Genomic DNA, 115,343 nt, shown 5'->3' on the forward strand with positions numbered 1-115,343 from the left:
AAAGACCACATCAAGGTATTGATGGAAAGAAACCAATAGAAATGATAAATCTGTTACCGAAATAAGTAACCTTTACAATTCCGAAGAATGAGGAATCGCATACGCAGTTCGACAAAGATTGGTAACACTCTGTGCGGAGCCTCTTGTGCGATTCCTCATTCTTCGGAATGACAAATCAGTACTAACATGTCCTTTTGAATAAGGAATCACGCATCGTATCATCTCACACCAAAAAACTGCGCCAAAACAAAAAAGGCTCTCAGATTACTGAAAGCCTTTATTTAAAACTATTTTTTCACCGGGAATTTCCAATCAAATTCGTCTTTGTCGTTGATAATTGCTCCGACTTCAAACTTCACTACTTCATTAAATTCGGTTTGAAGAATAAACCAGTTGTCTTCGTTGAAGTAATTCTCGAAAGTATCAAAAGTTTCCTGATTGTATTTTGTAATTCCTTTTGTCGCTAAATCCTTCTTTACATCTGCAATTTTTCTTCCAATTACTTTGAATCCAAAAACTTCCAAATCATTGGCTGAAGCCACCAGATATCCTAATCTCAAATCTTCTTCCTGATAAAAAGTCAGTCTGATTTTTTGTGCATTGTATACGAAAATTACATTATCATCTTCGTCGTTGTAATTTTTATCCGGTTTTCCTAAAGCAGCTGTGACATCATTTTGCTTCATTCCGAAAAGCAATTTATCAATTCCCGATTTTAGATTTATTTTCATAGTGATTGTACTTTTATTTGAAAGGCAAATTTCGTGAAGTTTTTTACAAACTCTATTATGCTTAGTACTTTTTTTTTTAGCCATGACTCGAGCGATAGCGAACTGGCGAAGCAATTACACTAATTTCCACAAATCCTCATCCTTCGACTTCGCTCAGGAAGACAAATTTAAAATCAATATAATCTTAAAGTTTACATTTTAAAAGTTACTACCCATAACTGTAATTATCCTTGTTGCTTTTTCTAGCCACGAATTACACTAATTCCCACAAATCCCACCCCTACCTATCTGTCAGGCTGAGCGAAGTCGAAGCCCTCCTTCGGCTTCGCTCAGGAGGACAGATGTAAAATCTGCACAAACTTCAGTTTACATTTTACTTTTTACATTTTACAGTTTACAACTCACAACCCAAAACTCACAACCCAAAACTTTTATTAGGCCTACTACTCATATAAAAAGTAATCTTTCCTCCATTTAAAACATCGGAATGTTTTAAGAAAGGTTTCGAAAGTAATTTTCCATTTAAAAACACTTTGCTTACAAACACATTTTTATCGGATTGGTTTACTGTTTCCACTTCGAAATTTTTACCGTTTTCTAAATTAAAAACGGCTTTTTTAACTAATGGACTTCCCAAAGCATACTCATCGGAACCGGGCGCAACAGGGTAAAATCCTAAACTGCTAAAAATGTACCAGGCGCTCATTTGTCCGAAATCGTCGTTTCCTCCCAGACCGTCTGCTCCGTTTCTGTACATTTTTTTCAGGATCATTCTGATTTTGTCTTGCGCTTTCCAAGGTGAGTTGGTCCAATTATACAAATACACTACGTGATGTGAAGGTTCATTTCCATGAACATAATTCCCAATGATTCCTTCTCTTGTAATATCTTCTGTGTTCTCGAAATATTTCTCCGGTAAATGCATGTTAAACAAAGAATCCAAGCGCACTTTAAACTTATCATTACCTCCCATTAATTTAATCATTTCGGCCGGATCATGGGGAACGTATAAACTATAATTCCATGAATTCCCTTCAATAAAACCTTGTCCGTGTGTATCTAAAGGATCAAATTCTTTTTTGAAAGTTCCGTCATTTAATTTCGGACGCATGAAGCCTGTTTTGGCATCATAAACATTTTTATAGTTTTTAGATCTTTCAATAAATTCATTGTAAATATCGGTTTTGCCTAATTTCTTAGCGGCCTGAGCAATTGCCCAATCATCATAAGCGTATTCCAGCGTTTTAGAAACCGAAGATCCGTTTTTGTCTTCAGGAACATAGCCTTTTTTCATATAATATTCCAAACCGTCGTAATATGGAACTTTAGCAGTGTTAACACAAGCCTGAAGCGCTTTTTCAGCATCAAAATTGGTGTTTCCTTTTACAATTGCATCTGCAATTACCGAAACGGAATGATACCCGATCATACACCAGTTTTCGTTGGCATAATGCGACCAGATCGGAAGCATTTTATGCACACTTTGATCAGAATGTGCCAGCATCGAACTAATCATATCTGAATTTCTTGCCGGTTGTACGATATTAAATAACGGATGCAAAGCTCTGTAGGTATCCCATAAAGAATAACTGGTATAATTGCGAAAATTATCGGCTTTGTGTACATTCATATCCAGGCCTTTGTAAGTGCCATCAAGGTCCATATACTCTGTTGGTCCTAAAAAAGAGTGATACATCGCGGTATAAAAATTAACCAGATCTTCTTTTTGCAGGGCTTCAATTTGAATTTTATTCAGCTCTTTGTTCCAAACTTCCTGACTTTGTTTTTTCACACGTTCAAAATCCCAATCCGGAATTTCTTTCTTCATGTTTTCAAGTGCACCGGCAGAACTCACAGGTGATAAAGCCATTTTTATTTTGATTTTCTCCCCTTCCTGCGTATCAAAATCAAAAAACAATTTCAGATCATGTCCGGCCATTTCAGGAAAATTCTTCGTTTGATCAAATCTTCCCCAAAAACCTCTGTACACACTTTTCTCCAGAGCACCTTGACCGTAACTTTTAATAGGTTTGCTAAAAGACATGGCAAAATAAACGGTTCTGGTTCTCGCCCATCCGCTCGTTTGGCGGTACCCAGTTATTAAAGTATCGTTTTCTACGCGTACAAAAGTCCATACATTCTTTTTGTCGTAGTTGTAAATCCCTGAAGTTAGATCCAGAATAATATGCGCATCATCGGACTTAGGAAATGTATATTGATGCATTCCGACACGAGTAGTAGCTGTTAGCTCTGCTTTGATGTTATGATCCTCCAACAGTACACTGTAATAGGCAGCTTCTGCTTTTTCTGTTGCATGTGAAAAGACAGATCGATAGCCTGATAAAGGTTTAGAAGCTGTTCCGGGATTCAATTGTAATTTTCCGGTGGTTGGCATGATTAAAAAATCACCCAAATCGGAATGTCCCGTACCGCTAAAATGAGTATGACTAAAGCCAACAATAGTTTTGTCTTCGTATTGATAACCCGCGCAATATTTATAAACTTCGCCATTGTATTTTCCGTTTACACCGTAAGCTATTGTGTCGGTTTCAGGACTTAACTGAACACTTCCAAACGGAACTGTTGCACCCGGATAGGTATGCCCCATTTTGGCTGTACCAATCATTGGGTCCACATACTGAATTAGGTTGCGTTTTTCAATTGTTTTTTTCTGAGCAATTGTAGTATAACCAAACATTAAAAAGGATAACCCAAAAACAAAATTCTTACGATTTATTCTATTCATTCGTTTTTTTTAAATTATTATTTTTTGCCGCAAACTGTATTATAACATCTACTAAATCGATTTACTAACACTTTCCGGTTTGAAAAATACAACAAAATATGATTCGAAAAAATTAAATTAACCACAAAGAGACTACATTTTAAATATCTTTGATTTATCAAATGACAATTGAGTACATGAAAAATTACATTTTACTGGCATTTCTTTCTTCTTCGGCATTTATTTTTGCACAAAAGATCGACTCTTTTGTATTAAGCAAACAACAAATAATTCAACGGGAAATAGATGGACTGAGTGCTTTTCCTATTTACAAAGCATACGAATTTCAGGATAAAAGTGGTGTTTGTGAATTGGTTTTGACAGAAAATCAAAAAATCATTTCCAAGAAAGACACTTTAAACACCAAAATAAAGGTCGTTTGCGCCATGAATGATCACGGTGGCTTTCTGGAAAGATGGACCATAAATGATTTACTGGAAGATTCAGACCCCAAAGAAACCAATATTTGGTTCTGGACTAAATACTGCAGTGTTAAAGATCTGGATAATGACGGATATGCAGAACCTATAATTGTTTACGGAACAAAGGATGAAGATGGCGAAATAAGAAGGGTTAAAATAATTACAGTTTACAAAGACAAAAAATATGTTATCCGAGCCGTAGAATGTATTTTAGATTTTTGCAGAAGTTTCAAAAAGGACAGTAATTGGAATTTATTACCTCAAAAAATAAAGGCTTACGTCACACAATTGACAGAAAAAATAAGAAAAGAACAGAATCTTATTTTAAAGGATGGCTAAATTAGTTTTTGCTGTAAATTTTCTTTTACCTCATCAAACCATTCATTTCTTAAGATACTCAAAACAATCGAATCGCGACGAACTTCACTATTGGCTGTTGGCATATGGCTACGCAAAACGCCCTCTACTTTACAGCCGATACTTTTCATAGCGGCAATACTTCTCTCGTTATTATTATCGGCACGAAACTCGACACGTTCCATTCCCAAGGTTTCGAAAGCAAATTGTAGTAGCAAAAATTTGCAATGTTTATTGAGTCCCGTTCCTCTAAAAGCAGAACCGTACCAGGTATATCCCAATTGCAAGGTTTTATATTTAAGGCTCATATCGTAAAAACGGGTAGAACCGGCATATTTCTGAGACTTTTTATCGAAAACAATAAATGGAAATTCCTTTTGATTTTCTCTTGCTTCTATAGCCGACTGAATGTAGCTAATAAGATTTTCTTTCCCATCTGCACCTGCCAAAGAATATTTCCATGTTTCGGGTTCATTGATCGAAATTTCCAACAGATTTTCTACATCTGATTTCTGCAATGGACGCAGTAAAACCGTATCGTCTTCGAGTATTGTATTAGAGGAGAAACTAAAATCCATGTAATTATTTATTTTAGGAAAATATTCTTTTTGGGGTTTCATGAAATGAGATTACTCACTCATTTCATCGTAACGTTCCGGTACTTGTGGGTCGTACAACGGGCATTTGAATTCTTCCATCAGGCTTACCAACTGATTCATTGTTTTGCCTTCGGTTCCGTAACAGTCAATTTTTACGCTTTGTGGAGTGGTGATCACTTGAAATGCTCCTTTTCCTTTTGGATTTTTCCAGCTGTTTTCATCTACTTTTTCCCATTGAGAAAATACCGATTTGATTCGGTTCATAATTACATCTACGGGAAGTTTTTCGAGTCCGTCTACTTCTTCACTCTCCACAAGAGCTTCATAAACCTCATGATGATTTAGATAAATTTCGTCTAAATATCTCCAAAAAAGTAATTCGTACATAATGGTGTGTGTTTTAAACCATAAAAGTTATGTAAGTTCATTAAGCTGGGCGTATTTGATTAATGAACTTACATAACTTATTGGTTATTTTTTTAATATTCGAATGTACCGTATTCGCTCGTAATCGTCAGTTTTTTAGCATCAGCAGCTTCTACGCGACCTACGATTTGCGCCTCGACATTGAATTCTTTTGAAATTGCAATGATATCCTGTGCAATGTTTTCCGGTACATAGATTTCCATGCGGTGACCACAATTGAAAACCTGATACATTTCTTTCCAGTCTGTTCTTGATTGTTCCTGAATTAACTTGAACAAAGGTGGAACCGGAAATAAATTGTCTTTTATAATATGTAAGTTCTGAACGAAATGTAAAATTTTAGTCTGTGCTCCACCACTACAATGCACCATTCCGTGAATTTCGTTTGGAGTATAGGTATCTAAAATTTTCTTGATAATCGGCGCATAAGTTCTTGTTGGAGAAAGTACCAACTGACCTGCGTTTATTGGGCTATTTTCTACTGCATCAGTAAGATTTACCTGTCCTGAATAAATCAATTCTTCGGGAACTGCCGCATCGTAACTCTCCGGATATTTTGCAGCCAAATATTTCCCGAAAACATCATGGCGTGCAGAAGTAAGTCCGTTACTTCCCATCCCTCCATTATAACTTTTCTCGTAAGTAGCCTGACCAAAAGAAGCCAAACCAACAATTACATCTCCAGCTTTGATGTTGGCATTATCTACTACATCGCTGCGTTTCATACGTGCCGTTACGGTAGAATCTACAATTATGGTACGAACAACATCTCCAACGTCTGCCGTTTCTCCGCCTGTTGAATGAATGGTTACTCCAAAAGATTTTAACTCGTTGATTAATTCTTCTGTTCCGTTGATAATTGCCGAAAGCACTTCTCCCGGAATTAAATTTTTATTTCTTCCGATTGTAGAAGAAAGCAAAATATTATCGGTTGCGCCAACACATAATAAATCGTCAATATTCATGATTAAAGCATCCTGAGCAATTCCTTTCCAAACCGAAATATCACCCGTTTCTTTCCAATACATATAGGCCAGAGACGACTTTGTACCGGCTCCGTCGGCATGCATAATCAGGCAATAGTCGGAATCCTGAGTTAAATAATCCGGGACAATTTTGCAAAATGCCTGAGGGAATAAACCTTTATCAATATTTTTTATGGCGTTGTGTACGTCTTCTTTTGATGCTGAAACACCTCTTTGTGCGTACCTTTTGCTAGAATCTGAACTCATGAAAATTAGTTTGTGTTGATGTGGTGCAAAGATAACCAGTTTTTTTAATTCTTTGGTTGATTCGATTATTTGATTCACAAAAAAATTCGGCACGTTTACTAACACTGCCGAATTTATGTAAGTCATTCGTCTTGATTCTTTTAGTTAATTTAAATTGCCAGTTATGGGTTGTGAGTTGTTAAATGTAAGTCTGAAATTTGATGCTTTTTGTTTTACGTCTTTATTTTTACGAGATAAACATAGAGGGTGATAGAATTTATAGGAATTGTCGAAGTAAAGTAATTAAGAGCAACTTCATGTTCAGTTCCTAAGTAAGACATTAAATCAATGAAATAGAAAACAGTATTGTTTTTTACTTTCGCAAGAATTCTATTCATTAAAGTTTGCTTGTTATAAAAAACGGGAAATTTCTCAGACTCCCCTTTCACATTTTACATCTCCCAACTAGCAACTTGAGTTAATTAGCAAAAATTTATTCCCAATCCGGCATAGAGCCTCCCGAAATTAAAACATTTCTTGTATCGGCAGCACCTATAACAGTTTTTACAATATTTTTCACAGAAATACCATCATTTGAGGTGTTGGTAAAAATTACTTCTGCTTCACTCGGAGAATAACGGACATCTAAATCATTTGTTCCGGATACTTTTCCAATTGTTATTTGATTGGAAACATTTGTTACAAAATTGTACTCAAAAATTCTGGAATCCAATTGGCGATAACCTGAGCTTTCATAGCCCGAAACATCTCTGGTGTAAACCAGTTTCTGTGCTGTTATTGAAAAATTACATCCTCCCAAAGCACCACTTTGTCCTGAAATTACTGTTGTAAGTATCGTTCCTGAAGTATTAATAACATAAATTTCAGCACTGTAACCATTTGCATCATTGACTTTTAAAGCAATTTTTGTTTTATCTGCACTCCAATCACACTCCGAAATAAATTTTCCATTTGGCGTCTGAAATATTTTTGCGAGACCACTTCCGTCACTATTGATTTTGTATAACTTATCAAAATTTGGATAAATAAGCTCACTTCCGGAAGCATTCCAGGAATACCCCAGATAATCTGAATTAAAACCGGCTATTGGTACTGAACTGGTTACTTTTCTCACTCCCGTTCCATCAAGATTCATCGTGTAAATATCGTTTTGAGATCCATTGGTTGCAATATAGGCAATCTTTTGTGCCTGATTATTTCTCCTCGGACGCCAACTGTTTTTTGCAGAGCTTGTTAACTGATATTGTTTTCCGGCCTCATCTGCAGCAAAAATAACATTATTACCACTAACCGTTTTAACAAATAAATACCTTGCACTAGGAAATGAACCGGTAGTAAAAGCACTTGTAGTACTTAAGACAGGTGTATTTACACCATCGCTCACCTCAACCTGCCACGTGTATTTTACACTATATAAAAGATCACTCAATGTGAATTTTTTATCTTTTATATTCTCATAGGTTATCACATCGTTGTTGTTGGCATTTCGAAGTATTACTTTATAGGTAAGCACATCATTATCAGGATCGGTAACCGTCCATGTTAAATCTAACGAAGCAGCCTGACCGGTACTGTTATCTATTGGAGCAACCAATACAGGAACAGTTGGCGGTTTATTATTGGCCGTAGATTTTTTAAGTTCAAAAACAATTTCTGAAGTATTATTTGCCGATACCGAAACAGGTTCAAATTTAGCGACATAACCGTCTTTTTGAGCCTGAAAAGAAAATTCGCCAACTTTTACATTTGACATTACAAATTTACCGTTAACATCTGTAAAAATAGTCCCCGAGGTGGGGCTCGACGTAATCTTTACATTTTCTAAAGGTTCAAAAGTATCAGACGTAACTACTCGTCCGGTAACGGTACCATATTCTGAATCTCCTATTGTCTCTTCACTACATGAAATCAAAAACAATAAAAAAAGCACACTTATTATTCTATATAAATACTTCATTATCCATTTGTTTTTAAATTTAAACTTCATGTTATATTTCAAAATATGCCGGCTTCTCTTACTTGTTTTTTTTATTAGCTCCAAAATAATAAGTAAGACCTAATCCGAATTTGTAATAAAAATCGTCTCTGGTTCCTGCCTTTACATAATCGATATTATCGGTGAAATTAATATTCTGTTCTGCCGACAGTTTAATTCCCAGTGTGTTTGAAACCAAATATTCGAGACCAACTCCGTACTGGATTTTTGCATGGGTATTGTCAAACTTTCTATTCATTCCGAAACCTCCGCCTGCAAAGATGTAAGGACTAAATTTGTCTTTGGGTAATATTATAAATTCGAGATTCAGATCGTACGTAATATAACCGACATCAAGAAGATCTTTGTTAGCCAAATTAATTACATTCAAAGAACCTCTCAAATCCAGACTTGGGGTAATAAAATATTTCAAAGCCCCTTCCCCCATTGGCCTGAGAATAGGATTGGCATAATCTCCATCCATTAGCGTTGCTCCTCCTGAAATCTCCATCGCAAATTTAGAACGGCGCTCGAATAAATTTCTTCCGTAGAGCACGGTGTTGTCTGCTACTTCAGTTTCTTTTTCATATTTCTTCATGGCGATATACAATTCAGACGGAGTAGCATCAGCTTGCCAGATATTGTCCTGAATTCCTTCTAAAATCAGGGATTGTACTGCTTTTTCTATTGCCTCGGTAACAGCCATGTGCACAGGTTCGTTTGTCGTGTAACCTGTTTCAACTTCTAAAAGTCTTTTAAAATTTACATATTTAAACAAACTTTCATCAATAGCCTGAGACAAAATAGTTTTGGAAACATAAACTGATTTTAGAATTTTTCCATTTGAAGTTGAAATCATTCTAAGATAAACTGTTACACGATCCTGACGGTATTTTACAGAACCTCCGACTCCAAAATAACGTGCTCCGAAACCGCCTGTTATAATATTTGAATCGTACGAAATAATTCCTCCCTCCAATAAAACTCCGGCATACAACAGAGGGGTTAACTGTGGCTCATTTGGATTTGGATTTTTGGAGTATTCCTGTCTGGTAGATCGAATCAGATTACGTTCCTGCAGCAAATTTCCAATATTCTCGCGTTCAATAGGAATGAACCATTTTGAATCTTCGAGTGCTTTTAACAATATCGAAGTGGCACCCTGAGTCACGGCAGTACTAAAATTACTTCCGTTTTCCTGAGGTTTGTACTGACCGGTCTGATCTCTGAATTTGTACACTCCCACTACAATTTGCTCCTTGGGTTTCGGAAGTTCCTTTAGAAGTGAAGTGGCTGGAGTACTTTCTCCTAAAATTGCTTTTTCGACTCCGGTTGGTTGGTTATAAAAAGCACCACAACCCGAAAACAAAAAAACAAATAATACTACTAAATAGTAATGTAATTTCATGCTCTTACTTATTTGGAATGATTACTTGCGTTTGTTCTCCTGTAGTGGTATCTAATATATTAACCGATAAACCTCCCGATGTAGGATAGATATCGACTGAATAACTTCCAAACGTATAGGAACCAACAGAAAGACCATCTGTTCCAAATTGTTGTTTATAAAGTGAGCTGGAAATCTGACTCAACAACTGCGCATTTAGGCTTGCCTTAAATTGCTCCAGATCTGTTTTTTCTTTTTGGACTTCGTTTTTATCTTTTAATTTGTTTTGAGATTCAGCACTGCTTAAAAGCCACTGATAATTAAAAGTATCGCCTCCGAATGCAGGATTTACAGGTTTATAAACTAAAGCCTGAGCACTGACGAAAGGGAGAAAAATAAGGGATAGTAAGATGCTAAAAATAAATTTCATGACCTTAATAATAAAATTAATACTGAGTGAAATATTTGCTTTGCCTTTCTAAATTTTTCAAGTAATAAATCGTTGCATTGATTGATTCTTGCGCTACTGCCTCCAAGAATTCGTCATCCGGTCTGACCAGAAACTCGTAAACAACTTCATTTTGTATAGAAATAGTAATTTTTGTGTTTCGTCCGAAGCTATATTCTTCGGTTATGACCACTATCTTTTTTGCATTTATTCCAATGTCGTTGTATTTGTAATAATACTTATCGTAGAAATCCTTCCCCATCTTTGTCTTGGTATCATCTGTAATGATTCCTCTTAGTGTAAATCCGTCGTCGGGAGGTAAAATTAGTACATCATCTTTTTTTTTTTCATTTCCCAAAACCACTCTGTCTTTTGCTATTATTTGTTTGTCTTCATCATAAAACAACAACAAAATAATAATTTCATCATCCGGACTTATATTGACTTGAGTCGTTGACAATTTCTTAACTTCATTTGGTTCAAGTGTGAAAAGCCCAATCTGGGCATTATTAGATTGATTATCACTATTATTATTATTTTTTATTACAGACAATCTGTAAGAAGCACTTTTGAGTACATCGGTCAGGTTTTCGGCCATACCCGTAATCTTAAAATTGTTTTCTATTTTTTCTACATCAATTTTTGCTTTAATCTGATTTTGAGTCACCTGACCCGTTACAACCAAACTAAAACACAAAAAGTACAATAGCATATATCTGAATAAAAAGGACATATTTTAGTTTAATTTATTTAAAATAATAACGGAAGCTCCATTTCCATTCTGCATGATTTTCATATCTTTAGAAATAGAGTTGGTACCATAACTTTGTATCTTTTGATTATTACCGTTTTGAATCATTTCTGTTTTTACATCGAAATTTGTACGGTAAGAGTAATCTGAAATGGTATTATTTTTTCCTTGCTGAATGATGTTCTGAGCTATTGTTTTGGCCTCTTTGACCACTAACAAATCATTATAATCGCCTTTTTGTACGACTGAAACATTAACTTTTTCAGCACCAACAATAGCATTGGCTTTATTGTAACTTCCAATTTGCTGAATAATAACTCCCGATGAAATTTGCTGAACCTGTTCTAACTGAAGTTGACTTGTGCTTTTTTTATTTACCGATGATACTATGCTCAACGCATTTTCTCTGGAATCAAACACAGAAGAACTATACGGTTTAAATCCGGAATTATCTTCTTTTTCCTGTGCCTGAAACGACAGTGAAAAAAATATAAGACAGAAAATATTTAAAAATATAGTTTTCATTTTTGCAATTGAATTTTAAACATGACAGCTAAATAAATTTAGCTGTCATGCCTATTTTTTTGTTTATCAAAGTAAATGTGTTAGTTATTACTTTGAATCACATTAGATAAATTTGCATTTCCTTGTTGAATAACGATACTTGCATTTCCTGTAGAAAGAATAGATGCTGCAGTTTGTGTTCCGTATGACATATTTCCGTTACCTTCTTGTAATACATTTTCTGTATTTCTGTATCCGGTTTGAGTAGAGTTGGCTAAATTGTCATTTCCGAATTGGTAGTGGTTGGATACGTTTTTAGAAGCTCCTGAAGCAAAAGCACCACTTGTCTGAGTTTGATTAGATTCGTTATCTAAACCACCTTGGCTGGCATAGGCTTCGCCAAAACTTCCAGTTTGAGTTTGAGTAGCCTCATTTCTTCCATGGGGAGATTTCGGTACCGAAGCAGTAAGAGGGGCCATACCGGTAAACACAGAAGCAGTTGGCAACGTGTTCCCTGAAGTTCCCTGATCGATTGTTGCTTTGTTGCTTTTACCGGTTTGAGTTTGAGTCGCTTTGTCTTCTCCTTTTAAGTTTCCAACAAATAAACCGTAAGAAACATTAGTTTCGTCTTGCCAGATAGTAGCCTCATTTTTGTCTCCTGTTTGAGTTTGGTAAGCTTTGTTTCTCCAGTTGTTTTGAGAAATGAAAGCACTGTTTTGATCACCGCTTTGTACTACTTCAGCTGAGTTGTCATGAGAGATATTAACACCGAGTATGGTCATTTGACCTGGATATACACCTTGGTAAACATCAGAATCGTTATCTGAAACCATTTGTTTCACACTTGAACTCTGAGCTGTTCCAATTTGATGAACGTAAGCATCCTGGCTATATCCGGTCTGATTGACATAACTTGTGTTTGGTGCAATAGTTCCTGGTAGAATTTGAGCTGTTCCCACCGCTCCTACAAACAGCATCGCGGAGATGCATAAAATTACTTTTTTCATAATAAATATATTTAATTGGTTATTAATACAACTTATTATGTAGGTTGAAGTGATTTCCGGGTAAAATTCACTAACTAAATCCTCTTCGTCTGAAAACAAATTTTTAAAACTTATTTTCTCTTTTCTGATTCAAAATTAGAAAAAGTTGCCTAAACAGAAATAAAACATAATCACCTATTTTTCAAGATCTTAATCTCTTTTCGATGAAATGTAAAACTATGTCGATGAACTACTATTTTTATCTTTTTTGATAGTCAGAATTTAACTACTTATTCTAATTTTACTGAATTTACTCTAAATTTTCTGTTAAAAGAAAACAATAAATGACAATATTTTAACATAATCACAAAAAAGCCTGTCTTTTTGAGACAGGCTTTAAATTAATGTTTGTTTACTGTTATTTTGTAAACAATAACTCTCTGTATTTGGTTAGTGTCCAACTTTCATCGTCTACTAATAATTCTAATTTATCACAATGATTTCGAATATCTTCAAAATAAGGTTTCACTTTATCGCAATAGGCTTCTGCCATTTTTTGCGCATCTGTCAGTTGATTCGCTGCCTTTCTTTCGTTGGTCATAGCCTCCACTTTAGAATTAATTCCTTCGATATGACCTGAAATTTCTTTAATCAGAACAATCTGTTCTTTTGCAATGGTTTCAAACTCTTTTCCGAAGATTTCTTTTAATCCTTTTACATTTTCAATCAATGTATTTTGATAACGAATAGCGGTAGGAATTACATGGTTTCTAGAAATATCTCCCAAAACTCTTCCTTCAATCTGGATTTTTTTGGTGTATTCTTCCAATTCAATTTCATAACGCGCTTCTGCTTCGATGTGATTTAGTATTCCCAGCTCGCTAAATAAATCCAATGCCTGCTTAGAAACTTTAGCCTTAATTGCTTCCGGAGTCGTTTTAAAATTACTTAAACCTCTTTTCGCAGCTTCTTTTTCCCAGGCATCACTGTAGCCGTCTCCTTCAAAAAGTATTTTTTTGGACTGTTTGATGTATTCTCTTAAAACATTAAAAATAGCATCGTCTTTTTTCATGTCTTTTGATTCGATCAACAAATCTACTTCTTTCTTAAAATCTATTAATTGTTTCGCAACAATAGCGTTCAGTGTCGTCATTGCATTAGAACAATTGGCGGTTGAACCTACTGCTCTAAACTCAAATTTATTTCCTGTAAAAGCAAATGGCGATGTTCTGTTTCGATCGGTGTTGTCTAAAAGTACGTCCGGAATCTTCCCTACCACATTCAGTTTTAAATCTGTTTTTTCTTCCGGAGATAATTTTCCTGTAGTTACGCTTTCTAATTCAGATAATACCTTTGTCAATTGTGCTCCGATAAAAACCGAGATAATTGCAGGTGGCGCTTCATTTGCCCCCAATCGGTGGTCATTACTTGCTGTAGCAATAGAAGCTCTCAACAATGTTTCATGATCATTTACCGCTTTAATGGTGTTAATGAAAAACGTCAGGAATTGCAAATTGCTCATTGGTGTCTTACTCGGACTCAATAAATTTACTCCGGTATCTGTGGCCAATGACCAGTTGTTGTGTTTCCCTGAACCATTAACCCCTTTAAAAGGTTTTTCATGAAATAATACTTTAAAATCATGACGTTCTGCTACTTTCTGCATCACATCCATCAATAAAGAGTTATGATCTACGGCAAGATTGGTTTCTTCAAAAATAGGTGCTAACTCAAACTGGTTTGGTGCTACCTCATTGTGACGTGTTTTTACCGGGATTCCCAACAACATACATTCCTGCTCCAAATCTCTCATATAGGTCAAAGCTCTCGTAGGAATAGAACCAAAGTAATGATCGTCTAATTGTTGCCCTTTTGCCGAAGTATGCCCCAACAAAGTTCTACCTGTCATCATTAAATCGGGACGTGAATTCGCCAACGCTTTATCAATAAGGAAATATTCCTGCTCCCATCCTAAAGTAGCGGTTACTTTTTTGACATTTTTATCAAAATATTTACAAACTTCTGTTGCTGCCTCATCCATAACAGATAAAGCTCTTAACAACGGAATTTTATTATCTAAGGCTTCTCCTGTATAAGCAATAAAAACGGTTGGTATACATAAAGTAGTACCATATATAAAAGCCGGAGAAGTTGGATCCCAGGCCGTATACCCTCTGGCTTCAAATGTATTTCTGATTCCGCCATTAGGAAAACTCGAGGCATCAGGCTCTTGTTGTACCAATTGTGCCCCGCCAAATTTTTCTACCGGATCACTACCGTCATAAGAGGTTTCAAAAAAAGCATCGTGTTTTTCTGCAGTTGTCCCAGTAAGTGGCTGAAACCAGTGTGTATAATGTGTTACTCCTTTAGCAAGAGCCCATTCTTTCATTCCCATGGCAATATAATCTGCCAGTTTTCTGTCTATTTTAGTTCCGTGCTGAACGGCGTCTCGTACCCCTTTTAAAGCATCTGAAGTCAGATATTGCCTCATCGCTTTCTCATTAAACACATTTGAACCAAAAATGTTAGACTTTCTGTCTATCTCCTCAAAATGTACCGGCTTTCTTGTAGAAGCTTCTTGTAAAGCTTGGAAACGTAATGTTGACATGTATATAATTTTAAAAATTCGTACTCATTTTCACTAAAAAAAAGAAAAACAAATATAGGTAATTAAACCCCCTGTTTGAAACATAAATCCCAGAATTTTATTCGATGATTTATCAACAGAAAAAGCTTTTAACAAAGAATAATGAATTTGAATTAAAGAAATATAACAAAATACCGCAGTATTCTTCATTAAACAAACATTTTTTCGCAATTACACTATCATAAAATTCAATAAACAACCTTAATTATTACGAATTTACTTTTTTAAGCCATTAAAATTGCTTTTTAAAAAATATACCCCCATCAAAATTACGCTTCTCTAAAAAATTATACTCATTCAAACAAAATAGCCCCCTAATTTTCAGGAGTAGAAAAATAAATATATCTTTGACCCATCAAAAAAGCAAAAAACAAAAATTTATATTATTATGGCTAAAATTAAATTAGAGTACATTTGGTTAGACGGATATGAACCAACTCAAAATCTAAGAAGTAAAACTAAAGTTGAAGAGCACGAAAATTTCAAAGGAACATTAGAAGAACTTGGAAACTGGTCATTTGATGGTTCATCAACTAAACAAGCTGAGGGCGGTTCTTCAGATTGTCTTTTGGTTCCTGTTGCCATCTACCCGGATCCTACTCGTATTAATGGATACCTGGTAATGTCAGAAGTAATGTATGCAGATGGAACGCCACACCCTTCTAACGGTAGAGCTACTATTGATGATGATAATGATGATTTTTGGTTTGGTTTTGAACAGGAATATTTCATCATGGACACTAAAACCTTATTGCCATTAGGTTTCCCTGTTGGAGGTTACCCTGCCCCACAAGGGATGTACTACTGTTCTGTAGGTGGAAAAAACACGCACGGAAGAAAATTAGTAGAAGAACATGCTGATTTGTGTATTGCTGCCGGAATTAACTTTGAGGGAATTAACCAAGAGGTTGCCTGCGGACAATGGGAATTTCAATTATTTGCTAAAGGAGCTAAAAAAGCCGGAGACGAAATCTGGATTGCCAGATATTTACTGGATCGTTTAACTGAAAAATACGGTTACTATATAGAATACCACCCAAAACCACTTGGTGATACAGATTGGAATGGTTCAGGTATGCACGCTAACTTCTCTAACGAAGTGTTAAGAACATGCGGAGATCAGGCTACTTACGAAAAAATCTGTGAGGCGTTCAGACCTGTTACTGCAGAACACATTGCGGTTTACGGAGCATACAACGACTTGCGTTTAACAGGTAAACACGAAACAGCTTCTATCCATGATTTCTCTTATGGAGTTTCAGACAGAGGAGCTTCAATCAGAATTCCTTTAATTACTGTTCAAAAAGGATGGAAAGGTTGGTTGGAAGACAGAAGACCTGCTTCAAACGGAGATCCATACAAAATTGCAGCAAGAATCATCAAAACTGTAAAATCAGCTTTGTAAATTATTGTTTTAACATACTCAAAAGTGCCGTCAAAATTGACGGCACTTTTTTTTGTCGTTTTTTTATTTAACAAACCCGACAGGTTTCAAAAACCTGTCGGGTTTAAATATACGAAACGTTACCGATTGGACTGGAGTCGTCTGTCAATTCGAAAACCAACCGGACAGGTTTCTAAAACCTGTCCGGTTTAAGGATTTGGTTTAAAATACAACTTTTTGATAATTACTTCTTAAGTATAATTTCATAACCTATCTTTGTATATCACTAAAAATCATTGTTATGACAGTCTGGATCTTCTTCTTGTTAGCCGTAATTTTCATTCTTGCGTTAGATTTAGGTGTTTTCAATAAAACACCACATATTATAAGTACAAAAGAAGCCAGCAAATGGACTCTTATCTGGGTAACACTTTCCTTTCTCTTTTCGGGAGTAATATACTGGTTGTACACTACAGATTATATTGACAATCCCGACAATTTGAAACCTACGGTTGCAGCTATGAAATTCATCACCGGGTATCTAATCGAATTATCTCTGAGTGTCGACAATATTTTTGTGATCGCTATTATTTTTGCTTCGTTTAAGATTCCTCAAAAATACCAGCACCGCGTTTTATTCTGGGGAATTTTAGGTGCTATCGTCTTCCGTGGATTAATGATTTTCTTTGGAGTAATGTTAATCAATAAATTTACCTGGACTACCTATTTATTTGGGGCTTTCTTACTTTTTACCGCCATCAAAATGTTATTCTCAGGAGAGGATGAAGATTTTCAGCCCAAAGATTCTTTTATCTACAAAACATTAGGAAAAATTATTCCGATTACCTCACACATGGATCATGAGCGTTTTTTCATCCTGACAGACAAAGGGAAAAAAGCCGCTACCCCCTTATTCGTAGCCTTGATCGTAATTGAAGTGATGGACGTACTTTTTGCCGTAGACAGCGTTCCGGCTATTCTTGCTATTACATCCGATCCGTTTTTGGTGTTCAGTTCGAATATTTTTGCCATCCTCGGATTACGCTCTATGTATTTTTTCCTTGCCAATATGCTTGAAAAATTCAGCTACTTGGAATACAGCTTAGTGGCTATTCTGGCTTTCGTTGGAATAAAAATGTTGCTACACGATTATATCCACATCCCGGAATGGGCTTCTTTGGGATTTATAGCGCTTTCGCTTTTGATTGGGATTCTGGTTTCTTTGAAATTTGGGAAAACTAAAAAAGAAGGGACAGAAGAGGACAAATAATTTTTGAAACCTATGTTTACATAAAAAAAAGGAAATCATAGCGATTTCCTTTTTTTTACAGAATAAACCTTTCTTAGTTTAATATCTTAACCTTACTATCATCAATATTATATTTTTTGATAACAGCATTGTAATCTGAATAATCTTCTTTTTTAACTGATTTTGCAGTTCCTGTTGCTGATCCTGGAACAATAACAATTCTAAAAGTCTGATTATCTAAAAAAGTTGGTGTCAATTCCAAATCATAGTTACCTTCAGCATAAATTATAAAATGTGAATTACTAAATTCAAAATCATAAGTTAACCTTCCTTGTGATACGTATATCGTTTTTGGAATTTGTTCCCATATTGGAGCATTAGTAGAAGTTATAACACCTATTTTTCTATAAATCAAAATAACATCATCCTTGTAAAGTAACGGATTTAAAGCTCTATTAATATTAAATCCATCTTGAGCATTATAATCAAAATTAACATTGGTAAGTTGAAAAACCTCACCAATTAATCCATCATATCCCGGAGGTCCCGGAGGCCCTTCCGGTCCTTCACAACTAGAAAAAACAATCAATCCAACAACTGCGAATAAGGTAAGTATCTTTTTCATAATTTATATATTTTAAGTTTCTATATATAAAGGTATTCCAAAAACCAAACCAAAAAAAGCAAATGAGGTCGTTTTGCTTATTATTTTTTACTAATTCTTATTATTTTTTTATTACTTCTTACTAACTGTTTGATTCTTAAGCAATATTTTATTAAAAAATAAAGCATGATAGGGCAATGAATTTTCCCAATAGTCCCAGGTATGTGCTCCGGGGCGTTCGGTATACTCATGATCTACTTTATTGTAAACCAGTCTGCGGTGTAATTCTCTATTGGGCTCGATTAGAAAATCATCAACGCCGCAATCTATAATTAAAGGTAACCTATTGACTTTTATTTTATCTAACATTGCCAATACAGAATTTTGCTCGTACAACTCCGAATTACTACTTTTATCTCCGAAAACAGGCTGCATTAATTTTATCACCTGAGTTGAGGAATCTCTGTTGAGCATCGCACTCATATCTACCGCTCCACTCATGCTTCCGGCTGCACAAAACAAATCCGGATGTCTTACCGATAAATACAAAGCTCCATGTCCGCCCATAGAAAGTCCTGTAATCACACGACCGCTTCTATTGCTTATTGTTCGGTAAGTTTTATCTATTTTCTGAACTACCTCCTGAGTGATAAAAGTCTCAAACTGGCTTCCTTTATTTACAGGGCTGTCCAGATAAAAACTAAAAGTTTCTCCCTCGGGCATTACAATAATTATATTGTATTGATCGGATAAATTTTGAACTAGCTTTTTGTTCGGTGTATTTTTAAGCCAGTCACTAAAATGACCGTAGGCACCATGCAACAGATACATAACCGGATAAACTGATTTGCTTTTAGCATAGGTATTAGGCAATACAACGGCGGCTTTGTAGGTTTTGCCCATCGCTGTACTTGCAATTTGTAAAGTATCTACTTTTGCGGCATAACTCAATGAATTAATGCTCAATAGAAATACTACCACTAGGATTCTAATGTTTTTCATATTGATATTTTTTTGATTAGGGATTGTAAATATAACTTTTTCTGAATAAAGGGGTTACGCTAGGTGCGTTGTTTTTTTCTCACGTAGATTGAGCAGATTTATTCGCATTATCTTTGTCGGAAACATAAAAACAGAATATCAGCTTAATCTGCAGAATCTGCGTGAGTCAAAAAACTTGGCGACTTGGCGAGAAATTTAATGTCAAAGCACATAAAGAAAAGCCTTTGAATCTCTTGCGGTTAAAAAAACATCACTTGATAATGATCTTATGCTCGTTACGGTATTGCGAGGCGCTTTTACCGGTATACTGTTTAAAAGATTTACTAAAGTGGCTAAAATTATTAAAACCACTTTCGTAACAAACTTCGTTTATTGTTATTGGTTTTTCGGCCAGTAGTTTTGAGGCGTGAACCAAACGATATTCGTTTACAAATTCTGTGAATGTTTTGCTCGATATTTTCTTGAAATACCTGCAAAACGAAGGCGTTGTCATACTCACCAAACTCGAAACCTCATCTATAGCAATCGATTCCTGAAAATGATCTTTCACATAATTAAAAATCAAATTGATACGATCGCTATCCTGCGCATTTAATTCAAGAGAAAAACCGTTCGCATTAAGAACTGTATATTCCTCCGACGAGTCTAATTCATCTAAAATACTCAGTAGAGTCAACAAGCGTTCAAAAGGAAGCTGATCCTCCATCATTTCTATCTTTTTTCCGATCTGTTTTTTAGTTTCACCGGTAAATGCGATCCCGGCACTGGCTTGATTGATGACATTGCGCACCTTTTTCATTTCGGGAGCGACAAAAAAATCATTTCCTAAAAATTCCGGTTTAAGGTGGATAACGATTTCATTTTTATTTCCGGTTTGTTCATTGGTAAAACCACAATGTGGCATATTCGAACCTATCAAAAGTAAATCGCCATTAGTGTAATACGAAATATGACTCCCAATTTGCCTTTTTCCGGCTCCACCGTTTATATAAACCAGTTCGATCTCGGGGTGATAATGCCATAAATGCGTTTTACTGTTGGCCTTTTCAGCATGTTTCGTATAAGTAAAGGAACTTCCATAGGAATTGGATATCACTTCAAGAGTCGGAACGAGAGTTTTCATGCTGAAATATTTTAAAAAATAATAGCAAATTTAACAAAAACACCTAACATATTTCATGTTTTAACCTATATCGGTTTCGTAAATAGGAATATTGCACAAAAACATAAAAAGAACTAAAGCTCAATAATTATCAAAATAATCATTTTTTTTGCATCTCTTTTTTTATTGCCGCTTTTTTTTCATAAATCATATTTAATTCAGTCCTTTTGCAGCAATACAGTAATTTTTGTAAGAAAGTTAGAAAATAAAATAAGTTCCTTTTCTTTTTAAATAATTTCAAAATAACAACTCAATTAGCCAAAATATCTACAATAATGCAAATTTTAACCTATAACGGTTTCGTTAATGAGAATATAGCATATAAATCAGTCAATAGAGTTGTACAAAAAAAGTTAAAATATAAGTACTTTAGCAACAGAAAACTGAAACAAATACCATTGCAACAAGGAGTTATAAAAAAGACTCTAAATTTTAGTACAGTGGTCATATTATAAAAAATAAAGCGTACCAACACGCTGTAAAAGTTTATACTGCATAGTATAAAATGAGGTTTGATAGTTAGTAAAGTTTAAAAACATTCAATTGTTTTTCAAAACAGCTCTTTGTGGTTACTGAGCTGTTTTTTTTTGCTTTACATTTTTTATAAGTACCAAATTCAAAAAGTGTGTAATCAATTGCAAACTCTTTGCGGTTGAATTTTAACGCAAAGGCACAAAGCCGCAAAGTTTCTTTTTATGCACGCAGATCTGGCAGATTAAGCCGATATTTTGCTTTGTAATTTCGATAAAAACTATCTGAATAAATCTGCTAGATCTGCGTGAAAAAATTTCTCTGCAAACATAGGAACACGCTAAGTTTTACAATCATTTATTAAATCAACGCTTTATGGACAGTGTGATTGGAGAAAGCTAAAATCTCTCTTTTACAGTTTACTTCTATTTAAAACCTGTATTTTGTAAGAAACAAAAACGAGTAGTGAGTTTATCTCGCGCAATCAATTAATGAAAAATAAAACCATAATTAACAAAAACGCTAATTATAATTTAAAATTTAACCTATAACGGTTTCGTAAATGAGAATACAGCATCATAATTAGTCAATGGAGTTGTGAAGAATCATGTAAGACTCAAGTAATTTAGCATCACAGAATTAGAACTATTAATCTAAAAACAACAGTCATGAAAAAGATTTTAAAATTAAGTTTAGTATGTGCAGTGCTTTTTACAGGAATGAGCTCTTATGCAATCGACGGAAATGGAGATTTTAATCTTCATGTATTAAAAGCAAACGGAAAACAAATTACGTTTGCACTCAATCAGGTTAAAAAAGCACATTTAGCTATCTATGACAAAGAGGGTACTCTTATATATTCTGAAAACGCTTCGGGCGCAGAAGGAATTTTAAGAACTTTTAATCTGGACGAATTACCGCAAGGAACGTACTTCTTAGAAGTAGAAGATAATGCAAAAAAAGTGAGACATGAAATTACGGTTACAGATGAAGCATCTGTTTTATCGAGAAAAGCAGTTTCTTCTGTTTACAAAACGGATTTGCCTGCCAAAAACAGTAGCATAGCAGTACGTTAAAAAAATTGTGCTTGCGTAAAGTATAAAAATGCGTTTATAAGTTAGTTATATAAAAACGATTGTTTTAAGAACAGCTCTTTCTGGTAATTGAGCTGTTTTTTTATGTCCGAAATTTTCTAATCGTAAATATTTTTTTATCAATTGAAAAATTATTCTTAATAATTTTAAAATACTGACTTACACAACCTTAAAAAAAAATATTTTCAAAACATTCGGGAGGGCAGTAATTACGGACATTCTTTACAAAAAATACCGAAACACTTTTAATTCAGCAACTTATGTTATTAAAAAAAACGTTTTTTTGTTTTAAATTCAATTTCTATTTGTAGTTTTGCGCGGTTCACGAATAAAATTAAAATTAAGAAAACATGACAAGATTTATGAAATTGGGCTTAGTTGTAGCTGTATTTTTAACAACTGTTTTTACTTATGCAATTGATGGAAAAGGAGATTATATCTTGTATATAAAAACCGGAAATGGAAAAGTTGTAAGCTTTACTTTAAACACCGTTGAAAAATCAAGTTTTTCAATTTTCGACGTAAACAAAAATTTATTGTATACAGGAACTTCTGCTACAGATGAATTAGAAACTTCAAAAACACTAAGTTTAGAAGCTTACCCAGCTGGAACTTATACTTTGGAAGTAACTGAAAATGGAAAAATCACGAAACATGAAATTACGGTTTCTACAAAAAAAACAAAAACAGTTAAACTTGACGAATCGGTAAATAAAAGCCCGGCATTCCGTCGTTAATTTTTTGCCTAAAAAACAAAAAGCAGCTCCTGATCGAGCTGCTTTTTGTTTTACTACAGATTTTTATTTTCAAAAACTAAAAAAGCTGCAGCTAATGCTTTTTTTTATGAATAACTTCTTTAGGAAATATTATTTCGCTTTTAGCAGTTTCTCTAAATATTCTATTTTTTCTTTTTCAGCTTCCAACAAACGTTCGTACAGCTTTTTATTTTCTTCTACCGACTCCATTAGTTTGTCTAACGGATTGAACGTACAATGATTATTGTTTCCAAAATGGCTATTATTTACAGCTTCATTAAAACTATTGAAATAATTGATAACCCCTTCTTCCGAAAAATTCTTAATTGCCTCCACTGTTACACCAAGTGCTTTTGCTATTTGAATAAGTTTTTCTTCCTCTATTGTTTCACTATTTTCTATAGCCGATATGGCTTGCTGATTTGTTCCTAAAGCCTGTGCCAAAGCTTCCTGCTTCATATCCCGAAGTTCACGAATACGGCTTATTTTTCGCCCTATATGATTTGGTTTTGTTAGTGTGCTCATAATTCAAAGATAATAATTAAGTGGTATAACCCACAATAGATAAAAAACATATTTCGCTATGTACGATACGGCTGAAAATGATTTGGTACGGTACAATTTATTTCTTTCTTCGCCGAGTAAAACAAAAGTAAGTTTTTTCTTTCTTAAAAACTAATAAAAAACCAAACTATAAATCATTAAGCAATTTAAAAACACAGTATCATGGAAACAAATGAAATTAAAAATTTAGAGAATCTTAGAAAACTAACTACTCAGTATTTCAGCACGCTAAATCAGACTAATAACAAAACGGGAGGTCACATCACTCAAATTAAGTTGTCGGACTATAATGAACTTGGTTACACTATAACCAATATGCTTAAATTATGTGTTTTGGCGCTGGATCAAGACAGACATCAAATTTCAGAAGCTGAAAACGATTCTACAATTAATGTTGCCCTCGTTTTAGAAATAGTACTACAACTGTTTCCTGTAGATGAATTTGAGTTTTTAAGTGAAATTAGTCAAATTCAAATTGGGGACTCACAAAGTGTTACTACTTAAAAGAAAAATCTTCAAACCGTGATAATTCGTCACGGTTTGAAGATTTTTCTTTTAAGCATTGCTTTAATTTACGACAATAAGGCAAGCCATAATTTAAAAGGCTCCGCTTTTGGTGATGAACTGACTGAATTAATCTAAAAAGTTGTTGCGTATCAGCTACATCCGTCTTATAGTATTTTCCATCGGTTGATTTCATTTTAAGTTGACTACAAATTGTAGTCAACTCACTACCTTCTTTTTTAAGCCTCGTTTTCAAAACGCTCCAATATTTTCGTGCGTTAAGGCTATCAGTCAACACACCAATAACATCAACAATAGAAAAATACCACTTTTCCTCATCCTCGTTCCAAATCGTTCTCATTTTCTTTTCTTCAAACAATTGAATATTTTCTGAATGCCCCATAACATGAACTTATCCTATTTGAATCTCAAAATTAAAGATAATTTTTTTATTGAAAAAATATTTTGTAAGAAAAAACATGTTTAAAAAAATCCTGCTCGTTTCAATCAATAATAAATATCTAAAACAATTTGCTTTTCAGAAGTATCAATTCGCTTTTCGATTCGCTCAAAAAACCTTTCACTAATCATTGGACAACCATAACTCAAACAAATTGGATTGTCTTGTTCTTCGTATGGCACTTTACTGTATTTATGCAAAACGATATTTCTTAAAAAGGCATTATTGTTTGTTTTGTCTAAACCGTATAATTTATAGGCCTTTCCGAAATCACCATTGTAACTGTATCCGATATAATATTTCCCTAATGAAGTACAAAGCGAATTATTGACGTTACTGAATTTCAATTCTCCCTCTATATTAGTTTCCGATCCGGAACCATGAGCGACTAAACCTTTATCTACTATTTTATCATTTTGCAAATCGTAAACAAAAAAACGGTTCTTTCCTGACCTGATTCTCATGTCAATAAAAAAAGCTGTTTTACTATTGTATTTAGAGTTACGGGCAATTATTTTCTTTACAGCATCAACTCTTTTGGAGAGTTTTTGTTCTGTTTTTTCATCTATAATTGTAGTAGTGGTAGTTCCGGTTTTAGTTTTCTTTTTTGAATTATCAATAAGCAATTTCAAACCAACTAGTACTATTACCAAAAACAGTAGAGAGAGCATTATTTTTTTCATGATCTAATTCTTCACAATCCTATATCATCACACAATGTACTATAAATACCAACAATAAAACAATTACTTTACTAATAAAAAAATTGTTAGCGCGAGCGTCCCGCTCGTGCTTAATTATTTCAATTCTTTTCTAAATATTATACTTTTCTCTTCAATTTGCCTCCATAATAATTTTGTACAATTCTTCACAATAAGCAAGCTTATCGTTTTGTTGGTTTCTTTTATTTTCCTGCCCCGCTTCATAAACCGAAACCTGAAACCAATACAATACCCTAATAGCCATATTCTGTGCTAAGGGATTCTTTTCGTCTAACTTCATATCATTCAAATCCTTAATTTCAGATTTCCAAAACTTAGAAGTAGTACTACGCCTAGTCGATTTTAATTCCTGCTCAAAACGAAGCCATAGTTTATCTAAAATTTCATTTTCCAAAACCTTTATCTTCTCCATTTTTGCCACTTCCTCTTTGTATTCCTTGGATTTTTTGATTTCGGCAATCTTAGCTCTTAAAAAATTACTTTCGTCTATATTTAAAATAGCAATCCCTTTTTCATAGGTATTCACTGCTAAAACCATTTCTTTATTTGCCTTTAAGCTATCGGCTATTCGCAGATTAGTATCATAAATTCTTTTACTAATGGTATCGTTCTTTGGTCTTATATTTTTTCTATAGGCCTGAATTTCTAACCAGTGAAATGCGCGAAGCATTTCAGCTGGTCTGGGCCAAACGTGGTCCTCATGAGCAATAAAAAGCGTGTTAACAATCTTTGCCTTATCCAGCCACTCTTTATTATCAATCATCTCCTGATAATTCATATCTCTATCTCCAACCATACCTACAAAAGAAAAAGCATTAGACGGCGGTATAAACTTATCCATATTGTTGAAAGAAGCTCCACAAGCTACAACACCTTGAAAAGCCCCCGTAGATATTGCAAAAAAACTGGCTAATCTTGCACCACCCGAAAAACCTGCTATATAAAGCTGTGAAGTATCAATAGCATAGGCTTGCAATACCTCATCAAATAATCTATTGGCAACAGCAATATTATCCTGAACTAATCCATTTTTTAAAGTGTTAGAACACACCAAAATATAATTATAGGTTTCAGCAGCCGGGATAAATGGCTTAATCCCTTCTTTACCTCTTGCAGCCGGTTCAAAAATAAAAACCAATGCCAATGGAGTTTTAGCATCGTATTTTTTAGGAAAATATATCGCATATGATTCCGTTGGAGCAGTTGCAATTTTTATCGAATCGATAATAATTCCCGTTTGTAACAATTGCTTGTCTTGAGCATAGCTAAAAAACGTAACTAAAAGAAAAAGAATATAGTAGAAAGTATTTTTCATAACACTAAAATAAAAAAAACCTCTCATTTCTGAGAGGTTTTCCAATATTAAAAATTTAAAAAATTTACATATTCCTTCTATACTGCCCTCCCACTTCAAACAATGCCGAAGTAATCTGACCTAACGAACAAACCTTTGTAGCTTCCATTAAATGATCGAATAAATTTTCGTTTTTAATAGCTGCTTCCTGAAGTTTACTCAAATGTTCGTTTACTTTTGCTTCGTGAAATTGGTGCAGATTATCTAACATCGTAATCTGATATTGTTTTTCTTCCTCGGTGGCACGGATAACTTCTGCCGGAATTACGGTTGGTGAACCCTTTGAACTCAAGAAAGTATTAACCCCCACAATTGGGAAATCGCCATTGTGTTTTAAAGTCTCGTAATACAAACTTTCTTCCTGAATTTTAGAACGTTGGTACATCGTTTCCATAGCACCTAAAACACCACCTCTTTCTGTGATACGATCAAATTCCTGTAAAACGGCAGCTTCTACTAAATCAGTTAGTTCTTCGATAATAAAAGAACCTTGTATCGGGTTTTCGTTTTTCGCTAAACCTAACTCTTTATTAATAATCAGCTGAATAGCCATTGCACGACGAACAGATTCTTCTGTTGGTGTTGTAATTGCTTCATCGTAAGCATTGGTATGCAATGAATTACAGTTGTCATAAATAGCATATAAAGCCTGTAATGTGGTACGGATATCATTGAAATCAATTTCCTGAGCGTGTAACGAACGTCCCGAAGTTTGAATATGGTATTTCAACATCTGTGCTCTTTCGTTGGCTCCGTATTTGTTTTTCATGGCTTTTGCCCATATTTTACGCGCCACACGACCAATTACGGCATACTCAGGATCTACTCCGTTAGAGAAAAAGAATGATAAATTAGGTCCGAAATCGTTGATGTTCATTCCACGGCTCAAATAATATTCCACGTAAGTGAAACCATTAGAAAGCGTAAAAGCCAATTGCGTAATCGGGTTTGCTCCTGCCTCTGCAATATGATAACCTGAAATAGATACCGAATAAAAATTACGAACGTTTTTGGTAATAAAATATTCCTGAACGTCACCCATTAATCGCAAGGCAAATTCAGTCGAGAAAATACAGGTATTTTGCGCCTGATCTTCTTTTAGAATATCGGCCTGAACCGTTCCACGAACTTGTGATAATGTTTTAACTTTAATTTCGTTGTAGACTTCCAAAGGCAAAACCTGATCTCCGGTAACACCCAAAAGCATTAAGCCTAAACCATCGTTCCCTTCCGGCAAATCGCCTTGGTATTTTGGACGCTCTACTCCTTTTCCTGCATATATTTTGTTGATTTTTGCCTCAACTTCTTTTTCTAAACCATTGGCTTTAATATAGTGCTCACATTGTTGATCAATCGCCGCATTCATAAAAAAGCCTAACAACATTGGTGCCGGCCCATTGATAGTCATACTTACCGAGGTCAGTGCATGAACCAAATCAAAACCGGAATACAATTTTTTGGCATCGTCTAAACAACAGATCGAAACTCCTGCATTACCAATTTTTCCGTAAATATCCGGACGTAAATCCGGGTCGTTTCCATACAAAGTAACACTATCAAATGCAGTGGAAAGCCTTTTGGCAGGCAATCCGGCACTTACATAATGAAAACGTTTATTGGTTCTTTCCGGTCCACCTTCACCTGCAAACATTCTTGACGGATCCTCGCCTTCACGTTTAAACGGATACAATCCTGATGCAAAAGGAAATTCTCCCGGAACATTTTCCTGCAAACTCCAACGCAAAATATCGCCCCAGGCTTCGTACTTAGGCAAAGCAATTTTTGGAATTTGTAAATGCGATAAACTCTCCGTATGTGTTGCGATCTTGATTTCTTTATCACGAACTTTAAACGAATACACCGGATTTTTGTATTTGTTTACTTTCTCATCCCAATTCAGGATAATCTCCCAATTGTACGGATCTAAATCCATTTTTACTTTATCAAATTGATTGAGTAAAAGATTCAGGAAAATGCGATTTTCATCGTGTTCTGCAATTCCTGCCGGTAACACCGAACTGTCCTCAATTCCTGCTTTAGTAATTTGTGGAACTTTTCCGGAAACCGTCTCCAGCGTTTTATAAATTCCGTATAATTTTTGCGCCACTTTTTGTTGTGAAAGCGCTATTTCATCATAACCTCTGTTGCTCTCTGCAATTTCAGATAAATAACGGGTTCTGTGAGGCGGAATTACAAAGATTTTCTCGCTCATTTCTTTGGTAATCTCAAAAGTCGATCTCAAATCAGAAGCTGTTTTTTCGACTATTTTATCCATGATCGCTTTGTAAAGCGTATTCATTCCGGGATCATTAAACTGCGAAGCAATTGTTCCGAAAACAGGCATCTCATCAGGATTTTTATCCCAAAGATTATGATTGCGCTGGTACTGTTTTTTTACATCACGAATTGCATCCAGAGCACCCCTTTTATCAAATTTATTCAAAGCAACCAAATCTGCAAAATCAAGCATATCGATTTTCTCCAATTGCGTTGCAGCACCAAATTCTGGCGTCATTACATATAAAGAAACATCCGAATGATCCATAATTTCGGTATCGGATTGTCCGATTCCCGAAGTTTCCAGAATGATCAGATCGTATTTAGCCGCTTTTAAAACCTGAATTGCTTCGGCAACATATTTAGACAAAGCCAAATTCGACTGACGTGTCGCCAGCGAACGCATATAAACACGAGGATTATTGATCGCGTTCATACGGATTCTGTCTCCTAAAAGTGCTCCTCCTGTTTTTCTCTTTGAAGGGTCAACCGATATTAATCCGATTGTTTTCTCCGGGAAATCAATTAAAAAACGACGTACTAATTCGTCTACTAATGATGATTTACCTGCTCCACCCGTTCCGGTGATCCCTAAAACCGGAATCTTAGAATCGGTATTACTCTGATGAATCTGATCAAAAACCGGTTTTGCTATTTCAGGGAAATTTTCTGCTGCAGAAATCAGACGCGCAATAGCGGTTGGATTTTTACTTTCAATATGATCAATTTCTCCGTTTAGTTTATCTCCAATAGGAAAATCGGATTGGGTCACCAAATCATTGATCATTCCTTGTAATCCCAAAGAACGGCCATCATCCGGTGCGTAGATTCGTGTAATTCCGTATTCATGTAATTCTGAAATTTCGCTTGGCAAAATTACACCTCCGCCTCCGCCAAAAATCTTAATATGTCCTGCTCCTTTTTCGCGAAGCAAATCATACATATATTTAAAATATTCATTATGTCCTCCCTGATAAGAAGTCATTGCAATAGCATTAGCGTCTTCCTGAATTGCGGTGTTTACCACTTCTTCAACACTTCGGTCATGACCTAAATGAATTACCTCAACACCTGTTGACTGAATAATACGTCGCATAATGTTGATTGCGGCGTCATGTCCGTCAAAAAGTGAAGCAGCCGTTACAATTCTTACTTTATTTTTAGGATTATATGGTATTTGTTGTTCCATTTTATGAATATGATAATTTTAAGGGAGCAATTTACAAATTATTTTAATAATTGATCACCATGATAGCTTTATGTTAACAAAAAAAATCATTTTTTTTAAATCATGGGGTAACAATTTAAACTCGTCCCGTATCTATGGTATATAAACCTACTTAACATGGTAATTTCGAAACATTTAAAAGAAATACAATAACCTGAAAAACAACACAATACATAATTTAGTAGTGTAGAAAAACCCCAAATTTTTACCCACGACTTTCAATCTTAAGTACTAACGTAAAAATTTAATGCAATGAAAACTTTATATCTTTTCGCCATTATTCTTTTCACTGGTTTACTAACTTCTTCCTTTGATTTGAAAAAAAATGACCGCACAGAAAATACCAAATCACAGGATATTCATTCTGACGTTTCAAGTCATTCTGATCCATTAGTAGATACAGAAATACTAAATGACTTTTTTAAAAAATATACCGATTTAAAAAAGTACCAAAACAAAGTTGCTGCTTTATACAAAAACAGATCTTACGAATCAATTTGGTTTGAAGACAATAAAATCAATGAATTTGGTCAGTTGTTACACCAAAAACTAAAATTGACACATGAAGAAGGATTAGAAATTGAAATTCCTTATGAAAATGAAATTGATAAAATCTTCAGCAAAAAAGCCACAGAAAGACCTTCAAAATCCGATTCTGATTTATTGTTAAGCACCGCCTATATTATTTATATGAGCCAGGTTTATGAAGGTTTAGACGCTGAAACCGTAAAAAAAACAGGCTGGCTTTTACCTAAAAAACAGCTATCTTATGGTACTTTACTGGATTCTCTTATCGTTAATCCAACTTTATTGGATAAAAATGAGGAACTGCTTTTTGATCAGTACTATAAACTGCAAGGCGCTTTAGAAAAATACAGACAGATCGAAAAAGACGGAACATGGACACCAATTGAAACAGAAACTCCCTATAAAGATTTACGTCCTGATGCGGTTTCAAATACAATTGCACAGGTCAGAACAAGATTAGTAGTAATGGGAGATTTGAAAAAAGATTCTAAAAGTAATGTTTACGACAGAGAACTTATGGATGCCGTTATGAAATACAAACTAAGAAACGGTTTTAAACCCAACTACATTTTAGCCGAAGAGCACATTAAAGACATGAATACCCCTATCGCTGATAAAATCAAAGTACTAACGGTTAATATGGAACGCTGTCGTTGGATTTCTCCAAAATTGGTAAAAGACAACGAATATGTAATGGTTAATGTACCTTCTTTTGAATTGGTGTATGCAAAAAATGGTAAAACAGAGTTGGCATCACGTGTTTTTGTGGGTTCAACATTCACTAAAACAACCATATTTAGCGGTAACATAGATAAAATTGTTTTCAGCCCATATTGGACTGTCCCACAAAGTATTGTAGATAACGAATTGAAATCAAAAATAGCAGCCGATAAAAACTATCTCGCTGAACATAATATGGAAATCGTAAACGGTCAGGTAAGACAAAAACCGGGTCCCGAAAACTCCCTGGGATTGGTGAAATTTATTTTCCCAAATCCGGAAGATATTTATATGCACGACACACCGGCGAAAACTTTATTTGACTTTGAAAAAAGGACTTTCAGCCACGGTTGTATCAATGTAAAAGAAGCCAAAAACTTAGCCATTGCCATGCTTAAAGATTATCCGGAATGGACTATTGACAGAATAAACAAAGCAATGGAAGGAAAAGAAGAAACGACTTTTAGATTAGCCAATAAAATACCAATTTACATCTGTTATTTTACTGCATGGGTAAATGAATCCGGCGAAGTAAGCTTTTTTCGGGATGTTTATGACAGAGATGACGATTTGAATAAAATTATGTATCAGGAGTCACTGGCTCTTAACTAAAAAAAATACAATACGACTTAAATTTTAACCGGGAGAACTATTCAAAAAAATGGATAGTTCTCTTTTTTTACATAATTAATTCAAGTTACTAGTTACTTAGTTGTAAAATGTGTACTGTAAAATGTAAAATGCTAGTCTGAAAAGGCAAATGCTGCATTTTAGTGATCTGACACAATTATATGTTCGTACAATGTGAGATAATAATCAATTAAACAAAACTTATTCCTTTTCGCATTTTACACTATACATCATACGTTTTACATTTTACAGTATACATTTTACAGTATACATTTTACAACTAGCAACTTGAGTTAACCCTGTGTTAAAAAAACACAACCAACAGATTATTGTTAATTCTAAAACAAATTGTTTCTGCTGTCAAAATAAAATTGTGGCTTTATTTTTGAATAAGTAGTATTTTTGAAACTTATAAAAATTACAATTTAATGAAAAAGATTACCTTTTTACTGTTGACACTTTCTTTTACCTCATTTGCGCAAGTGCAACAAAATCAAGATAAATTATCACAATTATCCTCAAAAATCTCCGGACTTGGAGGTGTTAATATTGCTTCCGGTTTAAAAGAAGCCCTTAACAAAGGAATTACGGAGCAGGTAAGTAAATTAACTGCTGTTGATGGTTTTTATAAAAATGAAGCCGTAAAAATTTTAATGCCCGAAGAACTTCGAAAAGTAGATGCTACTTTACGCAGATTTGGCTTAGGCTCTCTTGCCGATGAAGGTGTTAAAGTGCTGAATCGTGCTGCAGAGGATGCCGTTAAAGAAGCTACTCCTATATTTGTTTCAGCGGTAAAAAACATGTCGATTACGGATGCTAAAAACATACTGCTGGGTAACGAAAGTGCTGCAACAACTTACCTGCAAAACAGTACTACAAAATCTTTATACAGTAAATTTAATCCAGTTATTAAAAACTCTTTTGAAAAAGTGGGTGCTGACGGTATTTGGACACAAATTATCAACAAATACAATACACTTCCACTGGTAAAAAAAGTAAACCCTGACTTGACTGATTACACAACAAATCAAGCTCTTGCAGGTGTTTTTAAAATGATTGCTGTAGAAGAAAAAGATATTCGCGCCAATATCAGTGCAAGAACAACCCCTCTATTGAAAAGCGTTTTTGCCATTCAGGATAAAAAGTAATTTTATTTAACCACAAAGGATGCAATTCAAAATAAGAAACCGTTGTGCACTTTGCGTAAATCTTTGTGCCCTTTGCGGTTAAAAAACCTTCTCAACCAAAAAACAACCCAAAAAAAATGCAAAAAATAACCATTCTGATTCACTGCAAAGACCAAAAAGGAATTATCGCCGCAGTTACTACTTTTATCGCAAAAGTAGATGGAAATATTATCTATATTGATCAACATGTTGACGTGGAACAAAATGTTTTTTTTATGCGTCTGGAATGTGAATTCGCAAATCACCATACCAGCATTGAAGCAATAAAAGAAGAATTTCATCAAACTATTGCGACCGATTTCCAAATGTCCTGGGACCTGTACAATCAGGAACAAAAGCCCAGAATGGCACTCTTTGTATCCAAATACGATCACTGTCTGTTTGATATTTTGGGACGTTACAGTGCAGATGAATTAAATGTTGAAATTCCTGTAATTATAAGCAACCATAATGATTTACGATCTATCGCAGAGCGTTTTGATATTCCGTTTCATTGTGTGCCATTTACAAAAGACAATAAGGAAGAAGGAGAAGCAAAACAAATTGAACTGTTAAACAAATATCAAATCAACTTTATTGTTTTGGCTCGTTATATGCAGATCATTACACCTAAACTGATTTCGCTTTACGAAAATAAAATAATCAATATTCACCATTCGTTTTTACCAGCTTTTCCGGGGGCAAAACCTTATCACTCCGCTTTTAAACGTGGTGTAAAAATTATTGGAGCCACAAGTCATTATGTAACAGAGGAATTAGACGAAGGTCCGATTATAGAACAGGATATTACGCCTGTTTCTCATATTCATTCGGTAGAAGATTTTATCATGAAAGGACGTGATCTCGAACGAATTGTTCTTGCCCGTGCTATTAAACTTCATGCAGAACGCAAAACGATGGTTTATAGTAATAAAACGGTTGTGTTTTCTTAACGTTGTTTAACCGTCGTATTTATAAAAAAAATTAAACCCGACAGGTTTTTAAAACCTGTCGGGTTTGTTATTTTTTTTTAACCTACTTAACTAAATCAAATCGATCCAAATTCATCACCTTAGTCCAGGCAGCAACGAAATCTTTAACAAATTTTTCTTTAGCATCGCCGGAACCGTACACTTCAGCTATAGCGCGGAGTTCTGAATTGGAACCAAAGATAAGATCAGCTCGGGATGCGATCCATTTTGTTTCTCCGGTGGCACGATTGCGTCCTTCAAATGTTTCTCCGGTTTCGTCTGTCGCTTTCCAGGTCGTAGTCAGATCTAATAAGTTAACGAAGAAATCATTGCTTAATGTCTCTATATTTTTTGAGAAAACACCTTTTTTAGCTCCATCATAATTAGTATCCAGAACTCTCAGACCACCAACTAGCACAGTCATTTCAGGTGCTGTTAAAGTTAATAGTTGCGCTCTGTCCAATAACAATTCTTCGGTAATCGAATTGCAATTTGCATTTTTATAGTTTCGGAATCCGTCTGCTTTTGGCTCTAATGCCTTAAACGAATGCACATCTGTTTGTTCTAAAGTAGCATCTCCTCTACCAGGTGTAAACGGAACTTCTATATTAAATCCGGCATTACCAACCGCTTTTTCGACTGCAACGGAACCTCCCAATACAATTAAATCAGCCAAAGAAACCTCTTTTCCTGAACTCGCGAATTCGTTTTGTATTCCTTCTAAAACAGCCAATACCTTTTTTAATTGCTCCGGATTATTGACTTCCCAATTGATTTGAGGCTCAAAACGGATACGTGCTCCATTAGCACCTCCGCGTTTGTCCGAACCACGGAATGTAGAAGCAGAAGCCCAGGCGGTAGCAACTAATTGCGATATTGAAAGTCCGCTTGAGCGGATTTTATCTTTCAATGCAGTTATATCACTATCATTTAATTCGCTTTTAGCCGCCGGAATCGGGTCTTGCCAAATTAGTACTTCAGTAGGCACTTCAGGTCCTAAGTAACGGGCAACAGGCCCCATATCTCTATGTGTCAATTTAAACCATGCTCTGGCAAATGCATCACCAAATTTGTCAAAATTTTCAAAATAATATCTTGAGATTGGCTCATAAACGGGATCTAATTTTAAGGCCAGATCGGCTGTCGTCATCATTGGAGCGTGACGTTTGTTCGGATCGTGAGCATCTTCTACCGTAGTAGCAGCACTCTCATCAGACGGTGTCCATTGATGTGCTCCGGCAGGGCTTTTTGTTAATATCCAATCGTATTTGAAGAGCGTTTCAAAATAACCATTATCCCAAGTAGTCGGATTTGGTTTCCAGGCTCCCTCAATACCACTTGTAATGGCATCAGCTCCTACACCGGAACCAAAGCTATTTTTCCAGCCCAGTCCCATTTCCTCAATACTTGCTCCTTCAGGAGCAGCTCCCACTAAAGCAGCATCACCGGCACCATGTGCTTTTCCGAATGTGTGCCCACCTGCAACCAGAGCTACAGTCTCTTCATCATCCATCGCCATACGGGCAAATGTTTCTCTTATATCTATACCGGAGCCATATGGATCAGGATTTCCGTTCGGTCCCTCAGGATTTACATAGATCAATCCCATTTGCACTGCTGCAAGCGGATTATCAAGTTCCCGATCTCCACGGTATCTTGTATCTCCCAACCAGGTTGTTTCGTTCCCCCAGTTGGTATCAATCTCAGGTTGCCAGACATCTTCTCTTCCTCCTGCAAATCCAAATGTTTTAAGCCCCATAGATTCCAAAGCGCAGTTCCCTGCCAAAATCATTAAATCTGCCCAGGAGATTTTATTACCATATTTTTGTTTGATTGGCCAAAGCAAAAAACGTGCTTTATCTAAATTACCATTATCAGGCCAACTGTTTAACGGAGCAAATCGTTGATTACCCGAACTTGCGCCTCCACGACCATCCGATATACGATAAGTACCGGCACTATGCCACGCCATACGAATAAACAGAGGCCCGTAATGACCGTAATCTGCAGGCCACCAGTCTTGCGAGTTTACCATTAAATCAAAAATATCCTTTTTGACTTCTTTTAGATCTAAAGTTTTAAACGCTGCCGCATAGTCAAAATCCTCTCCTAACGGATTTGACAAACTAGAATGTTGACGCAATATATCAACGTTTAATCGATTTGGCCACCAATCTTTGTTAGAGGTTCCTGATCCGGCCGTTTCTTTCATTTGTCCATTATGAAAAGGACATTTACTTTGATTTGATTCGCTCATTTTTTGCTTTTTTTTTGAGACAGCTTCCTGTTTTTTTGCTAAATGGTAATTTTTTCACAAAATCACATTTCACTGATATTTAACGTTTTATCAAATATACGAACAAAAGCTTTCGTTATTCATAAACAAAATTGATTGTTATTATATTTTAATAACTAAAAATTATTTAACGCTACAGAATGCTCAGAACAGCATATTAAAAAATCTTAACTTATGTTCAACAAAGTAATAACAAAACCTTAACAGCAAAAGATTCATATATGTCTCATCTTTGTAGTGTAATAAACTGGTTATTTATTATTTTGGTTTTGGTTAGTTAAATGATGCCGGCGTCTACGAGATGCCGGCATTCTTTTTTTCCGCAAAACCGAGATTTTTTCAGGTTTCAAGTTTCAGGTTTTGTCTTTTTCTTAAACCTTATTGAGATTACAACTGTTAGTCTTCGACTCCGCTCAGACTGACTTCTTTTTGATTCATTCCCAATTTCTGTACTTGATTCGTTTCACATCTTACATTTTACATCTCACATCTTTTAAAACATTCTCTTGACATACTTTGTGGAAGTTAACCGCAAAGGGCGCAAAGTTTTCGCAAAGTACGCAAGGAAACGACTTTGCGAGCCTTACGTAGTTCCTTGCGAACTTTGCGGTTAAAAAAAGAAACTGGTTGTATACCTATTATTTCACTGCAAAATTTACAGTGAGGATAAACCGAATTTTTTATTCCTTCTTCATTTTGGATACAACTACAAGAGATTCGGCTACTTTAAAAAAGGAACTCTGAGAGATCTTTGTCTTATCAATTTTTAATCTAACTATTTAAATCAAAAATTTATGAGTACTATAAAAACAGTGAATTTAGGAGGTCAAGGTCTTGTTATTCCAAATATTGGTTTAGGCTGCATGGGAATGACTCAACTTGCCGGAAATGACATTTATGGCAAAGCTGACGAAGCGGAATCCATAAGAACAATACACCGCTCATTGGAATTAGGCGGAAATTTTTTAGATACAGCAGATTTATACGGTCCGTTATTAAATGAAAGACTAATTGCAAAAGCGATAAAAGGCAATAGAAATCAATACCGCATTGCTACCAAATTTGGTTTTGAAATTAACGACAACGAACAACTTACCTGGCAGATCAACGGTAAAAAAGACTACGTTAGAAAGGCAGTGGAACGTTCTCTTAAGAATTTAGGAACTGATTATATTGATTTGTATTATTTACACAGACTGGATCCGAATACTCCTATTGAAGAAACTGTGGGTGTTATGTCTGATTTGGTTAAAGAAGGAAAAGTGGGTTATATTGGTCTTTCCGAGGTGGCATCGGAAACAATTCGAAAAGCACATAAAATTCATCCCTTAACAGCGGTACAAACAGAATATTCTCTTTTTGAAAGAAATGTTGAAGAGGCCGGAACTCTAAAAACACTCGAAGAGTTAAATATTGGCTTTGTTGCTTATTCGCCACTTGGAAGAGGATTTATTTCCGGCGAAATAAAAGATCCCAATGATATCCCTGAAAATGATTTCAGAAAAACGATCCCACGTTTTCAAGGGGAACAATTCTATAAAAACATTGTGCTCTTAAATGAAATAAAAGCCCTTGCTGACCAAAGAGAAATTACGGCCTCACAGTTGGCTTTAGCGTGGATCTCTACTAAAGGATTTGTATCAATTCCCGGTACAAAACGTGTAAAATATCTCGAAGAAAATATTGCTGCGGCACAAATTATTTTATCCAATGAAGAACTAAACCGATTGGAAAGTATTATCCCATTAGGAACAAATACCGGAGCGCGTTACGACAAAGCCGGAATGGCAGCAGTTGATTTGTAAAGAGTCTAAAAAATATCCAATGGAAAAGTTATCTTTACGATAGCTTTTCCTACTTTTAAATTTGACGTTATGAAAAAAGAAATTCACAATCCGCAAGCCATAAATTCGATTTCAGAATTACATCAGTTACTTAGGATTCCTAAACCGGATCATCCTTTGGTGAGTTTTGTTAATTTGGAGAAAATGAGCTGTCTCGTTAATGACAACTTAAAAAATATAATTTACAACTTCTACGCCATTTCTATTAAAAGAGGTTTTACGGGAAAATTGAAATACGGTCAAAATTATTATGATTTTGATGATGGTATCATGACCTTTATGTCTCCTAACCAGATTATTTCAACTGAAGTTTCAGAAGATACTCTTGTAAGCGGATCAATGTTGGTTATTCATCCGGACTTTATTCAAAATTATGCTTTAGCCAAAAACATTAAAAATTTTACTTTTTTTTCCTACGCCGTTCACGAAGCGTTACACCTTTCTGAAAAAGAAGAAAAGATGATTACCGGAATTATGCAAAATATAGAGCAGGAATATCTTTCTTCTATTGATGCGTTCAGTCAGGATGTGATAATTTCGCATATAGAATTACTCCTTAATTATTGTAACCGTTTTTACAACCGTCAGTTTCTTACGCGAAAAAGTGCCAATAATACGCTTCTAACCAAGCTGGAAACCCTTTTATCCGACTATTTTGAGCATGATAAAGTCCAGAAACTGGGATTACCAACTGTAGCTTATGTCTCAGAACAATTAAATGTTTCACCCAATTACCTGAGCGATATGTTGCGATCCTTAACCGGGCAAAGTACACAGCATCACATTCATAATAAAGTTATCGAAAAAGCAAAAGAATTACTTTCCACAACTTCGCTTAGCGTTAGTGAGACGGCTTATCAATTAGGCTTTGAATATCCGCAATCCTTTAATAAATTATTTAAAAGCAAAACCAAACTTTCTCCTTTAGAATTTAGGAGCTCGTTTAACTAGCTCTTTAATCGTTCATGAAGCAATTTAAAGTATGAGAACGCCTTTAGCAATCGGCTTCCGTGCCAGGAAAACATTTCGCCGTCGACAAAAACAGTTTTGGCGTGGTGGGTAAAACGTCCTATTTCGAAAGCGTCTTCTTCTTTGAAAGGATAAGGCTCGGAAGAAAGTAAAACCAAATCAGGGTCGCCTTCCAATCGCATTTTTTTGAGTTCGATTTCGGGATAGCGTCCTTTGTCTTCATAAATATTCTGAAAATGATTCAGCTTTAATAATTCATTTATATAAGTATCGTTTCCGGCAACCATATAAGGATTCTTCCAAATAAAATAGGCCGCTTTTTTTATTGCGATATCTTCAATGTATTTCCTGAAATCGTCTAAAGCAAAAGCCAATTTGTTGTTCCATTTTTGGGCTTCGGTGCGGCAATTAAAAAGCTGACCGAAATCGGAGATCATCTGAAAATTGTCTTCCAGAGTAACAATATTTGTCACCCAAACCGGGCAAATCTCACTTAGTTGTGCTACTATCTCTGCTGTGTTTTCTTCTTTATTACAAACGATAATATCGGGTTGCAATAGTTTTATTTTTTCGAAGTGAATCTTTTTTGTCCCCCCAACTACTTTTTTAGTCGATTTTAAATGATACGGATGTACACAAAACTTAGTAATTCCGATGATTTTTTCTTCTAAACCTAAATCATACAATAATTCGGTTTGAGAGGGAACCAACGAAATAATACGTTTGGGAGCCGTTTCAAAAGAATGCATAGTTCCTAACTGATCGGAGAATTGTTTCAAAGGAGATGTGGTTTTTTGTTTTTTTGTTTCAGGTTTCAGGTTTCAAGTTTTTTTTAAGCGCTAGGGGCGCAAAGGGCTACGCAAGGGTCGCAAATTTTTTTTCTTGTGAACTCCTATATGTTTGCGTAGAATTTTTTTCACGCAGATTTAGCAGATTTATTGAGATCGTTTTTATCGGAATCGCAGAGCAAAAATATCGGCTTAATCTGCTAGATCTGCGTGTATAAAAAGAAACTTTGCGAACCTTGCGGTTAAACTCACAAAGCTCCTCAACTTGAAACCTGAAACCTGAAACTTTTTTTAAAACTTATTTATTTCTAATAATCTCTTCCATTTCCTGCTGTACCTTCAAGGCCTCTTCTCTTGCTTTTTCGGCAAAGTCAGTTCCTTTTGAAGCATAGATAATGGCTCTTGCAGAATTTACAAGAAGACCGATTTTATCATTCATTCCGTATTTGCAAACTTCAGATAAACTACCGCCCTGAGCGCCAATTCCGGGAACAAGTAAGAAACTGTCCGGAACAATCTTTCTGATATCTGCAAAGTATTCCGCTTTGGTAGCGCCAACAACATACATTAGGTTTTCGCTGTTTTTCCATGTTTTAGAAGTTTCTAAAACTTGTTTGTACAACTCTTTTCCATTTGTAGTTAACGTCTGGAAATCGAAGGCTCCTTCATTTGAAGTCAAGGCTAACATAATGGTATGTTTGTTCTCAAAAGCCAAAAACGGTTCAACAGAATCCTTCCCCATGTAAGGTGCAACGGTCACACTATCAAAATTTAAATCCTCAAAAAAGGCTTTTGCATACATGCTTGACGTATTTCCGATATCTCCACGTTTTGCATCGGCGATGGTAAAAATATCTGGATAATTGGTATTGATGTATTCGATTGTTTTTTGAAGCGAAAGCCATCCTTTTAGTCCATATGCCTCAAAGAAAGCGGTGTTAGGCTTATACCCTACCGTTAGATCGTGTGTAGCATCGATTATCGCTTTATTGAATTCGAAAATAGGATCTTCGGTTTCTAATAAATGAGATGGAATCTTCGTTAAATCAGGATCTAATCCAACGCATAAAAATGATTTTTTCTGAAGAATTTGTTCGTGTAGTTGTTGTGTTGTCATTCTTGTTTTTTTAGTCCTTCTAATTCGCAAGAAATAATTCTTTTTTAGAAGTATGCAAAAATAAAAAAAGCCACTCAATTAAGAATGGCTTTTTGGTATTATATTCAATTCGGATTATAAATTGCCTAAATAAACAATTTCCGTTCTTCTGTTTTCAGCTCTTCCTGAAGCCGTTTTATTTGATTTTACCGGTTTGGATGATCCAAATCCCTGAGAAGTCAAATTAGCCGGATTTACTCCTTTACTAATCAAAAGATCCATAATTACTTTGGCTCTCGCTTCAGATAATTTCTGATTTACTTTTGCATTTCCAACATTATCTGTATGACCATTAATGGCAAATTTAGCATTTGGATAATTTTTCAGAATTTCTTTGATTGCGTCTAATCTTCCTGATGTTTCTCCCATTTTAGCATCGTTTAAAGTTGCTTTACCAGTTGTAAAAAAGATCGATTTAGCTTCTACTTTTAATTGCTCTAAAGTCGCTTTAGTAACCTTAGGACAACCTTTATTTTCTAACGGGCCTGCCACTAACGGACAATCATCCTCTTTATCAGAAATACCATCTTTATCTGCATCTAAAACCGGGCAACCTTTATTTTCAACCAAACCGGGAACATCAATACAAGCATCATCTTTATCTAAAACTCCATCTTTATCAGTATCCGGCCAAGGGCATCCTTTGTTTTCTACCGGGCCTGCTACTTTTGGACAAGCATCAACATTATCCAACAAAGTATCACCGTCTGTATCTTTCCATGGACATCCTTTGTTTTCTACTGCACCTTTCACATCCGGACAAGCATCGTCTTTGTCTAAAACTTTATCGCCATCTGTATCCGGCCATGGACAACCATTATTCTCTGCCGGTCCGGCTACTTTTCTACAAGCATCCTCTTTATCGATCACTCCATCTTCATCTGTATCTTTAAATTTCTTCTCATAAACCGGAATCTTCATACCTAAATGAAAATCGGCTCCTTTAGATTCTTTAGAAATCAAATTACTTACTACAGAACCGGAACCAATAAAGAAAACACCTACGCGAATTCCGGAACCAACTTGCATTCCTGTATATTCCATCCAGGTCATTGGCATGTAAAAACTAAACCATCTGCTTTCGTAACGAGGAGTTAAACTTACGCGGTCAGCAATTCCGTAACCATTTAGTTTATTATCCGAAACCATATTGATATCTCCATTCAGATTTAAATAGAATTTTCTGTACATATTCCAATCTACATCAGTATGAATTGCTGTTGGCAAATTTGTTTTTGCTCCTCTTGAAGTTGACGTTTTAGTATAATTTTGATTTAGAAAATCATATAGATTACTCATATCATCGATCATCTTTTCTGTTACAATACCGGTTACATTATAAGTATCCTGTTTTGCGTTTCTGTAATCTATAGATCCAATATCCGTCACAGACAATCCGAAGCGAAGTTTGTATTTATTTAAATCTCTAAAATTATTATCTGCCGGTTTTGCATTACTCAAATCGTATTGCTCGTAATCCGGTCTCCATTCGTAAACAAGTCCAAAATCAAAACCAAATCCTCTAGAGCCGGAATCAAATTTGTAATCTTCATTGGCTTCAAAATCCTGACTTGCTCCAATTGTAATTTCTCCCGAAGAAGCCAAAACACCGGCCTGAGGGTTAGTTGTGTTTTCAACATAGGCTACTTTAACATCTTTTCCCTGCACATAACCGTTTACACCGCCTTGCAAATACTTAGCTGTTAAACCTCCTTTTAGGAAATGTTGGTTCTTTTGGTATAATACTGCCGCATACGAAATTCCTAATTCACCCCATGAATTAGAAGCGCCATTTGGGTTCCCAGCATTGAAGTTAAAGTTACCGGATGCATCCAATCCGTCTTTAACCTGATCTACAAGATATCCGTTAATATTTCTTACGTTAGATACCGATCTGGCTCTTGTAAATACAGCCAAAGTATGCTTTGGAGCAATATTAAACATAAAAGACGGTCCCATTATATCAAAATTAACACGACCATTATTTGAGTTAGATGCAGTCATTTTTGACTGCTTGTCAAAATCATAACCGTCCTTGTAAACATCAAAAAGACGAACTCCATACAAATCGTTTTGAACCGATCCGCTAACGGAGAATAAATTAATATCTGTTTTAAAACGAGAATCAGCTATAGAAGCCGGATTAAAAAGTACACTTTGTACACCTGCATAATTATCATGAAAATAACCTAAATAAGATTGGGCTTTGACTGTAAAAGAGGCGCTGAAGATAAATAGAACAAGTAATTGTTTTTTCATTCAAATAGGGGTTTAAGATTAATTCGGCGGCAAAACTACAATAAAGGATTCATTCAAAGGTTACCAAAACATTGAATTCCTGTAACATCTTTGCCTAATTCTATAAAAAATAAAACAACACTTTATGTTAAATTTGGAACAAACCGAAAATCAAGCGATTATGATTCCGAACATTGGCATTGCAACAAAAAATTTAAAAAAAAGCACAACTATATTAGCCACAATTTTATCTAATGAAATGACATTATATGTAAAAACCAGAAAATTTCACTGGAATATTTCAGGAAACAGCTTCATGGAATTGCATAAATTACTCGAAGAACAATACCGAATTCTAGAAACTAATATCGATGAAGTAGCGGAACGCATTAGTCAATTGGGAGAAAAAACAATTGGTACTATGCACGAATTTATAGAAAATTCGACCTTGAAAGAATCTCCAAAACAATATACTTCGCAAAAACAGATGTTACAGGAATTACTCGAAAACCACGAACAGTTGGCTACCGAATTCAGAGCTTTTATACCGACATTTGAAAACGACAACCAGGATATGGGCTCTGCCGATTTTGTTACGGGACTGTTACAACAACACGAAAAAATGGCCTGGATTCTTCGTCGATACCAGGCTTAGAATAGCTGTGTCCTGAACTATCCCACATTCTGAGAAATTGATCTATAAAAATAAACAATAATTAATTAGCACTTTTACAATACTATTCCCAAGTAGTACGTTGCTTGTAATTCTTAAAATTACACTAGCCACAGAGAGCCGCGAAGTCGCAAAGTTTCTTTTTATACACGCAGATCTAGCAGATTAAGCCGATATTTTTGTTCTCTGATTTCGATAAAAAATATTTCGAATAGATCTGCCAGATCTGCGTGAAAAAATTGCTCTGCAAACATAGGAGCCGCAAAGTTTCTCACGCAGATTTGCTTCACCAGTTCTCTATCACTCGGGTTACAGATATTTTTGTTTTGTTATTTCGATAAAAACAATCCTAATAAATCTGCAAAATCTGCGTGCAAAAGACTTTTCATTTATGTGTTAAAAATAATCACTTCTCAATGCATTAAATTCTTAAAATCTTAATTTAATCTATAAGCCAACAGTAAGCAAAAAAAGAATTATCTTTAACCCTATTTTAATCCTATGAAATTATTTATAAAGTTCGACATCAACACGATTTGTTCCCTTTTTTTAAAAGAAAAGCTGGACGAGCAAAACATAGATTTTAGTACTTTGGGGTTTGGTGAAATCGAACTTACTAAAAACCTTGACGCTGAAGGGCTTGAAAACCTAAAAAACACATTGAGTCCATTTGGACTTGAGGTGGTTGAGAATCAAAAAAGTGTTTTAGTACAGAAAATCAAAGATGCCATTATTGAACTGGTTTACGTAGATGATAACAACAATCTGAAGAGTTCTGTTTTTTTGGCAGAGAAATTAAATCATAGTTATGGTTATTTATCGAATGTTTTTTCGGAAGTAACCTATTCTTCGATTGAAAATTTCATCATTCTACAGAAAATAGAAAGAGCCAAACAATTGATGTTAGTCAATGAAATGAGTTTGACCGAAATTGCTTTTTTACTTAATTATTCGAGTGTTGCCCACTTGAGTACGCAGTTTAAAAACACCACCGGAATTACACCATCGGCTTTTCAGAGGATTATAAAAAAGAGAAGAGAGAATTTACAATAAAACCTAAATACCACGAAAATCAATGCAGAAAAACGCATTACACATTTTACTTGCCGATGACGATGAGGATGACAGACTCTTTTTTAAGGATGCCTTTGAAGAAGTTAGAGTTCAAACAAATGTAACATTTGTTCACGATGGCCTTCAATTGATGGAACATTTGAAGACACCCGATATCAACTTACCCGATATTTTATTTCTGGATTTAAATATGCCCAAAAAAACGGGTAAAGAATGTTTAAGGGAAATCAAAAAAACCGAACATCTTAAAAATATTATTATTGCTATATATTCTACTTCCTCTTCAGAAGAAGATATAGAAGATACCTTTATTGAAGGAGCAAATATTTATATCAAAAAACCAAGTGATTTTAATGCACTGAAAAAGATTATTAATGAGGTTGTTACTTTAAATTGGCACTACCACACATCTGGTCTGAACCGTGATAATTTTTTGTTGCGCCTAAAATAATAACATTCCATGAAATGGCTACCCAAGTTTAATTCTTCAAACTCATTGAGAGTTATTTTTGTAATTGCAGTTTTCATTCTGTTATTTCTTTCTTCGATTACGTACAAACACGAACAGGAACTTAACGAGTCCAGTAAGCTTGTTATGCATACGTACGAAATAAACATTCAATTGGAACGATTGATGTCGGCCATAAAAGATGCCGAAACCGGACAACGTGGTTACATCATAACGCGCAATAATCGTTTTCTTGCACCTTATATTTACTCCCGGGACAAGGTAAACACTTCTTTTATTACTTTAAAAAAACTTACGAAGGACAATGAAGCGCAGCAACAAAATCTTCGAAAACTATTCAAATTAATTATCCAACGTTTTACTTCGTTTGAAAACTGTTTTAAATACAGTGATCCTAAAACCTACGATAAAAGAAAACTCGACAATCATATGTTTGGAGGTCGTATCCTCATGGAAAATATTCGTTTTCAGGTTGATAAAATGAACGACATCGAAAAAGATTATCTGCAAAGAAGATTGAAAATTTATGATGATGAGATTTCTTTGAGTCCGATTTTCTCTACTTCTTTGTTTCTGGCCGCTTTACTTTTTATCATACTCGCCTACCGACAAATCAGCAGAGATATTCATCGTCTGATGGTCTATAATAAAAAACTCCTCATTTCGTCCCGTTTAATGGCGGAGTCTGAAATAACCGGTAAGTTTAGTACCTGGCAATGGGATTTAGACACTCAAAAAATTGATTATTCCGACAATCAATATCGTTTGTTAGGGGCTAAACCAAATTCTTTTGTTCCCAAAAAAGAAACTTTTTTAGAATTTGTGCACCCAGACGACAGAGACGCCATTGCGAAGTCTATGGAAAACATTATCAGTAAAAAACAATTGCCGTTTATCTATTATAAAATTATCCGTTCGGATCATGAAGTCAGACATTTTAAATCAACCGGAAAATTATTGACCGATCAGCAAGGCGGAAAAATTCTACTCGGAATTAACTTTGACATTACAGACGAACATCTGTTAAACATAGAACTTCAGGAGCGAAATGACGAATTGGAAAAAAGCAATAAAGAGCTGGCTTCTTTTAATCATGTTGCCAGTCACGATTTACAGGAACCACTTCGAAAAATACAAACCTTTATATCAAGAGTTTCTGATGCTGATAAAGCGGCACTATCTGACAGCGGCAAAGAATATCTTAATAAAATCGAAGCATCAGCCAAAAGAATGCGTGTTTTAATTGATGATTTGCTACTGTTTTCAAGAACCAATACAACCAAAAAAGAATTCATTAAAACCAATTTGAATGATGTTTTTGAAAACGCCAAATCTGAATTAACAGAAGTTATTGACGAGAAAAAAGCACTTATCACAGTTTCTAAATTACCTAAACTATCTGTAATTCCTTACCAAATAGAACAGCTTTTTATTAACCTCATCGGAAATTCACTAAAATACAACCGTCCGGGTATTGCACCTGAAATTCAGGTAGAAAGCGAAAAAGTAAACGCTGCCGATTACCCCGGTTTATTGGATCAGAATATTAAAAAATTCCACAAAATCACTTTCAGGGATAACGGAATGGGATTTGACCCACAGTTTAAAGAAACTATTTTTGTTCTCTTTCAACGTTTACACTCCAAAACAGACTATCCCGGAACCGGAATTGGTTTAGCCATCTGCAAAAAAATAGCCGACAACCACAAAGGATATATTATTGCCGACAGCACTCCGGACGAAGGCACCTTAATTACCGTTTTTCTACCGGATTAAAACTCAAAAAAATCAACCTATCAGACGTTATATAAGCCCATTATGGGAATTATATAACGTTTCTTTTTTATGCTGTAAAACAAAATAAAGGTTTCGGTGGCATCTTTGTAATGTAATACTTTATGAAGTCCTAAATGAAAGCAAAACCCAAAGTAAAAGCTACAATTTTAAGAGTCTTTTTTTTATTCATTGTTATAGTATGCATGGCATCATGCAACGGTAACAACTCGATAGAAACGACTTTAAAAAATGAGGTTTTTATAAAAAGTGACAAAGAACATAGTGAAGCTTATTTTCTAATTGCGACGGCAAATATAGGTAAGACCATTATTTCTAAAAGTCAGATTGCTGAGCAAAAGAGTTCAAAAAGTACGATACGGGAAATCAGTAAAAAAATAGAAAGTCATCAGCATCTTTTGTTGCAGGATATCAACAAAATGGCCAATAACAGGCTCGTAATTGTTACCGATATTAACACCAACGACAGACAGGATTTACAAGGAATAATGGATAAAAATGACCTCAATTTTGACGAAGCTTATCTCAACTCTATTGCAAAGTTGTTAGAAGAGCAAATCAAGTTGTTTGAATCGATTTCTAAAGATACCAATGATAAAGTGATTTTAAAATTTGTATTACAGTATTTACCGGAGAATTATCAGTTTTTAAGAGAAACTGCGCAAATCAGAGAACAAATAAATTAAACGCCTTTTACTAATCTATCTACTAACTAAATTATTTAACTATGAAAATGCAAACCAATTTTTTATACGCCTTAACCCTATTTTTAACTGCTTCATTTGGAATAATCAGGGCTCAGAGCGGCAATGTGACTGAAGAATTTGGTATAAAAGGAGGATTCAATATGTCTAACCTATACAGCAATGATGCTAATGACGAAAACATATTGTACGGTTTTAATGCCGGTCTTTATGCTACATTACCAATTTCGGATTTTATCGCTATTCAGCCTGAGATTCTTTTTACCACAAAGGGTTCAAAGCAAGAGTACAATAATTTTCTTGGAAGCGGAAATACGAAATTCAGATTAAATTATATCGAAGTTCCGTTATTAGTACGAGTAAATATTACCAAAAATTTCAATATTCATGCCGGTGGTTATGCTTCTTATTTGGTAAGTTCTAAAGTAACCGGCGAAGGAAACTTCAATTTTACCCAAGACATAGACACCGATGACCTAAACAAATTTGACGCCGGTCTCTCGGCAGGTGTTGGAGTCGATTTCAACCCTATAAGCATCGGATTACGTTACAATTATGGTCTGACTACAATTGGTAAAGAACGAACAGTAGCAGGAACAACCTATACTTTTCCTGATGCCAAAAACAGTAATTTGAGCTTGTACCTTTCGTACAAGTTGAATTAAAAAACAATAATTAAACCCCATTAGGTCTACTTATTTTTTTAACACATAGAAACATAGTTTTGATAATACAGAAAGACATTTCACTTATGTAAAATTTCAATTGTCAGTCTGAGCGAAGTCGTCAGTCTGAGCGAAGTCGAAGACCCCCTAGTTTGACTATGCGAAAGAAATGCATTTCTTTTTTAAACTCTTTTCTACAAGTCAAACCTATTTTTCTATGTGTTATATAATTTTCATGAAGTACACACCATGAGATAACTGAATATTAATTTTAAATATAAAAGCCATGTCAAACTTATTATACACAGTAGCATTGATTCTTGTTATTCTTTGGGCTCTTGGATTTTTTGTTTACAGCCTTGGAAGTATTATTCATATTCTATTAGTCATTGCTATTATCGCAATTTTATTAAGGCTTATAAAAGGCCGCGAAGTTTAAACCACACTATTAATAATCCAATAAATCAAATATTATGAAAACGAGCACCACAGTTTTAGGAATTTTAGGAGCCGCAGCAGCGGGAGCTATTTTAGGAGTATTATTTGCACCGGATAAAGGATCAAATACAAGAAAAAAAATCTCCGATAAATCAAAAGATTACAAAGATAATCTGAAAAGCAAAGTTGATGATATCGTAAATACGCTCTCTTCAAACGGTAAAGAGATTATCGAAGAAGGTAAAGCCAGATTCAATGCTGCAAAAGAAGACTTCAACGCTATCAAAGACGAAGCAAAAACCGTAAAAACGAACTACTAGAAAAAGTGGATTTTTCAAACCATAAAACCAGTACAATGGAACCAAATGCAACAACAAACGAGAACCTCAACCTTTATGAAAAGGCTGAAAATTATACTAAAACGAGTTTTGAATTAATCAAACTCAAGACAGTATCGTCATCTGCAGACGCACTGTCAACCTTAACATCCAGAATTGCGGTTGGCGCTGTTGTTGCATTTTTTACCCTGTTCCTCAATATTGGAATTAGTTTATGGATTGGAAGTGAACTCGGACACTATTATTACGGTTTCTTTATCATGGCTTTAGTATATCTAATTGCAGCCATCCTATTGCACAAGATGCAACACAAACTAATCAAAACTCCGATTGGAAATATGATTATTTCGAGCATTCTAAAAGAAACTTCAAAAGATGTCGATCCAAATTTAAACTAATGGATTAAATCAAAAAAAAAGACTGTTATGGGAACTGTATATACTATTGATACATTAAATCAGAGGATTCAGCTACTGGAAAAACAACAGGATGCCGAATGGTGCGCCATAAAAGAGGAGATTGACGAAATCAGAGACAATCTAAAACCCCTTAACCTCATTCGAAATACTGTTGAAGAGATCAACGAAACAGTCGGTTTTAAGAGCAATTTAGCCCAATCTGCGGTAAGTATCGCCATTGGCTATCTGGCCAAAAAATTTGTAGTTGGAAAAAGTGATTCTAAAATTAAAAATATCTTTGGTACACTATTACAGTTTGCCGTAACCAATATTGTTTCTAAGCCGCACGAATCATCAAAGGAGTAATTGTCTAACTTAATATCTTATATTATGGAAAAGTTCAATGAAGTACTTATAAAAAACAGTGTGCAACTCTACTCTAACCTCTATAAATGTTTTGAATTCACAAGAGTATTTTTAGGTATCTAACACGCTTTATACGTTTCTTATACAAACGATTAATCGGTTAATCCCTTCACTATAATTCTAATTTTTACAATTAGAGCCTTATGAGAAAAGCAAAGTATACCTTTAAAGTATACTTTGCTTTTTTTTGAGGTGCGAAGTACACACAACCTTGTCATTTCGAGGTACGAGAAATCACCTCTGTTAGTTGTCATTTCGAATGAGGAGCCCCTCTGTTAATTGTCATTCCTGACAACCCTAAACCACAAATCTGACAGGTTTTAAAAACCTGTCAGATTTAATTTAAGTAGTAATTAATAAATTTTAAATACGAACAGCTATCTATACAATCGTGTCAATTTTACCGAAGGAGGAATTGCGCTCGAGAACCCATGTAGCATGTTGCTTATCTTTGCGGAGTTCCGTATGTGATTCCTCGTACCTCGGAATGACATAAAAAAACGAACAAAAAAGAAAGGACAAAAACCAGAGAAGGCTGTTTCACAAAGTGAAACAGCCTTCTCTATATCTTAGCATCTCAGAACCTTAGCCCCTCAGCATCTCAAAATTAAAACACCTCGCTGGCTTCCTTCAATTTCTCCATGTTATTCACCAGTTGCAACTCAGCCACAATTTTCTGAATATCACCATTCATGATATTTCCTAAATCGTAAAGTGTAAGTCCAATTCTGTGATCGGTTACACGACCTTGTGCATAGTTATAGGTACGAATCTTAGCAGAACGGTCACCAGAACTAACCTGAGAAGTACGTTTTGTAGCATCTTCAGCTTCTTTCTTAGCCAATTCCATTTCGTACAAACGAGAACGTAAAACCGTTAACGCTTTGTCTTTATTTTTGTGTTGTGATTTCTGATCCTGACATTGTGCCACCAATCCGGTTGGAATGTGTGTTAAACGCACCGCAGATTTCGTTGTATTTACAGACTGCCCACCAGGTCCTGACGAACAGAAAAAATCAACACGAACATCGTTCATATCAATTTGTACGTCAAACTCTTCCGCTTCCGGTAAAACCATAACGGTAGCTGCCGATGTATGCACACGACCTTGCGTTTCTGTCTGAGGAACACGTTGTACACGGTGAACACCCGCTTCAAACTTCAAAGTTCCGTAAACATCTTCTCCCGTAACTTCAAAAATTACCTCTTTAAAACCACCTGAAGTACCTTCGTTCATATCTACAACCGAAGTTCTCCAGCCTTGACCTTCACAATATTTAGTATACATTCTGAACAAATCACCTGCAAAAATACTCGCTTCGTCTCCACCCGTACCAGCACGAATCTCAACCATTACGTTTTTAGCATCTTCAGGGTCTTTAGGAATCAACATAAATTTTATTTCTTCCTCAAGTTCAGGCAGACGTTCTTTTGCCTCGTCGAGTTGCATCTTGGCCATTTCGGTCATATCCGCATCACTTCCGTCGGCAATGATTTCGTTTGCTTCGTCAATATTTGCTAAAACAAGAATGTATTCTTCTCTTTTGTCAACCAGAGCTTTAATACTTTTGTACTCTTGGTTAAGCTGCACATAACGCTTTTGATCAGCAATAACATCCGGCTGAATAATCAAATCCGAAATCTCATCAAAACGCTGCTTTACATATTGAAGTTTATCTAACATTTTATAATCCCTTTTATTTGGAGTGCAAAATTACGAAATTTTTCTTTACGGTAGATTATTTCTGGTTTTATGTTTTTAAGGAGCTATTTCCTGCTATCCGCTGTATCTTTTTAGGCTCCATTTTTACGATTTAATTTAGTCGGTTTCGTTTGCCTAAAAAGGATGCCGCTGCTATCAGGGCTAGGGCTTTTCGTTTCAAAATACAACTTCCGATTTTCAGCAAAAAAACAAACCGAAAAGGATATTATTTTAACAAAAAAAGCCAAAACGAAGATTATTATGTAAGTATTTTTTTGCAGCATTTTATATATTTGATACTTACCAAAATCAAATTTTTGATTCTTTTTTTAATACTGTAACCAATGAAAGAACTTACCAAAATTGGCCATCTGCTTTATGGCGGCGGCATCGTTGCTTTAGGCGTACATCAACTTATTATACAAAAATTTCGTTCGGAAATTTTAGCTCCGTTTCCTGCCTGGGTTCATGGCAATTCTATCTTCGCCATTCTTACGGGAATAACCTTAATATTGACAGGAATTATTATTTCAGGCTTATTTAAAATTAATTTTGTTACCGTAAAAAAGACATGCCTTTATTTAGGATTCTCTTTTCTTGCCGCAGTTCTCCTTTCTCATCTACCCTATATATTATTCTTTAGCCCTGTCAAAGCCGCAGGCCCGGAAATTTGGATTAACGCTATCGAAGAACTAGCCTATAGCGGTGGTGCATTTGTAATGGCAGGCTCCTACTCCGAAAACGGTCTTACTAAAACCGAAAAGAGTTTCTTTACCCTATTGTTAGAAAAACTCATCCCATGTGGGCGAATTTTTTATTCCCTTCTGATACTATTATTTGGATTCAGTCATTTTCTTTTTACCGATTTTCTCTCCACCATGGTACCTAAATGGCTGCCAGCCCCAATATTTTGGACTTATTTTACCGGTGCAGCTCTTATCGTTTCCGGCATCTCCATTATTTTTAAAATAGGAATCAAACCAATTGCATTTCTATTAGCCGTCATGCTGCTATTTTTCTTCGCTTTCTTCCATGTGCCCGATGCCATCGCAAATCCCTCAGTAGGTGGCGGAAATGAAATTGTGCGTGGCATTATTGCGCTTCTTTTCTGTGGTATTGCATTAGTAATCGCATTGACAAATGGTCGTGATCGTTTGGGGCTTCAAGGAGGTGAATAGTTTGGGTTTGTAATTCATAAATATTCGAAAACTTAATGATTAGAAATCCGATAACGTTGATTTACAGTTTTTATTCTATTTTAAAATCAAGTATTTTTACGTGGTGACTAATTTAAATTAAAGGACGATGTTTGTTTTTAAGTAACAAATAAGGTATTACTTAAAAAGATAGTATAATTTAATCATTCTTATTAACAAATAATAAATGTCACAATCAATAGGTCTAGAATTTACAGATGAAAATATTCAAAAGCTTTTCGGATTTGAAGATGCTGAAAGCGAGTCAATTGAAAGATTAAGAGAGTATTATTTCAAAAATGAAACTTTTAAAAGAGTTTCATCAGATTTGCCTATAAGAGTTTTGGTTGGTCATAAGGGAATTGGGAAATCTGCTTTATTCAAAGTTTCTATGGCAGAAGATTATGAAAAGGGCAATTTACCAATTTTGATAAAACCTGATGATATTGCTGAAATAGGTATGAAAGATGAAAATTTCCTTTTGCGTATAAGACAATGGAAATATGGTCTCACAAAAATTATTGGCTCCAAAGTTTTTAATGAATTTGGAATTACTGACTATAAGATAATAAATAAACTCTCAAATTTCAGCTTAAAGCTTATCAATCATGTTACAGAATCTGTAACTCTTGCTAAAGAAAATGTTGATTTATCACCTTCAAAAAGATTGTTAATAGATAATTACTTAAAAACTAAAAAGATAATTGTTTATATCGATGATTTGGATAGAGGCTGGGAAGGTAAAAAAGAAGATATAAATAGGCTATCAGCACTTCTGAATTCAGTTCGCGACCTTGCTAGTGAAAATCCAGGGCTAAGCTTTAAAATTTCTTTACGCTCGGATGTATATTTTTTAGTTCGTACATCTGATGAGTCAACTGATAAAATTGAAGGAAATGTCGTTTGGTATAGCTGGGACAATCATGAGATTTTAATTATGTTAATAATTCGAATGTTAACTTTTCTAAATAAACAATACTCCGAAAACAATCTTCGTCAAACCCCTCAATATCATTTAGGCCTTTATTTAGAAGATATTATGGAAGGAAAATTTCAGGGGTATGGAAAATGGGAAAACAGACCTATGTATAAAATTCTAATGTCATTAATAAGAAAAAGACCAAGAGACCTTGTAAAATTATGTACTCTCGCTGCAAGGGAGGCATATAAAGATAAATCGCGTTTAATAAAAACTGAACATTTTAGAAATATTTTTGAAGAATATTCCCAAGGAAGGATTCAAGATACTATTAATGAATACAGGACAGAACTTCCTTCTATTGAACAATTAATATTCGGAATGAAACCAACAAAAAAAACTAATAATACCTATGCCGATAGTTTTGTTTTTACAACTGCTGAATTACGTCAAAAATTGACTAATATTAAACAACAAAATAGATTCATTTTTGCAAATGGCAAAATTGCTACTGTCCATGATTTAGCACATTTTTTATATAAAATTAATTTTTTAACAGCTCGTAAAATATTAGGGGACGGTGAAATAGATAGAAAATACTTTGAGGAAAATAGATATCTCTCAAGTTCAACAGCTGATTTTGGTTATGATTGGGAAATTCATCCTGCTTATCGATGGGCATTGCAACCGGATAAGATTGAGGATATTTTCAATAAATTAACTTTGAGCTCAGATAAATAAATATAAAAACATTAAGTAATAAAATTTCAATAGAAGTTTACCCACTCTTAAAAATCATCGTCACTGTTCGAAAATCTCCCAGCTTCGAACAACCTTAGTTAACTAAACAAAACTTCAAAACGAACACCAATCAAAAAACAACCAATTATGAAACATCTTCTATTACTTTCTTTTTTATTCATTTTCGCTAACAATTTTGCACAAGAAGTTAAAATAAAAAAGGAAAAATGGCATTGGAATAATGAGCCAAAACAAGATACCGTTATTGGTTATACTCAAGTTTTAAAAGTGGACAATGTTCTTTACATTTCAGGTGCTATAGCAACCGAAATAACTCCGGAAGGAATCACAGCTGTCTATAAAGATTTAAAAGCTTCACTAGCGAGTTATGGCGCCACATTTGAAAATGTTGTAAAAGAAAATTTATATACAACAGATATAGAAGCAGTGAAAAAAAATAATTTCGCCAGAAAAAAATTCTACAATCATGACTTTCCTGCGGCTACATGGGTACAAGTAGTACGATTATACATGCCAACAGCAAAATTAGAGATTGAATTGATTGCACATCTACCGAAATAATTTGATTTAATTGAGGTCCAGTTCTGCGAAGAACTCCTCTTAGAATGTTGCACATTCGATCATATTCAAACTAACTAAAATAGAACAATCCTACGTACAATTTCAAAAATGAAAGAAATCAAACCAAAAAAGAAAAATTGGCTCAAAATAATTGTAGAAAATTTATTAGATTTTATTTTAATGTGGAAATAAACAAATGCGCAAAAGCTTGCGAAGACATTTTTGCGCATTTTCATTACAATCTTTTTAAAAGAAACTACCGATGTCCGAATGACATTTGCGTGCGACCTTCGAGACAATTCAGTAAACAAAACTAAATAAGGAGCAGTTTAAAACTGCTCCTTATTTAGTTTATAAACTTCCTCAAAACTATTCCATTTTAGAGAATAATTTAGACGTTGCATCAGACTGCAAATAAACTTCATGCAAATCATCTAACAACTCCATTTCGTCCTCCGGGAGAAGCTGTAGGGCAATTTCAAGCAATGTCATTACATTGATATCAGCATCATTCGATACACTTTGAGTGTCATTCTTCAGTACCAAAATACTTGCTTTAAGTAAATCTGAAACCATTAGATTTAATTCATTATAAGAAGATACTTTTAGCGCTACGTTAAACGAACCATCAGTAGTGTGCTCTCGCTTCAGTTTTGTAAAATAATGTGCTTTATTCATTAATTCTGAAAATTCTGTTACAGATTTATTGTGTTGTATTTCCATGATTGAATTGGATTAAGTTATTATTATTTGAAAACAAATATAACAAAAATTCGGTTACAAACAACCGATTGTTTACAATCACACAAAAACAATCTATTACTTGTAATTTCATTTCTATGAAAAGGACAAGAAAAAGTGAAATCCCAGAAGTTGTACCACAACTAGGAATCAGAATAAAAGAGATCATTGAGAACAAGCAACTCAAACAAAGAGAGGTTGCTCATGAAGCCGAAATGGATGTAGAAAATTTGAGAAAATACATTAAAGGTTCTCAGGAAATGAAAATAAGCACTTTGTTTAAAATTGCTCAAGCCTTAAAAATAAATGCAAGTGATTTAATTAAGGATTTATGAAGAAGAATGGGTCGATGACATAACTTATCGCTATCGAAATTAAACCTAACAGGTCTTAAAACCCTGTTAGGTTTGTTTATTTTTTATAGACAAATCATGCGGCAGGACCTATTATGGTTAAAGAAGGTGCTCCAAAACCAAAAGATGGAGTTGTTAGGACTGGAACATATACCATAATAAAACAATAAAATAAATCCAATAAAAATCTCCATGTTCAATTTGGAGATTCAAAAAGAACAGTATAAATCGGCTGTTCTTTTTTCATCATTATGGTTTAAACTTTTCAAATGTCTTTCCATTAAATTTATATGCACCATTTTCGTGTGTTCCAAGCCAAAGGCCGCCATTATTATCCTTGTAAATACTGAATAATTTAATGTTTTTTGATTGTTCCTGAACTTGATAGGATGTAATTTTTGTTCCATCATATTTCCAAACTCCATCACGATAAGTTACAAACCACAAATTATTCTTGTTGTCTCTTACCGTTGAAAGATACTCATTTAGACCACTTGCATTTTTTCCATCTAAACTGCCTATGCTTTCATGTCTTGTATAAAACTTATTGCTTTTTAATCTTATACTGTCGTAAATACTATAACGCTTTTCAGTATTAAACCAAAAGTCACCATTTTTGTCTTCCGTAATCGAACGCACTCCATTTGCCCCTCCATTGCGAAATTCCGTCACATCTTCTTCTGTAATCCATTCGAATGATTTTCCATCGTAACGACACACTCCAACTGGATTTGTGCCAAACCAAATGTTTCCATTTCTGTCTTTATAAATGCTATAAACATCAAATGGATTGTTAAGTTTAGGGGGCTTTGGAAGTGTCAATTCATAAAAGGTATTCCCATCAAAGCGGTAAACTTTTTGTTTGTTTTGATAAGCATTTATTAGCCACAAATCATTCTTTTCAAGTTTCCATTCATTACTTGGAGTTGCTATAATATTGGTAAATGATTTTCCGTCGAACTTTGTTATTGTAGCATTTGGGTTCATACCTGTGAAATATATGTTGCCTAATTTATCTTCTTTTATATCATCAACTCTATCGGTATACAAACCATGTTTTGTCGTGTAATTTATCAAAGTTTTACCGTCATATTTGTAAATTCCTGTTTTCCAACTACCAAACCAATATGTGTTTTTTTTGTCTTGGTAAATTACCATAATACTGCTTCCAAGTTCTCTTACAGTGTCTCCCTTTACATTTATTTCTTTTAAAAGGACAGAATGGTTCTTCGAATTAGAAATCCGACCATTACACGAAGTCAAAATGGATAAAATACTCAAAGATAAGAGTGTTGTTAATTTCATTTCTGTCTGTCTGTTTATTGTTTAGTGCTGTCTGTTACAGAATGGCCGATATCGTTTCACGGCTTTGCGCAATGGCGGATTTTTAGGACAAAAGTTCAATCGAAGAACTGCACACTGCTGCGCGAATGTCTCCGACTTCGCGCAATTTATTTTGTCCTTATAAAATGCACAAGTCTAAAAAGTCTCTGACTTTTACCTCACATTAATAATTTGTTTGTAAAGATTTATTGTTTTTACATATACAAATCTCAAAGAAGTTTGAAACCAAAAACAAGTAAAGAAATGACGTTTAAAGTCAGAGACTTTGAGAAATAAATTACTTCTAAGATCGTTTATAAAAAAACGCAAAGTCAGAGACATTTGCATAGCGCAGTCGATGGCGTAGCTTACTGCTATCGAAATTAAACCTAACAGGTCTTAAAACCTTGTTAGGTTTAGTTATTTTTCATATACAAATCATGCGGCTGCGCAAGCCGTCACATTTTGTTCGATTATCTGCAAATCACTTATTTTTTGAGCAACATCTCCTTTTTCGAACAAACGAATAAATTTAAAAACGGCACTGACAAAATACCCCGGGTTTGAAACTAAGCGGGCGATTTCTGTGATTTTTTTATCTCTTTGCGCTATACAAGGTTCTGTTTGGTTTTCGGGAATTTTCACAAATTCATTGGCAAATTTCCAGGCACCGTCCCGGGCGGTTTCCATACTAAAATCGATAAAAAAATTGTCTATTTTGCCTGTCCATTTTAGTATAATTGTGAGCGTTGGCCAAATTTTGATCAAACATTTTTCGACACCTCCTACCAGACTGCTCAAAATACTGTTGATTTGGTCAAAATCAGATTTTAAGTCCTGAATGTCCTCTGGTGTACTGACTTGCGCTGCAGCTATTCCTAAATCCAGATTAACATGGGCATTAATTCCGAGCAATAAGTGTTGCACCACTATTGGCCAAAATTTTTCTGCTTGCTTAAAAGAAAATTCCCAACATTCAGACGGTTTTTCTTTGGCTTTATATTGGTAATAAGCCTTTATGTAGCGATTGGCAAAAATAACATCGAGTTTTTCCATTCGTTCCCCATTTTGAAAGGTATTCGCAGCAATACCTTCTTTTATTCGCACCGTAACTTCACGGTACAACATCGTAAACAAACCAATTGCGCTTTGTTCCTGTTTTGATACTGCTATTATTTCATCCAAATACTGAATGACCTCATCTATTGTTGTCGCTTGTTTTATACTCATTATAAACTGGTTAAGATTAGAAAAGTAACAAGCGAATATACTTATTTTAATCTGTTAAACACATTATTTTGAAGCAATTATCTTGTTATTTTTTCGCCTTCAACAATAAAAGACTTTACAGCTTTAATGGAGTTTCTCACGCAGATTTGACAGATTCTTTTTACCGCAACTACAAAACAAAAAATCAGCCTAATCTGCCAAATCTGCGTGAGAAAAAAAACTTTGCGTCTTTTCGAGACAGAAAGCAAAAAACCTGATCCTCAACATCATCGTTACAAAAAGACAAAAAACTTTAATACCAAGTTCTAAATCCCTAATTTTACACCTTCAAATTAGAAGGAGAAAATGAAGGTCTGTATTGCCGAGAAACCAAGTGTAGCACGAGAAATCGCATCTGTTTTAGGTGCCAATACCAAACACGATGGCTATTTTGAAGGCAACGGTTATGCCGTGACTTATACTTTCGGGCATCTATGCACCTTAAAAGAACCCAACGATTATAAACCGCATTGGAAAAGCTGGGACTTGAACAACCTTCCCATGCTCCCTGAGAAATTTGAAACCAAAGTGGTTCAGAATTCGGGAGTTCAAAAACAGTTTAAAATCATAAAAGAGCTATTCGACAAAGCCGAAGTCGTAATCAACTGCGGGGATGCCGGACAGGAAGGGGAGCTCATTCAGCGTTGGGTGATGAATGAAGCTCATTATAAAGGTGAGGTACAACGCTTATGGATTTCGTCCCTAACAACCGAAGCGATAAAAGAAGGTTTTGATAACTTAAAACCCTCCGCCAATTACGATAATTTATTCTACGCCGGTTTTTCCAGAGCGATTGGCGATTGGTTACTTGGTATGAATGCAACCCGTTTGTATACTGTAAAACATGGCGGTTACAAACAGGTATTGTCTATCGGACGTGTGCAAACCCCAACATTGGCAATGGTCGTGGAGCGTTTTAAAGAGATTGAAAGCTTTAAACCTCAACCATACTGGGAATTGCAGACTTTATACAGAGAGGTACTTTTTAGCTACGAAGAAGGTCGCTTTTTGAAAAAAGAAGATGGTGAACATTTAGCACAAAAAGTCAAAGAAAGCGAGTTCGAAATTGTTTCGGTAGACAAAAAGAACGGAAATGAATATGCCCCAAAGTTGTTTGACTTAACGGGATTGCAGGTATTTTGCAATACCAAATTCGGATTTTCGGCAGATGAAACGCTTAAAATCGCTCAAACGCTGTACGAACAAAAAGTAATCACTTATCCCAGAGTCGATACGACATTTTTACCTAACGATATTTATCCGAAAGTACAGGGCATCCTGCAAAAACTAACAGATTATACAGCATTGACCCAGCCAATTCTGGAAAAGAAAATAAAAAAATCGCCTAAGGTTTTCAACGATAAAAAAGTTACCGATCACCATGCGATTATTCCAACGGGGATACAAAGCAATTTACAATACAATCAGCAGCAGGTTTATGATATTATAACCAAGCGTTTTATTGCTGTTTTTTACGATGATTGTTTGGTAGCCAATACCACGGTAATCGGAAAAGCCGCCGAGGTAACTTTCAGAACCACAGGAAAAGAAATCTTAAAAAAAGGCTGGAAAATAGTTTTCGAAGACCCGAATGCCAAAGAAAAAGAACCGGATTTATTACCGAGTTTTGTTGTGGGCGAAAAAGGTCCGCACGAACCTTCGTTTCTGGAAAAAGAAACCAAACCACCCAATCAATTTACCGAGGCGACTTTGCTGCGTGCCATGGAAACCGCAGGAAAACAGGTTGATGACGAAGATTTGCGTGAATTGATGAAAGAGAATGGCATCGGTCGCCCGTCAACACGAGCGAATATTATTGAAACGCTTTTTAAACGTCAGTATATTGTTCGAAATAAAAAACAGGTTTTACCAACGCCAACAGGGATTCAGCTTATCGAAACGATTCAAAATGAATTGATAAAGTCGGCTGAGCTTACGGGTTCGTGGGAAAAGCAACTAAAAGATATCGAAAAAGGCACTTTTACCGCTGCAGCCTTTATCCGAAACATGAAACACATGGTGGAGGCTTTGGTGTATGAAGTACGAAGTGAAACCAGACATGCTAATATTTCGCATGCTGCAACGATTCCGAAAGCGGTACCAAAAGCAGAGAAAAAGAAGACTACGGGAATCCTGGCAGAAACCTGTCCGAAATGTCAAAAAGGGAATCTGATAAAAGGAAAGTCCGCTTTTGGCTGTACCGAATATAAATCAGGTTGCGATTTTGTGCTTCCGTTTACTTTTGCTGCTAAAAAAATAACCGAGAGTCAATACCTGCGATTGCTTCAAAAAGGCTCTACAGTAAATATAAAAGGTTTTAAAACGGATTCCGGAACTGTTGAAGGTCTAATTCGTTTTGAAGAAAACTACAAATTAAAATTAGAGCCCAAAAAATCAGAACCTAAAAAACCGCAACAAGAGGCTTCGGATTCTTTGGTTTGTCCAAAATGTAAAAAAGGGACAATTCTAAAAGGAAAAACGGCTTATGGCTGCGGTGACTATAAATTAGGTTGTGATTTTAAAGTGACTTTTGATGATGTGAGAGTCAAATTAGGAGATCAAAAACCAACTAAAGAACTGGTTTATTCTATTTTGTCTGAGAACATTTAGTTTTTTTTGCCACAGATTAAAATGATTTAAAGGATTTTTTTTTCGCTACGAATTGCGCGAATTTCCACGAGTTGTTTTTTTTATTGGAGTGGTTAAAAAGATTTTTGCCACGAATTTCCACGAATTGTTTTTCTTATTGGGGCGGTTAAATCATTCTAATCTTTTAATCTGTGGCAAAACTAATCTATAAAGAATTCCAACAATTAATTCGTGAAAATTCGTTCAATTAGTGGCTATTTTTTTTACTACCTTAGCTCAAAATATAACAGTAAATATCTCTAAATATGTTTCAGAAAATTACTCTTTTAGCGCTTTTATTAGCCTTTGTCTCCTGTCAGAAAAAAGCAACTGCAGAAAAAGATAAGATCAAAATGGCCGACTGGCTCATCGGAAACTGGGAAAATACTTCTCCGGATGGGGTACTTACCGAAAACTGGCAAAAATTAAACGACAGTACTTTTAGCGGAGCTTCTTACTTTATAAAAGAAAAAGACACAATCCATTTTGAAAGTATTCTTTTGGCACAATTGGGAGAAAACCTAACATACCAAGCAACTGTAAAAGGACAGAATGATGGTAAAGCGGTTTCCTTTCCTTCTACAATTTCAAACGAAAAGCAATTAGTTTTTGAAAATCCGAAACACGATTATCCTCAGAGAATCACTTATACCAAAGGGGCTAACAATACAATGACCGCCGAAATTTCAGGAAAACTGGAAGGTAGATTGACTACAGAACGGTTTATTATGACTAAAAAATAGCCTTGTTCTATAAATTTCTAAGAAGCCCTTGAGGCTTCTTTTTTTGTCTATATTTTAAAACCGCAAAGTTCGCAAAGTATTAGTCTTTTGCACGCAGATTTTGCAGATTATAGGGATTATTTTATCAGAGCCATAAAACAAAAATATCCGCATAATCTGCAAAATCTGCATGCCTAAAAAAACTTTGCGATTTTGCGCCTTTGCGAGAAAAAATTCCCCTTGCGTAAAACCACATAAACTTGCGGTGCAAAAAAGCAACTAAAGTTTATTCCTACTTTAACATAAACAAAATCAACATTTAACAATTTCACCACCATTTTTTAAACAATAACAATTGTTAAAATAATATTAATTTTTAAATTTGCTCAGTTTTTATTCATTCTAAATAAGAACAACTTAAAACCAATTAAAAAAATACCAAATGAATTATCTAAACCCCAGAATTCAACAAAATCTTTTTGTTTTTTTCTTATTTCTATTTTCTTTAACTACTATTTCTGCCCAGCAGTCTTTTGGAAGTATAAAAGGAACCCTAACTACTTCTGACGGGGAAAAGGCAGAAAATGTTTATTTGAACTTAAAGAATTCAAAATATGCCACTACTTCCAACGAATACGGTGCATTTGAACTCAACAGAGTAAAACCAGGAAGTTATACTTTACAAATTTCATTGGTCGGCTATGAAAAGCTGACACAAGAAATAACCGTTACCGAAAATCAGGTTACAACCTTAGAGTTACAATTGACCGTTTCTAACAAACAGTTAAAAGAAGTTGTAATTACAGGAAACAGAGGAAAAGCTTTTCCAAAGCAAAGTACTTATGTTTCTAAAATGCCTTTAAAAAACATTGAAAATCCACAGGTTTATAATATCGTTTCTTCTGAAATAATGAAAGAACAAGCCATTACAAGTTATGATGATGCTTTAAAAAATGTTCCCGGTATTCAAAAACTTTGGGAATCTACCGGACGTGGTGGCGATGGAGGATCTTATTATACGTTACGCGGTTTTGAAGTTCAGGCCAATATTGTAAACGGATTACCGGGCTTAACAAACGGAAGTCTTGATCCTGCTAATATAGAGCGAATTGAAGTGATCAAAGGACCATCCGGAACTTTATTCGGAAGCGCTTTGATTAGTTATGGTGGTCTTATTAATACGGTTACCAAAAAACCATTTACCGGTTTTGGCGGAGAAGTTTCGTATACAGCCGGAAGTTTTGGTCTAAACCGAGTAACGGCAGATGTAAACACTGCTTTGGATGATAATAACGCTATTTTGTTTAGAGTGAATACTTCCTACCAAACAGAAAACAGCTTTCAGGACACAGGCTTCCGTACAGCTCTTTTTGTGGCTCCTTCCCTATCTTATAAAGTAAATGATAAATTGTCTTTCCTTATCAACACTGAATTTATGCAGGAGGAAAAAACAACACCATCTATGTTGTTTTTGGGAAGAGATGAACCTTTGCAATTTGCCAACCTTGGGGAGTTAAATTACAACACCGATCTATCTTTTTATACTAATGATTTGTCTATAAAAAATCCTCGTTTTAGCTTACAGGCTCAAATGAATTATAAAATCTCTGATCAATGGACTTCACAAACGGTTTTGTCCAGAGGTTCGTCTAAATCAAATGGGTACTATTCTTACATTTATGATAATGAAGACGGAAAAAAAGATTTTGCCCTATGGATCAGCGACCAACAATCGCAAACCACTACAACAGATATACAACAAAATTTTATAGGCGATTTCAAGATTGGAAACCTGCGCAATCGTATAGTCGCCGGTCTTGATTATTTTGAAAGAAATGTAAACTCCGGAGGATCTGGATATGCAAAACTTTATAATATTACTGCGCAAGGAGAAATCAGACAATTTGATCCTTTGGCTCCAAATTATCTGACTCGATCATCAGTTAGTAGTCTTCTTTCTAAAGAAGGTCCGCAAAACTATAACCAAAAAGATGCAACCTACAGTGCCTATGTTTCAGACGTGCTAAATATTACGCCAACTTTATTAGCAATGGCCAGTTTAAGAGTTGATTATTTTGACACAAAAGGAGACATCAAAAACGACAAAGACGATTATAATCAAACGGCTTTATCTCCAAAATTCGGATTGTTGTATCAGCCTATTGAAGATCAATTAGCTTTATTTGCCAATTATATGAATGGTTTTAGAAATGTTGCCCCTGGCAGTACTATTGATGCTAACGGAGATGTGCAACCTAAAACTTTTGAACCGGAGCATGCCAACCAATTAGAATTTGGAGTTAAGGCCAATCTTCTTTCTGACAAATTAAATGCAACAGTGAGTTTTTATAACATTAATGTAGATAATTTAGTTGTAAATTCTAATACTATCAGCACTCAGGGAGGTTCAGCAAGAAGTAAAGGACTTGAATTTGATCTGAATGCTTCTCCAGTAAAAGGATTAAGCATCATCGCGGGATACAGCCACAATGACAGCAAAATTACTAAAGGAAACGCAGGTGATGTCTGGCTTGAAAACGGAAAAAGACCATTCTGGTCCGGACCAAAAAATCTGATCAATCTATGGGCTACCTATAAATTTGATTATGGTACGCTTGAAGGATTTGGTTTAGGATTTGGAGGAAATTATGCCAGTGAAAATGCTATTTTGGACAGTCCAAAAACGGGCAAATTTGTACTTCCGGAATATACCGTATTTAATGGTTCTGTTTTTTATAGTTCAACTAAATTCCGTGTGGCTTTAAACCTTAATAATATTGCTAATAAAGAGTATTTTAATGGTGGCTGGTCTACGGTTAATCCGCAAAAACCAAGAAATTTGGTAGCAAGTTTCTCTTATAAGTTTTAATTCATTTTAACTTAAATATAAAACCTCGAAATCCTATACCATTTAGTGATTTCGAGGTTTTTTTTTGCCACAGATTAAAGGGATTAAAACGATTATTTGTTAGTCTAAAAAAACAATTCGTGCAATTAGCGGCAAACTTTTTTGCTCACAACCAAATTTATTTATGTGTAAACCTAAACTAGATCATTGAACAGTGAATCAGAAAAAAAATCCTTTAAATCTGTGAAATCTGTGGCTATTTTTTTTTTGCCACAGATTAAAAAAATTAGAATGATTATTTGTTAGTCTAAAAAAACAATTCGTGCAAATTTGTGCAATTAGCGGCAAAACTTTTATTACTGTTTCAATTTACTGGGCAAATAGCCAAATGTCTTTTTAAAAGCAACGGTAAAATGATGTTGATTTTTATACCCCAATTCCTCAGAAACAGCACAAATCGCATAGTCTTTTTCTACCAGTAATTGTTTAGCATACTCCATTCTGACAACTGTCAAATAATTAAACACTGTTGTATTGTACACTAATTTAAAATACTTTTTAATCTTAAAATTATTCAGTCCAACCTGAGCTGCGATGCCCGCCAGTGTTAGTTTCTCTTTAAATTGCGTTCTTAAAATATGCTCTGTTTCCAGAATTTTTGCATAATCAACGGCACTTATTTCAACGTTTACAGAAGTATTTTCCTCTTCATTGATAATCGTAAACAAATACGAAAGAATCTCTACAATTTTCGATTCTAAAAATGCCTTTTTGATCGCTCCCGAATACGAACATTGCAAAATATCCTCAATCAAAATTGTCAGTTTAGGCGAAATACTTTTACTGGTATCCCACATAACGTAGGCGGTCTGATTTGTTATTGCGTCTGCCAGTAGTGGTATTGTTGTTTTTAAATTAGGATAAAACAACTTCTCTAAATACTCTTCTGTAAACGTAATTTCGAGCGTTTTTCTTCTTTTGGTTCTGTAGTTCAGGACACCTTTTATTTTGGGCAAATAAAACAGATTATAGTGCCCTTGCGGAATGTAAATTCCTCGCTGAGATTTATCTTCAGGGCAATACTCGTTATCCCCTTCCATTTCGATATGGAGCTTTACAAACGAAAAGTCATGTTCGACTTCAATAGCATACGAATCATTCTCCATGGTTAGATCTCGCGCTACCACATGAATTCCGTTAAGCATAATATCAGTAATTACACCTTTGATTCCTTTGTTATCAAAATTTATCTTTTTCTCAATAAGATCTTCTTTATTAAACCGAATAGGATCATTTACTACCACCACTTCTTTTTTGAAGATATCGCTTCTCATCATTGTTTTCATTGGCCCTTTATTTCAATTTTTTTATCGCGTAAGATAGTGCTTACATTCCCTTTAACCTTTGCAACTCCCTGAGGCTAGGCAAGTTTCACATAATCCCTTTTGCGTTTATATTAATCCTCTTTGCGTTTATTATGTTTTTATTAACAGATTACTTTTGCGTAAAATTATCAATTTATAACTAATCTAAATAAGGATAAAATGTTTTTTATTAAAACCAAAACAAAAAAAATGTTAAACAAGCTATTTTTAGGAGCAATACTGCTTACTCTGTCTATGACACAGGCATTTGCACAACAGAATACCGGTTCGATAAAAGGAACCGTAATCACAGCAGATGATCAAAACGCTGCATCGGTAAATGTAATTATATCTGAATTAAAAAAGTCAGCAACTACAGATGAAAATGGAGTATTTATTTTTCACAAAGTACCAACAGGAACCTATCACATTGAAATTAATATGGCGGGACATACGCCATCAAAACAAGAAGTAACAGTAACTACAGGAGAAACTGCAGCAGTTTCTTTTCAACTTCAGTCTTCCTTAAAAGAATTAAATGAAGTGGTTGTAGTCTCTGCTGCTAAAAAATTCGCAGAAAAGAAAAGTGAATATGTTGCAAGACTTCCTATTAATAATCTTGAAAACCCACAGGTTTATACGGTAGTACCGAAAGAACTTCTTCAGGAGCAAATCGCAGTTGATTTCAGAAGTGCATTAAATTCAGCACCGGGATTAAATAATGTGACTCAAAGTTTAGGATCAGGAGGAATTGGTCTGAGTATCAGAATGCGCGGTTTTAGTGGTGCCTCTGCTGCAGGATCTATCCGAAATGGAATGAATACCAACTGGGTAACTTTAAGTGACCCTGTAAATCTGGAAAGCATCGAAGTCATAAAAGGACCATCTGCGACATTATTCGGATCTGCTTTAACAACTTATGGGGGGCTTATCAACCGTGTAACCAAAAAACCATTTGAGTTTACAAAGGGAGAAGTGAGCTACACCACAGGAAACTGGGCACTAAGTAGAACGACTATCGATTTTAATACGCCTTTGAACGAAGAAAAAACAATGCTTTTTAGAGTAAATGCTGCTCTTGACAATCAAAAAACATGGCAAGATCAGGGGAAAAGCAACACCTTTATAATTGCACCTTCGTTTACCTATAAAGTAAGCGATAAATTAACTTTAGATTTTGATGCTGAATTGTATAAAGGGAGTCGTAACTCAAGCTGGATAGGTCTTGGATCCGGAAATCCAACGGCAAAAAATATAGATCAATTGAATTTTGATTTCAAAAAATCATACACATCAGACGATTTACAATCAGAATCTAAAAACACCAATATTTTTGCCAGAGCGACCTACCAACTATCTGATAATTGGGTTTCGCAAACCAATTTTTCAAATGCGTATACAGATAACAAGGCCAACTATTTATTTTTATTATTTAATACCGCAGCCAATAGCGATATAACTTTACAAAGAAGGTTAATGAACATTAATAGTGTTTTTAAAACAACACAATTGCAACAAAACTTTGTCGGAACATTTAAAACCGGTAGCATAAAACACCGTGCCTTGATTGGACTTGATTATACTTACATCAGCACCAACGACAACAGATGGACTATTAATTCATACGATGCTGCAGCCGGCAATCCTGCACTTGCAATCAATGGAAATGCTCCATTTATCAATATGGAGAAATACAAACAGATGATTGCAGCTCTACCGGCTCCAAGTGTAGTTGGTAACAGAGATTTTAGAACCCTAAGTGGTTATGTATCCGATGTAATAAACTTTACCGACCAACTTATTGCCATGGCCAGCGTGCGTGTTGATCGTTATGAAAACAAAATTGCAAAATACAATCAGATTGCTGTTTCACCAAAAATGGGCTTAATTTATCAGGTTGTCAAAGACAAAGTGTCCTTATTCGGAAATTATATGAACGGATTTACGAATGTAGCTCCGGGAACTACAGCTGCAAATCCAACGGAATTAACTGAATTCAAACCGGAACAAGCTAACCAAATAGAAGGTGGTGTGAAAGTTGAATTATTAGGAGGAAAGCTAAACGGAACCTTAAGTTACTATAATATTGAAGTAAAAGATAAAGTACGTACGGACCCAACCAACAACTTGTATTCGATTCAGGACGCTACGCAAAAAAGTAAAGGTTTTGAGGCTGACTTAATCGCAAATCCAATTAGAGGTTTACACATTATTTTAGGATACGGTTACAACGAAAGTAAATTTACCAGAACAAATGCAGCAACGCAGGGAAAAACACCTTACTCTACTCCTGCCAATGTAGCGAACCTTTGGGTTAGTTATAAAATATTAGATGGAAAAGTAAAAGGACTTGGTTTTGGCTTTGGAGGTAATACACAAAGCGACACCTTTATAAATGACACTAATACTTTTAAAGTAAACGGCTATACCGTAATGGACGCCACTGTTTTTTACGAAAGACAAAAAGTTAGATTGGGTCTGAAATTGAACAATATTGCAAACAAAGAATACTGGACGTCTGATTACTGGGCTACTATGATGCCAACAAGACATTTAGTTGCTAATCTTTCTTTCAAATTCTAATACAATCTTAATTTGTTTTTTTTTCCAAGCTGGTCTATCGTTTACGAAATGCCAGCTTGGTTTTTATCGTTTTATATTATGACTAACAATCCCATTAAAAGAACTGAAAAAAAAGTTAAACAAAAAAGCAGATGGAGCAAATTAAATCATTGGCTTCATTTATGGTTAGGACTAAGTTCCGGTATCATCGTTTTTATCGTTTCGCTTACCGGAATACTATTTATTTTCTGCGATGATATTATCGACGGTTTAGCTTACGATGCCTTATACGTAAAAGAAGTTAAGGAACAAAAACTTAGTCCGGAAGAAATCATAAAAGCTTTTAAAAAACAACGTCCTGATCGAAAAGCAAGTTATTTCATTACCTATCGCGATCCGAAACGAAGTATAAAACTGGCTTCTTCGACCAAAGAAAGAGATTTGCAATTCTCATGGATTGATCCTTATACGGGAAAAGTTCTGACTTCGGGAAAAGCTTATGATTTCTTTTATGTGGTTGCGCATGTACACAGTGGTGAAATGCCATTTGGGAAAGTGGGGCATTTAATTGTAGAAATTGCAGTATGGATCTTTCTAATCGAACTGATCACCGGAATTATCTTATGGTGGCCCAAAAAATGGAATCGCTCTACAAGACTTCAGAGTTTTACCATAAAGAAAAATGCCAGTTTTAAGCGCCTTAATTACGATCTGCACAATGTTCCCGGTTTTTACAATTTACTACCGGCTCTGCTCATAACTATTACAGGCTTAGTTATTGTCAATAAAACGCTAAACAAAACCACGCACAAAGTATTTGATGGATTCCCCCGCTCCTACGCAGCAATGCGCGATATCAAGCCGGAATATGACAGTACCAAAACATTTGCAGACTTAAGTCCAATAATAGAACGTCTGTTTTTAAAAGATGCAGCTATAGAACAAGTTAAACTTTCGATAGCAACAAAAGACAGCATCACAAGTCTGTCCGCAGTAGCAGCCTCCGATATTGGTTTAAAAGGTGTTCAAAACGGAAAGACGTTTTCGATCAACCGCTACAGTGGTCAGGAAATTGAAATCCCGGTAAAAGTGATGAACGGCTTATACATTGATGAAACAACTATGAATCTCCACATTGGCTTTTGGGCCGGATGGCTTGGAAAAATTTTCACTCTGATCGTCGGTATAGTCTGTATGTTTCTGCCCATAACAGGATTCTTAATTTGGTACGGTCGCCAAAATAAAAAGAAAAAAACTTCACTTAATTAATTAAAAAATGAAAAAAATATTCCTTGTCCTTATATTACTCTCATTCACTGCTGCGTTTTCGCAAGACAGTATTACTATTGGCAGTAAACACCGTATTTTTTCGAAAGCGTTGAATGAAGAACGCAGTTTCTGGATTTATTTGCCACCGGATTACAACAATAGTAAACTAGCTCCTGCAAAATATCCCGTTGTTTATTTATTGGATGCCGAAAATAACTTCCACTCCTTTACCGGACTTCAACAATCATTGGCCAAAGGGCCGTATTCTATGACTCCTCAAATGATTGTAGTAGGCATCACCAATACAAACCGTACGAGAGATTTAACTCCAACTGAAGCAAATCGCCAGGCTTTTTTTGACAAAACTAAAAAGCAGTTTCAACAAAGCGGTGGCAATAAAAATTTCATTACTTTTTTAGAAAAAGAACTCAGACCATATATAGATACCAATTACAGAACTTCTGGTTACAATGTTTTAAACGGACATTCTTTTGGTGGTTTGACTGCTGTTAATATTCTATTGCACCATACTACTTTATTTAATTCGTATGTTATCATCGACCCGAGCCTTTGGTGGGACAATGAAATTATGAATAAAAAAGCAGATTCTATTTTTAACAAAAAAGATTTTGACAAAAGAAGTATTTATCTGGCTATGGCCAATAAAAAAAGTATTCCTCAGGATACGACAACCGATATGGCAAGAGGAATTAGAAAATTTGAGAAGTTACTGACCATTAAAAAACCTAAAAATCTTCGATGGAATTTTAAATATTATGAAAATGAAGATCACGGAACTATTCCTATTCCGGCCGAATATGACGGTTTGCGTTTTATTTTTGAAGACCACCTGGTTCAGGTAAAAGAAGCCATACAAGATCCTTCATTGGTAGAAAAACAATATGCAAAACTTTCCGAACAACTTGGCTTTGCTTTTATCCCCTCTGAAAGTTATCTGAACTGGATGGGAAATTATTGCCTGGGAGCTGATCGAATAGATAATGCTGTTCGTTTTTTCAGAATGGCAAAAAATTATTATCCATTAAGTGTAAATGCCTCAGCAATATTAAATCAGACAATCGAAAAGCAAAAAGTAAAAGACAAAAAATAGCTTAAAGAATTAACCTACTTTTCATTCGAAAAATCTAAAAAATCACCCAGATATAAAGCGTTATTGGTATTTAATCTAAATAAGACTTGTTAAACAAATATTAAATTTTACATTTGCAATTATTTTTAACAAGTCTAAATAATAACCAACGAATTTTATAAAATGAATGAATTGAAGTATTGCAAAAAAATGATGCTTGTCTTAAGTATTTTCATGCTTTCTATAGGAACTTCTTTTGCACAACAGGGAGGAACTATAAACGGAAAAATTGAAACCAGCGACGAAAAAGCTGCAGAAGGAGTATCAGTTTCTATTAAAGGAACAAACAAAAACACAATTGCCGGAAACAACGGATTTTTTGAATTAAAAAATGTTCCCACAGGAACTCAAACCTTAATCGTTACGCTGGTAGGTTATAATGACCTTGTACAAGAAGTAACCATTAATGCCGGAGAAACTACTAAGTTAAATTTAAAATTAGATCTGTCTAATACCGAATTAAATCAGGTGGTGGTTTTGAGTAATAAAAGTGCTTTTAAAACCAATAGAATCTCATCCTCACTTCGTTTACAATCCGCTATTATTGAAATCCCGCAAAATATTCAGGTAATTACCGGAAAATTAATGCAGGATCAACAGATTTTTGATATGCTTCAAGGCGTTACCCGCAACGTGAGTGGTGCTACAAGAGTGGAACACTGGGACAATTATGCTAATATCACAATGAGAGGAAGTCAGGTTGCTGCTTTCAGAAATGGTATGAACGTTAGTACAACTTGGGGACCATTGACCGAAGACATGAGTTTGGTAGAAAGAATAGAATTTGTAAAAGGACCGGCAGGTTTTATGCTTGCAAACGGAAACCCAAGCGGATTTTATAATGTTGTCACTAAAAAACCAAGTGGAAGAAACAAAGCCGAAGCAAGTTTATCTTACGGAAGTTTTGACTTCTACAGAGGAACAATTGATTTGGACGGAAAATTGACTAAAGACGGAAAACTTTTGTACCGTTTTAATGCTATGGGAGAAAAGAAAAACAGTTTCCGCGATTTTGATTTTAACGATCGCTACACTTTTGCTCCGGTTTTAAAATATGTACCAAATGACAAAACTGCTATAACACTTGAATATACGCAACAATTTTCTAAAGTAAATGCAATTGGTAGTAATTATTTGTTTATGCAAGGTGGTTTTCAGGAATTACCAAGAAGTTCTACTACATCAGAACCAAATTTCGATCCAACAAGACTGCTTGAAAGAAGTATTTTAGCTATTTTTGAGCATAAAATTGATGATCACTGGAAAGTAACTTTACAAGGATCTTACCTGAATTTCAAACAAGAAGGATTGTCTTTATGGCCTTCCGGTTTTGAAAAAAACAAAGTTGGAATCCTAAAAAGAGCAGGTAGTATTTGGGATGTTTTAGGAAAAACCTATATGGCTCAAGCTTTTGCAAATGGTTCTTTCCAAACAGGTCCTATTTCCCACAAAATATTAGGAGGAATAGACATTAGCGACAAAGCCTATTACCATGATTTTGGACAATATTTTGTAATGTCTGACTTAGACATCTACAATCCGGTACACGGGACTCTTGCAGAATCTCCTGTTTTTGACAGAAGTAAAAGTTTAAAAGAAAGAGGTACCGCATACAAAAACAGCTACGCAGCAAGCTACATACAAGACGAAATAGGTTTCTTTGATAATTCACTTCGTTTGACATTAGCAGGAAGATTTACACTACTAAAAACTGCTGATTATTCCGGTGGAACGTCCAATGAAAAATTTACTCCTCGTGTAGGGTTAAGCTATTCTTTAGACAAAAACAATGCTTTTTATTTTGTACGTGATCAATCATTTACAGAAAACTATGGAACAAACTGGGAAGAAAAAAGTTTTAAACCACAAACAGGAACTAATCTGGAACTAGGTTATAAAAGAGACTGGTTTAACGGAAAATGGAACTCGGTTGTCGCAGCTTACCAAATTACGATGAACAATGTACTTACACCAGATTCAGATCACCCATATACCGGTTCTAAACAAAATTTTAGAGAAAATGGTCAGCAAAAAGTAAAAGGTGTTGAAGTTGATGTTAGAGGAGAAATCCTTAAAAACTTTGATGTTATCTTAAATTACGCCTTTACAGAAGGAAAAGTAACAAAAGACGAAAGTGTACCTAGTACAGTTGGAAGCCAAATCCCTGGATCTACAAGACATATTCAGAGCACTTGGTTAAACTATAGATTTGACCATGGCTTATTTAACGGATTTGGTGCTTCATTAGGTTACCAATATCAGGTAAAAAGAGCACCATGGTTTATTTCAAATGGAAATACTGATACCTTACCGGATTATTTCCGTGTAGATGGAGGTTTATCTTATCAGAAAAAGAAAATTTCTGTAAACCTTATCGTTAATAACATCTTCAACAAATACTTATTTTCAGGAGGTTATTACGATTATTCTAAAATGTATTATCTACAAGCCGAGGCAGGAACCAACGCAAGGGTGACTGTTACTTATAAATTCTAATCCTAAAATAAAATCCCTTATAACTCAAAAGGTTTAAGGGATTTCTTTTAAATAATTTAAGTTACTAGTTGTGAAATGTATATTGTATACTATGAAATGTAAAATGTAAAATGAGATATGCAAACCTGAAAGAGCACATGCTTTAATTAATGGGTTTTCTTGTCTTTAGCGAAGCGATAGAATTAGATGAATTGTTACTGTATTTCATTGCTCTGCCGCAACTATATGTTCATAGAAAGTTAAAATCAATTAAATAAAACTTATTATTTTTCACATTTCACACTATACATTTCACACTATACATTTTACATTTTACAATATACATTTTACAATATACATTTTACAACTAACAACTTGAGCTAAATATTAACCCTAATCCTATTTTCACTATGAAATCAAACACTTTAAAAACAATAGCATTTTTATTTTTAATGTTAGTTACTGCTCCACAATTATTTGCTCACGCCCTTTGGATTGATACTAAAGCTACCGGAACAAAAGGTAAAGCACAGGAAATTTCAATTTACTTTGGAGAATTCTCTGAAAACGACATTACAAAAGCAGACAAATGGTTCTCTGATTTAAAAGACTTCTCTTTGGTATTGGTAAGTCCATCAAAAAAAGAAACTAAACTAACGGCGAAAGCTTTAGACAATAGATACCAGGCTTTTTTTACACCAGATGAAGATGGTGTTTATACGATTGTAATGCACCATACAGTAAAAGATGTTTATGGTACAATGAAATTAGATTACAACTCAAGCGCTACTGTAACCGTTGGTAATAAAGCTTCAGGAAATATTGCAACGGCCAATAAAAATCAGATCAGTGTATTTTCTGAAAATGCAGATACTGCCAAAAAAGATCAAAAAATAACGGGACTTGCGTTATATGATGGTGCAGTTGCAAAAGAGGCCAAAATCAAAGTAATTGCTCCAAACGGATGGGAAAAAGAACTTTGGACAAACGATAAAGGAGAGTTTTCTTTCACTCCTATCTGGTCTGGAAATTATATGGTAGAATATGCACATACTGATAAAGCAGAAGGCGATCATAACGGTAAAAAATACAATGAAATCTGGAAAATGGCTACGTACCAAATTGCGGTAAAATAAATAGTGCAAACAGGAACAACTAGATTCCAGATCATTAGAATAATTTTGTGAATTATTCGCTTCACGAGATATTCATTTTCTTTAAAACGAGACCTATTTTTTTAAATACGTCTCGTTTTATTTTATAAGTGATACTGCTGTTTACTATCTCACTAAATTAAAATAACCCTAAGACAATCTTAAGACAACCTTAAGACAAATAAATTTCAATAGCCGGAGTTCAGGACTACTTTTGCGAAAAATTATTTTTATTTATTCCAAATAAGTCAGTATGAAATATATTCTACTCTTCGGATTATCTATTCTAAGCCTAAGCTCTTACAGTCAGCAATATACAGCCAATGATAGTGGTAGTTCGATAAACGATACCGTAAAAAAAAGAAAAGGTGAAGTTCTTAAAGATGTCATCATTACAACCAACAGAGAACCTAAACCGGTTACCGCAGTTCGTTCGGGGTTAAAACCAATGGACAACCCTCAAAGCATTCAAGTGATCGGTTCTGAAGTTATAGAACAACAACAAGCTATTCGTCTAAGCGATGTTATCAAAAATGCCAATGGTGTATATGTAAGCTCCGCTCGTGGTGGTGCTCAGGAATCCTTTTTCTCAAGAGGATATGACATGTCTGCCAATAATATGTTTAAAAACGGTTTTCGTTACAATTCCGGTTCTATTCCTGATGTTTCAGGTTTAGAGAAGGTTGAGTTTCTTAAAGGTGGTTCTGCCCTACTATTCGGAAATGTAGCCCCGGGTGGAATCTTAAATCTGGTTACTAAAACACCACAATTTAAATCAGGTGGTGAAATTTCCATGCAAATAGGAAGTTACGCTTACTACAAACCTTCTTTTGATTTTTACGGTCCGCTTAGTAAATCGGTAGCTTTTAGAATAAACGGTTCTTATGAAAACTCTGAAAGTTTCAGAGATGTAGTAAAAAACGAACGTGTTTATGTTAATCCCTCTTTACTTTTTGTAATTACCCCTAAAACACAAATCACCGTTCAGGGAGATTATCTAACAGCAGATTGGACTCCCGATTTCGGAACAGGGATTATAGGAAAAGAAATCCTTGATTTACCTCGTAATACTTTTTACGGATCACTTTGGTCTAATGGTACTACCAAATCGTCAAGTGCTTCGATCTTATTGAATCATGATTTCACTAAAAACTGGAAACTTAATTTCAATAGTTCTTTCCAAACTTACGACAGAGCGCAAAAATCGACAGCTCAATTATCGGGCTTAGATGACCCTAAACTATATCCGGTTCCCGGTTTCTGGAACAGAGGATTGGTTCAGACTAAAAACTTAGAGCAAATTTTGGGAGATCAATTAAGCTTACAAGGAAACTTTAACACAGGGTCTGTTAAACATCAATTATTTGCTGGCGCAGATTGGGAAAATTCATTCGCAACAGCCTATACTTATGCTTTTACTCCTGCAACTTATGATAGAATCAATCTTTTTGATTTCGATCCATCTATGCAGAGAAACGATATTCCAAACGCCAGAACTACTCAGATTGGAAAAACAGAAACCAATCGTTTTGGGGTATACTTTCAAGACTTAATTTCTGTTACAGAAAAATTCAAAGTATTAGCTGGTCTTCGTTGGTCTTGGCAAGAAGCAGAAGTTACAACTTATGCGGAAAAGCTTGATAAAGGCGTTCAAGTACTAACTCCGGAAAATGCAACAGCAGTAGTTGGTCCAAAAAAATTAGATAATGCTTTTTCTCCAAAAGTAGGATTAGTATACCAACCTACAAAAGAAATCTCTTTATTTGGTAGTTACTCTAATTCATTTACACCAAATACAGGAACAACTGTTGACTTAAAACCAATAGAACCTTCTATCATTGACCAATACGAAGCAGGTATTAAAACCGACTTCTTACAAGGAATGATAAGCACAAACGTTGCAGTTTACCAAATCACCAACAGCAATCTGGCTCAAACAGCAGAATTTGATGCAAATGGAGCATTAAATGTGAACAGTCAATTAAAAGTATTAGGTGGAGGAACAAAAAGTAAAGGTATTGAAGTTGACATTACCGCAAAACCATTGGAAGGTCTTTCTGTAAATGCCGGTTATAGTTATAATGATATGCGTTATACCAATACTTCAGGAACAAGCGGAAGTTTTGTTGAAGGAGATCGTGTTGCCAGAACTCCAAGAAATACAGCCAACTTAAGCTTCTTTTACAGAGTCCCTGAAGGAATGTTAAAAGGCCTTACTTTTGGTGCCATCGGAAACTATATTGGTGATCGATTAGGCGGATGGAATGATGATTATCTATGGACAGAAAATAAAAACTCAAATCCAAAAACCTATACGGTAACCATTAGAGATCGTGATATTCCAATTGAAGGATACACCACCATTGATGTATCTGCCGGTTATGAGTGGAGAAAATTCTCTATTTTATGTAAGCTGTCTAATATCACAAACGAATTGAATTACACGGTTCACGAAAATTACAGTGTAAACCCAATCGCACCACGTCAGATTATGACAAGCCTTAAATACAAGTTCTAAAATTTTGAATTAGACTTTAAACTTCCAAAGCTCTTTCTGTACTCTATTTTGAGAAACTGAAAGGGCTTTGGTCTTTTATAGAGATTAACATGAAAGTCTGTGGAGAAATAAGAATTTTAGTGAACTTTAAATTTATTTAACCGCAAGGGACGTGAAGCAAAAAAACGCAAAGTACACAGGACTTATAAATCACTTAGCGCACTCCTATGTTTGCAGAGAAATTTTTTCACGCAGATCTAGCAGATTTATTTAGAGAGTTTTTATTGAAATCGCAGAGCAAAAATATCGGCTTAATCTGCTAGATCTGCGTGCATAAAAAAAACTTTGCGCTTTTGCGATCTTTGCGGTTAAAATAAACTGCACATTTTATAAGAAGTAGAAATTTCACAAAAAAGCCCACAACTTTTGCGCATGATCCCGAAAAACCTCGTTTACTTCTAAATGAGGTTTTTGGCTTTATCAAAAGAAAGTTTTTTTATTATCCCTACTTTTGCTCACCAAATCAAAACAATACAAATGATAGATTCCAAAAAGAACCAATTAAAAAAAAGCTTAGGATTAAGTTTTAATATTGCCGTCTTAATTGGGGGAACAATCGGAGTCGGAATTTTACGAACTCCCGGTACAATTGCTTCCTTGTTGGACAATTACTGGCTTATTATTATTTCGTGGCTCATTGGCGGATTGTATGTTCTTTTAGGAGCAAACTCCTATGCCGAACTGGCCACCATGCTCCCAAAAGCTGGAGGTTCTTACAATTATATCAAAAGAGCATTTGGCGATTATGCCGGTTTTTTATCGGGCTGGTTTGACTATATTACAAATGTAAGTCCACCCGCTTTTTACTGTATAGTGATCAGCGAATATATCATTATTTTGTTTCCGGGACTTGCAAGTCACTCCACCACAATCGCAATTTCATTGTTACTTGCCTTTGTGCTCCTGCATTTAAGTGGTGTAAAAAACGGAAGTGCCATTCAGCAAATCACGAGTTTTCTAAAAGTAATCTGTTTTGTTTGTTTGCTTGTGGCTTGTTTTATGTATTCGGGAGTACAATTACCTACAATTCAAAAAGACAGTTCATTCTTTCAGATCGGTCTTATACTTGGCTTTTTCAAGTCACTCCAATTGATCATCGGAACGTATAATGGCTGGAATGGCGTTTGCTTTTTTGCCGAAGAAAATGACGATCCGGGTAAAAACATTCCTCGATCGTTATATAGCGGGGTATTATTAGTAATTGCCATTTATGTTTTATTGAATGTTGCTTTTTTTCATGTTTTGCCTGTTGAAACTTTAGCAAAATCTAATTTGGCTGCTGCCGATGTTGCCAACATCATTTTCGGAAAAAACGGGGCAATCATTGTTACGGTGATCTCCATCTTTTCATTAATAAGTATTTTAAATGCCTTTATGATGATTCCACCCAGAATCTTATACGGACTAAGCCGCGATGGTTTTTTTAGCGAAAAAGGAACAAAAGTCAACAAAGGCGGAACTCCCGTGGCAGCACTTTTGGTTTCTTCTTTGTTCAGCTTAATTTTAATTTGTATCGGTTCTTTCGAAGCATTATTTTCGTTTGCTGCCTTTACCTCTATCATCGTTTGGGCGCTAGCGTATTTTTCATTGTTAAAACTTAGAACAAAAGAACCTGATTTACCAAGACCCTACCACTCGTTTTGGTATCCTTGGTCCACTATTATTGCTATTATCGTGTCACTGGCCTTATTAATTGGTTTTATATACAGTGATCCGCAAAGCTTTGGAATTATAGTCGTTATTACCCTAATTTCCTATCCTTTGTTTTTGATTTTAAATCGCAAAAAATAAAAAATAATTTTTAAACAAAAACCCGACAGGTTTTTAGAAACCTGTCGGGTTTGTTTATTTAAATAAGATCTAAATATTGAAATACGGCAGCGGGATTTTTTATCTTCTGGCATTAAAGTAACTTTCAAAAGCATTACAATCTGAAGTTAAACTTTCAAAATCATCAGGGTAACTTGATTTTAAATCCTGATAATATCTATTTTTATTCCAAAGAAAACCATCATAATTTTCAATTCTGTTTTCATAATCATTAGGATATTGATATTCTAAACTGTTCTTTTCACACCTGCCCAACATTCGTAAACACAAAGCTTTAAACTTAGCTGTTTTTGCATTCTTAAGCGCTAAAAGATAATAATGTTGTGCAATAGCTGCTTGATAATATTCTTTCTCATCTTCATAGAGAGATTCATTAATACCGGAAGTCCAACTATAGCGACGCATCATCCACGAATTACCATTGTGTGTCATATTATAGTAAGCATTAGCCACCAGAAAATAATAGTAGTCTTTATTCTTTTCTTTTAAATCTGAAGCTTTTTTAAGATACAAAATGAGATGTTCTGTAATACTGTATTTATTTAATCTGAACTGTTTTTTCTGCGAAATAAATTCCGGTGTAAATTTTAAAACAAAAAACGGGTTTGCATCAAACGAATCAGAACCTTGACAATTTGGCTTTTCCCATAAGCAATCAGAATAGGTAACGGAACCATTATTACTAATTTTACTAAAATACGCAACTGCTTGCTCTAAATTATTCTGACGAATATATTTTGTCCCAATTAGATCATAGAGCCTCGGAAGCTCCCTTTTAATATAGCTATATTTCCAGATCGAAAATGCATCTGAATTCTTCCTTTTCTTTTCATATTCTTCAACAATTGCCTCTACTTGTTTTGGAGAATAAGTGACATCAATATAATCGAAATAGTTAGAATAAAAATCTGCATAGGTGTTTTTCGTACTTTTTGAGCTCTTCCAAAATGAGTAATTTTCATAATCATAACTTCCGTCTGCATCTTCAATTTTTAGATATAAAAGAGCCGCATCGGTGGTATTTCCTTTATATTCCAATTCCCTTCCAATTGCAAACAGAAATTTTTTATTTTTTTGATTTTTAAGAATAATCGGCTTTACTTCATCTAAAATAATAGCTTTCCCGTTTTGCTGATTGGAAGTTAATGCCAACGCTTTTATAATTTCAATTTGATTATAAAGAGAATCCGTTTTTGGAATATTCTTTTCTAATTGTTCAATTTGATTTAAGCAACTTTGATTGCTCTTGGTTACAAATGACAAATACGATTTACTAATTTTCCACAAGACCGGATTGTCAATCTTTTTTAGATTTACACTATTTATAAACTGCAATACCTCAGCTGCATAGATTCTGTCTTTCTCAACACGCTTCAGTATATCTTTTATCGAATTGTCTTTTTCATTTGACCAATCATTATATACAGAAACTGACGGGTTAAAAAGTGAGTAATAGGGTGTAAAAACCCAGTCTTCAATTTTATTAACCTCTCTTAATAACAAAAATGACAAACCATCAAAATTAGGATTGTATTTATAAACCTGTTGTAAACAATATAATGCCCTATCACTCTTTTTAATTCCTGCCAACAAATAAACATTCGCTTTTTCCTCATTTGTTTTCGCATATTTTAAAACAGAAGCAAGAGGAATTTTTGAATGAAACTGTTGCGCAATCATAAAACGCTTATCCGGAGCTTTAGCAAAAACCTGAGCTGCGTAAAAATTACCCAAAGCTTGATCTGTTTCTGCAATTGTTCTAAAATATAAACTCCAATAATTTAGTATATCTTCTTTTTTCTCATATTTAAAAACACTATCGTACAATGTTCTGATCTTTTCAAGATCATTGTTATAATAAGCCATTCGAATCGCCAAAAAAGTATATCTGAATTTGAGCTCTTTACTCGAAACCTTATTAGAAAATACAATTGCCTGATCAATAAGTTTTTTCCTTTTAGGCATTGTAAAACCTTGCTTTCTTTCCCAAGGGTCATCATAGAGTCCGTTAAAAAACTCACAGCTTTTCGCAAACTTCAAATAATTTACAGCTTCTGTTTTTTTAGTCTTATAAAGATAACGAAGCATTTCATTTGAACTTTCTAAAGTAATATCATCCTCTTTAAATTCCAGTAAAACGGTTCTTATTGCTTCAATAGAAACTTTATGGTCACAATATTTTAGCCATAACTTTTCATTTTCATCAACTGTCCCCTTTAAATAAATACCCTCAGAATTTGGCTGAAATGAATTATACGAATAATTAAATTCTGAATAGGAATAGTATGGAAAGTTTACAGGGTTTAAAAACGAAAAACGAATTTCCTCTCCAAAAGGATAAAAACCACAGGCAAAAATAGTGTTACTTACTAAAGTTAGTATAAAAACCGGAAAGTGTTTCATCATTGTATTTGCTTAATTGTTCTTCGTCTAAATGGAATAAGGTAACGGTCGTATTACCAGAATCAAAAACCACATTCTTCCGAATTACTTCAATCGCCTTGTTGATCTTTTCCGAACTTAATTTTTCATATTTGATCTTATCCCCTACCCTTAAATATAAATCGTCTATAACCAAGTCTTTAGTTACTTCATACCACATGGGTTTAATTTCTTTCAATGAACCTATAATATCTTTATGGTTATTGTAAATGACTTTAGCAAACTTGTTATTCTGGTACACCTGCATCCACGAATAAATGGGTAAAGCAACATCTAAATGCAGAGGATACTTTCTTTTTTTGTTGAGATAAAGCTCCAGTTCATTAACATCTAAAATCGAGTTTTTAGAATGATTATTCAACGGATTTACTAGATTATAACACATTAAAGTAGCTCTATCAACAGGCGGAGTTCCCATTTTTTCAGGGTATTTATATGGGTATAATCGTAAAGTACAACTAATTTCTTTTTTAGAGATTTCTTTAAGTTTCTTTAAAAAATAGAAATAATTATCTTTTGTTTTTAAGGTCCAATCACAATCCATTTGAAACTCCTTTATCTGATTTTTTTCAAATCGTTCGTTTACATACTTCTTAATTAAAAAATCAATATTATTGGCCAAGGTATCTAATGCTTTTTTATTACCAACTTTAAATACATCATTCTTTATATAAACAGTTGGCACAATCGTAATACTGTCCTGATTATAAAGACGTAAAATCGATTTTGATATCGGAAAGTCTCCAAAAGCTTCGTTATGATCTATCTCAAAAAATTTCACATACAACTTCCTGATCTTTAGATCCTTTACAATAGCAGTTTCTTTTTCTGATAACGACCAAGTATCACTTTTCCAATAATAAAATGATTTTTCAACATTTTCAATTTTATTCGAACAGGATAAAAAAAGGCATAGTACAAATACTAAAAGGAGATTTTGTTTCATTTAAAAATGGGAATTAAATAGCGTAAAAGTGCATTAAAATTATACTATTTAAAGACAGAAAATCATAAAAATCGAACATTTTTTTTATCAAAATAATTCTAAAATAAAAAGAAAACCCGACAGCTTAAAAAACTGTCGGGTTCTGATATAAATTGAATCTAATTCTTATTTCAATCCGGCTAAACTCTGCTCAATGGTAGCAATTTTAGCTAATGCATCGGCTTCTTTTTGTTTTTCGTTAGCCAAAACTTTCTCCGGTGCACCGGCAACAAATTTCTCATTCGCCAATTTAGACTGAACAGATTTTAAGAAACCTTGTGTGTAAACTAACTCCGCATTCAGTTTTGCAATTTCAGCTTCTACATCAATATTTCCGGTAATCGGGATAAAATATTCGTTTGATTTCACACGGAAAGACAATGCGCCATCTACTTTATCTGAAACATATTCGAAAGAAGCAATATTTCCAAGCTTCGTTACAACTGCATCAAAATAGGTAGAAATATTTTCATTGTTAATAGCCTTTAATTCTATGCTATCTTTCATTGCAATATTCTTTTCTTTACGGATCGTTCTGATTCCTGAGATTACTTCAATTGAATTTTCAAAATCAGCAATTAATTTAGCATCAAATGGCTTTAATTCCGGCCAAGTTGAAACAATTAAAGCTTCTTCCGGAGTTCTCTCAGCAATTAAATGCCAGATTTCTTCGGTCAGGAAAGGCATAAATGGGTGAAGCAGCTTTAAGTTGCTTTCTAACATTTCGATTGCTTTATCGAACGTCTTTTTATCAATTGGTTGTTGGTAAGCCGGTTTGATCATTTCAAGGAACCAGGAACAGAAATCATCCCAAACCAATTTGTAAATGGCCATTAATGAATCTGAAATTCTGTATTTATCGAAATTATCTTCAATATCAACCAATGTTTGCTGCAATTTGGCTTCGTACCATTCGATTGCTACTTTTGAAGATTCCGGTTGCGGAATAGTTTCAGAAACTTCCCAGCCTTTTACCAATTTAAAAGCATTCCATATCTTGTTAGAGAACGCTTTTCCTTGATTACATAATTCTTCATCAAACATAATATCGTTTCCGGCAGAAGCACTTAAAAGCAATCCTACACGAACACCATCGGCTCCAAATGCATCGATTAAATCTAACGGATCAGGAGAGTTTCCTAACGATTTAGACATTTTACGACGTTGTTTGTCACGTACTAAACCTGTTAAATACACATTCGTAAATGGTTTTTCACCTGCATACTCATAACCTGCAATAATCATTCTCGCCACCCAGAAAAACAAAATATCCGGGCCGGTTACTAAATCATTGGTTGGGTAATAATATTTATATTCTTCACTTTCAGGATTCATAATTCCACCAAAAACTGACATTGGCCAAAGCCAGGCAGAAAACCAGGTATCAAGAGCGTCAACATCTTGTCTTAAATCTTTTGTTTCAAGTTTCGGATTTGAAGTTTTTTGCTGCGCTAATTTTAACGCCTCATCGATGTTTTCAGCAACAACAAAATCTTCTTTTCCGTCGCCGTAATAATAAGCCGGAATTTGTTGTCCCCACCATAACTGTCTCGAGATATTCCAATCGCGAATATTGTTTAACCAATGCGCATACGTATTTTCGAAACGTTTTGGATGTAATTTAATAGAACCGTCAACCAAAACAGATTGAATTGCCGGTTTTACCAAATCTTCCATCTTCAGGAACCATTGATCCGATAATCTTGGCTCGATTACCGCTTTTGTTCTTTCAGAAGTTCCAACTTTATTTAAGTTAATTTCAGTTTTGGCCAAAGCTCCAATTTCTTCCAGTTCTTTCGCGATTTCGGTACGAACTACAAAACGATCTTTCCCTTGATAATGCAATCCGAAGCTATTTAATGTAGCGTCCTCATTAAAAATATCAACGATCTCAAGGTTGTGTTTCTCTCCCAAGGTTTTATCGTTCATATCGTGAGCAGGTGTCACTTTTAAACAACCTGTTCCAAACTCAACATCTACATATTCGTCTTCAATAATAGGAATCACTCTTCCGCAGATTGGAACGATAGCTTTTTTACCTTTTAAATGAGTAAAACGCTCATCATTTGGATTGATACAAATTGCAGTATCCCCAAAAATAGTTTCCGGACGTGTTGTAGCAATGGTTAGGAAATCTTCAGAACCTTCGATTTTATATTTTAAGAAAAATAGTTTTCCTTGTTGTTCTTCGTAAATTACCTCTTCATCAGACAAAGTTGTTTTAGCTTCCGGATCCCAATTTATCATTCGATAGCCTCTGTAGATTAACCCTTTGTTGTACAAATCAACAAAAGAGCGAATTACAGATGCAGACATTTCCGGATCCATAGTAAATTTGGTACGTTCCCAGTCGCAGGAAGCTCCTAATTTTTTAAGCTGCTCCAGGATTACACCACCATACTTGTCGGTCCATTCCCAGGCGTGCGCTAAAAACTCTTCACGTGTTAAATCATTTTTATTGATTCCTTCCGCTTTCAGTTTAGCCACCACTTTGGCTTCTGTCGCAATTGATGCGTGATCCGTTCCCGGAACCCAGCAGGCATTAAATCCTTTAAGACGAGCCCGTCTAATTAAAACGTCCTGAATGGTATTGTTCAACATATGCCCCATGTGCAAGACTCCTGTGACGTTTGGCGGCGGAATTACAATTGTATAAGGTGTTCTATGATCTGGTTCTGAATGAAAATAATTATTTTTCATCCAGTAATCATACCATTTATTCTCGATCGTTTTAGCGTCAAATTGTGCTGGAATTGTCATTGTATATTGGATATGTTATTTCTATTTATTTTTTATCTGTCTTACTTGTTTTATTGGTTCTCAAATAACCAATAAACACATTGACCATTAAACTTTTAGACTTTGGTTTAATTTTTGTATTTAATATTGACAGCAAAAGTAAATAATTAAGTACACTATAAAAAGCGAAATAATAATTTGTGTATTAATTAAAAGAAAGTATATTTACTTACAACTCAAAAATAATTTCAAAATGAAAAATGTTGCCACTTTTATTGTAATCGCATTGTTTACTACAATAGGTTATACGCAAAACGGCCCAAAAATTGAATTTGCAGCCCCAGACAACACAATTGATTATGGAAAAATTTCTAAAGGTGATAATGGACTCCGCTCTTTTGAATTCACCAATACAGGAGATGCACCTCTATTGATTACTGGCGCCGAATCTACAGTTAGTTCTATTATTGTTACCAAACCGGCTGCTGCTATTTTACCGGGTAAAAAAGGAAAAATTGATGTAAAATACAATATGGCTGCAGGCCCAATTCGTAAAACAATTACTGTTGAAACTAATGCCGTAAATTACCCTGATGGTAGGGTTGCCCTAAAAATCAAGGGAGAAGTTTTATAAAAAAATTAAAAGCTAAAAATAGTAAAAGCCGTTTCTAAAACTAGAAGCGGCTTTTTTTTGTACTATTATTCAACACAACTTTTTATTTGGACTCTTCAATACAGTCTACAGTTGTAAATTTATATTTAACATTTTCAAAATCGATAGGCTTATCTTTTACCAAATAAGTTACCCCCATCGTAATCTGCATGGTTCCGTTTCCTAAAATAAGTTGCTTGTCTCTTTTTAAGAAAGCCATCGGATTTTTAAATGTGGTATTCTTATTTGTTTTTTCTCTAAAGGTATAATCAGCAAATAAAGTATCACCATGAAATTCTCCTTTAATTTCGCCAATCTTTTCCGGTTGAGAATCAACCTTCATTATCATATTACCTGTTAATTTACCATCTTTTAAAGTATTCAATTTTAAATCAATAGTATCCCTCTCGTAGATTGCTTTGTAACATTGAACATTTACAACTTTCTTTGCTTCTGCTTTGGCTGCTTCAATTTCTTTTTGCTTTTCGTCATTTTTACAGCTTTGGAATCCAATACAGGTTAGAAGCAAACAGGATAAGACTAGGTTTTTCATAAGTATAGTTTTAAATCATTGTTACTTTATAAAATTAAAGAAAAAAGCATGTAAAAAAAAGATTTTCTAATCAAATAACAATTGATTTAGTCTTACTCTAAAAATGGTATTGATTTTCAATTAGTAAGAAATCAATTTAACTTACTGGAGGTATTATTTTTTAAACACATAGAAACATAGTTTTGAAAACGAAAAAAAAGGCGTTTCACTTATTTGAAAGCCTCATAGTTTAACTCGATGATAAAAATACCCTTCTTTTTCACACTCTTTTTTTGAGCAAAATCAATATATCTATATATTAACCTAAACCTTTATTATTGAATAGTAATAGTAAATCAGAAAAAGAATCCTTCAAATCAGTGCAATCTGTGGCAGCACTTTTTATTTCGCCACAGATTAAAAGGATTATTTCTAGTTTAAAAAAATAATTCGTGAAAATTCGCGCAATTAGTGGCAAGCTTTTTTTTTGCCTCCAATTTTACCAATTTCCAAAAATAGCATCAAACAGCTTATAAATTCTTAATCACAAATTCGCTTCTTCTGTTTAATTCATGTTCTTCTTCTGTACAGGAGTCTGCTACTTTACACTTTACAATTGGTACTGATTCCCCATACCCTTTGGCAAGTACTCTTTTGGGATCAATTCCGGATTCTATTAAAAATGCTCTGGTCGAAGAAGCCCTTTTCTGAGACAAATCTTCATTAAACTTAGCATTTCCTCTCGAATCGGTATGCGATCCGATCTCAATAACCATATCCGGATATTTTTTCATCAGGGCAACAACTCTGCCTAAAACGACCTTAGACTCTTTACGAATGTACCACATATTGTAATCAAAATAAATGGGATCCGTTTTTATAAGCAATCGGTCATTTTCTTTTACAACATCTTTTTCTTGTTTTAAAATCTGCTCTACTTTTTCTTTTTTCTTGACTTCAGCTGCTGCAATTTCGTCTGCTTTGGCTTTTTTCTCGGCTTCTTTCAAAGCTATAACTGCCAAGGCTTCTTTCTCTCTTTTCTCTTCAACCAGACGTTGTTCTTCTTTCTTTTTATTTTCGGCGATCTGTTGTTCTTCTAATTTAATTGCCTCAATAGATCGTAATGTCATAGAAGCATCATTACTGGTATTTCTGGTTTTTCCGGATGTTAAAGCTCTTGATTCGTTTGTATATTTTTCTTTGAATGCCAAAACAATGAAGGAACTTTCGCAATTGACCGTAAAACTAAATTTCCCGTCTGCACCGGTAGTAATCGTACCTATTGTTTTTTTGTCTGAATCCTGTAGTATAACCGTTGCATTTTCTAATACCTGCTTTGTATCAAAATCAGTAATAGTCCCGGCAATAAATTGTTTACAATCTTCTACTATTAATTCTTTAATCTCTTTAAATTGATAAATATCATCACTCCCCTTTCCTCCTTCTCTGTTTGAAGCAAAATAACCTTCTTTACCATCCGAAACGGTAAACGAAAAATCATCTAAATTAGAATTTAAGGGCAGACCAATATTTACCGGTTTTGAATAGTCATTTTTGCCAATATCAGAAACAAAAACATCCAGCGATCCATATCCTAAATGTCCGTCTGAAGAAAAATAAAGCTTATTATCCTCTGAGACAAAAGGAAACTGCTCTCTTTTACTGGTATTAATAACTGGGCCCAGATTTTTTGGTGTATCAAATGCCCCTTTATTAATGTTTACAGAAAAAATATCAAAAGACCCCACTGTTCCCGGCATATCTGAAGAGAAATACAGTACTTTTTCATCAGCACTTAAGGCAGGATGCTCGACAGAATAATTTGGACTGTTAAACGGAAGTGCTGTTATATTGGTCCATTTTCCGTCGACTAATTCGGCTTTAAAAATCTGAAGATTCGAGATTTTCTGGTCGTTTTTCTTTTTCTTTCCGTTTTTTGAATTGTTACGGGTAAAATAAATGGTTTTGCCGTCTTTTGTAAAAACTGCATTAGATTCGTGCATTCCGGTTTTTAATTCATCTGCAAAATAATGTAGAACTGCTTCTTTGGAATTAACATTTTTTATGGGTACGGCAACTAAATTTAAATAGGTTTCATTATCCCACTTAAATTTTTTATCAAACAGACTTGGTTTTAATTTGACTCCTGCAAAAACCAAATTATCTTTATATTCTACAGCACCAAACTCAGAATTTGGCGTATTTATTGCCAGATTTTTAATCTCAAACCGATTGCCGATAGCGGAGACATTTTCTAGTTCTTTTAGTTCTTTTTCGAAATAAACAGCGTCTTGTGCATTGGCAGATTTTGCATAATATTCTCTAAGAGCAGCATTAGCCTGATCTTCACTGTTACTGGCCTTTAATGTTTGTGCATATCGGTAGTAATATTCTCTGTCTAAATCTTTATCGTAACTTTTTATCAAAAGCCTGTAATAACGTTGGGCTTTTATCAGATTATTGGTGTAATAATAAGAATCTGCTAAATTTCTAATAACCTCCTGAGAAGGCTTGTCTGCTGCCAATTTTTCATACAATACAATAGCTTCACTATAATAGGTTTTATCAAAAAATCGCTTGGCTCTAATCAAATCCTGATCCTGAGCCTTTATAAACTGTATTGAAAATACGAATATAATAACGAGTAGTTTTTTCATATTTTTCATTTTAAAAGAATCTTGGTGATTTGTCAAATCCTTTTCCTAATAAATCTAAATCAAAAAGCAACATAATTTCATGAGTCCCCGAGTTAAACTGTCCCAGATTAGAAAGCGTATAATCGTAAGCATACCCCACTCTAAGTGTTGGTGTGATGTTTATGTTTACCAAGGCACTCACAGCATCATCTAATCTGTAAGCAGCTCCAAACTCAAATTTTTCGTTGTACAAAGCATTTAATGTTAAGTCTAAAGCAATCGGAGCTCCCTTAACAAATCTCGACATAAAAGCCGGTTTTAATTTCAACCTGTCATTCATCTGAAAAACATATCCGGCTGTTAAAAAAGTATGAATGTTTTCTGAACCAAAAGCATTTATACCTGATTTTTCTTCGATATGTTTCGAGTTCAATAAACCGGGAGAAGATAATCCGACATATAAATTATCTCTGAAATAGTAAGCTCCCACTCCTATGTTTGGTTTGGTTACATTAACGTCCTGAGCGAAAGCCAAATCGGTATTGGCATTTCCGCTTTGCAGTTGAAAACCATTAAAATTGGTTTGCATAGACGTAAATCCGGCTTTTAATCCCAGAGACAGTTTGTTTTTTCCTCCTAAATTTAAAACATAGGCAAAATCGGCATAAAAGTTATTTTCTTTTTTAGCACCATCGCCAATATCATCAGAGATTAAAGACATACCCACTTCGACTTTATCACTCACGGCTGTATGACCAAAAAAAGTAAATGTTTTTGGAGCACCATGAGCTCCAACCCACTGTGTTCTGTATAATCCGCCAAGATTTAACATGGCAGGTGTACCCGTCGCATAGGCAGGGTTCACCACACTCATATTATACATATAATGCGTATACTCCGGATCCTGCTGCGCTGAAACCGAGGTTATATAAAAAAGGAAGGTTATATAAAATATTATTTTTTTCATTTGAAAATCGTATTAAAGAACGTACACTGAATTATCTGTTTAAATAAAGGCGTCCTTGTTTTGGGGGCTTATTGCCTTTATTAAAATAGAGAACGTAAAAATAAACTCCGTTAGGCGCCATTCCGCTGCTAACACCGTTCGCTTCATAATTCAATCCGTCCCAACTGGCTTTATTTTTAAATCCTTTATACATTTCGTTTCCATATCTGTTGAAAATTTGAAGTGCATAATTCGGATACAAAAAGTCAATATCCTTAATTTCAAAAGAATCATTTACACCATCACCGTTAGGAGAAAATCCATCTGGAATAAAAACATTTTCTAAAGAATCGCAATTTGTCAACGACACGATAACTTCAAGACTATTCTCTGACTTACAACCTGTAGTATTTTCTAAATCAAACCCATAATACCTTGTATTTTCAGCCAACGGAGTAGTTGCCGCCAATAAATTTCCATTCGTTCGCGCGTCGTACCAAACTACCGAAGAAGGAGAATTGGTACGACTCGTCAAATCTGCAATTGTGGGATTATCTAATCCGCAGAAACCTGCTCCTTCTGAATTTAATACCGGTGCCGGGGAATCATTTATAGTGACCAAAATAGCCGTCGCATCTGATGTACAACCGGCAGGAGAAGTCTCGCGTACATAATAATTCTCTGATTTTAATACATAGGTAGCTGCAAGTGGTGTAGTTGCTGTATCAGAAATATACCATTTATATTGTGTCCCATTAGGCTGTAAGTTGGCAATTGTTCTGCTATCTGCTTTACAAAAAGACTGAGGCCCAGCCGATGGAGCAACCGGAATAGGATTTATCCGAAAAGCATCTGACAAACCGCTTATATCGATACCACAACCTGTTATATTATTAGTCAGTTTTGTAATCGAAACGGCATAAGATCCCGGGTTTGGAATTGCTCCTGAAGGAAGTACAAAACTTGCATTACCACCTGATACTGCCGGTAAAGCAATTGTAAAAGGTGTAGAAGTGGTGTTATCTGAAACACTATAGTCCAACGAGATATCGGTTAAAGTACCTAGCCCGCTAATCGAAACAGAGACAGGTTCTCCAAAACAAACATCCCTAATCTGCATTCTTACAGTGGCTGCAATCGGTAACGGATTAATAAGAATATCACCGCTCAAATTAGCTGTATTGGCGCATTGAGAAATGACATGACTAATATTGGTAATGGTTATTACCGCATTACCGGCATTGGAACTTAAAATAGCAGGAAGCATAAAACTCGCATTACCTCCTGTAAATGTTGCTCTTGCTAATTGTCCGGTAGCTACGTTGGCACCAGTTATATTATACGTAAGATCATAGGTACCATCGGTAATTTTTATGGCATCTGAAATCTGTACTAACGCACTCTCGTTTTGACAAGTTGTAATTTTTGCAATTTTTGAATCACTTAAATCCGGTATAGCATATACGATTAAATCATCTGATAAATTATTTATAATATTAGTACAGGACTTTGAAGCGTTAGATGCTAAAATATTCACGATATTTACATTAAAAGTCCCGACTTGTTGAAAAAATTTTGAATCTAAAGGAAATATAAGAACTCCATTCGTAAAATTGGCCTGTATATCTTCTGTTCTTCCATTTGGTCCGGATACCTTATAGGTCACCAGATAAGTTCCGTTGGGAATAGCTGTATTTCCTCTTTTAATTGTAACCGAATAACTTGCTGTTGCAATTTCCGTTTCACAGATATCATTATTAACGGTAACGGTAGCTCCCGTAAAATCAAGCTTTCTTTCAAGCCGCACTCCTACTGTTGTTTCCTGCGGCGAACAAATTGGTTTTGGAGATGAAACCCTATAAGTAAAGTAAAAAAATCCTGCCCCAAATCGATCATAAATTTTTTCAAGATCTACAAAATGATCTCCGGAAAAAGTTAATTCTCCCGTGCTAATACGATTGCTATCAGTCCAACTTCCCCCTGCATCCTGCCCTTTCAGTAGCTTATCAAGATCAAAATTGGTATAAGCAGACAAACCATCACTAGCACACAAAGCCAAAGGCATCGCTTGTCCCGATCTCGGAGCCCTTACAACGGTTATTACTGCTGATGAAGACACAGCAGGACAACTGCCAATGGCAGGCATCGTATAGGTAAATCGATAATCTCCTTCAAGATTAAAAATATTAATTACAGAACCAATATTCTTATTGGTAGTATTATCATACCATTGTCCATTATACTGTGGCCCCAAAAAGAGGCCATTAAAAGCTTCAAAAAGATTAAAAGTACCGTCTGCACTACATTGCGTAGAATTTGAAGTAACCCCAGAATAACCGCCTATAATTACTGTTATGGTTGCCGAATTATCGGTACAGCCCACCGCACCATTAACTGTGTACGTATAATGATAAATCCCACTTTGACGGATAAGATGAGCATTTAAAACTCCTGTGGTTGCATTTAACCCTCCCGACTCATCATCATCTGACCATAGTCCTCCGGCTATTGGAGCTCCTCCTAATTCTGCAAATAAATTAATTGTTTGATTAGCCGGATTAGGAATATCACATACCGTAAGATTATTATCATCTCCGGCACATTGCGCATAAATTGAAGAAGACAAAAGCGAGAAAAAAGCAAAAAACAATATAAAATATAAGAATTTGATGTAATTTCTGAACATAGATTCTATTTTTTAGACAAACATAAAAAAATATTACTCCTTTCTAAATTAAAACTGACTATTTTTGTAACTTTTTTCCTAAAATTACAAATATTAATTTTTATTAATCATTAATAAATTTTTTTTAATGCTAAACAACTTACAATTCGTCTTCAAGCTTAAATCTGAATTTCAGAATTAAACTATTTCTTTCTACTTCCAAATTAATCCAAACATCTTCTTCCGATTTTAAAAGTGCATTTATTTGCTGAAGCGAATATTTGTAAGGCAATACTTTATTGATACTCACAATAATATCACCTCGCATAAGACCACATTTTTCAGCAGCCGAAAACTTGCGAATATTTACAATTTCAAAAACCGGTTTTAAACTAAATTTATATCTAAAATCACTTCCCTTTCTCGCGTTCGCTTCCATCTCACCCAAAGACGAAGTAACTTGCACGGTCTCTAAATGAACCGTTTCCTGTACCCATTGCAAACCGTTATGCTGCACTGTAATACCGCTTTTATTATATGTAAATGGCTCTGAAAACTTGTTATTTTTTTTGAGAAACAGTTTCTGATCTGCATAATCCAACACCACCGTAAATCTTTTTAGAACTTCTCCCCCCAGAGAACCAATACGCCCCGGAACCATTTTAACATTTCGAACTGATGTTGAATCAGGAAAAGAAACAATTGGATTTTTAAAATCAAAATCAGCTATCGAAAATTTCGAAATTTTTGCCCTGTGCCCCTCAATGTCCCCACTAAAGCCTTTTCCTAAGAAATCAGGAAAATTTTTCTTCGGCAATTTTATTTTATCATTTTCAAAAACCCAAAAAGCATCACTGTTACCAATATCAATAAGCAGTTTGGCCGGAATAGTTACACCGTCAACAACAGCTGTTGACTCGATATAAGGTTTTGCCCTTTCAATTGTAATTGGAATTGTTTCAAATTTTTTCTCAAGCCTGCTTCTAATCTTTTCGTTATTTACATGTACCGTAACTTTTTTCTTCTGATAATTAATTTCAACTAAATTATTTTTAAAGAATTTATAGCCAATGATTCCATTTACCGGAATTCCGATATGCGAAGACAAATTAAATTCCTGGTCGAGAATAACATAAAGCAACTGATCAATAGCTTTCAAACCATGGGTTTCTAAGATATTGTTGGTCGATTTCAATCCTTCGATTTCTTCCTCACCGCCTAATCCTCTCAGTTTTATTTTTTCAACATTGTTAAAATGAACTTCTTGTTTTTCATCCATACTAAACAATATTGTTTCTTCTACACCGGAATCCAGCAGAAAATTTAATTCTACACCATTGACTTTTATGGGAATAAAAATAAGGTTGTTAATCAATTTAAAAGGGATAGTAACCTTAGAATGCTCCTTTTGTATCAAAAAATCATTTTGAGCATTTAATAGAAAAGGTGTGAAAACCCCAAGAAACAACACGATATATTTTTTCATTGACAGTATTTTAGTATAAAATTAGTAAATATTTTTATAATTGTTAGATTTTCATAAGTACCTGTAATGTTTACGTTAAATTCGAAAAAAAAATGCAAATTTGCACTTCAATACAAATAGCTCATGCCAACAATTTCGCAAAAAGGCAGAAACATGCCCGAATCACCGATACGTAAACTTGCTCCTTATGCAGATATAGCAAAGCAAAAAGGACATAAAGTGTATCATTTAAACATTGGTCAACCGGATATCAAGACACCCGAAGTGGCCATGCAGGCGGTAAAAAATATTGACTTAACTATTATAGAGTACAGCCCGTCTGCCGGCTATGAAAGTTACAGAAAGAAATTAGCACAGTTTTACCAACGCCAAAATGTAAATGTCAACCCTGAAGATATCATTATCACCACCGGTGGTTCTGAGGCCTTGTTGTTTGCGTTGGCCACAATTACAGATCCGGGAGATGAGATTATCATTCCGGAACCTTTTTATGCCAATTACAATGCGTTTTCGGCCTCAACCGGAGCAACGGTAGTTCCTGTAATTTCAACTATCGAAACGGCTTTCGCTTTGCCTAGTATCGATTCATTCGAAAAATTAATTACTCCGAAAACAAAAGTCATCTTGATTTGTAATCCCGGTAATCCAACCGGTTATTTATATTCGGAATCAGAAATCAAACAATTAGCAAGTCTGATTAAAAAACACGATTTGTATCTGATTGCTGATGAAGTTTATCGCGAGTTCCTGTACGATACAGACGATGTTCATTATTCGGTAATGAATTTAGAAGACGTACAGCAAAATGTGATTATGGTTGATTCTGTTTCTAAACGTTACAGCATGTGCGGTGCCAGAATTGGTTGTCTGGTTACCAAAAACAAAGAGGTTCTGGCAACGGTGATGAAATTCGCACAAGCACGATTGAGCCCACCCACTATTGAACAAATCGCTTGTGAAGCTGCTATAGATACTCCACAAAGTTATTTTGACGAAGTTATTTCGGAATACAAAGACCGCAGGGATACTTTGATTACAGAATTAAATAAAATTGAAGGTGTAATCATAACCAAGCCCAAAGGTGCCTTTTACTGTATTGCTCAGTTACCAATTGACAATGCCGATGATTTTGCACAATGGCTTCTGGAAAGTTATGATCTAAACGGAGAAACCGTAATGGTAGCTCCTGCTGCAGGTTTTTATTCTACTCCCGGAATGGGACTGAACCAGGTTAGAATTGCCTATGTTCTGAACAAAAAAGACTTAATCAGCGCAGTAAATGTTCTTAAAGAAGCCCTTTTAGTTTACAACAGTAAAAAATAATACGGCTTACCAGCATAAATCACAAAAGACAATAACGACTTAAAGTTATTGTCTTTTGCATTTTAAACAAACCGTTATTTGATTTTAATTTAACCGATATCCAAAAAGTAATCACTAAATAATTTAAGTTGCTAGTTAGTAGTTGTAAAATGTATACTGTAAAATGTTGAATGTGATATACTGGTCTGAAAGGGCACATGCTTTAATTCATTAGATTTCCTTGCCTTTAGGCGAAACGATAGGATTTAGATGAATTGTTACTGTATTTTGGTGATCTGACGCAATTTGGTAAATTTAGAAGTAAGAACTCTAAACCAAAGTAGTCAGTGGCTTTGTCTTATTCTGAATGCGCTCAACTATATGCTCGTGCAGGGTAAGATAGAAATCAATCAAACAAAACTTATTACTTTTTACATTTTACAGTACACCTTATTCAACCAGCAACTTGAATTAAATAATAAAAACGATAGAAAAGGTTTGCTTTTTATTAATTATCTTTACCGCCTTAAAAAGATATACCACATATAATAGTAGTTTTTAATGACAAATAACGAAGATTTTTTAGACGAAATAGGTGACAATCACTTTAGCAGTAATGCGCAAAACCCTCTTAGAAAGGACGCTTTTGACTTAAGTGACGATGAAAAAATAGAAAAAATAAAAAAAGATGTTGAGAACATTCTGCAAACTCTTGGAATGGATTTGACTGATGACAGCATAAAAGGCACTCCAAACAGAGTGGCTAAAATGTTTGTAAAAGAAATTTTTGGTGGTCTTAACCCTTCCAAACAACCAAAAGCTTCTACTTTTGATAATAATTACAAATACGGTGAAATGTTAGTTGAAAAAAACATTACCGTTTATTCTACCTGCGAACACCATTTATTACCAATTATCGGAAGAGCACATGTAGCTTATATTTCGAGTGGTAGAGTTATTGGTTTATCTAAAATGAACCGAATTGTTGAATATTATGCCAAAAGACCTCAGGTTCAAGAGCGTCTAACGATGCAGATCGTTCAGGAATTACAAAAAGCGCTTGGTACAGAAGATGTTGCCTGCGTTATCGATGCCAAACACCTTTGCGTTAATTCAAGAGGAATTAAGGATATCGAAAGCAGTACGGTAACCTCTGAATTTGGCGGAAGATTCAAAGATCCTCAAACCAAAAGAGAATTTCTTGATTACATAAAATTAGATACTCAGTTTTAGTTTAATCGGTAAATCATTAATTTGTTTAATCGTTTTATCAAAGACTTAATTTGCGGTTAAACGATTAAACAAATCGGACAATTAAACAAAAAAGAATGTACGTTTTTTCATTTGAAAAGTTAGAAGTTTGGCAAAACTCAAGAATATTGATTTTGGACATTTATAAATTAACGAGTAAATTTTCATCAAATGAATTATTCTGAATAACTTCTCAAATAAAAAGAAGCTCTTCTTCAATTGCAACAAATATTGCGGAAGGGACTTCGAGAAATACAAATAAAGACAAAGCTTATTTTCTTACGATTTCTTATTCATCGGCAATGGAAACTTTAAACCATTTAATCATTGCAAAAGATTTAAATTACGTTTCTGATATTGATTACATCGAATTGCGTGAGAAAATTGAAAAAATTTGTAATCAGCTAAATAGCTTAAAAAAGTATTATCTTTCAAAAGAATAAAAACGATTAAACAGTTAAACGCTTAAACACTAAAAAACCAATATGCATTTATATACATCACAGCCGCTAAAAATATACAACTCACTTTCGGGTGAAAAAGAAAATTTCAACCCTATTCACGTAGGAAATGTTGGAATGTATGTTTGCGGACCTACGGTTTATAGCAATGTACACCTTGGAAATGTTAGGACTTTTATGTCTTTTGACGTTATTTTCAGGTACTTATTACATCTGGATTACAAAGTGCGTTACGTAAGAAACATTACCGATGTCGGACATATTGTAGATGATGTGGATGAAGGTGAAGATAAAATCGCCAAAAAAGCACGTATAGAGCAATTGGAACCAATGGAGATTGTACAGCGCTATACGGTAGATTTTCATAATATACTAAGTGCTTTCAACTTCTTGCCACCAAGCATTGAACCAACCGCAACGGGACATATTATTGAACAAATTGAAATCATCAAAAAAATAATCGATACCGGAATTGGTTACGAAGCCAACGGATCTGTTTATTTTGATGTTGTAAAATACAACGAAACCAAAAATTACGGAATTTTAAGCGGTAGAAATATCGAAGATATGCTTGCTAACACCCGTGATCTTGATGGTCAGTCTGACAAAAGAAATCCTCAGGATTTTGCCTTATGGAAAAAAGCAGAGCCGGAACACATTATGAGATGGCCTTCTCCATGGAGCGATGGTTTTCCGGGCTGGCATCTTGAATGTACAGCTATGAGCACCAAATACCTGGGCAATCATTTTGACATTCACGGAGGTGGAATGGATTTAAAATTTCCGCACCACGAATGCGAAATTGCACAAAATGAAGCTTGCACCGGTCAATCTCCTGTAAACTACTGGATGCATACCAACATGCTTACGCTAAATGGTAAAAAAATGGCAAAATCAACCGGAAATAATATTTTACCGGGTGAAATATTAAGCGGAGACAATAACATTCTAAGCAAAGCCTTTTCTGCTTCCGTGACCCGTTTCTTTATGTTACAGGCACATTACAGAAGCATACTGGATTTTTCTGACGATGCGATTGTAGCGGCAGAAAAAGGATATAAAAGATTAATGGAAGCTGTTAACGCTTTACCGGAAATAAAATCAAGCACAACAAGTTCTATCGATATTGCATCTTGGAAACAGTTGTGTTATGATGCCATGAATGACGATTTTAACACCCCTATCTTAATTGCACAATTATTTGAGGCTGTTCGTTACATCAACTTACTGAAAGAAGGAAAAGAAACGATTTCTAAAGAAGATCTCGAACTCTTTACTACTGCCATCAATGCTTTTGTTTTTGATGTTTTAGGCTTGAATGATGAGAAAGCTGAAGGTAATACGGATAAATTAGACGGTGTTGTAACTATGCTTATCGGAATGAGAAATCAGGCAAGAGCAGATAAAAACTTTGCACTTTCTGATCAGATTCGCGATCAGTTAATCGAACTGGGCATTCAGTTAAAAGACGGAAAAGAAGGTACCAGTTTCTCGTTGTAACCAATTCAACTTCTAATAAACCATGAAAGTAATCACTCCATTTGTTTTATTAGTGCGCTTTTACCAAAATGCCATTTCGCCCTTTACACCGGCAAGTTGCAGATTTGAGCCAACCTGTTCCAGTTATATGATTCAGGCATTGCAAATGCATGGCTTATTCTATGGCGGTTATCTGGGAATTAAACGTATTTTGAGTTGTCATCCCTGGGGAAAAACCGGTTATGATCCTGTTCCCGAAAAGAAATGTTTGCACAAACATTAACTTTAATTAAAGACTTACTCTGTTATAAATATTTATTTTTACAACACTAAAAAAAATTAACATATGACACATGCCTTAAACATCATTTGGAATCCTTCAGAGGGAATCGATTTAGGATTTTTTATGATTCGTTATTACAGTTTAATGTTCGTAATCGCTTTTGGATTAGGATGGTACTTAATGAAAAAGATTTTCGAACGCGAAAATGAGCCTATTGACAAATTAGATTCTTTGTTTGTTTGGACTGTTTTAGCAACTTTACTTGGCGCACGTTTAGGTCATGTTTTATTCTATGATTGGGAATATTTCAGAAATCATTTACTTGAAATCTTTCTACCTTTCAGATTTGAACCAAAGTTTGAATTCACAGGATTCCAGGGATTAGCAAGTCACGGGGCTGCGATTTCCATTATTATTGCTATGTACTATTTCAGCAAAGTGGTTTTAAAACGTCCTTTATTATGGATCTTAGACCGAGTGGTTATTCCTGTTGCCAGTGGTGCTATTTTTGTTCGTTTAGGAAACTTTTTCAATTCTGAAATTATCGGACACGAAACCACTTCTCCATTTGGAATTCGTTTTCTTCACGATCAGTTCAGTAAAGCAGAAGCTGTAAATGCAACCAACATACAAGATCCGAAGCAAGCTTATAATGCTATTGTAAGCGATCCAAAATTTGCTGATTTATTGGCACAGGTTCCGGCAAAACACCCGACACAATTGTACGAAGGATTTTGCTATATTTTTGTGTTTGCGATCTTATTTTTCTTGTACTGGAAAACAAATGCAAGACTTAAATCAGGTTACCTGTTCGGATTATTTTTAGTTCTTTTGTTTGTGGTTCGTTTTGTTGTTGAATATGTAAAAGAAAGTCAGGGCGGAATTGAAGAAGAGCTTGGCCTGTTCTCTACAGGACAATGGTTAAGTATTCCGTTTATTATCGTAGGACTGTTCTTTGTCATTAGAGCACAAAGAAATCCATTAGCGACTTCATAATACCAATACAATCAAAAATACAAGCGAGGCTATCACCACAAGTGAAATAGCCTCGTTTTTTTTATTTAAAAATCACTTTTCTCGCAAAGACGCAAAATCGCAAAGTTTTTTCACGCAGATTTTGCGGATTAAGCTGATATTTTCTTTGTTTTGCGTTTCAATAAAAAAAATCAAATAAATCTGCCAAATCTGCGTGAAAAAAAATTAGCAGCCATTTTAAAAACTTGGCGCCTTTGCGACTTGGCGAGAAACATTCTAAGCCTAAATACAGCACTTTTTCACTATAAGGAATAAGAAACACCAAACTCAATATTCTTCGTATTATAGCCCGCATTTGAACTCCCTAAACCCGCATTAGAAACATGTCTGACACTCGGACGAACATCAAAGTAGAATCTTTGTGCTTTTACAGAAAAACCAAGCGCTAAAACATCCGCAAAGGCAAATCCATCAGACATACGCTCTGTTTCTGTGTCTGTAATCATCGGACCAATACTTCCGAGAACATAAACCGATAAGCTTTTGTTTATTGGTTTACGAATCAAAAAACCAACATTCAGCACATATTCGTGAATGTTTTTTAATTGGGTATAAGTAGCTCGTTTCTGCAAATAGTCAGGTTCTTCCGGTTTAACAAAATAAAAATTCAACAGCTGGTGTGTTCCGAAATTAACTTCGGGTTGTACCAAAACTTCATATTGAAAATTTTTGGTTTCCTTTAGACGGTAATACACTTGGGCTTTATAAAAATGATTGGTGAAGGTGTAATTTCTATTTTTAAATTCATTTCCAAATCCATAATTAAAACCAACTCTCCAATTGCCCTCACGCTCTTGTGCGTTCATCTGGAATACACCTAAAAAAAACAACAAACCTACTAGTAATGTTCTACTCATAAACTACATTTATAAATTTAAATATAGCACAAAAAAAAGATTCAACTTTCGTTGAATCTTTTTTTTATATAAAACTTGCTAATTAAGCTTGTTTGTGTTTTTCTTCGATATTGTGTTTATCATCTGTAGAAATTGTATCAACCAATACCGGTGTAGCGATAAATAGAGACGAATAAGTTCCTACTACAATACCTACCAACATTGCGAAGATAAATCCTCTAATTGACTCTCCACCAAAAATAAACATCGTTAACAATACAATGATCATCATTAATGACGTATTCAACGTTCTGGACAATGTAGTATTAATAGAAGCGTTTACGATATCTTCGAAACTACCTTTACGGTTTCCGATGATGAACTCTCTAATTCTATCAAATACAATTACAGTATCATTCATTGAGTAACCAATTACAGTAAGAATCGCAGCGATAAAGTGCTGATCCATTTCCATGTGGAATGGCATGAATTTATAACATAAAGAGTAAATACCTAATACAAAGATTACGTCATGCGCAACAGCTGCAATCGCACCTAATGAATATTGCCATTTACGGAACGATACCATTAAGTATAAGAAGATAGCTGCCATAGCACCAAGAACTGCCCAGTACGAGTTAGTTTTGATATCTTCAGAGATAGAAGCTCCAACTTTAGAAGCTTGCAATACTCCCACTCTTTTGCCATCGTAAGTGTTTGTAAATTTATCATAAGAAGTATTAGGATAGTATTTCGCTAATGCTTTGTATAATATTTGGTTCACTTCTTCATCAACTGCTACTCCGTCTTGTTGGATTTTGTATTTCGTTGTGATTTTTAACTGATCCTCGTCACCTAAAATTTTAGCTTCAACCGGAGTTCCGAAAGCAGCAGATAATTCATCAGAAATTACAACAGCATCAACCGGTTTTTCAAACTTAACCTGGAAAGTTCTTCCTCCAACAAAATCAACACCTTCATCTAATCCGTTAACGAAAAAGATAGAAACCAAACTTACTACAACAACAATTGAAGAGAAGATGTAAGTGAATTTTTTGATTTTAATAAAATCATAGTGGAAATTAGTAAACCAGTTTTTAGTAATAGCAGTAGAGAAAGTTAAATCTGCTTTTCCTGCAATATTTCTGTCGATAAAGATTCTTGCGATAAAAATTGACGTAAACATAGATGTTACGATACCAATAAGCAATGTTAAAGCAAAACCTTTAATTGGTCCTGTTCCAAAAATAAACAAGATCGCTCCCGTTAATACGTGTGTTACGTTTGCATCAATGATAGAACGCATTGCACCATGCCATCCGTAAGAAGCAAGCACTGCTTCTGACAATGATTTACCTTCACGTAATTCTTCTTTTGCTCTTTCATAGATAATAATGTTCGCATCTACAGCCGTACCCAATGTTAATACGATACCTGCAATACCTGGTAATGTTAATACAAAACCAAAACTTGCCATAATTCCAAATAAGAAAAGTAAGTTTAATAATAAGGCAAGATTAGCATACCAACCTGCTTTACCATAATAGAACACCATCCACAAACAAACTAATAAAAATCCTAATACAGCAGAAATTGTTCCTGCATCAATTGCAGCCTGACCTAAAGATGGTCCCACAACAGTTGATTGAATAATATCTGCAGAAGCCGGTAATTTACCTGCATTTAATACGTTTGCTAAATCTTTAGTTTCAGCTACATCAAAAGAACCAGTAATTTCAGATCTTCCTCCTGCAATTGGACCACTAGTAACACCAGGTGCAGAATACACGATGTTATCTAAAACAATAGCGATATAACTTTTTTGAGCAAAAGCTCTACCTGTTAACTCTTCCCAAACTTTAGCACCTTGGCTGTTCATTTGCATAGAAACAGCTGGTTTACCCATTTGGTCAAATGTATCTTTTGCATCTGTAACAAGACCACCGTTCATAGCTGGTACATTGTCTCTGTTTCCTTTTAAAGCGTATAATTCAACTACTTCAATATCTTTTGCTTTTGCATCTTTTATTGTAGTTGGTTTACTCCATACAAATTTTGCATAGTGTTGGTCAGCAGCCAATAAAATTCTGATTTCAGGTCTTTTAAAATAAGCATTGATAACTGCTGTATCTTTTGGAGCAAAATAACCTAAAACCGGTCCACCACCCTGACCAAGAATTTTGTCAAATAATGGGTTGTTTCCTTTTTTAGCTTCTGTTGAATCTTTTGTATCAGTTAATAAAGCATTCAATGAATCTTTAGCAACTGTTTTAGTTTCTGTTTTTTTGATTTCAGTCTTTTTTAAAGCTTCGTTAGTCGCTACTAAAAAGTTTCCGATTTCTTCAATCTTATAAGTTTCCCAAAACTCTAATTGAGCTTTTCCACCTAATAATTTTTTAATTCTGTCTACATCTTTAGCACCCGGAAGCTCTACTAAGATTCTTCCTGTAGCACCTAATTTTTGAATATTTGGTTGTGTAACACCAAATTTATCGATACGCTCTCTCAATACTTTATAAGCACTTTCGATAGACTCATCTACTTTTTTTCTAATTACTTTCTGCGCTTGAGCATCAGTCATTTCAAAAGCAATTCCGCCTTCACCTTGCAAGTTTCTGTTAGCAAAGATTTCAGGAGAAGCTAATTTTGTTTTTCCAGCTGAGTTTGCATCAAAAGCCTCAAAAAATTTATCTAAATAACTTTTGTTACCTTCTAAATTTGCAGTCGCATCAGCCAAAGACTTATTAAAAACCGGGTTTTTAGAATTGTTTGCTAATCCTTTTAAAACATCTTTAATAGAAATTTGAAGAATAACGTTGATTCCTCCTTCTAAGTCAAGACCTTTATTGATTTGTTTGTTTTTTACTTCATTATAAGTAAAATCCGTAAATCCAAGATTTAACACTTTTTCTTTACCAATAGAATCTAAGTATTTTAGTTCTTTATCAGGATTATCTCCTGCAAAAGCTTTGGCTTCACTTTTGACATTGCTTGCCACATAAGTGAACGAAAGTTGGTAAATACTTACCAACGCAAATAGAATTGCGAAAAATTTAATAAGTCCTTTATTCTGCATTATTACTAAAAATTAATTATGTTTTACTGTTTGTTTTTGTTCTAAAGTCCTATAGAATAAGCCCTAACATGATTCTTCTACAACTAAAAAATCAGATCACGAATTACAACATTTTTTTTAAACCGAGCAAATATATAATTTACGAAAAGATTAACCAATTTATTTATTAATTAATCTCAAAAAAAAGACTGCAAAAGTGCAGCCTTATCTTTTTTTTATCAAAATCGTTATACTAAAATCGATTTTAGAGCATCGTTCATCCCTCTAACTGCATCTGCACTTTTAGCAAACAAAACCTTTTCCTGGTCGTTTAACTGAATATCCAGAATTTCTTCAACTCCGTTTTTACCAATTATACAAGGTACTCCGATACAAATATCATTTTGCCCATATTCTCCTTCTACAAAAACAGAACAAGCAATCATTTTCTTCTGATCGTTTAGGATACTATCAACAAGATACGCTACAGAAGCTCCCGGCGCATACCAGGCCGAAGTCCCTAAAAGACCTGTAAGAGTTGCTCCTCCTACCATCGTATCTGCTGCTACTTTTTGTAACACTTCTTCTGAAAGAAATTCGCTTACCGGAATTCCGTTGTAAGACGCCAAACGTGTCAACGGAATCATAGTAGTATCACCATGACCACCAATAACCATTGCCGAAATATCGTTTGCCGGTTTATCTAAAGCCAAAGAAAGATACGTTCTGAAACGCGAACTATCTAAAGCTCCACCCATACCTATAATTCTGTTTTTTGGTAATCCGGTAGATTTCAAAGCCAAATAGGTCATTGTATCCATTGGATTCGAAACCACAACAATAATGGTATCCGGCGAATGTTTTAATACATTTTCAGCAACTGTTTTTACAATTCCTGCATTAATACCAATTAATTCTTCGCGGGTCATTCCGGGTTTTCTCGGAATACCGGATGTAATTACTACTACATCACTCCCTGCAGTTTTAGAATAATCATTGGTTACGCCTGAAACTTTGGTATTAAATCCTGTATTTGTAGCACATTGCATGATATCCAACGCTTTCCCTTCGGCAAAACCTTCTTTAATATCCAACAACACTACTTCGCTTGCAATTCCTCTATAAGAAATAACATCTGCACAGGTAGCTCCAACATTTCCTGCTCCTACTATGGTAACTTTCATATTTTATACTTTATCGGTTATTAATTAATTTGTATAGTACTAAATTAACAATTCGTTTAATTGTTTAGCTAAATATAAACAATTAAACGAATTGCTAATTAAACTTTTATTTTAAGCATCAATATTAGCGTAAACTGCATTTTTCTCGATGAACTCTCTACGTGGTGGTACCTCATCTCCCATTAACATAGAGAAAACTCTGTCTGCCTCTGCCAAACTATCAATAGTTACCTGACGTAAAGTTCTGAAATCCGGATCCATGGTTGTTTCCCACAATTGCTCCGCGTTCATCTCTCCAAGACCTTTATAACGTTGAATAGCGGCACTTCCTCCCATTCTCTCGTTGGCCTGATCACGCTGAACATCATTCCAAGCGTATTCTTTTTTATTTCCTTTTTTAACTAAATATAAAGGTGGAGCTGCAATATAAACGTGACCTTCTTCGATCAATTCTTTCATAAAACGGAAGAAGAACGTTAATATTAAGGTAGAAATGTGACTACCATCGACATCCGCATCACACATGATGATTACTTTATGATATCTCAGTTTTTCAAGATTTAATGCTTTACTGTCCTCTGCTGTACCAACGGTAACTCCCAGAGCGGTAAAAATATTACGAATCTCTTCGTTTTCGAATACTTTATGGTGCATCGCTTTCTCCACATTCAGGATCTTACCACGCAATGGCAAAATCGCCTGAAAGTTACGATCACGACCTTGTTTTGCTGTTCCACCAGCCGAATCTCCCTCGACAAGGTAAACCTCACATCTTGCAGGATCCTGCTCGGAGCAATCGGATAATTTACCCGGTAGTCCACCGCCACCCATAACGGTTTTACGTTGTACCATTTCACGTGCTTTTTTAGCAGCGTGACGAGCTTGAGCAGCCAAAATTACTTTCTGAATAATTACTCTTGCATCATTTGGATTTTCTTCCAAATAATTCTCCAGCATTTCTCCAACCGCCTGAGAAACCGGAGAGACCACCTCTCTGTTTCCTAGTTTCGTTTTGGTTTGTCCTTCGAATTGTGGCTCAGCAACTTTTACTGAAATAATAGCTGTTAATCCCTCACGGAAGTCATCTCCCGCAATTTCGAATTTCAATTTATCCAACATTCCGGAAGCATCTGCGTATTTTTTAAGGGTTCTTGTCAAACCACTTCTAAAACCTTGCAGGTGTGTTCCTCCTTCGTGCGTGTTGATATTATTTACGTAAGAAAATATATTCTCTGTGTAACTTGTATTGTAGATTAAGGCAACCTCAACCGGAATTTCGCCTTTATCATGATCCATGCTGATTACATGTGAAACAATTGGCTCACGGTTTCCGTCTAAGTAACGGATATATTCTTTTAACCCTTCTGTAGAATGAAAAACTTCACTTCTAAATTCTCCTTTTTCATCTACTTCTCTTTTGTCTGTAAAAGTGATGGTAATTCCTTTATTAAGAAAAGAAAGCTCACGCATACGAGCCGACAATGTATCATAAGAAAACTCTGTTGTCTGCGTAAAAATAGTATTGTCCGGATAAAAAGTCTGACGTGTACCTCTTTTTTCTGTCTCTCCGATTTGTTTTACCGGATACAAAGATTTTCCTCTTTCATATTCCTGCTCGTAGATTTTTCCTTCTCTAAAAACAGTTGATTTCATATGAACCGAAAGGGCATTTACAACCGAAACCCCTACACCGTGCAAACCTCCTGAAACTTTATACGAATCTTTATCAAATTTACCTCCGGCACCAATTTTTGTCATTACAACCTCAAGTGCAGAAACACCTTCTTTTTTGTGTAAATCGACCGGAATACCACGACCGTTATCTTCAACTGTTACCGAACCGTCTTCATTTATTGCAACACTAATAGCATCACAATGTCCTCCCATCGCCTCATCAATAGAGTTATCAACAACCTCATAAACCAAATGGTGTAGCCCTCGAACTCCTACATCTCCAATATACATCGATGGACGCATTCTTACGTGCTCCATTCCTTCTAATGCCTGAATACTATCTGCTGAATAATTGTTCTTCTTGATTTCTTCGCTCATATAATTTATTCTAAAAAAATGTAATTAGTGTCTAACACGCAAATATATAAAAACGCAAATTATATATCCGTTAAATTCCTATTTAAAGCTTGTAAGTTATCAACACAAATGTCTTAAAAACCAAAAAATAAATTCCAAATTCCAAATATTGCTCCTTTTTTTTTACAAAAAAGCAATCTTTTAAAATCCAAATTCCAATTTTAAAAAAGAAAATCCGAAACTAACATTAAAAATGTCGTTTCGGATTTTCTGAAATTTTATAAATCCTTCCAAAATTTGGAATTTGAAATTTTAAAACTTTGGAATTTAAAAGCCTACTTTTTATTAAAATCCCCTACATAAACAGAAGTCATTTTATCCAGAGTTATATACTTTTTCAAAACACTGTTTACTTCCTGAATTTTTAAAGCTTTTACTTTGCTTTCCAAATCATCATAATCTTCCAATGGGATTCCGTAATTCAGATGTGTATTAACCAGACTCATCAAGGTCTCATCGCTACCTAATCTGGTTTTTCTCTTATTCAGCCAGCTTACCAAATTTGTTTTTAATTCCTCTTCGGTAAATCCGTCTTTTAATGCTTTTGTAATTTCTTCTTTTGTAGCCGCTTCAACTGCCCCTTTTTTAGTTGGGTTTAAAAAAGCGTAATATTCCCAAAAAGCAACATCATTCGTAATTGGCACATTAATAAATGAACCTGCTCCATAACTAATTCCTTCTTTCTCTCTCAATCGCATCGGAATTCTTGCCGTTAAAAAACCACCACTTCCGATGATTTCATTAACCATAATAAAGGCCGGATAATCCGGACTTTTCGTATCCATTTTCAAACTGATTTTTCCTGTTGCCACAGCATTTTCTTTGTCCGGAGTGATATAATCTTTATCTACTTTCTGAGTGTCAAAATAAATTGGTTTAGCAAGCTCGTATTTAGATTTAGAATTCCATTTACCAAACGTATTTTCAAGAATTTCGATGGTAGTCTTAGTATCCAGATCTCCAACAACACAACCTACTCCATTATTTGCTCCTAAAATGTTTTGGTAAAAATCTACTAATTCAGCTTGTTTTATCTTTTTATAAGCATCAATTTGTTCCTGAATTGTCGCAGTGTAGAAAATACTTCCTTTTGGATATTTAGCTGTTAATCTTGAAATTTCAGTAAAAGCTATCGACTGAGGATCATTAAGACTGGATTCTAAGTACGTATTGTACTCCGTGATTGTCTTTGTTAACTCATTTTCAGGGAAAGTAGAATTAACCAACAAATCACCTAAAATATCCATTACAGCTTTAAAATTCTCTTTGTAAGTATTGATACTAATTGTTAAGATTTGTTCTGAGAAACCAAAACTTACACTAGATTTCAATTGATCTAACTGATCCTGAATTTGCTCTTTTGTTCTCGTTTTAGTACCGGTTTTAAGCAATTGAACCAAAATGCCTGCAACATCTGTTTTACCTTCTAAATCCTTCTCGTTACTCACAGAGAATTTAAAGCTCGCCTGAACTTTACCTCCTTTTATTTCCTTTTTAACTAATCCGTATTTGGCACCGTTACTTAGTTTACCTTCAACAAGATTTTGCTTTAAATTTTTTATAGAAGCCTCAAATGGAGCTGCTTCTTTTTCGATAGCTTTTCCTTTGTAATCTTTAGTCAAAGCAACTAATTGCGCCTCGGTGTATTCTACCGCTTTTACTCTTTGCTCGTCTTTAGACGGAATAAATACACCTACTGTTCTGTTGTTACTTCTAAAGTATTTCTCAGCAACTCTTTGTATATCTTCTTTTGTCAGTTTTTCAACAGCATCTCTATAAATAAAACCAAGTCTGTAATCTCCTGCTCCAATAATTTCAGTCAAACCAATCGCAAACGAAATGGTGTTGTTTTTTACACTTTCAATTTGTTTAATCAATTTTGCTTTAGCTCTGTTTACATCTTCATCTGTATATTTTGTTGTCGCAATTTTATCCAGCTCTGTTCTTACGATACCTTCTGTTTCCTTAACATCTTTGTCGTTTGGCACTGCAACTCCAAAATACATAAAACTGGCGTCTTTTACCGTAGGTTGCCAGGTATAGATACTTGAAACTTTATGCGTTTCTACCAAAGATTTATACAAATAACCAGATGGATCTGCCGTTAAGATTTCGCCTAACGCATCAATTGCAGCATAATCCTTGTCAGCATAAGGTGCGGTATGGTACAACGCCCCTACATTTTTACTATCACCCGCTCTTTTTAACTCTACAAATTTCTCTCCGTCCTGAGCCGGTTCAAGTGTGTACGGTGTCTCTAAAACTCTTTTCGGTTTTGGAATAGCTGCAAAATACTGACCTACATACTCTAATGCTTTCTTCTCATCAAACTTCCCGGCAATAACTAAAACGGCATTGTCAGGTTGATAATATTTTTCGTAAAAAACCCTTAATGTTTTTGCTTTTACACGCTCAATATCTTCTTTACTTCCAATAGTACTATTTCCGTAGTTGTGCCATAAATAAGCTGTAGAGAGGATTCTTTCCTGCAAAACACCGTCAGGATTATTTTCTCCGATTTCAAATTCGTTTCTAACAACAGAAAATTCTTTATCTAAATCTGTCTGTAAAATTGTTGAATTAATCATTCTGTCAGCCTCCATTTCGAGACTCCATTTCAGATTGGCATCGTTGGAAGGAAAAACTTCATAATAATTAGTTCGGTCAAACCAGGTCGTTCCGTTTGCATTTCCTCCTTTATCTGAAAGCATTTTTTTTATGTCTCCCAAATTTTTAGTACTCTTAAAAAGCATGTGTTCCAACAAATGCGCCATACCTTTTTCGCCATAACCTTCATTTATAGACCCTACTTTATAAACGATATTCACAATCATATTACTCTGCGAAGCATCCGGAATTAAAAGCACTTTTAACCCGTTATTTAAAGCATATTCCTTTACTCCTTCTACATTCGTAATGTATTTAGGCATTTCTTTTTTTTGAGCGTGAACAGAACTGATTACACCCAATGAGCAACACAAAATTCCTCCAAGTATTAATTTTTTCATATTTTTTATTCAATTATAAAGTAAACCAATCATTTATGACTTTATCAAATATAGCACTTTTCAGATATACAATAAATAATTTAAAATCAGTTTTAATAAAAAATCCGAAACAAACAGTTAAAAATGTTGTCTCGGATTTTCTGAAATTATCGAAATTCAATTAAAATATGAATCGTCTTCTCTATACTTTTAATCTAAAAAAATTATACGGCTGCCCCTGTACCGGATTGCACAACTCCCGCTTTTAGATGAGCAGCATTGGCACGTCCGCTTGGATCTTGATTTTCCTGCCATTTTGGAATCCATTTTCGAACGGTTTGCGCCGCACTGACCTGCGGATAAAATTTATGAAAAATAGATCGGTACAAATAGGCTTCTTTAGTAGTAGGCGAATTATACGAAAATTCTGCGCTTGCTCCTTCCAATTGTTCATCTGAAACCTGAGTCGCACAATATTCGATCAATTCATCAATCCAGTTATACCCCACTCCGTCTGAAAATTGCTCCTTTTGGCGCCATAAAATATCTTCCGGCAAATATGGCGTTTCCGGGGTGTCAAATGCTTTTCTTAAAATGTATTTTTCTACTCCTTCGTATGTTTTAGGCTGTTTTTCTTCCGGTTTGATTAACATCGTAACATCAAGAAAATTTCGATCTAAAAACGGAATTCGCGTTTCCAGACCATTTGCCATTGTAGATTTATCGGCACGCAATAAATCGGCCGTAAACAGCTTTTGTACTCTTTCGATACTTTCTTTTTGAAATTCTTCGGTTGATGGAGCATTTCTAAAATACAAATGTCCTCCAAAGATTTCATCAGCCCCTTCTCCGGAGAGAATTGCTTTTACTCCTTTATCTGCAATAGCTTTAGACAACAAGTACATCGGTACGCTGGCTCTTACAGATATAATATCATATGTTTCGATATGAAAAATTATTTTTTCTAAAAGCTCAATTCCTTCTGCTACTGAAAAATGAACTTCATGATGGTCTGTTCCAAGAAACTCCGCTGCTTTTCTGGCCGCAATAGCATCCGGTGCATTCGCATCCAGAGCAATTGAAAAAGTTTTTAGTTTTTTTCCTTTGTCAGCCTTAAGTCGGGAAGTAATTGCAGCAATCAAAGAAGAATCTAAACCACCCGAAAGCAATGCTCCAATTGGCACTTCGCTCATTAAACGTTTGCTCACGGCTTCGGTAAGACTCTCTCTTATCAAAGACAATTCAAGATCCTGACCTGCTTTTTCATAATCCTCATATTCTGGACGGTAATACTTTACAAAACCTGTTTTTGGAGTATAATAGTGCCCTGGAGGAAAAGTTGAAAACGTCTTACACTGATCTGCAATTGGTTTCATCTCTGAAGAAAAATAAATCCTTCCTCGTTCATCCAGACCATAATATAACGGTTTCACCCCTAATGGGTCTCTACCGGCAATATAATCATCTCCGTCAATAATAACGAACGTCCAATCACCATCTAATTTATTACAAAAATCATATCCAAATTCTTCGTACAGATGCACGATCACTTCTGAATCTGATTTTGTTCTAAAAACATGGTCTTTTAAAACTCCATTTTTTAATTCCTGGTAATTGTAAATTTCACCATCGTGCACCATCCAGGCCTTTTTAGTTCCCTGAATAGGCTGTTTTCCCGAATTAAGATCAATAATCGACAAACTCTCGTGACAAATAATACTACCATTCTCCATGATCTGATATCCTCTCTCATCAGGACCACGGTGCGCCATTCTCTCAGAAAGCGCTCTCACAAATTGCGGGTCTTTTCCTTTACCTATAACGGCTAATATTCCAGACATACCTTCTATTTTTTTATTACTAATTATCCACACAAAAGCAGCTGCAAATCTAACTTCTCACTAATTTTCAAATTCACAAAATGCCACTCTTTGAGGAATGTCAAATATAAAAAAGAAAGTTAAATAAATGCTAATTTTTTTTCTTCAAGTAGCTGAAAATAATGCTCTCTACTATTTTAAACCACGAAAAACGCCCTCATTGCTGAGAACGTTTTTCCGGATACTAATTCCTAAATAATAATCATTTATGCTTTAACATAAGCATCGTCATGAACACTTGCTACAGCTCTTCCGGATGGGTCGTTCATGTTTTTGAAAGCCTCATCCCATTCCAGAGCGATTTTTGTACTACAAGCCACACTTGCTTCCTGAGGCACACATAAAGCTGCTGCATCACTAGGGAAGTGTTCGGCGAAAATAGAACGATAATAATATTCTTCTTTTGAAGTTGGTGTCTGTAACGGGAATTTAAATCTCGCATTTGCCAATTGTTCATCTGAAACTTCTCTGGCTACAACTTCTTTCAAGGTATCAATCCAGCTGTATCCTACTCCATCAGAAAACTGTTCTTTTTGTCTCCATGCTACACTCTCAGGCAACATGTCTTCAAAAGCTTTACGAACCACCCATTTTTCCATCGGATGTTCTTTGTTAATCATTTTATCTTGTGGATTGATGCGCATAGCAACATCCATAAATTCTTTATCTAAGAAAGGTACACGCCCTTCAATTCCCCAGGCTGCTAGACTTTTGTTGGCACGCAAACAATCATACATATGCAGTTTGCCTAATTTACGCACGTTTTCTTCGTGAAACTCTCTTGCATTCGGTGCTTTATGAAAGTACAAATAACCTCCAAATAATTCATCAGCTCCTTCTCCCGACAAGACCATTTTGATTCCCATTGATTTGATAACTCGCGCCATCAACCACATTGGAGTCGATGCTCTTACAGTAGTTACATCATAAGTCTCTAAGTTGTAAATCACATCACGAACCGCATCTAAACCTTCCTGAATGGTAAACTTAATTTCATGGTGAATAGTCCCAATATGATCTGCAACAACTCTCGCAGCCGCTAAATCCGGCGAGCCTTCCAGTCCAACTGAAAAAGAGTGTAATTGAGGATACCAGGCATCTGTAGTATCGTCTGACTCAATACGTTTTTGCGCATATTTTTTAGCTACTGCCGAAGTAATAGAAGAATCTAAACCACCCGAAAGTAAAACTCCGTAAGGAACATCACTCATCAGCTGTCTGTGAACTGCTGCTTCCAGTGCTTTTTTGATTTCAGGAATACTCGTTTCATTGTCTTTTACAGCATCGTATTCTTTCCAGTCTCTTTTGTACCATTGTACAAATTCGCCGTCTTTACTGGTCATATAATGTCCCGGAGGAAACAATTCGATTTTTGTACAGTAGCCTTCTAAAGCTTTCAATTCAGAAGCCACATAAAAAGTTCCGTCCTGATCCCAACCAATATATAATGGAATGATCCCCATATGATCACGGGCAATAAAATACTCGTCTTTATCGACATCATAAATTGCAAATCCGAAGATTCCGTTCATTTCATCAATAAAATGTGGTCCTTTTTTCTGGTAAAGTGCCAGTATAACTTCGCAGTCACTTTCGGTTTGAAAGTCGTATTTTCCCTCAAATTGTTTGCGTAATTCTCTGTGGTTGTAAATTTCGCCGTTTGCTGCCAAAACTAATTTTTTATCCGCTGTAAACAAAGGTTGCTTTCCCGAAGCCGGATCAACAATTGCCAAACGCTCGTGCGATAAAATAGCTTTATCATTGCTATAAATACCACTCCAGTCCGGTCCGCGGTGACGGATAATTTTAGACATTTCTAATACTTGAGGTCTCAAACTCTCTGCTTTTTGTTTCAGATCAAAGGCACATACAATTCCACACATAACTATATCTTTTATTTTATAAATTTTATTTTGATAAAGCAAAGATGCGGTAATGGTTATAATTGAAAAACACAAAAGGTAATTTTAGTTATAATTTAAAACCATAAATCAAATTTTACATATAAAACATAAAATTTAAGCTAAAAAAAAAGCTCTGAACTTAAAAATTGAAATTTTGAACTTCAAAAACCTGTGGAACAGTTGCTAATCTTTGGCGAAATACTGGTGTGATTCCTCGTACCTCGGAATGACAATTGTTGCTTATTATTGGTTAAAAGCGCAGCCTTGTTGCATAAGCCCGCCTCGTCTGTCATTTGAATGACAAAATAAGTACAATATGTCATTTCAACTTTAGGAGAAATCACACAAGTAATTCGACAAAGATTGACGACATTCAGCACGGAGTCTCATGTGCGATTCCTCATTATTCGGAATGACAATTATTGCTTGTTATTGGTTAGAATTACAGAGTTGTTGCATAAGCCCGCCTCCTTTATCATTTCGACGAAGGAGACTCGAGCGATACCCAATAGGCGAATTAAATCATACCGGAAGCACTATGCGGAATACTGCTACTCCACACACTTACTCAATCTCTTCTATTAAATACTTTGTACTATTTATTTCAAATCGAAACCCGACTTTATTACCCATTAAGTGACTTCCTAAAGGAGATTGAGGCGAAAGCGCAATAACATTTATTCTATCAACGGCAATTTTTGGTAATGCTACACTGAGGTATAAATAAATTCCGTTGGCTTTCACCAGGCTTCCTAAAGCAAT

General features: G+C 34.9%; 87 protein-coding genes (1 of these 87 running past the window's edge). 42 read left to right on the top strand and 45 right to left on the bottom strand.

All coding sequences use genetic code 11. The features are described from left to right. Nucleotides 1–287: 287 nt before the first annotated feature. A complete protein-coding gene (locus G3A47_RS00005; protein ID WP_166919237.1) occupies nt 288–731 on the bottom strand; it encodes a hypothetical protein in 444 nt (147 codons plus the stop codon). Nucleotides 732–1,146: 415 nt separating this feature from the next. Then, nucleotides 1,147–3,477, bottom strand: coding sequence for a GH92 family glycosyl hydrolase (locus G3A47_RS00010; protein ID WP_166919239.1), 2,331 nt, complete (start codon nt 3,475–3,477; stop codon nt 1,147–1,149). A 176-nt stretch (nt 3,478–3,653) separates the two neighbouring features. On the opposite strand from G3A47_RS00010, the gene G3A47_RS00015 reads away from it, so the two are divergent. After that, nucleotides 3,654–4,277 carry a M949_RS01915 family surface polysaccharide biosynthesis protein gene (locus tag G3A47_RS00015; RefSeq protein WP_166919241.1) on the top strand — a complete coding sequence of 208 codons (624 nt, stop codon included), beginning with the start codon at nt 3,654–3,656 and terminating at the stop codon, nt 4,275–4,277. On the opposite strand, the gene G3A47_RS00020 is transcribed toward G3A47_RS00015, so the two are convergent. The 10 genes from G3A47_RS00020 to G3A47_RS00075 all read right to left on the bottom strand — a co-directional run bounded on the left by G3A47_RS00020 (nt 4,274) and on the right by G3A47_RS00075 (nt 15,211). Continuing rightward, nucleotides 4,274–4,873: a GNAT family N-acetyltransferase gene (locus G3A47_RS00020; RefSeq protein WP_166919243.1), complete on the bottom strand. Its 600-nt coding sequence runs from the start codon at nt 4,871–4,873 to the stop codon at nt 4,274–4,276. The two genes, G3A47_RS00015 and G3A47_RS00020, sit on opposite strands and share 4 nt — an antisense overlap. 51 nt (nt 4,874–4,924) lie before the next feature. Then, nucleotides 4,925–5,281, bottom strand: coding sequence for a hypothetical protein (locus G3A47_RS00025; RefSeq protein WP_166919244.1), 357 nt, complete (start codon nt 5,279–5,281; stop codon nt 4,925–4,927). 92 nt (nt 5,282–5,373) lie between these two features. After that, nucleotides 5,374–6,552, bottom strand: a complete 1,179-nt coding sequence (locus tag G3A47_RS00030) for an AIR synthase related protein (RefSeq protein WP_166919246.1) — start codon at nt 6,550–6,552, stop codon at nt 5,374–5,376. 472 nt (nt 6,553–7,024) lie between these two features. Further along, nucleotides 7,025–8,509: a carboxypeptidase-like regulatory domain-containing protein gene (locus tag G3A47_RS00040; protein WP_166919249.1), complete on the bottom strand. Its 1,485-nt coding sequence runs from the start codon at nt 8,507–8,509 to the stop codon at nt 7,025–7,027. Between the two features lie 58 nt (nt 8,510–8,567). After that, nucleotides 8,568–9,935 carry a CsgG/HfaB family protein gene (locus G3A47_RS00045; protein ID WP_166919251.1) on the bottom strand — a complete coding sequence of 456 codons (1,368 nt, stop codon included), beginning with the start codon at nt 9,933–9,935 and terminating at the stop codon, nt 8,568–8,570. A 4-nt stretch (nt 9,936–9,939) separates the two neighbouring features. After that, complete coding sequence (locus tag G3A47_RS00050; protein WP_166919252.1) at nt 9,940–10,344, bottom strand: curli production assembly/transport component CsgF; 405 nt, start codon at nt 10,342–10,344, stop codon at nt 9,940–9,942. Nucleotides 10,345–10,360: 16 nt separating this feature from the next. Then, nucleotides 10,361–11,095, bottom strand: coding sequence for a CsgE family curli-type amyloid fiber assembly protein (locus G3A47_RS23830; RefSeq protein ID WP_243860356.1), 735 nt, complete (start codon nt 11,093–11,095; stop codon nt 10,361–10,363). 3 nt (nt 11,096–11,098) lie between these two features. Next, nucleotides 11,099–11,638, bottom strand: a complete 540-nt coding sequence (locus G3A47_RS00065) for a hypothetical protein (protein ID WP_166919254.1) — start codon at nt 11,636–11,638, stop codon at nt 11,099–11,101. An 80-nt stretch (nt 11,639–11,718) separates the two neighbouring features. After that, complete coding sequence (locus G3A47_RS00070; RefSeq protein WP_166919256.1) at nt 11,719–12,624, bottom strand: hypothetical protein; 906 nt, start codon at nt 12,622–12,624, stop codon at nt 11,719–11,721. A 397-nt stretch (nt 12,625–13,021) separates the two neighbouring features. Next, the gene (locus G3A47_RS00075) at nt 13,022–15,211 is read right to left on the bottom strand and encodes a glutamine synthetase III family protein (protein ID WP_166919257.1); all 2,190 of its coding nucleotides are present in this window, start codon (nt 15,209–15,211) and stop codon (nt 13,022–13,024) included. Between the two features lie 427 nt (nt 15,212–15,638). On the opposite strand from G3A47_RS00075, the gene G3A47_RS00080 reads away from it, so the two are divergent. Beyond that, on the top strand, nt 15,639–16,655 hold the full coding sequence (locus G3A47_RS00080) for a glutamine synthetase beta-grasp domain-containing protein (protein WP_166919259.1): 1,017 nt from the start codon (nt 15,639–15,641) through the stop codon (nt 16,653–16,655). A 280-nt stretch (nt 16,656–16,935) separates the two neighbouring features. Next, nucleotides 16,936–17,904: a TerC family protein gene (locus tag G3A47_RS00085; protein ID WP_166919261.1), complete on the top strand. Its 969-nt coding sequence runs from the start codon at nt 16,936–16,938 to the stop codon at nt 17,902–17,904. Nucleotides 17,905–17,977: 73 nt separating this feature from the next. Here the strand turns inward: G3A47_RS00085 and G3A47_RS00090 are convergent, their stop codons facing one another. From G3A47_RS00090 to G3A47_RS00100, 3 genes are all read right to left on the bottom strand, one after another. Further along, entirely contained in the window at nt 17,978–18,508 is a 531-nt protein-coding gene (locus G3A47_RS00090; RefSeq protein WP_166919263.1) for a hypothetical protein, read from the bottom strand. A 111-nt stretch (nt 18,509–18,619) separates the two neighbouring features. Continuing rightward, on the bottom strand, nt 18,620–19,489 hold the full coding sequence (locus G3A47_RS00095) for an alpha/beta hydrolase (protein ID WP_166919265.1): 870 nt from the start codon (nt 19,487–19,489) through the stop codon (nt 18,620–18,622). A 250-nt stretch (nt 19,490–19,739) separates the two neighbouring features. Continuing rightward, complete coding sequence (locus G3A47_RS00100) at nt 19,740–20,612, bottom strand: AraC family transcriptional regulator (RefSeq protein ID WP_166919267.1); 873 nt, start codon at nt 20,610–20,612, stop codon at nt 19,740–19,742. 1,178 nt (nt 20,613–21,790) lie between these two features. Here G3A47_RS00100 and G3A47_RS00105 point away from each other — a divergent pair. Together G3A47_RS00105 and G3A47_RS00110 are read left to right on the top strand one after the other, a co-directional pair. Further along, on the top strand, nt 21,791–22,198 hold the full coding sequence (locus tag G3A47_RS00105; RefSeq protein WP_166919269.1) for a T9SS type A sorting domain-containing protein: 408 nt from the start codon (nt 21,791–21,793) through the stop codon (nt 22,196–22,198). Nucleotides 22,199–22,566: 368 nt separating this feature from the next. Next, a complete protein-coding gene (locus tag G3A47_RS00110; RefSeq protein WP_166919271.1) occupies nt 22,567–22,953 on the top strand; it encodes a secretion protein in 387 nt (128 codons plus the stop codon). A 129-nt stretch (nt 22,954–23,082) separates the two neighbouring features. Here the strand turns inward: G3A47_RS00110 and G3A47_RS00115 are convergent, their stop codons facing one another. Further along, on the bottom strand, nt 23,083–23,496 hold the full coding sequence (locus tag G3A47_RS00115) for a helix-turn-helix domain-containing protein (protein WP_166919273.1): 414 nt from the start codon (nt 23,494–23,496) through the stop codon (nt 23,083–23,085). Between the two features lie 201 nt (nt 23,497–23,697). Between G3A47_RS00115 and G3A47_RS00120 the strand changes: the two genes are divergently transcribed. Next, nucleotides 23,698–24,039 (top strand): hypothetical protein, encoded by a 342-nt coding sequence (locus G3A47_RS00120; RefSeq protein WP_166919275.1) that lies wholly within the window; start codon nt 23,698–23,700, stop codon nt 24,037–24,039. Here G3A47_RS00120 and G3A47_RS00125 read toward each other — a convergent pair. The 4 genes from G3A47_RS00125 to G3A47_RS00140 form a co-directional block, all read right to left on the bottom strand. Then, nucleotides 24,032–24,442: a BRO family protein gene (locus tag G3A47_RS00125; protein WP_243860357.1), complete on the bottom strand. Its 411-nt coding sequence runs from the start codon at nt 24,440–24,442 to the stop codon at nt 24,032–24,034. The genes G3A47_RS00120 and G3A47_RS00125 overlap by 8 nt on opposite strands. A gap of 104 nt (nt 24,443–24,546) precedes the next feature. Continuing rightward, nucleotides 24,547–25,182, bottom strand: coding sequence for a murein L,D-transpeptidase catalytic domain-containing protein (locus G3A47_RS00130; RefSeq protein WP_166919277.1), 636 nt, complete (start codon nt 25,180–25,182; stop codon nt 24,547–24,549). A gap of 151 nt (nt 25,183–25,333) precedes the next feature. Beyond that, a complete protein-coding gene (locus G3A47_RS00135) occupies nt 25,334–26,536 on the bottom strand; it encodes an alpha/beta hydrolase family protein (RefSeq protein ID WP_166919279.1) in 1,203 nt (400 codons plus the stop codon). 64 nt (nt 26,537–26,600) lie between these two features. Further along, complete coding sequence (locus G3A47_RS00140) at nt 26,601–30,041, bottom strand: methylmalonyl-CoA mutase family protein (RefSeq protein WP_166919281.1); 3,441 nt, start codon at nt 30,039–30,041, stop codon at nt 26,601–26,603. A gap of 291 nt (nt 30,042–30,332) precedes the next feature. Here G3A47_RS00140 and G3A47_RS00145 point away from each other — a divergent pair, with 291 nt between their 5' ends. The 3 genes from G3A47_RS00145 to purU all read left to right on the top strand — a co-directional run bounded on the left by G3A47_RS00145 (nt 30,333) and on the right by purU (nt 34,077). Beyond that, nucleotides 30,333–31,940 (top strand): L,D-transpeptidase family protein, encoded by a 1,608-nt coding sequence (locus G3A47_RS00145; RefSeq protein ID WP_166919283.1) that lies wholly within the window; start codon nt 30,333–30,335, stop codon nt 31,938–31,940. A 446-nt stretch (nt 31,941–32,386) separates the two neighbouring features. Continuing rightward, a complete protein-coding gene (locus G3A47_RS00150) occupies nt 32,387–33,106 on the top strand; it encodes a DUF4197 domain-containing protein (protein WP_166919285.1) in 720 nt (239 codons plus the stop codon). Nucleotides 33,107–33,222: 116 nt separating this feature from the next. Next, a complete protein-coding gene (purU, locus tag G3A47_RS00155) occupies nt 33,223–34,077 on the top strand; it encodes a formyltetrahydrofolate deformylase (RefSeq protein WP_166919287.1) in 855 nt (284 codons plus the stop codon). Nucleotides 34,078–34,159: 82 nt separating this feature from the next. Here purU and katG read toward each other — a convergent pair whose 3' ends face one another. Continuing rightward, nucleotides 34,160–36,352, bottom strand: coding sequence for a catalase/peroxidase HPI (katG, locus tag G3A47_RS00160; RefSeq protein ID WP_166919289.1), 2,193 nt, complete (start codon nt 36,350–36,352; stop codon nt 34,160–34,162). Between the two features lie 833 nt (nt 36,353–37,185). Here katG and G3A47_RS00165 point away from each other — a divergent pair. Both G3A47_RS00165 and G3A47_RS00170 read left to right on the top strand, forming a co-directional pair. After that, on the top strand, nt 37,186–38,196 hold the full coding sequence (locus G3A47_RS00165) for an aldo/keto reductase (RefSeq protein WP_166919290.1): 1,011 nt from the start codon (nt 37,186–37,188) through the stop codon (nt 38,194–38,196). 69 nt (nt 38,197–38,265) lie between these two features. After that, entirely contained in the window at nt 38,266–39,186 is a 921-nt protein-coding gene (locus G3A47_RS00170; RefSeq protein ID WP_166919292.1) for a helix-turn-helix domain-containing protein, read from the top strand. Here the strand turns inward: G3A47_RS00170 and G3A47_RS00175 are convergent. From G3A47_RS00175 to G3A47_RS00185, 3 genes are all read right to left on the bottom strand, one after another. Continuing rightward, nucleotides 39,183–39,983, bottom strand: a complete 801-nt coding sequence (locus tag G3A47_RS00175) for an ABC transporter substrate-binding protein (RefSeq protein WP_166919294.1) — start codon at nt 39,981–39,983, stop codon at nt 39,183–39,185. The two genes, G3A47_RS00170 and G3A47_RS00175, sit on opposite strands and share 4 nt — an antisense overlap. A gap of 307 nt (nt 39,984–40,290) precedes the next feature. Next, complete coding sequence (pyrF, locus tag G3A47_RS00180; RefSeq protein ID WP_166919296.1) at nt 40,291–41,109, bottom strand: orotidine-5'-phosphate decarboxylase; 819 nt, start codon at nt 41,107–41,109, stop codon at nt 40,291–40,293. Between the two features lie 114 nt (nt 41,110–41,223). Continuing rightward, complete coding sequence (locus G3A47_RS00185) at nt 41,224–43,407, bottom strand: DUF5723 family protein (RefSeq protein ID WP_166919297.1); 2,184 nt, start codon at nt 43,405–43,407, stop codon at nt 41,224–41,226. Nucleotides 43,408–43,531: 124 nt separating this feature from the next. On the opposite strand from G3A47_RS00185, the gene G3A47_RS00190 reads away from it, so the two are divergent. The 10 genes from G3A47_RS00190 (at nt 43,532) to G3A47_RS00235 (ending at nt 50,305) form a co-directional block, all read left to right on the top strand. Then, entirely contained in the window at nt 43,532–44,041 is a 510-nt protein-coding gene (locus G3A47_RS00190; RefSeq protein ID WP_243860358.1) for a Dps family protein, read from the top strand. A gap of 519 nt (nt 44,042–44,560) precedes the next feature. Then, nucleotides 44,561–45,112, top strand: coding sequence for a helix-turn-helix domain-containing protein (locus tag G3A47_RS00195; protein WP_166919299.1), 552 nt, complete (start codon nt 44,561–44,563; stop codon nt 45,110–45,112). 22 nt (nt 45,113–45,134) lie between these two features. Next, entirely contained in the window at nt 45,135–45,584 is a 450-nt protein-coding gene (locus tag G3A47_RS00200; protein ID WP_166919301.1) for a response regulator, read from the top strand. Nucleotides 45,585–45,593: 9 nt separating this feature from the next. Next, nucleotides 45,594–47,378 (top strand): CHASE3 domain-containing protein, encoded by a 1,785-nt coding sequence (locus G3A47_RS00205; RefSeq protein ID WP_166919303.1) that lies wholly within the window; start codon nt 45,594–45,596, stop codon nt 47,376–47,378. A 134-nt stretch (nt 47,379–47,512) separates the two neighbouring features. After that, nucleotides 47,513–48,082: a DUF4142 domain-containing protein gene (locus G3A47_RS00210; RefSeq protein ID WP_166919305.1), complete on the top strand. Its 570-nt coding sequence runs from the start codon at nt 47,513–47,515 to the stop codon at nt 48,080–48,082. A gap of 41 nt (nt 48,083–48,123) precedes the next feature. Further along, nucleotides 48,124–48,765, top strand: a complete 642-nt coding sequence (locus tag G3A47_RS00215; RefSeq protein ID WP_166919306.1) for a porin family protein — start codon at nt 48,124–48,126, stop codon at nt 48,763–48,765. Between the two features lie 286 nt (nt 48,766–49,051). Further along, nucleotides 49,052–49,204, top strand: coding sequence for a lmo0937 family membrane protein (locus tag G3A47_RS00220; protein WP_117610295.1), 153 nt, complete (start codon nt 49,052–49,054; stop codon nt 49,202–49,204). 34 nt (nt 49,205–49,238) lie between these two features. Next, the gene (locus G3A47_RS00225) at nt 49,239–49,523 is read left to right on the top strand and encodes a YtxH domain-containing protein (RefSeq protein ID WP_166919307.1); all 285 of its coding nucleotides are present in this window, start codon (nt 49,239–49,241) and stop codon (nt 49,521–49,523) included. Nucleotides 49,524–49,558: 35 nt separating this feature from the next. Then, nucleotides 49,559–49,939, top strand: coding sequence for a hypothetical protein (locus G3A47_RS00230; RefSeq protein WP_166919308.1), 381 nt, complete (start codon nt 49,559–49,561; stop codon nt 49,937–49,939). 27 nt (nt 49,940–49,966) lie between these two features. After that, complete coding sequence (locus tag G3A47_RS00235; RefSeq protein ID WP_166919309.1) at nt 49,967–50,305, top strand: hypothetical protein; 339 nt, start codon at nt 49,967–49,969, stop codon at nt 50,303–50,305. A 667-nt stretch (nt 50,306–50,972) separates the two neighbouring features. Here G3A47_RS00235 and prfA read toward each other — a convergent pair. Beyond that, nucleotides 50,973–52,049: a peptide chain release factor 1 gene (gene prfA, locus G3A47_RS00240; RefSeq protein WP_166919310.1), complete on the bottom strand. Its 1,077-nt coding sequence runs from the start codon at nt 52,047–52,049 to the stop codon at nt 50,973–50,975. Nucleotides 52,050–52,411: 362 nt separating this feature from the next. Here prfA and G3A47_RS00245 point away from each other — a divergent pair, with 362 nt between their 5' ends. The 3 genes from G3A47_RS00245 (at nt 52,412) to G3A47_RS00255 (ending at nt 55,505) form a co-directional block, all read left to right on the top strand. Then, nucleotides 52,412–53,245, top strand: coding sequence for a DoxX family protein (locus G3A47_RS00245; protein WP_166919311.1), 834 nt, complete (start codon nt 52,412–52,414; stop codon nt 53,243–53,245). A 205-nt stretch (nt 53,246–53,450) separates the two neighbouring features. Then, nucleotides 53,451–54,923: a P-loop ATPase, Sll1717 family gene (locus tag G3A47_RS00250; protein ID WP_166919312.1), complete on the top strand. Its 1,473-nt coding sequence runs from the start codon at nt 53,451–53,453 to the stop codon at nt 54,921–54,923. 147 nt (nt 54,924–55,070) lie between these two features. After that, complete coding sequence (locus G3A47_RS00255) at nt 55,071–55,505, top strand: RidA family protein (protein ID WP_166919313.1); 435 nt, start codon at nt 55,071–55,073, stop codon at nt 55,503–55,505. Between the two features lie 369 nt (nt 55,506–55,874). Here G3A47_RS00255 and G3A47_RS00260 read toward each other — a convergent pair whose 3' ends face one another. Further along, nucleotides 55,875–56,228 carry a hypothetical protein gene (locus G3A47_RS00260; RefSeq protein ID WP_166919315.1) on the bottom strand — a complete coding sequence of 118 codons (354 nt, stop codon included), beginning with the start codon at nt 56,226–56,228 and terminating at the stop codon, nt 55,875–55,877. 116 nt (nt 56,229–56,344) lie between these two features. Here G3A47_RS00260 and G3A47_RS00265 point away from each other — a divergent pair, with 116 nt between their 5' ends. After that, nucleotides 56,345–56,581 carry a helix-turn-helix domain-containing protein gene (locus G3A47_RS00265; RefSeq protein WP_166919317.1) on the top strand — a complete coding sequence of 79 codons (237 nt, stop codon included), beginning with the start codon at nt 56,345–56,347 and terminating at the stop codon, nt 56,579–56,581. 267 nt (nt 56,582–56,848) lie between these two features. Here the strand turns inward: G3A47_RS00265 and G3A47_RS00270 are convergent, their stop codons facing one another. Both G3A47_RS00270 and G3A47_RS00275 read right to left on the bottom strand, forming a co-directional pair. After that, on the bottom strand, nt 56,849–57,904 hold the full coding sequence (locus G3A47_RS00270) for a ligand-binding sensor domain-containing protein (protein WP_166920977.1): 1,056 nt from the start codon (nt 57,902–57,904) through the stop codon (nt 56,849–56,851). A 456-nt stretch (nt 57,905–58,360) separates the two neighbouring features. Further along, complete coding sequence (locus G3A47_RS00275) at nt 58,361–59,152, bottom strand: DUF5995 family protein (protein WP_166919319.1); 792 nt, start codon at nt 59,150–59,152, stop codon at nt 58,361–58,363. Nucleotides 59,153–59,497: 345 nt separating this feature from the next. Between G3A47_RS00275 and G3A47_RS00280 the strand changes: the two genes are divergently transcribed. The 3 genes from G3A47_RS00280 (at nt 59,498) to G3A47_RS00290 (ending at nt 65,410) form a co-directional block, all read left to right on the top strand. After that, nucleotides 59,498–61,801, top strand: coding sequence for a type IA DNA topoisomerase (locus tag G3A47_RS00280; protein WP_166919320.1), 2,304 nt, complete (start codon nt 59,498–59,500; stop codon nt 61,799–61,801). A 284-nt stretch (nt 61,802–62,085) separates the two neighbouring features. Next, entirely contained in the window at nt 62,086–62,562 is a 477-nt protein-coding gene (locus G3A47_RS00285; protein WP_166919321.1) for a DUF6265 family protein, read from the top strand. Nucleotides 62,563–62,983: 421 nt separating this feature from the next. Next, entirely contained in the window at nt 62,984–65,410 is a 2,427-nt protein-coding gene (locus G3A47_RS00290; RefSeq protein ID WP_166919322.1) for a TonB-dependent receptor, read from the top strand. A gap of 335 nt (nt 65,411–65,745) precedes the next feature. On the opposite strand, the gene G3A47_RS00295 is transcribed toward G3A47_RS00290, so the two are convergent. Then, complete coding sequence (locus G3A47_RS00295; RefSeq protein ID WP_166919323.1) at nt 65,746–66,735, bottom strand: AraC family transcriptional regulator; 990 nt, start codon at nt 66,733–66,735, stop codon at nt 65,746–65,748. Nucleotides 66,736–66,963: 228 nt separating this feature from the next. On the opposite strand from G3A47_RS00295, the gene G3A47_RS00300 reads away from it, so the two are divergent. The 7 genes from G3A47_RS00300 (at nt 66,964) to G3A47_RS00330 (ending at nt 79,711) form a co-directional block, all read left to right on the top strand. Next, nucleotides 66,964–69,336 carry a TonB-dependent receptor gene (locus tag G3A47_RS00300; RefSeq protein ID WP_243860359.1) on the top strand — a complete coding sequence of 791 codons (2,373 nt, stop codon included), beginning with the start codon at nt 66,964–66,966 and terminating at the stop codon, nt 69,334–69,336. A gap of 78 nt (nt 69,337–69,414) precedes the next feature. Continuing rightward, a complete protein-coding gene (locus G3A47_RS00305; RefSeq protein ID WP_166919325.1) occupies nt 69,415–70,584 on the top strand; it encodes a PepSY-associated TM helix domain-containing protein in 1,170 nt (389 codons plus the stop codon). Between the two features lie 7 nt (nt 70,585–70,591). Further along, nucleotides 70,592–71,695, top strand: a complete 1,104-nt coding sequence (locus G3A47_RS00310) for an alpha/beta hydrolase (RefSeq protein WP_166919326.1) — start codon at nt 70,592–70,594, stop codon at nt 71,693–71,695. A gap of 189 nt (nt 71,696–71,884) precedes the next feature. Beyond that, complete coding sequence (locus G3A47_RS00315; RefSeq protein WP_243860360.1) at nt 71,885–74,230, top strand: TonB-dependent siderophore receptor; 2,346 nt, start codon at nt 71,885–71,887, stop codon at nt 74,228–74,230. Between the two features lie 389 nt (nt 74,231–74,619). Further along, a complete protein-coding gene (locus G3A47_RS00320) occupies nt 74,620–75,345 on the top strand; it encodes a DUF4198 domain-containing protein (protein WP_166919330.1) in 726 nt (241 codons plus the stop codon). Nucleotides 75,346–75,616: 271 nt separating this feature from the next. Further along, the gene (locus G3A47_RS00325) at nt 75,617–77,881 is read left to right on the top strand and encodes a TonB-dependent siderophore receptor (RefSeq protein WP_166919332.1); all 2,265 of its coding nucleotides are present in this window, start codon (nt 75,617–75,619) and stop codon (nt 77,879–77,881) included. Nucleotides 77,882–78,397: 516 nt separating this feature from the next. Further along, nucleotides 78,398–79,711 (top strand): APC family permease, encoded by a 1,314-nt coding sequence (locus G3A47_RS00330; RefSeq protein WP_166919334.1) that lies wholly within the window; start codon nt 78,398–78,400, stop codon nt 79,709–79,711. A gap of 99 nt (nt 79,712–79,810) precedes the next feature. Here G3A47_RS00330 and G3A47_RS00335 read toward each other — a convergent pair whose 3' ends face one another. From G3A47_RS00335 to G3A47_RS00345, 3 genes are all read right to left on the bottom strand, one after another. Beyond that, nucleotides 79,811–82,156, bottom strand: coding sequence for a hypothetical protein (locus G3A47_RS00335; protein WP_166919336.1), 2,346 nt, complete (start codon nt 82,154–82,156; stop codon nt 79,811–79,813). Beyond that, nucleotides 82,113–83,138, bottom strand: a complete 1,026-nt coding sequence (locus tag G3A47_RS00340) for a hypothetical protein (protein WP_166919338.1) — start codon at nt 83,136–83,138, stop codon at nt 82,113–82,115. The genes G3A47_RS00335 and G3A47_RS00340 overlap by 44 nt, the downstream gene beginning before the upstream one ends. A 165-nt stretch (nt 83,139–83,303) precedes the next feature. Then, complete coding sequence (locus tag G3A47_RS00345) at nt 83,304–85,937, bottom strand: valine--tRNA ligase (RefSeq protein ID WP_166919340.1); 2,634 nt, start codon at nt 85,935–85,937, stop codon at nt 83,304–83,306. A gap of 232 nt (nt 85,938–86,169) precedes the next feature. Here G3A47_RS00345 and G3A47_RS00350 point away from each other — a divergent pair, with 232 nt between their 5' ends. Then, nucleotides 86,170–86,550 carry a DUF1573 domain-containing protein gene (locus tag G3A47_RS00350; RefSeq protein ID WP_166919342.1) on the top strand — a complete coding sequence of 127 codons (381 nt, stop codon included), beginning with the start codon at nt 86,170–86,172 and terminating at the stop codon, nt 86,548–86,550. A gap of 82 nt (nt 86,551–86,632) precedes the next feature. Here the strand turns inward: G3A47_RS00350 and G3A47_RS00355 are convergent, their stop codons facing one another. The 5 genes from G3A47_RS00355 to G3A47_RS00375 form a co-directional block, all read right to left on the bottom strand. After that, complete coding sequence (locus G3A47_RS00355; RefSeq protein ID WP_166919344.1) at nt 86,633–87,121, bottom strand: hypothetical protein; 489 nt, start codon at nt 87,119–87,121, stop codon at nt 86,633–86,635. A 509-nt stretch (nt 87,122–87,630) separates the two neighbouring features. Continuing rightward, complete coding sequence (locus G3A47_RS00360) at nt 87,631–89,757, bottom strand: OmpA family protein (protein ID WP_166919346.1); 2,127 nt, start codon at nt 89,755–89,757, stop codon at nt 87,631–87,633. Between the two features lie 10 nt (nt 89,758–89,767). Next, nucleotides 89,768–90,703 (bottom strand): PorP/SprF family type IX secretion system membrane protein, encoded by a 936-nt coding sequence (locus G3A47_RS00365; protein WP_166919348.1) that lies wholly within the window; start codon nt 90,701–90,703, stop codon nt 89,768–89,770. Nucleotides 90,704–90,734: 31 nt separating this feature from the next. Beyond that, the gene (locus tag G3A47_RS00370) at nt 90,735–93,368 is read right to left on the bottom strand and encodes a gliding motility-associated C-terminal domain-containing protein (RefSeq protein ID WP_166919350.1); all 2,634 of its coding nucleotides are present in this window, start codon (nt 93,366–93,368) and stop codon (nt 90,735–90,737) included. Nucleotides 93,369–93,507: 139 nt separating this feature from the next. Next, nucleotides 93,508–94,833: a PDZ domain-containing protein gene (locus tag G3A47_RS00375; RefSeq protein WP_166919352.1), complete on the bottom strand. Its 1,326-nt coding sequence runs from the start codon at nt 94,831–94,833 to the stop codon at nt 93,508–93,510. Nucleotides 94,834–94,956: 123 nt separating this feature from the next. Between G3A47_RS00375 and G3A47_RS00380 the strand changes: the two genes are divergently transcribed. From G3A47_RS00380 to lgt, 6 genes are all read left to right on the top strand, one after another. Continuing rightward, nucleotides 94,957–96,156, top strand: coding sequence for a pyridoxal phosphate-dependent aminotransferase (locus G3A47_RS00380; protein ID WP_166919354.1), 1,200 nt, complete (start codon nt 94,957–94,959; stop codon nt 96,154–96,156). Nucleotides 96,157–96,696: 540 nt separating this feature from the next. Then, a complete protein-coding gene (gene folE / locus G3A47_RS00385; protein WP_166919356.1) occupies nt 96,697–97,368 on the top strand; it encodes a GTP cyclohydrolase I FolE in 672 nt (223 codons plus the stop codon). Nucleotides 97,369–97,583: 215 nt separating this feature from the next. Beyond that, on the top strand, nt 97,584–97,829 hold the full coding sequence (locus tag G3A47_RS00390) for a four helix bundle protein (RefSeq protein ID WP_306783609.1): 246 nt from the start codon (nt 97,584–97,586) through the stop codon (nt 97,827–97,829). A 42-nt stretch (nt 97,830–97,871) separates the two neighbouring features. After that, nucleotides 97,872–99,347 (top strand): cysteine--tRNA ligase, encoded by a 1,476-nt coding sequence (gene cysS / locus G3A47_RS00395; RefSeq protein ID WP_166919358.1) that lies wholly within the window; start codon nt 97,872–97,874, stop codon nt 99,345–99,347. Between the two features lie 22 nt (nt 99,348–99,369). Next, entirely contained in the window at nt 99,370–99,609 is a 240-nt protein-coding gene (gene yidD / locus G3A47_RS00400; RefSeq protein WP_047775542.1) for a membrane protein insertion efficiency factor YidD, read from the top strand. 63 nt (nt 99,610–99,672) lie between these two features. Next, nucleotides 99,673–100,605, top strand: coding sequence for a prolipoprotein diacylglyceryl transferase (gene lgt, locus G3A47_RS00405; RefSeq protein ID WP_166919360.1), 933 nt, complete (start codon nt 99,673–99,675; stop codon nt 100,603–100,605). 281 nt (nt 100,606–100,886) lie between these two features. Here the strand turns inward: lgt and G3A47_RS00410 are convergent, their stop codons facing one another. The 8 genes from G3A47_RS00410 to G3A47_RS00445 form a co-directional block, all read right to left on the bottom strand. Next, complete coding sequence (locus tag G3A47_RS00410) at nt 100,887–101,501, bottom strand: acyloxyacyl hydrolase (protein WP_166919362.1); 615 nt, start codon at nt 101,499–101,501, stop codon at nt 100,887–100,889. An 82-nt stretch (nt 101,502–101,583) separates the two neighbouring features. Beyond that, nucleotides 101,584–104,556: a protein translocase subunit SecDF gene (gene secDF / locus G3A47_RS00415; protein ID WP_166919364.1), complete on the bottom strand. Its 2,973-nt coding sequence runs from the start codon at nt 104,554–104,556 to the stop codon at nt 101,584–101,586. A gap of 227 nt (nt 104,557–104,783) precedes the next feature. Then, complete coding sequence (gene mdh / locus G3A47_RS00420; RefSeq protein WP_166919366.1) at nt 104,784–105,719, bottom strand: malate dehydrogenase; 936 nt, start codon at nt 105,717–105,719, stop codon at nt 104,784–104,786. Nucleotides 105,720–105,830: 111 nt separating this feature from the next. Further along, nucleotides 105,831–107,771: a DNA topoisomerase (ATP-hydrolyzing) subunit B gene (gene gyrB / locus G3A47_RS00425; RefSeq protein ID WP_166919368.1), complete on the bottom strand. Its 1,941-nt coding sequence runs from the start codon at nt 107,769–107,771 to the stop codon at nt 105,831–105,833. Nucleotides 107,772–108,085: 314 nt separating this feature from the next. Then, nucleotides 108,086–110,818 carry a M16 family metallopeptidase gene (locus G3A47_RS00430; protein ID WP_166919370.1) on the bottom strand — a complete coding sequence of 911 codons (2,733 nt, stop codon included), beginning with the start codon at nt 110,816–110,818 and terminating at the stop codon, nt 108,086–108,088. Between the two features lie 203 nt (nt 110,819–111,021). Then, a complete protein-coding gene (gene asnB, locus G3A47_RS00435; protein ID WP_166919372.1) occupies nt 111,022–112,638 on the bottom strand; it encodes an asparagine synthase B in 1,617 nt (538 codons plus the stop codon). A 245-nt stretch (nt 112,639–112,883) separates the two neighbouring features. Then, entirely contained in the window at nt 112,884–114,560 is a 1,677-nt protein-coding gene (asnB, locus tag G3A47_RS00440; protein ID WP_166919374.1) for an asparagine synthase B, read from the bottom strand. 585 nt (nt 114,561–115,145) lie between these two features. Next, nucleotides 115,146–115,343, bottom strand: partial view of a hypothetical protein gene (locus G3A47_RS00445; RefSeq protein WP_166919376.1) — the 3' portion only. Its footprint extends 252 nt past the window's final position; 198 of the gene's 450 nt are visible here — the last part of the coding sequence; the start codon falls outside the window, past its right edge; its stop codon occupies nt 115,146–115,148.

This window comes from Flavobacterium poyangense (assembly GCF_011751075.1).
Lineage (GTDB): Bacteria > Bacteroidota > Bacteroidia > Flavobacteriales > Flavobacteriaceae > Flavobacterium > Flavobacterium poyangense.

Bases quoted from the DNA above. Each gene is read 5' to 3' on its own strand.
- G3A47_RS00005 (WP_166919237.1), bottom strand. From the start codon at position 731: ATGAAAATAAATCTAAAATCGGGAATTGATAAATTGCTTTTCGGAATG.
- G3A47_RS00010 (WP_166919239.1), bottom strand. From the start codon at position 3,477: ATGAATAGAATAAATCGTAAGAATTTTGTTTTTGGGTTATCCTTTTTA.
- G3A47_RS00015 (WP_166919241.1), top strand. From the start codon at position 3,654: ATGAAAAATTACATTTTACTGGCATTTCTTTCTTCTTCGGCATTTATT.
- G3A47_RS00020 (WP_166919243.1), bottom strand. From the start codon at position 4,873: ATGGATTTTAGTTTCTCCTCTAATACAATACTCGAAGACGATACGGTT.
- G3A47_RS00025 (WP_166919244.1), bottom strand. From the start codon at position 5,281: ATGTACGAATTACTTTTTTGGAGATATTTAGACGAAATTTATCTAAAT.
- G3A47_RS00030 (WP_166919246.1), bottom strand. From the start codon at position 6,552: ATGAGTTCAGATTCTAGCAAAAGGTACGCACAAAGAGGTGTTTCAGCA.
- G3A47_RS00040 (WP_166919249.1), bottom strand. From the start codon at position 8,509: ATGAAGTATTTATATAGAATAATAAGTGTGCTTTTTTTATTGTTTTTG.
- G3A47_RS00045 (WP_166919251.1), bottom strand. From the start codon at position 9,935: ATGAAATTACATTACTATTTAGTAGTATTATTTGTTTTTTTGTTTTCG.
- G3A47_RS00050 (WP_166919252.1), bottom strand. From the start codon at position 10,344: ATGAAATTTATTTTTAGCATCTTACTATCCCTTATTTTTCTCCCTTTC.
- G3A47_RS23830 (WP_243860356.1), bottom strand. From the start codon at position 11,095: ATGTCCTTTTTATTCAGATATATGCTATTGTACTTTTTGTGTTTTAGT.
- G3A47_RS00065 (WP_166919254.1), bottom strand. From the start codon at position 11,638: ATGAAAACTATATTTTTAAATATTTTCTGTCTTATATTTTTTTCACTG.
- G3A47_RS00070 (WP_166919256.1), bottom strand. From the start codon at position 12,624: ATGAAAAAAGTAATTTTATGCATCTCCGCGATGCTGTTTGTAGGAGCG.
- G3A47_RS00075 (WP_166919257.1), bottom strand. From the start codon at position 15,211: ATGTCAACATTACGTTTCCAAGCTTTACAAGAAGCTTCTACAAGAAAG.
- G3A47_RS00080 (WP_166919259.1), top strand. From the start codon at position 15,639: ATGGCTAAAATTAAATTAGAGTACATTTGGTTAGACGGATATGAACCA.
- G3A47_RS00085 (WP_166919261.1), top strand. From the start codon at position 16,936: ATGACAGTCTGGATCTTCTTCTTGTTAGCCGTAATTTTCATTCTTGCG.
- G3A47_RS00090 (WP_166919263.1), bottom strand. From the start codon at position 18,508: ATGAAAAAGATACTTACCTTATTCGCAGTTGTTGGATTGATTGTTTTT.
- G3A47_RS00095 (WP_166919265.1), bottom strand. From the start codon at position 19,489: ATGAAAAACATTAGAATCCTAGTGGTAGTATTTCTATTGAGCATTAAT.
- G3A47_RS00100 (WP_166919267.1), bottom strand. From the start codon at position 20,612: ATGAAAACTCTCGTTCCGACTCTTGAAGTGATATCCAATTCCTATGGA.
- G3A47_RS00105 (WP_166919269.1), top strand. From the start codon at position 21,791: ATGAAAAAGATTTTAAAATTAAGTTTAGTATGTGCAGTGCTTTTTACA.
- G3A47_RS00110 (WP_166919271.1), top strand. From the start codon at position 22,567: ATGACAAGATTTATGAAATTGGGCTTAGTTGTAGCTGTATTTTTAACA.
- G3A47_RS00115 (WP_166919273.1), bottom strand. From the start codon at position 23,496: ATGAGCACACTAACAAAACCAAATCATATAGGGCGAAAAATAAGCCGT.
- G3A47_RS00120 (WP_166919275.1), top strand. From the start codon at position 23,698: ATGGAAACAAATGAAATTAAAAATTTAGAGAATCTTAGAAAACTAACT.
- G3A47_RS00125 (WP_243860357.1), bottom strand. From the start codon at position 24,442: ATGGGGCATTCAGAAAATATTCAATTGTTTGAAGAAAAGAAAATGAGA.
- G3A47_RS00130 (WP_166919277.1), bottom strand. From the start codon at position 25,182: ATGAAAAAAATAATGCTCTCTCTACTGTTTTTGGTAATAGTACTAGTT.
- G3A47_RS00135 (WP_166919279.1), bottom strand. From the start codon at position 26,536: ATGAAAAATACTTTCTACTATATTCTTTTTCTTTTAGTTACGTTTTTT.
- G3A47_RS00140 (WP_166919281.1), bottom strand. From the start codon at position 30,041: ATGGAACAACAAATACCATATAATCCTAAAAATAAAGTAAGAATTGTA.
- G3A47_RS00145 (WP_166919283.1), top strand. From the start codon at position 30,333: ATGAAAACTTTATATCTTTTCGCCATTATTCTTTTCACTGGTTTACTA.
- G3A47_RS00150 (WP_166919285.1), top strand. From the start codon at position 32,387: ATGAAAAAGATTACCTTTTTACTGTTGACACTTTCTTTTACCTCATTT.
- purU (WP_166919287.1), top strand. From the start codon at position 33,223: ATGCAAAAAATAACCATTCTGATTCACTGCAAAGACCAAAAAGGAATT.
- katG (WP_166919289.1), bottom strand. From the start codon at position 36,352: ATGAGCGAATCAAATCAAAGTAAATGTCCTTTTCATAATGGACAAATG.
- G3A47_RS00165 (WP_166919290.1), top strand. From the start codon at position 37,186: ATGAGTACTATAAAAACAGTGAATTTAGGAGGTCAAGGTCTTGTTATT.
- G3A47_RS00170 (WP_166919292.1), top strand. From the start codon at position 38,266: ATGAAAAAAGAAATTCACAATCCGCAAGCCATAAATTCGATTTCAGAA.
- pyrF (WP_166919296.1), bottom strand. From the start codon at position 41,109: ATGACAACACAACAACTACACGAACAAATTCTTCAGAAAAAATCATTT.
- G3A47_RS00185 (WP_166919297.1), bottom strand. From the start codon at position 43,407: ATGAAAAAACAATTACTTGTTCTATTTATCTTCAGCGCCTCTTTTACA.
- G3A47_RS00190 (WP_243860358.1), top strand. From the start codon at position 43,532: ATGTTAAATTTGGAACAAACCGAAAATCAAGCGATTATGATTCCGAAC.
- G3A47_RS00195 (WP_166919299.1), top strand. From the start codon at position 44,561: ATGAAATTATTTATAAAGTTCGACATCAACACGATTTGTTCCCTTTTT.
- G3A47_RS00200 (WP_166919301.1), top strand. From the start codon at position 45,135: ATGCAGAAAAACGCATTACACATTTTACTTGCCGATGACGATGAGGAT.
- G3A47_RS00205 (WP_166919303.1), top strand. From the start codon at position 45,594: ATGAAATGGCTACCCAAGTTTAATTCTTCAAACTCATTGAGAGTTATT.
- G3A47_RS00210 (WP_166919305.1), top strand. From the start codon at position 47,513: ATGAAAGCAAAACCCAAAGTAAAAGCTACAATTTTAAGAGTCTTTTTT.
- G3A47_RS00215 (WP_166919306.1), top strand. From the start codon at position 48,124: ATGAAAATGCAAACCAATTTTTTATACGCCTTAACCCTATTTTTAACT.
- G3A47_RS00220 (WP_117610295.1), top strand. From the start codon at position 49,052: ATGTCAAACTTATTATACACAGTAGCATTGATTCTTGTTATTCTTTGG.
- G3A47_RS00225 (WP_166919307.1), top strand. From the start codon at position 49,239: ATGAAAACGAGCACCACAGTTTTAGGAATTTTAGGAGCCGCAGCAGCG.
- G3A47_RS00230 (WP_166919308.1), top strand. From the start codon at position 49,559: ATGGAACCAAATGCAACAACAAACGAGAACCTCAACCTTTATGAAAAG.
- G3A47_RS00235 (WP_166919309.1), top strand. From the start codon at position 49,967: ATGGGAACTGTATATACTATTGATACATTAAATCAGAGGATTCAGCTA.
- prfA (WP_166919310.1), bottom strand. From the start codon at position 52,049: ATGTTAGATAAACTTCAATATGTAAAGCAGCGTTTTGATGAGATTTCG.
- G3A47_RS00245 (WP_166919311.1), top strand. From the start codon at position 52,412: ATGAAAGAACTTACCAAAATTGGCCATCTGCTTTATGGCGGCGGCATC.
- G3A47_RS00250 (WP_166919312.1), top strand. From the start codon at position 53,451: ATGTCACAATCAATAGGTCTAGAATTTACAGATGAAAATATTCAAAAG.
- G3A47_RS00255 (WP_166919313.1), top strand. From the start codon at position 55,071: ATGAAACATCTTCTATTACTTTCTTTTTTATTCATTTTCGCTAACAAT.
- G3A47_RS00260 (WP_166919315.1), bottom strand. From the start codon at position 56,228: ATGGAAATACAACACAATAAATCTGTAACAGAATTTTCAGAATTAATG.
- G3A47_RS00265 (WP_166919317.1), top strand. From the start codon at position 56,345: ATGAAAAGGACAAGAAAAAGTGAAATCCCAGAAGTTGTACCACAACTA.
- G3A47_RS00270 (WP_166920977.1), bottom strand. From the start codon at position 57,904: ATGAAATTAACAACACTCTTATCTTTGAGTATTTTATCCATTTTGACT.
- G3A47_RS00275 (WP_166919319.1), bottom strand. From the start codon at position 59,152: ATGAGTATAAAACAAGCGACAACAATAGATGAGGTCATTCAGTATTTG.
- G3A47_RS00280 (WP_166919320.1), top strand. From the start codon at position 59,498: ATGAAGGTCTGTATTGCCGAGAAACCAAGTGTAGCACGAGAAATCGCA.
- G3A47_RS00285 (WP_166919321.1), top strand. From the start codon at position 62,086: ATGTTTCAGAAAATTACTCTTTTAGCGCTTTTATTAGCCTTTGTCTCC.
- G3A47_RS00290 (WP_166919322.1), top strand. From the start codon at position 62,984: ATGAATTATCTAAACCCCAGAATTCAACAAAATCTTTTTGTTTTTTTC.
- G3A47_RS00295 (WP_166919323.1), bottom strand. From the start codon at position 66,735: ATGAAAACAATGATGAGAAGCGATATCTTCAAAAAAGAAGTGGTGGTA.
- G3A47_RS00300 (WP_243860359.1), top strand. From the start codon at position 66,964: ATGTTAAACAAGCTATTTTTAGGAGCAATACTGCTTACTCTGTCTATG.
- G3A47_RS00305 (WP_166919325.1), top strand. From the start codon at position 69,415: ATGACTAACAATCCCATTAAAAGAACTGAAAAAAAAGTTAAACAAAAA.
- G3A47_RS00310 (WP_166919326.1), top strand. From the start codon at position 70,592: ATGAAAAAAATATTCCTTGTCCTTATATTACTCTCATTCACTGCTGCG.
- G3A47_RS00315 (WP_243860360.1), top strand. From the start codon at position 71,885: ATGATGCTTGTCTTAAGTATTTTCATGCTTTCTATAGGAACTTCTTTT.
- G3A47_RS00320 (WP_166919330.1), top strand. From the start codon at position 74,620: ATGAAATCAAACACTTTAAAAACAATAGCATTTTTATTTTTAATGTTA.
- G3A47_RS00325 (WP_166919332.1), top strand. From the start codon at position 75,617: ATGAAATATATTCTACTCTTCGGATTATCTATTCTAAGCCTAAGCTCT.
- G3A47_RS00330 (WP_166919334.1), top strand. From the start codon at position 78,398: ATGATAGATTCCAAAAAGAACCAATTAAAAAAAAGCTTAGGATTAAGT.
- G3A47_RS00335 (WP_166919336.1), bottom strand. From the start codon at position 82,156: ATGATGAAACACTTTCCGGTTTTTATACTAACTTTAGTAAGTAACACT.
- G3A47_RS00340 (WP_166919338.1), bottom strand. From the start codon at position 83,138: ATGAAACAAAATCTCCTTTTAGTATTTGTACTATGCCTTTTTTTATCC.
- G3A47_RS00345 (WP_166919340.1), bottom strand. From the start codon at position 85,937: ATGACAATTCCAGCACAATTTGACGCTAAAACGATCGAGAATAAATGG.
- G3A47_RS00350 (WP_166919342.1), top strand. From the start codon at position 86,170: ATGAAAAATGTTGCCACTTTTATTGTAATCGCATTGTTTACTACAATA.
- G3A47_RS00355 (WP_166919344.1), bottom strand. From the start codon at position 87,121: ATGAAAAACCTAGTCTTATCCTGTTTGCTTCTAACCTGTATTGGATTC.
- G3A47_RS00360 (WP_166919346.1), bottom strand. From the start codon at position 89,757: ATGAAAAAACTACTCGTTATTATATTCGTATTTTCAATACAGTTTATA.
- G3A47_RS00365 (WP_166919348.1), bottom strand. From the start codon at position 90,703: ATGAAAAAAATAATATTTTATATAACCTTCCTTTTTTATATAACCTCG.
- G3A47_RS00370 (WP_166919350.1), bottom strand. From the start codon at position 93,368: ATGTTCAGAAATTACATCAAATTCTTATATTTTATATTGTTTTTTGCT.
- G3A47_RS00375 (WP_166919352.1), bottom strand. From the start codon at position 94,833: ATGAAAAAATATATCGTGTTGTTTCTTGGGGTTTTCACACCTTTTCTA.
- G3A47_RS00380 (WP_166919354.1), top strand. From the start codon at position 94,957: ATGCCAACAATTTCGCAAAAAGGCAGAAACATGCCCGAATCACCGATA.
- folE (WP_166919356.1), top strand. From the start codon at position 96,697: ATGACAAATAACGAAGATTTTTTAGACGAAATAGGTGACAATCACTTT.
- cysS (WP_166919358.1), top strand. From the start codon at position 97,872: ATGCATTTATATACATCACAGCCGCTAAAAATATACAACTCACTTTCG.
- yidD (WP_047775542.1), top strand. From the start codon at position 99,370: ATGAAAGTAATCACTCCATTTGTTTTATTAGTGCGCTTTTACCAAAAT.
- lgt (WP_166919360.1), top strand. From the start codon at position 99,673: ATGACACATGCCTTAAACATCATTTGGAATCCTTCAGAGGGAATCGAT.
- G3A47_RS00410 (WP_166919362.1), bottom strand. From the start codon at position 101,501: ATGAGTAGAACATTACTAGTAGGTTTGTTGTTTTTTTTAGGTGTATTC.
- secDF (WP_166919364.1), bottom strand. From the start codon at position 104,556: ATGCAGAATAAAGGACTTATTAAATTTTTCGCAATTCTATTTGCGTTG.
- mdh (WP_166919366.1), bottom strand. From the start codon at position 105,719: ATGAAAGTTACCATAGTAGGAGCAGGAAATGTTGGAGCTACCTGTGCA.
- gyrB (WP_166919368.1), bottom strand. From the start codon at position 107,771: ATGAGCGAAGAAATCAAGAAGAACAATTATTCAGCAGATAGTATTCAG.
- G3A47_RS00430 (WP_166919370.1), bottom strand. From the start codon at position 110,818: ATGAAAAAATTAATACTTGGAGGAATTTTGTGTTGCTCATTGGGTGTA.
- asnB (WP_166919372.1), bottom strand. From the start codon at position 112,638: ATGTCTGGAATATTAGCCGTTATAGGTAAAGGAAAAGACCCGCAATTT.
- asnB (WP_166919374.1), bottom strand. From the start codon at position 114,560: ATGTGTGGAATTGTATGTGCCTTTGATCTGAAACAAAAAGCAGAGAGT.